This is a genomic window from Flavobacterium reichenbachii (genome assembly GCF_002217435.1).
GTDB lineage: Bacteria > Bacteroidota > Bacteroidia > Flavobacteriales > Flavobacteriaceae > Flavobacterium > Flavobacterium reichenbachii.
The window spans coordinates 172431-287773 of sequence record NZ_MUHF01000007.1 but is presented as its reverse complement, the minus strand read 5'-3'; the positions used below and the strand labels follow the sequence as shown (position 1 = coordinate 287773).

The 115343-nt window shown below is 32.9% G+C and carries 103 protein-coding genes and 2 tRNA genes (2 of these 105 cut by a window edge); 35 read left to right on the top strand and 70 right to left on the bottom strand.

The genetic code is table 11. The features are described 5' to 3' along the window. The 6 genes from B0A68_RS08165 to B0A68_RS08140 form a co-directional block, all read right to left on the bottom strand. Nucleotides 1-93, bottom strand: the beginning of a protein-coding gene (locus tag B0A68_RS08165; protein ID WP_089069710.1) for an endonuclease/exonuclease/phosphatase family protein. It extends 939 nt beyond the left edge of the window; the window shows 93 of its 1032 coding nt (coding positions 1-93); the start codon lies at nucleotides 91-93; the stop codon falls past the left edge of the window. Nucleotides 94-142: 49 nt separating this feature from the next. Next, nucleotides 143-1006, bottom strand: a complete 864-nt coding sequence (locus B0A68_RS08160) for a rhomboid family intramembrane serine protease (protein WP_035682186.1) — start codon at nucleotides 1004-1006, stop codon at nucleotides 143-145. Nucleotides 1007-1051: 45 nt separating this feature from the next. Further along, nucleotides 1052-1864 carry a rhomboid family intramembrane serine protease gene (locus B0A68_RS08155; RefSeq protein WP_035682187.1) on the bottom strand — a complete coding sequence of 271 codons (813 nt, stop codon included), beginning with the start codon at nucleotides 1862-1864 and terminating at the stop codon, nucleotides 1052-1054. Then, nucleotides 1861-3762: a DNA mismatch repair endonuclease MutL gene (mutL, locus tag B0A68_RS08150; RefSeq protein WP_035682189.1), complete on the bottom strand. Its 1902-nt coding sequence runs from the start codon at nucleotides 3760-3762 to the stop codon at nucleotides 1861-1863. The genes B0A68_RS08155 and mutL overlap by 4 nt, the downstream gene beginning before the upstream one ends. A gap of 208 nt (nucleotides 3763-3970) precedes the next feature. Then, on the bottom strand, nucleotides 3971-4543 hold the full coding sequence (gene ribH, locus B0A68_RS08145) for a 6,7-dimethyl-8-ribityllumazine synthase (protein ID WP_035682191.1): 573 nt from the start codon (nucleotides 4541-4543) through the stop codon (nucleotides 3971-3973). 81 nt (nucleotides 4544-4624) lie between these two features. Next, nucleotides 4625-5404, bottom strand: a complete 780-nt coding sequence (locus B0A68_RS08140; RefSeq protein ID WP_035682193.1) for a tetratricopeptide repeat protein — start codon at nucleotides 5402-5404, stop codon at nucleotides 4625-4627. Nucleotides 5405-5646: 242 nt separating this feature from the next. On the opposite strand from B0A68_RS08140, the gene recF reads away from it, so the two are divergent. The 11 genes from recF (at nucleotide 5647) to B0A68_RS08085 (ending at nucleotide 15851) form a co-directional block, all read left to right on the top strand. Beyond that, nucleotides 5647-6726 carry a DNA replication/repair protein RecF gene (gene recF, locus B0A68_RS08135; RefSeq protein WP_035682195.1) on the top strand — a complete coding sequence of 360 codons (1080 nt, stop codon included), beginning with the start codon at nucleotides 5647-5649 and terminating at the stop codon, nucleotides 6724-6726. A 127-nt stretch (nucleotides 6727-6853) separates the two neighbouring features. Further along, entirely contained in the window at nucleotides 6854-7531 is a 678-nt protein-coding gene (locus tag B0A68_RS08130) for a DUF2461 domain-containing protein (RefSeq protein ID WP_035682197.1), read from the top strand. 92 nt (nucleotides 7532-7623) lie between these two features. Further along, nucleotides 7624-8670 (top strand): glycosyltransferase, encoded by a 1047-nt coding sequence (locus tag B0A68_RS08125; RefSeq protein WP_035682200.1) that lies wholly within the window; start codon nucleotides 7624-7626, stop codon nucleotides 8668-8670. 23 nt (nucleotides 8671-8693) lie between these two features. Beyond that, on the top strand, nucleotides 8694-9536 hold the full coding sequence (locus tag B0A68_RS08120) for a rhomboid family protein (protein ID WP_035682203.1): 843 nt from the start codon (nucleotides 8694-8696) through the stop codon (nucleotides 9534-9536). Nucleotides 9537-9645: 109 nt separating this feature from the next. Then, the gene (locus B0A68_RS08115; RefSeq protein WP_035682204.1) at nucleotides 9646-10749 is read left to right on the top strand and encodes a pyridoxal phosphate-dependent aminotransferase; all 1104 of its coding nucleotides are present in this window, start codon (nucleotides 9646-9648) and stop codon (nucleotides 10747-10749) included. Between the two features lie 142 nt (nucleotides 10750-10891). Continuing rightward, nucleotides 10892-11905 carry a UDP-N-acetylmuramate dehydrogenase gene (murB, locus tag B0A68_RS08110; protein WP_035682205.1) on the top strand — a complete coding sequence of 338 codons (1014 nt, stop codon included), beginning with the start codon at nucleotides 10892-10894 and terminating at the stop codon, nucleotides 11903-11905. A gap of 56 nt (nucleotides 11906-11961) precedes the next feature. Continuing rightward, nucleotides 11962-12576, top strand: coding sequence for an FMN-binding negative transcriptional regulator (locus B0A68_RS08105; protein WP_035682207.1), 615 nt, complete (start codon nucleotides 11962-11964; stop codon nucleotides 12574-12576). 85 nt (nucleotides 12577-12661) lie between these two features. Further along, the gene (locus B0A68_RS08100) at nucleotides 12662-13768 is read left to right on the top strand and encodes a glycosyltransferase (protein WP_035682209.1); all 1107 of its coding nucleotides are present in this window, start codon (nucleotides 12662-12664) and stop codon (nucleotides 13766-13768) included. Beyond that, nucleotides 13759-14310: an RNA polymerase sigma factor gene (locus tag B0A68_RS08095; protein ID WP_035682212.1), complete on the top strand. Its 552-nt coding sequence runs from the start codon at nucleotides 13759-13761 to the stop codon at nucleotides 14308-14310. The genes B0A68_RS08100 and B0A68_RS08095 overlap by 10 nt, the downstream gene beginning before the upstream one ends. Nucleotides 14311-14467: 157 nt before the next feature. Further along, on the top strand, nucleotides 14468-15304 hold the full coding sequence (locus B0A68_RS08090) for an energy transducer TonB (RefSeq protein WP_035682214.1): 837 nt from the start codon (nucleotides 14468-14470) through the stop codon (nucleotides 15302-15304). A gap of 166 nt (nucleotides 15305-15470) precedes the next feature. Next, on the top strand, nucleotides 15471-15851 hold the full coding sequence (locus B0A68_RS08085; RefSeq protein ID WP_035682216.1) for a PH domain-containing protein: 381 nt from the start codon (nucleotides 15471-15473) through the stop codon (nucleotides 15849-15851). A gap of 65 nt (nucleotides 15852-15916) precedes the next feature. Here the strand turns inward: B0A68_RS08085 and B0A68_RS08080 are convergent, their stop codons facing one another. Both B0A68_RS08080 and B0A68_RS08075 read right to left on the bottom strand, forming a co-directional pair. After that, nucleotides 15917-16780 carry a M48 family metalloprotease gene (locus B0A68_RS08080; protein ID WP_035682218.1) on the bottom strand — a complete coding sequence of 288 codons (864 nt, stop codon included), beginning with the start codon at nucleotides 16778-16780 and terminating at the stop codon, nucleotides 15917-15919. Nucleotides 16781-16981: 201 nt separating this feature from the next. Continuing rightward, entirely contained in the window at nucleotides 16982-17851 is an 870-nt protein-coding gene (locus B0A68_RS08075; protein ID WP_035682221.1) for a M48 family metalloprotease, read from the bottom strand. A 240-nt stretch (nucleotides 17852-18091) separates the two neighbouring features. On the opposite strand from B0A68_RS08075, the gene lipA reads away from it, so the two are divergent. Both lipA and gap read left to right on the top strand, forming a co-directional pair. After that, nucleotides 18092-18958, top strand: coding sequence for a lipoyl synthase (gene lipA / locus B0A68_RS08070; RefSeq protein WP_035682223.1), 867 nt, complete (start codon nucleotides 18092-18094; stop codon nucleotides 18956-18958). Between the two features lie 74 nt (nucleotides 18959-19032). Further along, nucleotides 19033-20031, top strand: coding sequence for a type I glyceraldehyde-3-phosphate dehydrogenase (gene gap, locus B0A68_RS08065; protein ID WP_035687829.1), 999 nt, complete (start codon nucleotides 19033-19035; stop codon nucleotides 20029-20031). A gap of 4 nt (nucleotides 20032-20035) precedes the next feature. Here gap and lpxK read toward each other — a convergent pair whose 3' ends face one another. Beyond that, nucleotides 20036-21061 carry a tetraacyldisaccharide 4'-kinase gene (gene lpxK, locus B0A68_RS08060; protein WP_035682225.1) on the bottom strand — a complete coding sequence of 342 codons (1026 nt, stop codon included), beginning with the start codon at nucleotides 21059-21061 and terminating at the stop codon, nucleotides 20036-20038. Between the two features lie 97 nt (nucleotides 21062-21158). Between lpxK and B0A68_RS08055 the strand changes: the two genes are divergently transcribed. From B0A68_RS08055 to B0A68_RS08045, 3 genes are read left to right on the top strand one after another with little or no spacing between them, the layout of a single operon-like run. Then, nucleotides 21159-22253: a Nif3-like dinuclear metal center hexameric protein gene (locus B0A68_RS08055; RefSeq protein WP_035682227.1), complete on the top strand. Its 1095-nt coding sequence runs from the start codon at nucleotides 21159-21161 to the stop codon at nucleotides 22251-22253. Nucleotides 22254-22256: 3 nt separating this feature from the next. After that, nucleotides 22257-23036 carry a zinc ribbon domain-containing protein gene (locus tag B0A68_RS08050; RefSeq protein WP_035682229.1) on the top strand — a complete coding sequence of 260 codons (780 nt, stop codon included), beginning with the start codon at nucleotides 22257-22259 and terminating at the stop codon, nucleotides 23034-23036. 51 nt (nucleotides 23037-23087) lie between these two features. After that, complete coding sequence (locus B0A68_RS08045) at nucleotides 23088-23939, top strand: alpha/beta fold hydrolase (RefSeq protein WP_035682232.1); 852 nt, start codon at nucleotides 23088-23090, stop codon at nucleotides 23937-23939. A 77-nt stretch (nucleotides 23940-24016) separates the two neighbouring features. Here B0A68_RS08045 and B0A68_RS08040 read toward each other — a convergent pair whose 3' ends face one another. Next, complete coding sequence (locus B0A68_RS08040) at nucleotides 24017-24694, bottom strand: ArsR/SmtB family transcription factor (RefSeq protein WP_035682235.1); 678 nt, start codon at nucleotides 24692-24694, stop codon at nucleotides 24017-24019. Between the two features lie 75 nt (nucleotides 24695-24769). On the opposite strand from B0A68_RS08040, the gene B0A68_RS08035 reads away from it, so the two are divergent. Genes B0A68_RS08035 through rluF form a run of 3 tightly spaced genes read left to right on the top strand, consistent with a single transcriptional unit; the run spans nucleotide 24770 to nucleotide 27136 of the window. Further along, on the top strand, nucleotides 24770-25933 hold the full coding sequence (locus B0A68_RS08035; protein ID WP_035682237.1) for a cytochrome P450: 1164 nt from the start codon (nucleotides 24770-24772) through the stop codon (nucleotides 25931-25933). Further along, a complete protein-coding gene (locus B0A68_RS08030) occupies nucleotides 25930-26289 on the top strand; it encodes an antibiotic biosynthesis monooxygenase family protein (RefSeq protein ID WP_035682241.1) in 360 nt (119 codons plus the stop codon). Before B0A68_RS08035 ends, B0A68_RS08030 begins: the two co-directional genes overlap by 4 nt. Before the next feature lie 34 nt (nucleotides 26290-26323). Continuing rightward, nucleotides 26324-27136, top strand: a complete 813-nt coding sequence (rluF, locus tag B0A68_RS08025; RefSeq protein WP_035682244.1) for a 23S rRNA pseudouridine(2604) synthase RluF — start codon at nucleotides 26324-26326, stop codon at nucleotides 27134-27136. Between the two features lie 41 nt (nucleotides 27137-27177). Here the strand turns inward: rluF and B0A68_RS08020 are convergent, their stop codons facing one another. From B0A68_RS08020 to B0A68_RS07955, 14 genes are all read right to left on the bottom strand, one after another. Continuing rightward, nucleotides 27178-27924, bottom strand: coding sequence for a LytR/AlgR family response regulator transcription factor (locus tag B0A68_RS08020; protein ID WP_035682246.1), 747 nt, complete (start codon nucleotides 27922-27924; stop codon nucleotides 27178-27180). 2 nt (nucleotides 27925-27926) lie between these two features. Then, nucleotides 27927-29504 carry a tetratricopeptide repeat-containing sensor histidine kinase gene (locus B0A68_RS08015; RefSeq protein ID WP_240475230.1) on the bottom strand — a complete coding sequence of 526 codons (1578 nt, stop codon included), beginning with the start codon at nucleotides 29502-29504 and terminating at the stop codon, nucleotides 27927-27929. Between the two features lie 262 nt (nucleotides 29505-29766). Beyond that, entirely contained in the window at nucleotides 29767-30228 is a 462-nt protein-coding gene (locus B0A68_RS08010; RefSeq protein WP_035682251.1) for a hypothetical protein, read from the bottom strand. A 247-nt stretch (nucleotides 30229-30475) separates the two neighbouring features. Further along, on the bottom strand, nucleotides 30476-31876 hold the full coding sequence (locus B0A68_RS08005; RefSeq protein ID WP_035682253.1) for a DUF4153 domain-containing protein: 1401 nt from the start codon (nucleotides 31874-31876) through the stop codon (nucleotides 30476-30478). A 59-nt stretch (nucleotides 31877-31935) separates the two neighbouring features. Continuing rightward, nucleotides 31936-32226 carry a winged helix-turn-helix domain-containing protein gene (locus tag B0A68_RS08000; protein ID WP_035682255.1) on the bottom strand — a complete coding sequence of 97 codons (291 nt, stop codon included), beginning with the start codon at nucleotides 32224-32226 and terminating at the stop codon, nucleotides 31936-31938. A 4-nt stretch (nucleotides 32227-32230) separates the two neighbouring features. Beyond that, nucleotides 32231-32845 (bottom strand): hypothetical protein, encoded by a 615-nt coding sequence (locus B0A68_RS07995; RefSeq protein WP_035682257.1) that lies wholly within the window; start codon nucleotides 32843-32845, stop codon nucleotides 32231-32233. Between the two features lie 306 nt (nucleotides 32846-33151). Continuing rightward, nucleotides 33152-34078, bottom strand: coding sequence for a magnesium transporter CorA family protein (locus B0A68_RS07990; protein ID WP_035682259.1), 927 nt, complete (start codon nucleotides 34076-34078; stop codon nucleotides 33152-33154). A 404-nt stretch (nucleotides 34079-34482) separates the two neighbouring features. Beyond that, the gene (locus B0A68_RS07985; protein WP_035682262.1) at nucleotides 34483-35367 is read right to left on the bottom strand and encodes a bifunctional 5,10-methylenetetrahydrofolate dehydrogenase/5,10-methenyltetrahydrofolate cyclohydrolase; all 885 of its coding nucleotides are present in this window, start codon (nucleotides 35365-35367) and stop codon (nucleotides 34483-34485) included. A gap of 137 nt (nucleotides 35368-35504) precedes the next feature. After that, entirely contained in the window at nucleotides 35505-36857 is a 1353-nt protein-coding gene (gene ffh, locus B0A68_RS07980; protein ID WP_035682264.1) for a signal recognition particle protein, read from the bottom strand. 255 nt (nucleotides 36858-37112) lie between these two features. After that, nucleotides 37113-38795 carry an MBOAT family O-acyltransferase gene (locus tag B0A68_RS07975; RefSeq protein WP_051892458.1) on the bottom strand — a complete coding sequence of 561 codons (1683 nt, stop codon included), beginning with the start codon at nucleotides 38793-38795 and terminating at the stop codon, nucleotides 37113-37115. 1 nt (nucleotide 38796) lies between these two features. After that, entirely contained in the window at nucleotides 38797-40125 is a 1329-nt protein-coding gene (locus tag B0A68_RS07970; protein WP_240475231.1) for a GDSL-type esterase/lipase family protein, read from the bottom strand. An 82-nt stretch (nucleotides 40126-40207) separates the two neighbouring features. Next, the gene (locus B0A68_RS07965) at nucleotides 40208-41677 is read right to left on the bottom strand and encodes an SGNH/GDSL hydrolase family protein (RefSeq protein WP_035682269.1); all 1470 of its coding nucleotides are present in this window, start codon (nucleotides 41675-41677) and stop codon (nucleotides 40208-40210) included. A 272-nt stretch (nucleotides 41678-41949) separates the two neighbouring features. Further along, complete coding sequence (locus B0A68_RS07960) at nucleotides 41950-43359, bottom strand: HmuY family protein (protein WP_051892459.1); 1410 nt, start codon at nucleotides 43357-43359, stop codon at nucleotides 41950-41952. 8 nt (nucleotides 43360-43367) lie between these two features. Continuing rightward, nucleotides 43368-45530, bottom strand: coding sequence for a TonB-dependent receptor plug domain-containing protein (locus tag B0A68_RS07955; protein ID WP_035682272.1), 2163 nt, complete (start codon nucleotides 45528-45530; stop codon nucleotides 43368-43370). Between the two features lie 106 nt (nucleotides 45531-45636). On the opposite strand from B0A68_RS07955, the gene B0A68_RS07950 reads away from it, so the two are divergent. Further along, a complete protein-coding gene (locus B0A68_RS07950; RefSeq protein WP_084678997.1) occupies nucleotides 45637-46542 on the top strand; it encodes a DUF6607 family protein in 906 nt (301 codons plus the stop codon). Between the two features lie 75 nt (nucleotides 46543-46617). On the opposite strand, the gene B0A68_RS07945 is transcribed toward B0A68_RS07950, so the two are convergent. The 5 genes from B0A68_RS07945 to argS form a co-directional block, all read right to left on the bottom strand. Then, the gene (locus B0A68_RS07945) at nucleotides 46618-48078 is read right to left on the bottom strand and encodes a SusD/RagB family nutrient-binding outer membrane lipoprotein (protein WP_035682274.1); all 1461 of its coding nucleotides are present in this window, start codon (nucleotides 48076-48078) and stop codon (nucleotides 46618-46620) included. A gap of 16 nt (nucleotides 48079-48094) precedes the next feature. After that, nucleotides 48095-51265 (bottom strand): SusC/RagA family TonB-linked outer membrane protein, encoded by a 3171-nt coding sequence (locus B0A68_RS07940; protein WP_035682275.1) that lies wholly within the window; start codon nucleotides 51263-51265, stop codon nucleotides 48095-48097. A 386-nt stretch (nucleotides 51266-51651) separates the two neighbouring features. Beyond that, nucleotides 51652-53154 carry a SusD/RagB family nutrient-binding outer membrane lipoprotein gene (locus B0A68_RS07935; protein ID WP_035682277.1) on the bottom strand — a complete coding sequence of 501 codons (1503 nt, stop codon included), beginning with the start codon at nucleotides 53152-53154 and terminating at the stop codon, nucleotides 51652-51654. 9 nt (nucleotides 53155-53163) lie between these two features. Further along, the gene (locus tag B0A68_RS07930; protein ID WP_084679000.1) at nucleotides 53164-56367 is read right to left on the bottom strand and encodes a SusC/RagA family TonB-linked outer membrane protein; all 3204 of its coding nucleotides are present in this window, start codon (nucleotides 56365-56367) and stop codon (nucleotides 53164-53166) included. Nucleotides 56368-56979: 612 nt separating this feature from the next. Continuing rightward, nucleotides 56980-58758, bottom strand: a complete 1779-nt coding sequence (gene argS / locus B0A68_RS07925; protein ID WP_035682280.1) for an arginine--tRNA ligase — start codon at nucleotides 58756-58758, stop codon at nucleotides 56980-56982. 324 nt (nucleotides 58759-59082) lie between these two features. On the opposite strand from argS, the gene B0A68_RS07920 reads away from it, so the two are divergent. Beyond that, nucleotides 59083-61500, top strand: coding sequence for a TonB-dependent receptor domain-containing protein (locus B0A68_RS07920; RefSeq protein WP_035682283.1), 2418 nt, complete (start codon nucleotides 59083-59085; stop codon nucleotides 61498-61500). Between the two features lie 85 nt (nucleotides 61501-61585). Here the strand turns inward: B0A68_RS07920 and B0A68_RS07915 are convergent, their stop codons facing one another. After that, on the bottom strand, nucleotides 61586-62257 hold the full coding sequence (locus B0A68_RS07915) for a copper homeostasis protein CutC (RefSeq protein WP_035682286.1): 672 nt from the start codon (nucleotides 62255-62257) through the stop codon (nucleotides 61586-61588). Nucleotides 62258-62424: 167 nt separating this feature from the next. Further along, a complete protein-coding gene (locus B0A68_RS07910; protein WP_035682289.1) occupies nucleotides 62425-63432 on the bottom strand; it encodes a 3-oxoacyl-ACP synthase III family protein in 1008 nt (335 codons plus the stop codon). 264 nt (nucleotides 63433-63696) lie between these two features. Here B0A68_RS07910 and B0A68_RS07905 point away from each other — a divergent pair, with 264 nt between their 5' ends. Next, nucleotides 63697-66108 carry a S9 family peptidase gene (locus tag B0A68_RS07905; RefSeq protein WP_035682291.1) on the top strand — a complete coding sequence of 804 codons (2412 nt, stop codon included), beginning with the start codon at nucleotides 63697-63699 and terminating at the stop codon, nucleotides 66106-66108. A gap of 102 nt (nucleotides 66109-66210) precedes the next feature. Here the strand turns inward: B0A68_RS07905 and B0A68_RS07900 are convergent, their stop codons facing one another. The 3 genes from B0A68_RS07900 to B0A68_RS07890 form a co-directional block, all read right to left on the bottom strand. Further along, nucleotides 66211-67161 (bottom strand): ABC transporter ATP-binding protein, encoded by a 951-nt coding sequence (locus B0A68_RS07900; protein ID WP_035682293.1) that lies wholly within the window; start codon nucleotides 67159-67161, stop codon nucleotides 66211-66213. Between the two features lie 102 nt (nucleotides 67162-67263). Beyond that, nucleotides 67264-67959, bottom strand: a complete 696-nt coding sequence (locus tag B0A68_RS07895; RefSeq protein WP_035682294.1) for an OmpA family protein — start codon at nucleotides 67957-67959, stop codon at nucleotides 67264-67266. Between the two features lie 18 nt (nucleotides 67960-67977). Then, nucleotides 67978-68478 (bottom strand): lipocalin family protein, encoded by a 501-nt coding sequence (locus B0A68_RS07890; protein WP_035687843.1) that lies wholly within the window; start codon nucleotides 68476-68478, stop codon nucleotides 67978-67980. A gap of 204 nt (nucleotides 68479-68682) precedes the next feature. On the opposite strand from B0A68_RS07890, the gene htpG reads away from it, so the two are divergent. Together htpG and B0A68_RS07880 are read left to right on the top strand one after the other, a co-directional pair. Beyond that, on the top strand, nucleotides 68683-70566 hold the full coding sequence (gene htpG, locus B0A68_RS07885) for a molecular chaperone HtpG (RefSeq protein WP_035682296.1): 1884 nt from the start codon (nucleotides 68683-68685) through the stop codon (nucleotides 70564-70566). Nucleotides 70567-70793: 227 nt separating this feature from the next. After that, nucleotides 70794-71510 (top strand): DUF4369 domain-containing protein, encoded by a 717-nt coding sequence (locus B0A68_RS07880; protein WP_035682298.1) that lies wholly within the window; start codon nucleotides 70794-70796, stop codon nucleotides 71508-71510. Between the two features lie 67 nt (nucleotides 71511-71577). On the opposite strand, the gene B0A68_RS07875 is transcribed toward B0A68_RS07880, so the two are convergent. The 8 genes from B0A68_RS07875 to idi all read right to left on the bottom strand — a co-directional run bounded on the left by B0A68_RS07875 (nucleotide 71578) and on the right by idi (nucleotide 75434). Continuing rightward, nucleotides 71578-72033, bottom strand: a complete 456-nt coding sequence (locus tag B0A68_RS07875; protein WP_035682300.1) for a hypothetical protein — start codon at nucleotides 72031-72033, stop codon at nucleotides 71578-71580. A gap of 333 nt (nucleotides 72034-72366) precedes the next feature. Then, nucleotides 72367-72440 (bottom strand) — tRNA-Thr (locus tag B0A68_RS07870). A 106-nt stretch (nucleotides 72441-72546) separates the two neighbouring features. Further along, a tRNA-Thr gene (locus tag B0A68_RS07865) sits at nucleotides 72547-72620 on the bottom strand. Between the two features lie 78 nt (nucleotides 72621-72698). After that, complete coding sequence (locus B0A68_RS07860) at nucleotides 72699-72965, bottom strand: hypothetical protein (protein ID WP_035682303.1); 267 nt, start codon at nucleotides 72963-72965, stop codon at nucleotides 72699-72701. 56 nt (nucleotides 72966-73021) lie between these two features. Next, a complete protein-coding gene (locus B0A68_RS07855; protein ID WP_035682305.1) occupies nucleotides 73022-73990 on the bottom strand; it encodes a type I phosphomannose isomerase catalytic subunit in 969 nt (322 codons plus the stop codon). Between the two features lie 23 nt (nucleotides 73991-74013). Continuing rightward, nucleotides 74014-74472: a peroxiredoxin gene (locus tag B0A68_RS07850; RefSeq protein ID WP_035682307.1), complete on the bottom strand. Its 459-nt coding sequence runs from the start codon at nucleotides 74470-74472 to the stop codon at nucleotides 74014-74016. Nucleotides 74473-74475: 3 nt separating this feature from the next. Further along, nucleotides 74476-74886, bottom strand: a complete 411-nt coding sequence (locus tag B0A68_RS07845; RefSeq protein ID WP_035682309.1) for a 6-carboxytetrahydropterin synthase — start codon at nucleotides 74884-74886, stop codon at nucleotides 74476-74478. Nucleotides 74887-74906: 20 nt separating this feature from the next. Beyond that, nucleotides 74907-75434 (bottom strand): isopentenyl-diphosphate Delta-isomerase, encoded by a 528-nt coding sequence (gene idi, locus B0A68_RS07840; RefSeq protein WP_035682311.1) that lies wholly within the window; start codon nucleotides 75432-75434, stop codon nucleotides 74907-74909. 289 nt (nucleotides 75435-75723) lie between these two features. Here idi and msrB point away from each other — a divergent pair, with 289 nt between their 5' ends. The 4 genes from msrB (at nucleotide 75724) to B0A68_RS07820 (ending at nucleotide 79651) form a co-directional block, all read left to right on the top strand. Further along, a complete protein-coding gene (gene msrB, locus B0A68_RS07835; protein WP_035682313.1) occupies nucleotides 75724-76278 on the top strand; it encodes a peptide-methionine (R)-S-oxide reductase MsrB in 555 nt (184 codons plus the stop codon). An 8-nt stretch (nucleotides 76279-76286) separates the two neighbouring features. After that, on the top strand, nucleotides 76287-76904 hold the full coding sequence (gene msrA, locus B0A68_RS07830) for a peptide-methionine (S)-S-oxide reductase MsrA (RefSeq protein ID WP_205623778.1): 618 nt from the start codon (nucleotides 76287-76289) through the stop codon (nucleotides 76902-76904). Nucleotides 76905-77103: 199 nt separating this feature from the next. Next, a complete protein-coding gene (locus tag B0A68_RS07825; RefSeq protein ID WP_035682315.1) occupies nucleotides 77104-78510 on the top strand; it encodes an aminopeptidase P N-terminal domain-containing protein in 1407 nt (468 codons plus the stop codon). 181 nt (nucleotides 78511-78691) lie between these two features. Beyond that, nucleotides 78692-79651, top strand: a complete 960-nt coding sequence (locus B0A68_RS07820; RefSeq protein ID WP_035682318.1) for a quinone oxidoreductase family protein — start codon at nucleotides 78692-78694, stop codon at nucleotides 79649-79651. 190 nt (nucleotides 79652-79841) lie between these two features. On the opposite strand, the gene B0A68_RS07815 is transcribed toward B0A68_RS07820, so the two are convergent. From B0A68_RS07815 to B0A68_RS07805, 3 genes are all read right to left on the bottom strand, one after another. After that, nucleotides 79842-80930: a DUF6630 family protein gene (locus B0A68_RS07815; protein WP_035687849.1), complete on the bottom strand. Its 1089-nt coding sequence runs from the start codon at nucleotides 80928-80930 to the stop codon at nucleotides 79842-79844. A gap of 74 nt (nucleotides 80931-81004) precedes the next feature. Next, nucleotides 81005-82564 carry an NAD(P)/FAD-dependent oxidoreductase gene (locus B0A68_RS07810; protein WP_035682320.1) on the bottom strand — a complete coding sequence of 520 codons (1560 nt, stop codon included), beginning with the start codon at nucleotides 82562-82564 and terminating at the stop codon, nucleotides 81005-81007. Between the two features lie 24 nt (nucleotides 82565-82588). Continuing rightward, entirely contained in the window at nucleotides 82589-83011 is a 423-nt protein-coding gene (locus tag B0A68_RS07805; RefSeq protein ID WP_035682323.1) for a hypothetical protein, read from the bottom strand. Nucleotides 83012-83143: 132 nt separating this feature from the next. Here B0A68_RS07805 and B0A68_RS07800 point away from each other — a divergent pair, with 132 nt between their 5' ends. Further along, nucleotides 83144-83383: a hypothetical protein gene (locus B0A68_RS07800; protein ID WP_035682326.1), complete on the top strand. Its 240-nt coding sequence runs from the start codon at nucleotides 83144-83146 to the stop codon at nucleotides 83381-83383. A 96-nt stretch (nucleotides 83384-83479) separates the two neighbouring features. Here B0A68_RS07800 and B0A68_RS07795 read toward each other — a convergent pair whose 3' ends face one another. The 3 genes from B0A68_RS07795 to recQ are packed head-to-tail and all read right to left on the bottom strand — an operon-like array spanning nucleotide 83480 to nucleotide 86865. Beyond that, the gene (locus B0A68_RS07795) at nucleotides 83480-83899 is read right to left on the bottom strand and encodes a hypothetical protein (RefSeq protein ID WP_123947487.1); all 420 of its coding nucleotides are present in this window, start codon (nucleotides 83897-83899) and stop codon (nucleotides 83480-83482) included. Nucleotides 83900-83903: 4 nt separating this feature from the next. Further along, complete coding sequence (locus B0A68_RS07790) at nucleotides 83904-84659, bottom strand: hypothetical protein (protein ID WP_035682328.1); 756 nt, start codon at nucleotides 84657-84659, stop codon at nucleotides 83904-83906. A 10-nt stretch (nucleotides 84660-84669) separates the two neighbouring features. Beyond that, nucleotides 84670-86865: a DNA helicase RecQ gene (gene recQ, locus B0A68_RS07785; protein WP_035682331.1), complete on the bottom strand. Its 2196-nt coding sequence runs from the start codon at nucleotides 86863-86865 to the stop codon at nucleotides 84670-84672. Between the two features lie 86 nt (nucleotides 86866-86951). On the opposite strand from recQ, the gene B0A68_RS07780 reads away from it, so the two are divergent. The 4 genes from B0A68_RS07780 to lptB all read left to right on the top strand — a co-directional run bounded on the left by B0A68_RS07780 (nucleotide 86952) and on the right by lptB (nucleotide 90041). Beyond that, nucleotides 86952-87917, top strand: a complete 966-nt coding sequence (locus tag B0A68_RS07780; protein ID WP_035687853.1) for a KpsF/GutQ family sugar-phosphate isomerase — start codon at nucleotides 86952-86954, stop codon at nucleotides 87915-87917. After that, the gene (gene tatC / locus B0A68_RS07775; RefSeq protein ID WP_035682334.1) at nucleotides 87917-88732 is read left to right on the top strand and encodes a twin-arginine translocase subunit TatC; all 816 of its coding nucleotides are present in this window, start codon (nucleotides 87917-87919) and stop codon (nucleotides 88730-88732) included. The genes B0A68_RS07780 and tatC overlap by 1 nt, the downstream gene beginning before the upstream one ends. Further along, nucleotides 88725-89078, top strand: coding sequence for a carboxymuconolactone decarboxylase family protein (locus B0A68_RS07770; protein ID WP_007803834.1), 354 nt, complete (start codon nucleotides 88725-88727; stop codon nucleotides 89076-89078). Before tatC ends, B0A68_RS07770 begins: the two co-directional genes overlap by 8 nt. 222 nt (nucleotides 89079-89300) lie before the next feature. Further along, nucleotides 89301-90041: an LPS export ABC transporter ATP-binding protein gene (gene lptB, locus B0A68_RS07765; RefSeq protein WP_035682337.1), complete on the top strand. Its 741-nt coding sequence runs from the start codon at nucleotides 89301-89303 to the stop codon at nucleotides 90039-90041. 84 nt (nucleotides 90042-90125) lie between these two features. On the opposite strand, the gene B0A68_RS07760 is transcribed toward lptB, so the two are convergent. Beyond that, a complete protein-coding gene (locus tag B0A68_RS07760; RefSeq protein WP_035682339.1) occupies nucleotides 90126-90977 on the bottom strand; it encodes a glycoside hydrolase family 25 protein in 852 nt (283 codons plus the stop codon). 10 nt (nucleotides 90978-90987) lie between these two features. After that, complete coding sequence (locus tag B0A68_RS07755) at nucleotides 90988-91698, bottom strand: CDP-alcohol phosphatidyltransferase family protein (protein WP_035682342.1); 711 nt, start codon at nucleotides 91696-91698, stop codon at nucleotides 90988-90990. A gap of 192 nt (nucleotides 91699-91890) precedes the next feature. Here B0A68_RS07755 and B0A68_RS07750 point away from each other — a divergent pair, with 192 nt between their 5' ends. Then, complete coding sequence (locus B0A68_RS07750) at nucleotides 91891-92958, top strand: putative type IX sorting system protein PorV2 (protein ID WP_240475232.1); 1068 nt, start codon at nucleotides 91891-91893, stop codon at nucleotides 92956-92958. A 39-nt stretch (nucleotides 92959-92997) separates the two neighbouring features. Continuing rightward, on the top strand, nucleotides 92998-94134 hold the full coding sequence (locus tag B0A68_RS07745; protein ID WP_035682348.1) for a lipoprotein N-acyltransferase Lnb domain-containing protein: 1137 nt from the start codon (nucleotides 92998-93000) through the stop codon (nucleotides 94132-94134). 1 nt (nucleotide 94135) lies between these two features. Here the strand turns inward: B0A68_RS07745 and B0A68_RS07740 are convergent, their stop codons facing one another. From B0A68_RS07740 to B0A68_RS07645, 20 genes are all read right to left on the bottom strand, one after another. Beyond that, the gene (locus B0A68_RS07740; RefSeq protein ID WP_035682350.1) at nucleotides 94136-95530 is read right to left on the bottom strand and encodes a sugar transferase; all 1395 of its coding nucleotides are present in this window, start codon (nucleotides 95528-95530) and stop codon (nucleotides 94136-94138) included. 57 nt (nucleotides 95531-95587) lie between these two features. Then, nucleotides 95588-96937, bottom strand: coding sequence for an O-antigen ligase family protein (locus B0A68_RS07735; RefSeq protein ID WP_035682351.1), 1350 nt, complete (start codon nucleotides 96935-96937; stop codon nucleotides 95588-95590). Nucleotides 96938-96941: 4 nt separating this feature from the next. Further along, nucleotides 96942-98012: a glycosyltransferase gene (locus tag B0A68_RS07730; RefSeq protein WP_035682354.1), complete on the bottom strand. Its 1071-nt coding sequence runs from the start codon at nucleotides 98010-98012 to the stop codon at nucleotides 96942-96944. Then, nucleotides 98009-99139 carry a glycosyltransferase gene (locus B0A68_RS07725; RefSeq protein ID WP_316930968.1) on the bottom strand — a complete coding sequence of 377 codons (1131 nt, stop codon included), beginning with the start codon at nucleotides 99137-99139 and terminating at the stop codon, nucleotides 98009-98011. Before B0A68_RS07725 ends, B0A68_RS07730 begins: the two co-directional genes overlap by 4 nt. Before the next feature lie 43 nt (nucleotides 99140-99182). Further along, nucleotides 99183-100286, bottom strand: coding sequence for a glycosyltransferase family 4 protein (locus B0A68_RS07720; protein ID WP_035682356.1), 1104 nt, complete (start codon nucleotides 100284-100286; stop codon nucleotides 99183-99185). A gap of 65 nt (nucleotides 100287-100351) precedes the next feature. Further along, a complete protein-coding gene (locus B0A68_RS07715; RefSeq protein ID WP_035682359.1) occupies nucleotides 100352-101497 on the bottom strand; it encodes a glycosyltransferase family 4 protein in 1146 nt (381 codons plus the stop codon). A 1-nt stretch (nucleotide 101498) separates the two neighbouring features. Further along, nucleotides 101499-102878, bottom strand: a complete 1380-nt coding sequence (locus B0A68_RS07710) for a glycosyltransferase family protein (protein ID WP_035682362.1) — start codon at nucleotides 102876-102878, stop codon at nucleotides 101499-101501. A gap of 73 nt (nucleotides 102879-102951) precedes the next feature. After that, nucleotides 102952-103836 (bottom strand): hypothetical protein, encoded by an 885-nt coding sequence (locus B0A68_RS07705; RefSeq protein ID WP_035682363.1) that lies wholly within the window; start codon nucleotides 103834-103836, stop codon nucleotides 102952-102954. Then, complete coding sequence (locus B0A68_RS07700) at nucleotides 103836-105269, bottom strand: MBOAT family O-acyltransferase (protein ID WP_035682366.1); 1434 nt, start codon at nucleotides 105267-105269, stop codon at nucleotides 103836-103838. Before B0A68_RS07700 ends, B0A68_RS07705 begins: the two co-directional genes overlap by 1 nt. Before the next feature lie 41 nt (nucleotides 105270-105310). After that, complete coding sequence (locus tag B0A68_RS24805; RefSeq protein WP_051892462.1) at nucleotides 105311-105949, bottom strand: CatB-related O-acetyltransferase; 639 nt, start codon at nucleotides 105947-105949, stop codon at nucleotides 105311-105313. 75 nt (nucleotides 105950-106024) lie between these two features. After that, entirely contained in the window at nucleotides 106025-107158 is a 1134-nt protein-coding gene (gene neuC / locus B0A68_RS07690; RefSeq protein WP_035682369.1) for a UDP-N-acetylglucosamine 2-epimerase, read from the bottom strand. Continuing rightward, nucleotides 107151-108191, bottom strand: coding sequence for an N-acetylneuraminate synthase (gene neuB / locus B0A68_RS07685; RefSeq protein ID WP_035687861.1), 1041 nt, complete (start codon nucleotides 108189-108191; stop codon nucleotides 107151-107153). Before neuB ends, neuC begins: the two co-directional genes overlap by 8 nt. Nucleotides 108192-108210: 19 nt before the next feature. Beyond that, nucleotides 108211-108873: an acylneuraminate cytidylyltransferase family protein gene (locus tag B0A68_RS07680; protein WP_035682371.1), complete on the bottom strand. Its 663-nt coding sequence runs from the start codon at nucleotides 108871-108873 to the stop codon at nucleotides 108211-108213. Further along, the gene (locus B0A68_RS07675) at nucleotides 108870-109973 is read right to left on the bottom strand and encodes a glycosyltransferase family 4 protein (RefSeq protein WP_035682373.1); all 1104 of its coding nucleotides are present in this window, start codon (nucleotides 109971-109973) and stop codon (nucleotides 108870-108872) included. The genes B0A68_RS07680 and B0A68_RS07675 overlap by 4 nt, the downstream gene beginning before the upstream one ends. Further along, a complete protein-coding gene (locus B0A68_RS07670) occupies nucleotides 109966-111000 on the bottom strand; it encodes a glycosyltransferase family A protein (protein WP_035682376.1) in 1035 nt (344 codons plus the stop codon). Before B0A68_RS07670 ends, B0A68_RS07675 begins: the two co-directional genes overlap by 8 nt. Nucleotides 111001-111028: 28 nt before the next feature. After that, the gene (locus B0A68_RS07665; RefSeq protein WP_051892463.1) at nucleotides 111029-111955 is read right to left on the bottom strand and encodes a glycosyltransferase family 2 protein; all 927 of its coding nucleotides are present in this window, start codon (nucleotides 111953-111955) and stop codon (nucleotides 111029-111031) included. After that, nucleotides 111952-112830, bottom strand: a complete 879-nt coding sequence (locus B0A68_RS07660; protein WP_051892464.1) for a hypothetical protein — start codon at nucleotides 112828-112830, stop codon at nucleotides 111952-111954. The genes B0A68_RS07665 and B0A68_RS07660 overlap by 4 nt, the downstream gene beginning before the upstream one ends. Nucleotides 112831-112874: 44 nt before the next feature. Further along, nucleotides 112875-114032 carry a glycosyltransferase gene (locus B0A68_RS07655; protein ID WP_035682378.1) on the bottom strand — a complete coding sequence of 386 codons (1158 nt, stop codon included), beginning with the start codon at nucleotides 114030-114032 and terminating at the stop codon, nucleotides 112875-112877. Between the two features lie 3 nt (nucleotides 114033-114035). Then, nucleotides 114036-115043, bottom strand: coding sequence for a glycosyltransferase family 2 protein (locus B0A68_RS07650; RefSeq protein WP_051892466.1), 1008 nt, complete (start codon nucleotides 115041-115043; stop codon nucleotides 114036-114038). Between the two features lie 20 nt (nucleotides 115044-115063). Beyond that, nucleotides 115064-115343, bottom strand: the 3' portion of a protein-coding gene (locus B0A68_RS07645; RefSeq protein WP_035682381.1) for a glycosyltransferase family 2 protein. Its footprint extends 581 nt past the window's final position; 280 of the gene's 861 nt are visible here — the last part of the coding sequence; its start codon lies beyond the right edge, outside the window — the gene reads right to left on this strand; it ends in the stop codon at nucleotides 115064-115066.

Sequence of the window (115343 nt, the reverse complement as noted above, 5' to 3'; positions counted from 1 at the left end):
CACCGATAAAAGCGGAAAACTTTTAGGCGCTAGAAATGGTAAAATATAAATACTAAAAGTTATAACAGTGAGTACTATATTCAAAAAGAACATTATCTTATTAAACCACGAAAGGTTTTTCATATTATTGTGCTAAAATGGATTATTTTCCAGCTTTTAATAAAAACTCTTTTTCTTCTTTTGTCAGACAATCATAACCAGATTTGCCAATCTTGTCTAAAATTTCATCGATCTGCTGTTGTGTTTTGTCTTTCATAACAACTCGGGACGGAATTTTTTCTGTAGGTTTCGGATAATTTCTATAAACTTTTTTGAATGGGGTCGATGGGGATTTTTTAAATAAATTAAAAAAGAAATCTATTATTCTGGTAATTATAATACTTAAATCTGTTCCGTTTTGAAGCAGTTTAATATAAGCGAATCCGAAGAAAGCTCCGGCTAAGTGAGAAATTTGTCCACCCATATTATCTGAGCGTAACTGCACTAAATTTAAAACTAAAATTACAGCAGTAATATGCCATAGTTTTACGCTGCCTAAAAACATTAATCTAACAGGCATGAGAGGCTGATAGGTTGTTGCTGCAACCAATAAAGCCATTATGACGGCAGAAGCTCCAACAATTGGGGCAGAAAAATCTAAAAAATAAAAACTCAACGCAAAAACAACTCCAGCAAAAACAGCACTTAAGACATACAACCCTAAAAATTGTTTTTGAGTAAAATAGGTTAAAAACAAAGTACTTGCAAAATTTAAAATGACCATATTAAATAACAAATGCCAGAAATCGAAGTGAAAAAAAGCATAAGTTAAAAACGTCCAGGGTCTAAATAAAAAAACTTGCGGATCTGATGACAAAGCCAGCCAGTTTGGAAAAGCAAATGCTCCTGTAAAATTCGGCCAGAAAAAAACTAGAGAAATAAGAAAACATGCAATATTCCAATAAATAACACGTATTGCTATACCGCCCAATCTATATTGTAGTTTTAAATCGTCAAGAATATTCATAAAAGCTATTTTATTGTTTTTACAATTAGAACTTAAAGTTAAAAATTAATTCCAACGATTGTTGTTAAACTGATTTTTTTTCCAATAAAGCATCATTAAAAAACCAGTTAAAGCACCACCGACGTGACCAAAATATGCCGTTTGTGTGTGTGGACTGCCAAACAATGAACCTCCATTTAATCCCATATACAAATCAATCAAAACAATTCCTGAAACAAAATATTTAGCTTTAATTGGGATAGGAATAAGCAGCAAAGCCAGTTCTGCATTTGGAAACAAAAAAGCAAAAGCAATTAATAAACCATAAATTGCACCAGACGCTCCAACAGCAGTAGATTGTGTAATGCTACTTGCTTGAATCAGCACATTAAATTGTTCTTGGGTGCAATGTGCTTTGTTTAAAATATCTGAAATATTACTTTTAAGCAGATGCCCGCTTGAGTCTAATAATGATCCATAATCAGCATTTAAAACCAAATGCATTTCAGCTTTAGATAAATTTAAATCTCTAATGGAATCCAGAAGATAATGTATCTGTACATAATAGGACAAAGAAAGAATCAAAGCCGAACCTAAACCACAGGAAATGTAAAAAAACAACATCTTTTTTCCACCCCATAAATATTCAAGTGTCGATCCAAAACTATACAATGCAAACATATTAAATAATATATGTCCAAAATTTGGCCATCCCGCATGCATAAACATATGAGTAAAGGGCTGCCAATATCTAAAATTATCACTTCCCGGATAAAAAAGAGAAAAATAACCGTAGGTAATCGGCACAAGCTGCGAGCCAATATAAAAGATTAAATTAATAATAATTAGTTGTTTTACAACAGGAGTTATCTTCATCATAAGGCAAACTTTTTATCTATATCTTCAACACGCATTGTGATGAAAGTAGGTTTTTGAAAAGGTGAAATATTTGGATCTTTACAGGCAAACAAACCGTTTACTAAGTTATCCTGTTCTTTTTCGGTTAAATAAGATCCGGTTTTAACCGCTAAACTTTTTGCCATAGATTTGGCAATGGTATCATTCTGGCTGTAACTGCTGGCTGGAATTCCGTCCTGCAGATCGCTCAATAACTGTTCGATTACCAGCGAAACTTCGCTTTCTGTAATATTAACGGGAATTCCGGAAATTACAATATGATCTGCTTCTGCACCGTCAAAAACGAAACCAGTTGTTTCTAAAGAAGGTTTTAATTCTTCTATTAGTGCCATTTCGCTTGACGAATAAAACAAATTCAACGGAAACAACAATTGCTGGCTTGAAGCCTGATTTACTGTCATATTCAGTAAAAACTGCTCATACAAAATACGCTGGTGCGCACGATGCTGATCAACGATTATCATTCCGGATTTTATAGGAGAAACAATGTATTTTTTATGAATTTGATAGGTTTTCTTATTGGCTTGCTCAACCTCATCATCATTAAACAAAGACGAAGTTACTTCTTCATTTTCAAATGTAAAAGGAGAACTTTCTATCGTATCGGTTTCTAAACCAACGTATAAACTTTCCCAGCTTACTGCAGGTTCAACCCTTTTAGAATAACCGGAGTAAGATCCTGATCCGGAATTACTCCCGCCAGAACTTGATCCTGAACCTGATTTAGAATAATGCTGATTTGTTTTATCATCTGTAAACGGATTAAATGTTCCATCTACCTGAATCGTTGGTGTTTCTGCCTCTAAATCTTTATAATAATAGGGTGTATCTAAATTAGCATCACGATCAAAATCTAAAACCGGAGACACATTAAACTGCCCTAAACTATGTTTTATAGACGCACGCAAAATAGCGTACAATGCTTGTTCATCATCGAACTTAATTTCGGTTTTGGTAGGATGAATATTGATATCTATAGTATTTGGCGGTACTTGCAGATAAAGAAAATAACTCGGCTGGCAGCCGTCTTTAAGAAGTCCGTCATAAGCAGCCATAACAGCATGATGAAGGTAACCGCTTTTAATAAAACGATCGTTAACAAAGAAGAACTGCTCTCCCCTGTTTTTCTTAGCAAATTCGGGTTTAGAAACAAATCCCTGAACGTTTATAATTTCGGTATCTTCATTTACAGGAACCAATTTTTCGTTGGTTTTTCCAGACATGATTCCAACAATCCTCTGACGGTATCCGGCAATTGGCAAATTGTACAATTCGCTTCCGTTGTGGTAAAATGTAAAATGAATATTGGGATGCGCCAAAGCAACTCGCTGAAATTCATCCATAACATGACGAAATTCTACTGTGTCTGATTTTAAAAAGTTACGACGTGCGGGAATATTAAAAAACAGATTTTTTACAGCAAAAGAGGTTCCTTTTGGCAAAACGGCAACTTCCTGAGACACAAATTTACTTCCTTCAATTACAATGTGAGTCCCAAGCTCTTCCTGATCTTGTTTGGTTTTCATTTCCATGTGAGCAATCGCCGCAATAGAAGCCAAAGCCTCGCCGCGAAAACCTTTTGTGCACAATGAAAATAAATCTTCCGCCTGACGGATTTTTGAAGTCGCATGACGTTCAAAACACAAACGCGCATCAGTAACGCTCATGCCCAAACCATTGTCAATTACTTGTACTAATGATTTTCCGGCATCTTTTATAATCAATTTAATATCAGTTGCTTTTGCATCAACAGCATTTTCTAACAACTCTTTGACAACCGAAGCCGGTCTTTGAACCACTTCTCCAGCGGCAATTTGATTAGCAACATGATCAGGAAGTAATTGAATAATACTCGACATTAAAAAAATTGGGTTTAAGAATCTTCGATTACAATAATTGTAAAACCTCAGATTGATATTGTTAATTCTATTTGGTTTTTAAAAACCAAGGTCTACAAATTTAATGAATTTTGGCTGTCATTTTGAACATCGGGAGTCATAAAAAAAACAAAAAACCTATACTATTTGTACACAGTATAGGTTTTAATCTTTTTAAAACAATTGTGTTTTATTCTTTATCTATTTTGAAAGGCGTTTCTTCGATTTGAATTGTGCCCGATGCCAATAAAGGCTGATTAAAAGAATGTGCCATAGAAGCCTGCTGGCGTATGTAAGCCATTTTTATAGCTGCGATTGCTGCTTCGGTTCCCTTGTTTCCATGAATTCCTCCACTGCGGTCAATAGACTGCTGTATGTTATTATCGGTAAGAACACAAAAAATAACCGGAATATCAGTTTGAACATTCAAATCTTTAATTCCCTGTGTAACGCCTTCGCATACAAAATCAAAATGTTTGGTCTGTCCTTGAATCACGCATCCAATTACAATAACTGCATCTACATTTTGAGTCTGAAGCATTTTTTTTGCTCCATAAATAAGTTCAAAACTTCCCGGAACGTTCCAACGGATAATTTGTTGAACAGGAACTTCATTATCAACAAGTGCTTCAAAAGCACCGTTAAAAAGTCCTTCAGTTATAGTTTCATTCCACTCAGAAACAACAATCCCAAATCGAAAGTCTTTCGCATTTGGGATTGTGTTTTTATCGTATTCTGATAAATTTTTATTTTCTGTAGCCATCTTTATATTTTAAATTTTTGATATTATATTTTCAGATTCTGAAATACAAATCTACAATCTAAATTCTAAAGTTTGAAATTTTTATTGTGCTAATCCAATCAATACATCAACAGAAGCTGCTTCTGGAGTTGCGTCAAAATTTTCTTTAATATCTGTAAAATATTTCAAAGCGTCTTCTTTTTGGCCTAAAGCTAAAGCTGTTTTTCCAGCTTTTAATAAGAAACGAGGCGTTGTAAAATCATTTTTGTTTGATCCTGCAGCTTTTACATAATAATCTAAAGCTTCTTTTTGATTATTTTTTTGAGAATAAGCATCTCCGATTGCACCTTTAGCCAAAGCGCTTAGAATTACATCTTCTGATTTAAATTCACCTAAATACTTAATAGCATCATCAAATTTACCTGTATTCAAATAAGCAATACCAGCATAATAGTTTGCTAAATTTCCTGCATCAGTTCCAGAATATTCGTCAGCAATTTTAATAAATCCGAATTTACCTTCAGAACCGTTTAATGATAATTTGTATAATGAATCACTAGATACTCCGTTTACAGCTTTATCAAAATTCTGTTGTGCAACAAACATTTCGCTTGCAGCTTCATTTTGTTTTGGAGCTTCGATAAATTTTTGGTAAGCCAAATATCCAATAGTAGCAATTGCAATACCAGCAACTAAACCAATAATGATTTTTTGATTTTTAGCCACCCAATCCTCAGTTTTTGAAGCCGTTTCGTCTAATTTTGAGAAAACTCCAGCAGTTGTACTGTCTTTTTCGTCAATAATTACTTGTTGTTCCTCATTAACTTCTTTAACTTCCTTCTCCTTTGGTGTCTTATATCCTCTTTTATTGTAAGTTGCCATTTAATAATAATTTAGTGAACGGCAAAAATAAAATTTTTATTGAAATTGACATCAAAAAAATCAATTTTATCACTATTTTAAAAGAAATAATTTTCATTATCGTAACTTATTACCTTTCAGCCTTAAAATAATTTATCTGGAAAGACTCTAAAAGCCTTTTATATCAATATTTTTCAATAATTTGCACCCTCTAATTTCTACTGTTCAAAAACAGTCGATTTTACCTTTACAGCTCCTTAAAAATGCATTTAAATAAAATTTCTTTATTCAATTATAAAAATTTCTCCGAAGCAAGTTTTGATTTTGATACCAAGATCAATTGTTTTGTCGGTAAAAACGGAATTGGCAAAACAAATGTGCTTGATGCAATCTATCATTTGGCTTACGGAAAAAGCTATTTTAATCCGCTGGCGGTACAAAATATTAAACACGGAGAAGAGTTTTTTGTAATTGATGCCGAACTCGAAAAAAACGACAGAACAGAACAAATTGTCTGCAGTTTAAAAAAAGGGCAAAAAAAAATCTTAAAAAGAAACGGCAAAGCTTATGATAAGTTTTCTGATCATATCGGATTTATTCCGCTTGTAATTATTTCTCCTGCCGATCGTGATTTGATTGTTGAAGGAAGCGAAACACGCCGTAAATTTATGGACAGCGTCATTTCGCAGTTAGACAGTACTTATCTTCATGAACTTATTCAATATCAAAAAATAATTCTGCAGCGAAATGCACTTCTAAAATATTTTGCTTTAAACCATACTTTTGACAATGATACTTTATCGATATATAATGAGCAGCTGCATGTAATTGGACAATCGATTTTTGAAAAACGAAAAGATTTCCTCGAAGAATTTATACCTATATTTAATATACATCATCATGCTATAACGGGCTCTGAAGAAACGGTTCAGCTGGTTTATGAAAGTCACTTATTCGAAAAAGATCTTTTGACTCTTTTGCAGGAAAGCATTAATAGGGACCGCGCGCTGCATTATACAAGCACCGGAATCCATAAAGATGATTTGTCTTTTGAAATAGATTCGCATCCGATAAAGAAATTTGGTTCTCAGGGCCAGCAGAAATCTTTTTTGATCGCTTTAAAATTGGCTCAATTTGAATTCCTAAAAAAACAAAGCGGCGTAAAACCACTGCTGCTTTTTGATGATATTTTTGATAAATTAGACGAAACCCGCGTTGCTAAAATCATAGAAATGGTAAACAGCGAAACTTTTGGCCAGCTTTTTATTTCTGATACGCATCCGGAACGAACTGAGGCGATCGTAAAATCGACACATCAGAGTTATAAGATATTTAATTTGTAATGTTTTTTTTCTACTACTTTTCACGAATTAAAACTTTGTGAAAGGTGAAAGATAAGCAATTAAAAAATTAGTGTAAATTCGTGTAATTCGTGGCAAACAAAAAACAGCCACAATCAAAACATAAAATATGCTTACAAAAGAATCATTGCAATTTTTAGACGACTTAAAGAAAAACAACAATAGAGATTGGTTTCAGGATAACAAAAAACGTTATGAAATATTCAAAAAGGACTATCATAAACTAGTAAGCGATTTTCTGGATGCCATGAAACCTCTAGATCCGTCTTTGGAATTGCTCGAAGTTAAAAATTGTACTTTTAGAATTAACCGTGACATTCGATTTTCTAAAGATAAATCTCCTTATAAAGCACATCTTGGTGTTTGGCTTTCTTCTGGCGCAAAAGGCCAGAATCGTTCCGGATATTATGTACATATAGAAAAAGGTGCCAGTTTTATTGCCGGAGGTTTTTATTCTCCAGATCCTGATCAATTAAAAAAAGTCCGTAAAGAGATTGCTTTTTTTTACGAAGATTTAGAAGCTGTTTTAGCCGACAAAAATTTCAAAAAAGAATTCGGAAGTTTGGATTTTGACGAAAACAATTCACTTAAAAATCCGCCTCGCGGTTATGAAAAAGAGCATCCGGCAATTGATTTTTTAAAGTTAAAAAGTTTTACGGCTACTCAAAAATATGACATCTCTGAAGTCACTCAAAAAGATTTTGTTTCGAAAATGAGCAAAAAATTAATTGCTTTAAAACCTTTAAACGAATTTATAAATCGCGCTTTAGAAACAGAAGAATTTTAGAAAAAGATAAACTGCCACGAATTTCACGAATTAGCACGAATTAATTAGTGAAAATTTGTGAAATTCGTGGCGACAAAAAACTCATTTACTAAATGAAAAGAAAAATACTTTTTCTTGGAGAATCTTACCGCGCAGACGCCATAACTTGGATGAAAGGTCTGAAAGAATTTGGCGATTTTGAAATTATAACCTGGGAACTTCAAACTCCCAGCAACTCAAATTTTAACCGATTCAAACGTATTGCCGAATACTGCTTTGCTCCTATTGCTATTAGAAAAATCATTCGCAGACAAAAACCCGATATGTTGATTGCAGAAAGAACCACAAGTTATGGTTTTCTTGCCGCTTTATCCGGATCTAAAACTATTGCAGTTGCGCAGCAAGGCAGAACTGATTTATGGCCGGAAAGCTCTGTTTTATATCCTTTAAAAAAAATCATTCAAAAATATGCTTTCAAAAAAGCGCATTTAATTCACGCCTGGGGACCTGTAATGACGATTTCGATGAAAGAAATTGGTGTTGATATGAACAAAGTTCTCGTAATGCCAAAGGGAATTGATTTTTCTCTTTTTACTCCTTCAACTTCAAATGCCTCTCGAATTGAAGCAATCGTAACACGTTCTCTGCAGCCAGAATACAGACATGATTCTATTCTAAAAGCGTTTTCAATTTTAAATAAAAAAGGGATTGATTTTTCGCTGACCATTGTTGGCGACGGTACTTGTCTGGCTTTTTTGAAAAACTTAGCAGCAACATTACAAATTGATGATAAAGTAATCTTTACAGGAAGAATTCCGAATACTGAACTTCCAACTTTATTGAAACAATCTAATATTTATATCAGCATGCCAATTACGGAAGGAGTTTCTGCTTCTCTATTTGAGGCAATGGCTTGTAATTGTTATCCTGTCGTTTCTGATATTCCGGGAAATCAAAGCTGGATCAATCATCGGGAAAACGGGCAATTAATTGAAATTGACAATATCGAAATGCTGGCAGAAGAATTAATATGGTCTTTCGAAAATTCTGAATCCAGAAATCAGGCTATTATCCGAAATAGAAAATTTGTGGAAGAAAATGCTAATTATCAAATCAACATGAAGATTATTGCAGCTAAATATCATGAGTTATTAGATTAACAGCAAACCAATTTGAAAATTAAATGATAAACATCGGAATAGTAAGTATCATAATAATTGTAATAAACTTTGCAGTTTCATACAAAGGTTTCAACGATGGAATATTTTTTGAAAAATATAAATTTCAAGTCGATAGAATTTTAATTCACAAAGAATATTACAGGCTTATAACTTCTGGTTTTCTTCATGTAGACTGGATGCATCTTATTTTTAATATGATTAGTTTGTATGCATTTTCAGAACTTTTGGAAGTTAATGCCGGTATAATAAATTTTCTAATAATTTATTTCTGCAGTTTAATTGCCGGCGATTTATTTGCATTGCTGCTTCATAAAAATCATGGAGATTATAATTCTGTTGGGGCTTCTGGTGCAGTTTGCGGTGTTATTTTTGCTTCTATTGCATTGTTTCCCGGATTAGGAATTGGCTTTTTCATTTTACCAATTTCGATTCCAAGCTGGCTTTACGCCTTATTATATATTATCTATTCGATTTATGGAGTCAAATCTAATCGGGACAATATTGGCCACGAAGCTCATTTAGGCGGCGCCGTAATCGGTATGCTCATTGCCGTAATTCTTTTTCCTCATTCATTAACAGAGAATTATGTTCCTATAGCAATCGTGCTGATTCCCTGCATAATTTTTATATACATAATAATTACAAAACCGTACATTTTATATATTGACAATTACTTTTTTAAAACGCACAAAAAATATTACTCAATTGATCATAAGTATAATGAGCAAAAAGTAAATCAACAACAAGAAATCGATAAGTTACTGGATAAAATCAGCAAAAAAGGCATCAAAAGTTTAAGTAAAAACGAAAAACAAAAATTAGAAGAATATTCCAACAAAAGATAATCAACTGTCAACAATTCATTAAACAATAAAACAAAAACCAAATCGTAACTTTTTTTAAATCTCTTCGACTTACTACTTTATAGTATTATTTAATTTAATCGGAGCGAAAATGAATAACAGAAGAAATTGGTTGAAACAAATAAGTCTGGGCGCAGTTGGATTAGGTTTTTATCCATTTGAAACATTTGCAAATACTCCAGTAGAAGATTCAGTTTTTGAATATTCAGATCAATCTCCCATACTGTTACTATCAAATGAAAATCCTTACGGGCCTTCGCCTTTGGCCCGAACTGCAATGGCAAAAAACATTAATAGCAGCAACCGATATGGATGGGAACTTTCATCTGATTTAATCAGTCTTCTTGCCAAAAAAAATAATGTTTTAGATGCTAATATTTTATTAGGTGCAGGCTCAACAGAAATTTTAGATTTAGTTCTTCAATACACTGCTTTAAGTAAAGGCAATTTTATATTGGCAGAAACAACATACAATTACTGGACATTTCCTTCTGAGAAATTAGGTTTAAAAAAAATAACAGTTCCATTAACGCCAGATAAAAAACATGACCTTACGGCGATGTTAGCAGCAATAGATTCTGATACAAAAATGATTTACATCTGCAATCCCAATAATCCAACGGGTACAATATGCGATAGAGAAAAACTAGTTTCTTTTATAAAAGAAGCATCAAAAAAAGCAATTGTTTTTGTTGATGAAGCTTATATTGATTTTACAAAAGAGCAGTCTTTAAGTGAACTTGTAATTGAAAACAAGAATTTAATTATCACCAAAACTTTCTCCAAAATGTACGGTTTAGCCGGTGCACGCGTTGGTTATGCCGTTGCGGCTTCTGGTACAATTGAACAGCTTAGTATGCTGAAATCATCTCCTAATTTATCTGTCAGCGTTCTTTCTACAGTTGCAGCAATAGCATCATTAAATGACGAGAAATTCATCAAAGAAGTATATTCTTTAAATGAAGAAGCAAAAAAATATACCATCGAACAACTGACACGGCTAAATTTAACTTGTATTGCTTCACATTCAAATTTTATTTATTTTTCTTTAGAGAATTATAAAAAGGATTATTTTAAACAATTGGAAGAACACAATATAATGGGAACAAAAATTTATGAAGAAAACGGAAAATGGACCAGAATTACGATTGGAACCATGAAAGAAATGCATCAATTTATTGAAGCTGTAAAATAAAATTTCACAAAAAGGCTTCTTCCCTTATTTCATAACATTTAATTGTTGTTATTTTATATAAATTCTACTCGAATAAATTATAATCGTTACTTTTGAACTCAGAATTATTCCGAAGTTTCGGAAGTCAAAAAGCCTTTTATATATGGAAATCCAGTCCAATTTTTCTTTAAAAAACTATAATACTTTTGGAATAGAAGCCAGCGCCAAACAATTTATTGCAGTTCATTCAATTGCTGAATTGAAAACGGTTTTGGAAGAAAACAAAAACGAGAAAAAATTTATTTTAGGGGGAGGAAGCAATATGCTTTTGACAAAAGATATTGATGCATTGGTAATTCACATTGATTTAAAAGGCAAAAAAATCATTGAAGAAAATGACGACTTTGTGTGGGTCGAAAGTCAGGCTGGCGAAACCTGGCACGATTTCGTACTTTATACAATTGACCATAATTTTGGCGGATTAGAAAACATGTCTCTGATTCCCGGGAATGTCGGCACAACACCTGTTCAGAACATTGGAGCTTATGGAACTGAGATTAAAGATACTTTTGTTTCTTGTGAAGCCATGAATATTGTGACTCAGGAAATGAAAACTTTCAACAATGCCGAATGTAATTTTGGCTATCGCGAAAGCATCTTTAAACATGAAGTTAAGGATCAGTTTATCATTACTTCGGTAATTTTCAAATTAACAAAGCGTAATCATAAAATAAATACTTCTTACGGAGATATTCTCGCAGAACTGGCAAAAAACAATATTTCTGAACCAGCTCTAAAAGATGTCAGTAATGCTGTTATTGCAATCAGACAAAGCAAATTACCAGACCCAAAAGAACTGGGAAACAGTGGCAGTTTCTTTAAAAACCCGATTTTACTAAAATCTGATTTTGAAAAAATCCATCAAAAATTCCCTGAAATGAAATATTATGAAGTTTCAGAAACTGAAGTAAAAGTTCCGGCCGGCTGGCTGATCGAACAGGCTGGTTTTAAAGGAAAACGTTTTGGAGACGCAGGAGTTCATAAAAACCAGGCTTTGGTATTAGTGAATTATGGAAATGCAACCGGACAGGAAATTTTGGCGGTTTCTAGAGAAGTTCAAAAAACTGTTTTTGAAACTTTCGGAATTCATATCGAGGCTGAAGTGAATGTGATCTAGAATATAAAGCTTCAAACCTTTGCTTCTTTGAGCCTTTGAACCTAAAAAAGAAAAAAATGTACACACCCGATTTATACAAAAACGAAAACCCGGAAGAAATCAGAGCTTTTCTAAAAGAAAACAGTTTTGGTATTCTGATCAATCAAACAAACGGAAAATTATGTGCAACACACATTCCGATTGAGCTTGAAATCAATGAACACGGAAAGGAAATTTTGCAGGGACATATTTCAAAACTAAATCCGCAGGCAGATGGTTTTGCAGAAAATGATCAGGTTTTAGCTGTTTTTACAGGTCCGCATAGTTATATTTCGTCGTCTTGGTATGATCACGAAAATGTTCCAACCTGGAATTATATAGCCGTACATGTTTATGGAAGAATTAAAATTGTAGATGAAGCCGCCGCTATAGAGCAATTAAAAAAACTAGTAGATAAATACGAAGTAAATTCTGAAAACCCCGTTCGTGTTGAAGATTTATCAGCAAAGACAATGCGTGAGGCTCGTGGAATTTTTGGTTTTGAAATAGAAATTGATGAAATTCAAGCCACTAAAAAACTATCACAAAATAGAGATGCTCTTAATTATAAAAATATTATTTCTCAATTAGAAAAAACTGAAAACGCTCAATCTATCGCTCTTGCAAAAGAAATGGCAAAATGTCCAAAGTAAATTGGTTTTAATCATTGAAAATTAGGAATTCATAATTACATTTGCACTCGCAGATTCAGAGATTAATACTCATTAAAAAATACAGATGCTTATATATATATTTTACTCTCTTATTGTTGTCGCTTTTATACAACTTTTTTACTATCTGGGAATTTTTGGAAAATTTGCTTTTGGCAAACAGCAGGACATTACTGCAAAAAATCTTCCTGTTTCTGTAATTGTATGCGCAAAAAATGAAGAAGAGAATGTAAAGAAATACATTCCGCTTTTGGCACAGCAAGATTATCCTGATTTTGAAATTGTATTAATTGACGATGCCTCAAGCGATGAGACACTTGAAGTTTTTGAACAATTCGAAAAAGAATATTCTAATATTCGTTTGGTAAAAGTAGAAAACAACGAAGCTTTCTGGGGTAATAAAAAATATGCTTTGACATTAGGAATCAAAGCGTCTAAAAAAGATTATCTGTTGTTTACAGATGCAGACTGTTTTCCGAATTCTAAAAATTGGATTACAGCAATGACTGCTAATTTTACATCTGAAAAGACTATTATTTTAGGATACGGCGGTTATGAAAAAGTAGAACGTTCGTTTTTAAACAAAATCATTCGCTTTGAAACTGTCCTGACTGCGTTACAATATTTATCATGGGCAAAATTAGGCGCTCCATATATGGGAGTGGGAAGAAATTTAGCTTACAAAAAAGAAGAGTTTTTTAACGTTAATGGTTTTATCGATCATATTCAGATACGTTCTGGCGATGACGATTTATTTGTAAATCAAGCAGCAAACAAAGCAAACACTACGATTTCTTACGCACCGGAAAGTTTTACTTATTCTAAACCCAAAAAAAATTACAAAGAGTGGTTTACGCAAAAAAGAAGACATGTTTCTACTGCAGAACATTATAAGTTTTTTGACAAAGTACAATTGGGACTTTTCTTTTGTTCACAATTATTTTTCTTTTTATTAGTTATTATATTATTGAGTTTCCAATTTCAGTGGATTGCTGTATTGGCTATTCTGGCAACACGTTATACTGTTGCATGGACTGTAGTTGGATGTGCTGCGGGGAAATTAAAAGAAAGGGATATTAAAATTTGGTTTCCTTTTATCGAAATCGCACTTATATTCACACAAATTAATATCTTTATAACTAATATCTTTTCAAAACCTGTATATTGGAAATAAATTCTAAAATAGAAAAAGCAAAAAAGGGCGATCAAGCAGCCTTTACTTTTTTATTAGATTATTACTGGAATGAAGTCTATGGCTTCATGCTTAAGCGTACAGAAAACGAAACCACTGCCGAAGATATTACGATTGAAACTTTCTCAAAAGCATTCGATAAAATAACTTCATACAATCCAGAATTTCAATTTAATACCTGGCTGATTTCTATAGCAAAAAATGTTTATATTGATTTACTGCGCAAAAAAAGAAGCAGTCTTTTTATAGAAATTACCGATTCAGAAGATCAGCAGGCTTATAATATTGCCGACCCCACTCCATCGGCAGAAGATGCTTTAATTAAAGAACAGAATCTGTCTCGTCTGCTTCTTTGCATCAAAGAATTAAAACCTCACTATCAAGAAGTAATTCAGCTGCGTTACTTTCAGGAAATGACGTATCAGGAAATTGCACTCAAAATAGAGGAACCTTTGAGCAATGTAAAAGTAAAATTACTTCGCGCTAAAAAATTATTGGCAGAAATTATCGAACGTAACATATAATTTATTATCTTTAGATAAAGGATAACAGATTACTAATTTTATCCTTAAAAAAATAAATTATTCATATACTAAAACTACAACTATTCCGTTGTTAGCTAAAACCAAAACGAGCCCGCTTATGATTTAAAGTTACTTAACCTTAAAACACCCAAGAACTATGTCTAAATTAAGCATTTACCAAACCAAGTGGACCGACCTTGTTTTCGAAGACAAAAACAAAGAATACGGAGCCTATCAATTACGTCAGGAGAATTCAAAAACAACTGTTACAGCACTATTTATGGGCTTGCTATTACTAGCAGCTATAGGAAGCGTTTCTGTATTGGCTAGTAAATTTCAAAACAACCCTGCACCAATAGACACTACTAATCCTTACGACGGAACAGTAATTACACCTGTTGATATTGATCCTTTAGTAATTCCTAAAACAGATCCTATTACTCCTCCCGCACAGGAACAAGCTGCTGCGGCACCAGTTACAGATGCTAGTCAGTTAGTGGATCCTATTATTGTCCCTTCATCTCAAGCGACTCCAGAAATAGCAACTAATGCTAATAATACACCAACTGTAGTAAGCCCAAGTGACGGAACAGGAACTCTTGTAAATGCTATCCCAACATCAGGTGGCAATGGACCTGGAATTGACACAGCTGTTCCTTCTGGACCTGAAAAACCTGTAAGCACAGCCATTTTAGACAAATTACCGGAATTTCCTGGTGGAATTGCAAATTTTTATACTTATGTAAGTAGAAATTTCAAAACTCCGGAATTAGACGCAGAAAGAACTTTTAGAGTTTATGTTTCTTTTGTAGTTGAAAAAGATGGATCACTTACCAACATCATGGTAAAAAATGATCCTGGTTACGGAATGGGCAAAGAAGCCGTTAGAGTTTTAAAATCACTTAAAACAAAATGGGCACCCGGAATATTAGACGGAAATGCAGTAAGAACTGCCTACAACCTTCCAATTACAATTAAAACACAACCAGAATAAAAATAATAAAAAAGCAGAATTTAGGTTCTGCTTTTTTTATGCTCCAATTTTTAACTAAATTATTTATTACGTCAATAATTAAACTTAATGAGGATTTAAAAGTTAACAAAATCTACTATTTTTACATCTCATAATAAGACGAAATAATTTAATTAAAATTTAAAACATGGGAATATTTTCAGCTATTCTTGGTAACGCCGGTACGGTAAGTCAGGAAGATTTAATTAAAAAATACGGACAGCTTCTAATCGACAATGAAGAAATAGAAATGGGATTCAAATTAATTCGTGATACTTTTATTTTTACGAATAAAAGATTAATCTTAGTAGATGTTCAGGGATTAACAGGAAGCAAAACAGAATATAAATCTATTGCGTACAAAAGCATTACTCGCTTTAGTGTAGAAACAGCTGGAACTTTTGATCTTGATGCCGAGTTGAAAATCTGGGTTTCAAGTGAATTACAGCCAAGTATCGTGAAACAATTTAACAAATCTGTAAACGTTTACGATGTACAGAAAGTTTTAGCACATCACGTTTTAGGTTAATTGAAAATAAAAAACTCGGCAGATTCTAAGAATCTGCCGAGTTTGTTTTACATTACACTAAATTATTATTTCTTTTTAGCTGTTGTTTTCTTTGTAGCCGCAGCTTTTTTAACCACTGGCGCAGTATTCACAATTTTCTGCTGTATATAAGCTTTATATAAACCATCTTTTTCTGCTCTTGCTTTTGCATCATCTGCTCTTTTCTTAGAATCCGGATGTGAACTCATCATTTGGTCAATAAATGAAGCTTCGCTTCCTTCACTCATTTTTGCTAAAATTCTAAAAGCAGATTCTTCAGCATTTACGTTATATCCGTTTTTCTTCAAGAAATTATAAGAAAATAAATCGGCTTCTGATTCTTGTTTACGGCTGTGTTTACTATCAATCAATGCACTTCCGATTTTTCCTAACTGACTGTCTGTAACAGTTGCAACAGTTGCAGATTGAGAAGCAACTCCATCTAATAAAGCTTCTTTTTGATATGCGGCTCTAACTGCATCTCTTGAATCATTATTGGCAACGTGACCAATTTCGTGGCCTATTACCGCAAGAAGTTCATTATCATCCATAATATCCATTAATCCTGAATATACACGAACGCTTCCGTCTGCAGTTGCAAAAGCATTTACTTCTTTTAATTTATAAACTTTAAAGTTTAATGTGTAACCTTCGCCTGTAGCATGTTTTCCAAAAACTCTGTTCAGCCTTAAAGTATAGGGATCTGTTGCGCTCGCAACTTGATTTTCTGTATCTAATTTATCAACTGCTTCTTTAGACAGTTTAGCAGCATCTGCGTTAGAAAAAGTAAAGCCGCTCACTCCTTTTTGAAGTGCCCCGATTGCTTTGTCTCCAAGATTAATCTGCGCATTTATTTTGGTAAAACCAAATACCGCAAATAAAAGTCCTACTATTATAAATTTCTTTTTCATGTTTTTACAATTACAATTTAACAACAAATGTAAACAACAAAATGTTATTTCATTTCACACAAAAATTTGTTTTTTCAACAATTAAATATATGCATTTTAAATGAGTTATAAAAACGATCACCTGTTATTATTGATATAACGATAAACAAAAAAACCGGCAAATTCTGGAGAATTTGCCGGTTTTACCCAATATATAAAAGATTACTTCTTTTTTGCTGCTGTCTTTTTAGCAGTTGTTTTTGTTGCTGCTTTTGCTTTTACAGGCACAGAATTATCAATTTTCTGCTGTGCGTAAACTTTATACAAGCCATCTTTTGTTGCTCTTTTTTTAGCATCATCTGCTCTTTTGCCAGAATCTGGATGTGAGCTCATCATTTTAGTCATAAAAGAAGATTCAGCTCCCTCACTTAAATTTTGAAGAATCTTAAAAGCAGATTCCACCGCATTTACATCATAACCATTTTTTTTCATAAAATCATACGAAAATTCATCAGCTTGAGATTCTTGCTTTCTACTATGCTTGCTGTCGATCATTGCGCTTCCAATTTTTGCTAATTGAGATCCCGAAAGAGTCTCTATTTTTGCCGATTGTGATGAAGCAGCATCCAACAAGGCTTCTTTTTTATAAACTGCTTTAATAGCATCTCTTGTATCGTGATTAAATACGTGACCTATTTCATGTCCGATAACTGCAAGCAATTCATTATCATCCATAACATCCATTAAGCCTGCAAATACACGAACACTTCCATCTGCACAAGCAAAAGCATTGATGTCTTTTACTAAATAAACTTTATAATTTAAATTAATTCCATCACTAGAAGCATGTTTACCAAATAAGCGATTTAATCGAATTGAGTAACCATCTGCAGGTCCGGCAACAGGATTGTTAGCATCCAGGTCAGCAACTGATTCTTTAGCCAAAGCAGCGGCATCTGCATCACTAAACGTAAACCCCGAAACACCTTTGCCTAAAGCTCCCATGGCTTTATCTGAAAGTATTTGTGCATTCATTTTAGTAAAACTAAAAGTCATAAATAAAATTCCCAATACAATAAATCTCTTTTTCATGTTTTTCAAAACTATTAAATTAACAACAAAATTAGCACAGCATTAATTTTGCACTGATCTCAGGAGTCAAATTTGTAACAGATTAAGGTAAAATTTGAAATTGTAAAAGTCAAACTAACCTTCAAAATTGTTAGTAGAATTTAAAAATAGTTTTTAGCAGACACAAAAATGAACGAAAAGAAAATTAGCAACTTCAAAATAAACTACATTCCGTATCTTTGCACTTTAGAATTTTGATATATGGAAACAGTCTCTGAAAATATACCAGTTGCAAAACCTAGATGGTTAAAGGTTAAACTTCCAATTGGACAAAAATACACTGAACTTCGCGGTTTGGTAGACAAATACAGCTTAAATACTATTTGCACATCCGGAAGCTGCCCTAATATGGGTGAATGCTGGGGAGAAGGCACGGCAACTTTTATGATTCTTGGAAATGTGTGTACACGTTCCTGTGGTTTCTGCGGTGTAAAAACTGGCAGACCGGAAACCGTAGATTGGGATGAACCAGAAAAAGTAGCACGTTCTATTAAAATCATGAATATTAAACATGCTGTAATTACCAGTGTGGATAGAGATGATTTAAAAGATGGCGGTTCTATTATTTGGATTGAAACTGTAAAAGCAATCCGAAGAATGAACCCAAATACTACTCTTGAAACTTTAATTCCTGATTTTCAGGGAATCGAAAGAAATATTGATCGAATCGTTGAAGCAAATCCAGAAGTGGTTTCTCATAATGTGGAGACCGTTCGCCGTTTGACTCGTGAGGTTCGTATTCAGGCAAAATATGACAGAAGTTTAGAAGTTTTACGTTACTTAAAAGAAAAAGGAATCAACAGAACTAAATCGGGTATTATGCTAGGTTTGGGAGAAACTGAAGAAGAAGTTTTTCAGACTATGACCGATTTACGCAATGCAAATGTTGATGTTGTAACAATTGGCCAATACCTTCAGCCGAGTAAAAAGCACTTACCGGTAAAGGAATTCATCACTCCGGATCAATTTGCCAAATACGAAAAATTTGGTCTTGAACTAGGTTTCCGCCATGTAGAAAGCGGACCGCTTGTTCGTTCTTCCTATAAAGCACAAAAACATATTTTATAAAAAAGTTTATTCATTTAATCGTTTAATTGTCAAATCGATTAAACGATTAAATAATGAAACGAATCACCAAAAAATTGAAAACAAGAATTGCCATTAATGGTTTCGGAAGAATTGGAAGAAACTTATTTCGATTACTTATTAACCATCCTGAAATTGAAGTCGTTGCAATTAATGATATTGCAGACAACCAAACCATGTCACATCTTATAAAGTACGATAGTATTCACGGTGTCTTACCTTTTAAAGTAAGTTTTGACAACGACGGAATTATTATTGACGGAAAGCATTTTTTATTCTTTCATGAAAAAAGCATTTCCAATTTAGACTGGAAAAGCCATTCTATAGATTTTGTTGTAGAATCTACTGGAAAATACAAAACACACGAAGAGCTGCATGCCCATATTGAAGCTGGAGCTAAAAAAGTAATTCTTTCTGCTCCGTCTGAAGTTGACACTATAAAAACGGTAGTTTTGGGAGTAAATGAAAGTATTCTGGATGGTACAGAAAACATTGTTTCTAATGCAAGCTGCACTACAAACAATGCTGCTCCGATGATAAAAATTCTGGAAGATTTATGTGGTATTGAGCAGGCTTACATTACAACAATTCACTCTTTTACCACAGATCAAAGTCTTCACGACCAACCTCATAAAGATCTGCGCAGGGCAAGAGGTGCAAGTCAGTCAATCGTTCCTACAACTACGGGAGCTGCCAAAGCATTAACCAAAATTTTCCCAAAACTGCACAATAAAATCGGAGGATGCGGTATAAGAGTTCCGGTTCCGGATGGTTCTTTGACAGACATTACGTTTAATGTTAAGCGCGCCGTTACTATTGAAGAAATTAACAAAGCATTTGAAGAAGCATCAAAAACATATTTAAAAGGAATATTAGATTATACCGAAGATCCTATTGTTTCTGTAGATATAATTGGCAATACTCATTCTTGTTTGTTTGATGCGCAGCTTACTTCTGTCATTGATAAAATGGTAAAAGTTGTAGGCTGGTACGATAACGAAATTGGCTACTCGTCGAGATTGATCGATTTGATTTTACTGATAAGAAAAAAATAAGGCGTTAAGATTCTAAATTTGTTTTTATATAATCTAAAACCGAAGCATTAAAATTTTGCTGCTGACTGATAAAAGTACTTTTTATTGGAAGATAATATAACTGAGAAACTAATTTAGAATCTTTTAATCGCACATAATCTTTTTCTGTTGTAATTATTTTTCTGCCTTTTGCTTTATCTTGAACAGCATGTAAATCGGCTTCAGAAAAATGATGATGATCCGGAAAAGTCATACATTCGTCATTATCATTTTTTATAAAATCAAAAAATGGTTTTGGCTTTGCAATTCCTGCCAAAAGTAATTTTGATTCGTTTTTTACTTCCAGAACAGCAATTTTTTCATTTTGACTATAAATCAAATCATCATAATCTATATAGGTGAAAAACAACTGTTGTTGCGAACAGGTCAATTTCAGTTTATCCCAGATTTCGCTTTGTTTTTCAGGAGATAAATCCTTCGGACACTTTGTGACAATTACAACTTTAGCCCTTTTGGCGCCGCTCCTGCTTTCTCGAAGATTTCCTGTAGGAAGCATAAAATCATCTGCATACAAATCATCATACGAAGTCAGCAAAATATAAAAACCTGCTTTTACTTTTCTATGCTGATAGGCATCGTCAAGTAATATTATTTGAGGTTTTATTTCCTGCGACAGTAATTTTGTTATTCCGTTTGTTCGATCAGCATCAACAGCAACCTGAATATTTGGGAATTTTTGATAAAACTGAAAAGGTTCATCGCCTAGAATTTCAGCATTTGCATTTTCATCAGCCAATATAAAACCTTCCGATTTTCTTTTATATCCTCTGCTTAAAGTCGCAATTCTATATTTATCAGATAACAACCGAATAAGATATTCTATTTGAGGTGTTTTTCCTGTTCCGCCAACGCTTAAATTTCCAACTGCGATAATTGGAATATCAAATGAAGTCGATTTTAGAACTCCTTTATCAAAAAGAAAATTACGGATTGAAGTAATTAAACCGTATAAAATGGCGAATGGAAAAAGTATTTTTCGGAGTAAGTTCATTTTACGAAAGTATAATTTTTTTCGTTAATTTGTTTCAGGTTTCCAGTTTTCACACAATCAAAAAACTTGAAACCTGAAACCTGAAACAAAATTGAAAATGAAAATCAAAGATATAATATCAGTTCTCGAAGAAATGGCCCCTTTGGCTTACGCCGAAGATTTTGACAATGTTGGACTTTTAGTGGGTAATTCAGAAACTGAAAGCACAGGAGTTTTAGTTTGTCACGATGCTTTGGAAAATGTTATTGAAGAAGCCATTACAAAAAATTGCAATTTGGTAGTTTGCTTCCATCCTATTTTATTCTCCGGAATTAAAAAAATAACCGGCAAAAATTATGTCGAGCGTGCAATTCTAAAAGCGATTAAAAACGACATTGCCATTTATGCTGTTCACACCGCACTTGACAATCATTCGCAAGGCGTTAATAAAATTTTCTGTGATGCTTTAGGTTTAGTTAATACCAAAATATTGATCCCGAAACAGAATTTTATTCAAAAACTAGTAACCTATACTGTTCCTGAAAATGCGCAAAAAGTTCGTCAGGCTTTGTTTGATGCTGGAGCAGGTACAATTGGCAATTATGAAAATTGCAGTTTTAACTCAAACGGAACAGGAACTTACAAAGGAAATTCTGAAAGCAATCCGGTAATTGGCGAACGCCATGAATTGACTGAAACTGAAGAAATAAAAATTGAAGTTACGTTTGAAAAACATTTACAATCAAAAATTTTGAAAACACTTTTTGCGAATCATATTTATGAAGAAGTGGCTTATGAAATTTATGATTTACAAAACCAACATCAAAATATTGGTTTGGGAATGATTGGAGAATTTGAAACTGAAATGGACGAAAAAGATTTTCTGCTTTTTGTAAAAAACAAAATGACTGCTGACGGAATTCGCCATTCTGCTTTTTTAGGAAAAAAAATAAAGAGGATTGCAGTTTTAGGCGGTTCTGGAAGTTTTGCGATAAAAAACGCAATTATGGCCGGAGCAGATGCATTTTTGACATCAGATCTTAAATACCATCAGTTCTATGAAGCCGAAAACCAGCTGCTTTTGGCAGATATTGGTCATTTTGAGAGCGAACGCTATACAAAAAACTATATTGTTGATTATCTTCAAAAAAAAATCCTTAATTTTGCAATCATTTTATCAGAAGAAAATACAAATCCAGTTAAGTACTTATAGAATATGGCGAATACGAAAGAATTAAGTGTTGAGGACAAGTTAAGAGCAATATACGATTTACAGCTTATTGACTCTAGAATTGACGAGATCAGAAACGTACGAGGAGAACTTCCTTTAGAAGTGGAAGATTTAGAAGATGAAGTTGCAGGTTTGAGCACTCGTTCAGAGAAACTGAAAGGTGAACTTGAGGTGGTTGAGGAGCAAATCAAAGCAAAGAAAATTGCTATTGAGGAGCATAAGGAGGTTATTAAAAAATACACAAAACAACAAGAATCAGTTCGTAACAACAGAGAATTTAATTCTTTGACAAAAGAAGTTGAATTTCAAGAATTAGAAATTCAATTGGCTGAAAAGCAAATCAAAGAAATGAAAGCTTCTATAGAACATAAAAAAGAAGTTATTTCTAATTTAAAAGAAAAACTTGACGCAAAAAGTTCTCATTTAAAACATAAAAAATCTGAATTGGATGCGATTATGGCAGAAACTCAAAAAGAAGAAATCTTCTTAACTGAGAAATCTGCTGAATATGCTTCACAAATCGAAGACAGATTATTAGCTGCTTACACAAGAATTAGAACTAGTGTTCGTAATGGTTTGGCTGTTGTATCTATTGAAAGAGGTGCATCTGCAGGATCATTTTTCACTATTCCGCCGCAAACTCAGGTTGAAATCGCTTCAAGAAAGAAAATCATCACTGATGAGCACTCTGGAAGAATTTTGGTTGACAGCGCTTTAGCTGAAGAAGAAAAAGAAAAAATGGAACAATTGTTCTCAAAAATCTAAATAATTGAAAGCCTCGAAATTCGAGGCTTTTTTTATAATAAATCAAACGCTTTGGGACTTAAAGAAGGTATTCGTTTTATTACATTAAAATCGGTTGGATCTTACATTAACATCTTAAGTTATGTCCGCCCGCAAAAAGCTTTAGCACTGTCTTATGCTTTATTTAGCCAGCCCAGAATTGGAAGATTACAAAAGGACAAACTTCCAAAAATACTTCAAAATACGGAAACAGAAACGTTTCATCATAATGAACACCACTTTCAGACTTATGTATGGAAAGGGAATGACACTAAAATTTTACTCGTTCACGGATGGGAAAGTAATGCATCCCGATGGAAAAAAACGCTGCCTTATCTGCAAAAATCAGGAAGTACTATTATCGCAATCGATGCTCCGGCTCACGGGCAAAGCAGCGGTAAAGAATTTAATGTGCCGCTTTATGCCGAATTCATTAATAAAGCAGTAGAAAAATATCAGCCCACTATGATTATCGGCCATTCTATTGGCGGTGCTGCGTGCGTTTATCATCAATATTTGTTTCCGAATACCAGCATCAATAAAATGGTGATTTTGGGAGCGCCTTCAGATTTAAAAATTCTGATTGACAATTATGTTTCTATGCTGAGCTTAAATACCAAAATGTTTTCGCTTTTAGAAAGTCGTTTTGCCGATCGTTTCAATTTTAAGCTTGAAGATTTTTCAGGAAAAAAATTCGCTTCCGGATTTAATATTCCAGGTTTAGTTGCCCACGATACTGCAGATAATATTGTAGCAATTGAAGAAGGAAAGAAAATTGCAAGTAATTGGAGAAACAGCCAGTTTATAGAAACTAAAGGAATAGGCCACGGAATGCACGATGATGAATTGTATCAGAAAGTAATTGAGTTTTTATTTTCTGAATAAAGGGTTCTGAGGTTCTGATATTTAAACTAAAAAATATTTTTTTAGTTTTTGCTAAAATTCTAAGAAGTCTCCTTTGCCTAAATAACTATTTTAAAATACTTCAATAATTCTTTTTCTCCTTTTCCGGTAATTTGTATTGCTCTCGAATCTTTCGTTCTTCTCAGCCAATCTTCTGTAATCATTTTATCAAGTAAAGAAGCTCCGACAGAACCTGCAATATGATTTTTTCTTTCACTCCAATCCAAACAAGGTTTCAGGAACAAACGTCTCTGTTTTTTTAAATCTTCTAAATTTATTCCGAAATCAGAAAACCATTTTATTCCTTCTGGAGTCACTTCAAATTTATGATCCAAATCGAGGATTATTTTTTGTTCTAAAAGACTTTCGGCAAGAGCCACACCAATTTTTCCGGCTAGATGATCGTAACAGGTTCTACAATGTTTTATTGGCGAATGCATTTCTGGTTTGCTTTTTTGAGGATTGACTTTCGGAATCAGACTTGCGAGCGCCTCGATTGCATAGGCAACATCTTTATTTGAAAATCTGTAATATTTATGCCTTCCCTGTTTCTCTACTACCAATAAACCAGCATCTAAAAGTTTAGCCAAATGCATGCTTATATTTTGCGGCGAAGTATTAACAGCAATAGAAAGTTCTGTAGCTGTAAAGGCTTTTCCGTCCAGCAATGTCCACATAATCAGAGCTCGGGTCGGATCACCAATTAACGCCGCTGTTTTTATAAATTGATCTTCCATTTATGTAATGATAGTTAAGTCCATGCTGAAGTGTTGTGTTGTAAAGTTAAATAACTTTGCTAAAAACAATATCTTATGCCAGCTTTATTTTTACAATCTGAAATTGAAAATCCGCATTCTTTTTATCAAAAAATGATAGAAAAAAATCCTGTCTATTGGGATGAAGAGAATAAAATCTGGGCGGTTTACACTTATCAATATTGCACTGCACTATTAAAAAATACAAATGTGCATATTCCTTCACTCGCTCCAGATGATAACCTTAACCAATATGCCTTACTAATAATTGAAAACCTGGCTCGATTATCAAACGGAATCCATCATGAGATTGCAAAAGAAACTGCTTTTATCCTTTTTTCAAATATGAAAAGCATCGGCATAGAAATAATCATAAAAGAATTACTTGATAGTAAATCTTCTCCAAATCAAATAAACTGGGTTGATTTGGTTTGCAAAAAATTACCCATTTGCACTGTTTTAAAAAGCTTTAATTTTAATGATAAAGATTCTAATTTTATTATTGAAAAAATAGCAGTTCTGGTTAAAATAATGCAGCCGAATAAAACAAATGAAGACATAAAAATCATTAATGAGATTTCAGAAAAAATCTATTCAATTACGGTACGACATATTGTTACGCTCCCTTTTTACGATGATTTAATCTCGAAGATTTCTAAATCGCATAAAATTTCAATAGAAGAAACCATTTCAATCTGTATTTCAAATTTAATTGGACTGCTTATTCAGAGTTATGATGCCTGCAGAGGACTTTTGAGTAATTCGTTATTAGAGCTTCTTTCTAAAGAAAATAGTTCTAAAATTAAAGTTGATAAAACCTGGATAGAAAAAATGGTCATAGAAACTTTACGATTTAATTCGCCTATTCAAAACACAAGAAGAATTGCGGCAGAAGACATTCAGCTGGATGAATTTTTAATTAAAAAAAACGATTCGATTTTAGTTGTTTTGGCCAGTGCAAATATTGATCCGAAGCAATTTGTAAATCCGTTGATTTTTGACACGGAAAGAAATAACAATCAGGAACATCTAACTTTTGGAATTGGCGGACATATGTGTCTGGCGAAGTATTTCTCGATTAATCTCGCAACAGAAACTTTATACTATTTATTCAGCAATTACAACATAGTACTTTTAGAAAACAAAATTGACTACGAACCTATGATAAATGCCAGACTGCCTAAAGCAATTTGGATTTCACTTTTAAATAAAACAACATGATAGCAGTAATTTTTGAAGTTATTCCGAACGAAGGAAAAAAAGAAGAGTATTTAAATATTGCGGCACAATTAAGACCAGAACTGGACAAAATAGACGGATTTATTTCGATAGAAAGATTTCAGAGTTTTAGCGATCCTGAAAAAGTTTTGTCCTTATCGTTTTGGCGGGATGAAGAAAGTATTCAGAAATGGAGAAATCTGGAAATGCACAGATTTGCTCAATTTAAAGGACGTGAAGAAATCTTTCGAGATTATCATTTGCGAATTGCCGACGTAAAACGAGATTACGGAATGTTTGACCGCAAGGAAGCGCCAGACGACAGTGCCACTTTTCATCAATCTAAAACTAAAATCTAAAGTCTAACATGCAAATTTTGACTACTTTTGCAGTATGGAAGAGAATTTAAAACGTCTTAATAAATTTATTGGAGAAACAGGCTATTGTTCGCGTCGTGAAGCCGATAAACTTATTGAAGAAGGACGTGTAACAATAAATGGCACTGTGCCGGAAATGGGAACAAAGGTTTCTCCAGATGATGAAGTACGCATTGATGGAAAATTAATTGTAGAGAAACATGAAAAATTGGTTTATCTGGCTTTTAATAAACCTGTGGGAATTGAATGTACAACCAATTTAGAGGTTAGAAATAATATTGTCGATTATATCAATTATCCTAAACGTATTTTCCCGATCGGAAGATTGGATAAAGCCAGTGAAGGATTAATTTTTATGACAAATGATGGTGATATTGTAAACAAGATTTTACGCGCCAGAAACAACCACGAAAAGGAATATACGGTAACGGTTAACAAACCAATTACAGAACGTTTTATTCAACGAATGGGAAATGGTGTTCCGATTCTGGATACTGTTACGAGAAAATGTAAAGTAGAGCAAATCAGCAAGAATACGTTCAAGATTATCCTGACACAAGGTTTGAACCGCCAGATTCGAAGAATGTGCGAATACTTGGGTTATGATGTAACGGCATTAAAACGTATAAGAATTATCAATATTTCGCTGGATGTTCCTGTTGGGCGATATCGTGATTTGACCGATGCAGAAATTAAGGAATTAAATCATTTAATTGAACCATCAAGCAAAACTGAAGAAGCTAGTTTACCTAAACCAGAAACTCCAAAACGCAGAACTGAATTTATTTCAAAACATGATCCCAGATTTAAGAAAAAAGGGGATTATTAAAATACAAATTATCAAAAGGGTCGTTATTTTATAACTGCCCTTTATTTTAATATTTTAAATTTACTCACTAAGTCTTTATATTTTTCGCTTAGCGTTACATTATAATTTCCTTGTAAGATTACTAAATTATCACTCAAAACGATTTCGATAATTTTATTTGAGTTTACAATATAATTTCTGTGTGTTCGAATAAATTTTACAGGATCCAAAACTTCCAGAATCTTGGTTAATGAAATCAGAATTACGAATTTTTCGTTTTCTGTAATTATATTGCAATAGCGATCCTCGACTTCAACATAAGAAATATCTTCTGTCCGAACTTTTTTCAATGCTTTATTTTTTTTGATAAAAAGGTATTTATCGCTTACAACGGCATTCTGAGTTTTGCCTGTCAATACATTTTGCTGCTCATAAAATTTCTCAACCGCCATTTCGAGCGCGTACAAAAGTTCCAGCTCATTGTACGGTTTTATCAAAAAACTAAAAGGCTTGGTAAGTTTTGCGCGATCAAAAATTTCGCGGTCTTTTGAGCTTGTTAAAAAAACAAAAGGCCGCAACGCATCTGGAACAATGCTGATTGTTTCTGCAAATGCAACACCATCTGGTTTGCCTTGAAGATAAATATCAATAATGATAACATCTACGCTGTTATTGTAAAAAAGCACTAAGGCTTCTTTATAGGTCGAAGCAATACCTACAACATTATAATCATTAGCTTTTAGAATAGCAGCAAGTAAATCACTTTCTTCCTGATTGTCTTCAATAAGTAAAATATTAATTGTATCCACGTTTATTTAGCCTGGGGCAGTATTATAATCATTTTTGTTCCTTTATTCTCTTCACTTTCAATTTCCAGTTGACCTTCATTTTTGATGATCAAACTTTTGCATAATTGCAGACCAAGAGCTGTTCCCACAAATTCATCTTTATCTTTTTTTGAAACTATTGCTGCAGGATTTAAAATAGAATTTCTAATCAAAGCATTCATACCAATACCCGAATCCTCAATTACCAGACAACAGTTTTCATTATCGCTATGTCTTGAATAAATGGAAATAAAGCCGTTTGGATTTGTAAATTTTATAGCATTGTCTATCAAATTCCTGATAATTATTTTAAGCGAATCTAAATCGGCATAAACATATTCGTCTATTGAAACACTATTTTCAAGACTAATATTTTTATTAGCAGCCAATGCCGTGTAATTGTATTGAACTTGTTCTACTATAGAATGAAGATGCAGCGATTCCTGATGAAAATAAACCTGTTTAGTCTGTACTAATGCCCAGTTTAATAAATTCTCTAACAAATTATAGGTTTCATTTGTTATAGCACTATTCTGATGGAGTAACGCATCTAATGCAGCAAAGTTTTTTGATTCGAGATTTTCTAACAATTTAGTGTTTGATCTTTTTAAAGCATTGACAGAAGACCTCAAATCATGGCTTACAATAGAGAACATTTTGTCTTTTGCTGCATTTAATATATCCAGTTCATTTTTCTGTTCCAGAATTATTTTGCTCGTTTTATTTTTTTGCTTGTACAAATAAATTCCGCCTCCGAGCAGCAAAAGCAATAAAACAGAAGAGATAATAAACCCATTTCTTTCTGCTGCTTTTAGTTTGTTTTCAGCTTCTAAAATATTTACTTCTTTTTGTTTTTCTTTTACAGCAAACTTCTTTTCGAGATCTGCAATTGCCCAAACTTTATTTTGATCGTTTAGGGAATCCTTCCAGGTTTCATATTCTTTTCTGTATGCCAAAGCTGCAGCAAAGTTTTTTCTATTTTCTTCTATCACAGCCATATTCATAGTTGAATTTTGTTTCAACTCAAATGACTTTACATTTTTTGACAAATTATATGCTTTTTCAAAATACGGAATTGCCAGCTGATCCTTATATTGCTCATAGTATAAGGTTGCAATATCCATATAAGAACCAATGAGTAATAAGGTATCTTTTTCTGCTTTTTGCAAATCTGCACTACGAAAAAGATATTCTTCGGCTTTGTCAAATTTAGTAAGATGCAGATAACACAATCCGATATTGTGCAGTATTACACTTTTTTTTAAATCATAAACTGCTTTGTCAGTTTCTTTTAAAATTCCCTGAAAATACTGTAATGCTTTATTATACTGTTTTTGCTCTACTGCAATTTCTCCCAGTTTGATTCTTACTTTATAATAAAACTCAAAATCACTACTGATTTTATTAAGCTCTTTTTCTGCTTCTTTAAAAAGTTTTTTGTTCTTAAAACTTACTCCTCTAAAATATAAACTATATTCTCTCAGTTCGTTATTAGGCGCATTATTCAACTGTTTTCCAGAATAAACCAAAGTAGAATCCCAATTTTTTTCAACAAAAAACAAATGTGCTTTTTTAAAATTGAGATCTTCTTTAAATTTTTCGGATTTAGTTTTTATCTGTTTATTAAATAGACTGTCGAATTGAACATGTTTTTGAGAAAAAAGAAAAAGAGGGATAAAGAACAAAAGTAAAATGACACCTATTTTAGTTTTTATCATTATTTTTTTTAATTATCTTTTTTTCTGAATCTTAGTTATTACAAAAAAGAACTTTATAAATAGATTCTAATATCTATAAAGTTCTTTTTGCATTTTTTAGTAGAGACTAATCTTGTGTCTGCACATTTGTAACCGTTCCTCTGGAGGCAATTGGATCTACATCCCAGAGAAAAGTCTGAATCGTTTTTACCTTAGATAATTTTTCTTCAAAAGGCTTACTTTCGGCGTCAAAAGTAACTTCATAGACTAAAAAATCTTTAGAAACTGATTCGGACATATCATAAGTGACAAAAAACTGAAGCTGTGGAATTCCTTCGATATTGCTGTACCAATTTTGATAAATTTTAAGATCCAGCGCACTTTTGTCTTCAAAAGGAGGTACAAAAATAATGGTTGTTATACTAAGGATTTCGTTGATGTAAACAGCTTCAACAAGCGGTGACATAAGGGCTTTGGATTTGTTTTCAGGAAATGTTATTAAACCGCGCGGTTTACATTTTTTAAATTGTCCGATTTCAAATCCAGGAGGATCAATTCTTTGTGTAATAGATGAGGAATTTTCTTTCATGAGATTATTTATTAAGTGGAAACTTATTATTTTGGGGTAATAAAAAAAGCTTTTAATAAAACGCGCAATCAAAAATGATTGAAAATTTTTACAAATCAAATATAGTAAAGTTTTTTATACAACTTGTTATTATTCTTACAATATATAAGGATCCCTTTTATAACTTATTACTTCTGAAATGATTAAAAAAAATCCCATTATCTCTAAGACAATGGGATCTACAAACAAACTAAAAAAAATTAAAGGGTTACTTTTTTACATTTACGGTTTCGTAATATAAAGCTTTTGAAAGGAAAGAATTGTTCATGTTTCTGTTGATTTCTGCTTCTTTGGATTTGTTAATTAAATTTTTGTCAATATTTTGTTTCGAGAAATAGGCATTGAGATCGTCATCATTAAAATTTAAAGTGTTCAAGAATCCAGGATCTAAACCTTTCTGCACAGAAATATTATAATTCGTAATCAGATTTCCCCAATTTACAAAACTGCACAAAAGAACAGTTCCATAAAAATACCAGATCATTTGATTGACTAAATAAGCATTTGTTTTTTGCTTTTTTATTTTTAGAAAAGTAAAAGTTAAACCAATAATGGCTAAGATTAGAAAAGCGTAAACTCCCAATCTTTTATACGTTAAACCAAAATAAGATACATATTCTGAATTTTTAATTATGGTGCTGACGATTAAAGCACCGTTTAAAACAATCCAGAGTTTTGCCAGTCTTTTTAGTTTTGAGGCTTTTTCATCAAAATTAAATCCGCCTTTAAAATAAAATAAGATCACTCCAACGGCCATAACTATAGAGAAAATAACAGAATTTACTCTTTCGTGTGTTGCTGCACTTAATTTCGACATTTTTATTACCGTTTCTTTAATTTCAAAAAACTGCTCATAATTGTAGACTGCGATAAAAACTAAAAGCAGGCAATTTAGAAGTAATAAAGTTATTTCGCCGCTCTTTCTTTCGAAGTCACGATCCAGAAAAGAAAAAGTATTTTCTGTGTTCACTTCAATTTCGCTGTTAAAATCATTATCGAGTTTTGAGTTAAATTCAAAATAGGCGTCCGGCACCCAGAAATTCCAAAAGTTGAAAGAAATATAAAAGCCGAGAGCTCCAATTAAAATCAATTGAAAAATATCAATATCTAAAGTGTAATCTGTAAATAAAGCCGAAAAGTGGTCGCTTCCAAAAGAGTATACGATAGAAAATAATCCTAAGAATATCATTGGAATGACGATGTAGGCGATTAATTTTTTAGCAAAATTGTTATTGACTCTTCGCTGCGGAATCCATTGACTGAACATTAATATGCGGCCTAAAGAAGCAATGGGATTTATCAATGCAACGGGAAAAAACTGCACTACTTTAAGTTCGTTATGCTGTGTTTTTAACTGTAAAAAAAGAATGGAGAATGCCAAAGCTAAAAAAGAGACAAAATCGCCATACCAGGCAAAGGCTACACAAGATAAAACGGAAGCTGTTACCAGAAATAAATGCAGTCTTTCTGTAAATCGATCCTGAAAATAGTAACAAATCAGACCAGTTAATACCAGACCAAAAATAGCGAGATTGACTCCTATTGACTCATTGTAAAAAAGCAATGTAAAAATGACACTGCAGACTAAAATAAAATGGATTTTTTTCATGGTTTTAGATTTTAAAAGTACTTTGTATTTCAAAGTATTTAGGTAAAAAAATATAGTTATTAGAATTTCATTAATTTTTCGAGACTGTTTAAGTGCTCTTTAAAAGCTGCGCGTCCAAGATCTGTAACTTTGTATGATGTTTTCGGTTTTTTCCCGACAAATTCTTTTTTAATTTCAATATACTGTGCTTTCTCCAGAGCCGAGGAATGACTTGCCAAATTACCGTCTGTGATATCCAGAATAGTTTTCATTTCGGTAAAGTCAATCCATTCGTTTACAATCAGAATAGACATAATACCTAATCTGACGCGGCTTTCGAAATCTTTATTTAATTTATCAATAATCCCCATTGGCTTATTTATATTTTTTGAACATCACTAATCCGTATATAATATGCAGGATTCCAAATCCTAAGATCCAGAAAAGCAAGCCATATCCGATATAAAAAAGCGAAATACATCCTAAAATTAGTTCAGAAAATCCTAAATATTTTACATCTGAAAAGGTATATTTTTCAGCATTTATAACTGCAAGTCCGTAAAATATTAAAGTCGAAGGTGCAACTAAACCAAAATATCCATGATACATTAAAGCTAAACAAAATATTCCACCGGTCAAAAGCGGAAATGCAAGATTGAATAACATGTTTTTTGTTGCCGAAGTCCAGATCGGCAGATTGTATTTTCGGCTTTTTCTAACGGTAAAAAACATTCCGAATAGAAATGCAAAAACTAAAATTACAACGCCTGTCCAAAATAATTCTTTAACCAGATCAGCAGAATACAATCTATGCTCATCATTTAAGTAATCCATTCCTTTTGCTTTAAATAGCTGGTAAACATATATACCGCCAATTAAAGCTGAAAGCCCCGCAAAAACTCCTGAAAGCCCGCTTAAGGATATAAATCTGGAAGAGCGCTCCATCATGGAACGAATATGTGCTAAATCTTCTTGATGCTTCTGATTCATAAATAAAGTACTTTGAAGTGCAAAGTTATATTTTATTTTTAAATGACAAACTAAAAACTCACATTTATTTATTGACTCAGAATTTTAAGCTTAGAAGTTGTTGCTAAGCTTCGGGATTGTAGTAATAAGAGGTCTTGATTACGTAAAGCTGCGTGAGGGATAGAAGTAAGCTGCCGAAGCAGTACGGATAGCCCGACCTTATCTGCATAAAGGCNNGCCTTTATGCAGATAAGGTCACGCCCAAACTATGAAAACAAATAGCCCGCTCTTACAGAACAGGCTATTATAATTGTTATTTTATAAATTTTAAAACCATCGTCTTCTTTTGAATAAAAAGACTCCGAAGGTTGATAAGATAACGGAAACCAGAAGGAGAATCCAGATTCCGTATTTGCTTTCTTCTAAGCCGTTTGGCACGTTCATTCCGTACAAACTTGCGATTAGAGTGGGAATCATTAAAATAATAGAAATTGAAGTCATTTGTTTCATGATGTTATTCATGTTGTTTGAAATTACAGAAGCGTAAGCATCCATCATTCCGGTTAGGATATTGCTGTAAATATTGGCAGTATCCTGCGCCTGGCTTAATTCTATTTCGACATCTTCTAATAAATCTGAATCGTAATCTGCTTTATGCGCTTTAAGGTTTTTTATGCGTTGAAACAAAACATCATTTGCTTTTAGGGAGGTAATAAAGAATACCAGACATTTTTCGATTTGGAGCAATGCCTGCAATTCTTCGTTTTTGATGGATTTCTCTAAATTGTCTTCTGCAAGTTTTATTTTTTGATTGACTTGTTTTAGATATTTTAAATACCAGACACTGGATGAAAGCAGCAATCGCAGCACCAAATCAGGGTTGTCTTTTATTTCGATATTTTTGCGTTGAGAATACAATACAAAATCGGCTATGATTTCTGTTTTATAAAAAGTAATGGTTACGCAGATTTCGCCTTTGAAAATAACGCCAAGCGGAATGGTCTGAAAAGGGAGTTTTATATCGCCGCTTTTTATAGGAACGCGCATGATAATCAATGTCCAGCCGTCTTCGATTTCTATACGAGGGCGTTCGTCAATATCTTCAATGTCGTTGTAAAATGCTTCGGGAATTTTAAGTTCTTCGAGTAAATATTTTTTTTCTGTTTCTGTTGGATCTTCGATATTGATCCAGCAGTTTGAAGTCCATTTTGGGATTTCTAGTAATCCGTTGTTGTTTGTGTAAAAGGCTTTCATTTCAAAATACAGGGTGTTATCGCAGCGTTTTGAAATTTTTCAAAAGCTGCTTAATTTAATACTAACGAATAATAATAATCGTCCATTTGGAGAAGTGTTTTTTAAGTGGTGCAAAAGTATCTTTTATTTTTAAGAACCAAAAGTTTATAATATTAATTATATATTAAAAATGGAACTTTGGCAGATTTTTTAACGCATAGAAACATAAATACTGCAACTAAAAAAAGGAGTTTCGCTTTTTTTTAAACAAACATAATTAGTGTCAACTATGTTAGAGAAATTTGTTCTCTTTTTATATTCTTTTATAAAAATTAAATTCAATGTTTCTATGTGTTTAAAAAGCCGTGCCATAAAAAAAGCCTACTCGATCGAATAGGCTTTGCATATATTATTTGAAAGAAATATTATTTTTTTGCGCTTCGCATTTTACGTGCTAAAAGTGTATTTTTAAGCAGCATTGCAATTGTCATTGGTCCTACTCCACCAGGAACTGGCGTAATAAAAGATGCTTTTTTACTTACTTCGTCAAAATCGACATCGCCTTTTATAACATATCCTTTTGAGTTTGATGCATCATCTACACGTGTAATTCCAACGTCTATAATAACAACTCCGTCTTTAACCATATCTCCTTTTAGAAATTCTGGAACTCCTAAGGCTGTAATTATAATATCGGCATTTTTAGTAAATTCGGCTAAGTTTTTAGTACGGCTGTGTGTAAGCGTAACTGTTGAGTCTCCCGGATTTCCTTTACGGCTCATTAAAATACTCATTGGACGGCCCACGATATGGCTTCTTCCAATAACCACGGTATGTTTTCCGGCAGTTTCTACTTTGTAACGTTCTAATAACTGCATGATTCCGAATGGCGTTGCTGGAATAAAAGTTTCCATTTCTAATGCCATTCTTCCAAAGTTTGTTGGGTGAAAACCGTCTACATCTTTGTTTGGATCAATCGCCAATAGAATTTTTTCTTCGTTTATGTGCTTTGGCAAAGGCAATTGTACAATAAACCCATCCAGGTTATCGTCTTCGTTCAATTCTTTGATTTTATTAAGCAATTCTTCTTCGGTAATGGTTTCCGGCAAAGCAACCAAAGTCGAATCGAATCCAATTTGCTGGCAAGATTTTACTTTACTTCCTACGTAAGTTAAACTTGCCCCGTTTGTTCCCACAATAACTGCTGCCAAATGAGGTACTTTTCCTCCAGCATCTTTTATAGCTTGAACTTCGGCTGCGATTTCGTTTTTAATGTCTTCAGATGTTTTTTTACCGTCTAGTAGTTGCATTAGTTTTTTGTTTCAGGTTTAATTTTTGTTTCAAGTTTCAGATTTCAAGTTGGAGCGAAACTATTTTTATTTATTGAAAAAAGTTTCAAATTTCAGGCTCACAACTTGAAACCTGAAACTTGAAACTTTTAATTTTATTATCTCGGCATTCCGCCTGGCATTCCTTTCATGCCTCCCATCATTTTCATCAGGTTTTTTCCGCCCGGACCCTGCATCATCTTCATCATTTTGCTCATTTGGTCAAACTGCTTCATTAACTGATTTACCTGCTCAACTTTGGTTCCTGAACCTTTTGCGATTCTGGCTTTCCTTTTTACGTCGATAATGGCCGGCTTGCTTCTTTCGATTGGTGTCATCGAGTGAATAATTGCTTCTATATGCTTAAAGGCATCATCTTCTATTTCTACATCTTTCATGGCTTTTGAAGCACCTGGAATCATTCCGACCAAGTCTTTCATATTACCCATTTTCTTAACCTGCTGAATCTGCGTTAAGAAGTCATCAAAACCGAATTCGTTTTTGGCGATTTTCTTTTGAAGTTTTCTTGCTTCTTCTTCATCAAACTGCTCTTGAGCTCTTTCTACAAGAGACACAACGTCTCCCATACCCAAAATACGCTCAGCCATACGATCTGGATAGAATACATCAATTGCATCCATCTTTTCGCCTGTACCCACAAATTTGATTGGTTTGTTTACAACCGATTTAATCGAAATTGCAGCTCCACCACGAGTATCACCATCTAATTTTGTTAGAATAACTCCATCAAAGTTTAAGATATCGTTGAAAGCTTTTGCTGTATTTACAGCATCTTGTCCTGTCATAGAATCGACAACAAACAAGGTTTCTTGCGGCTGGATTGCTTTGTGTACACGTGCAATCTCGTCCATCATTTCCTGATCTACAGCCAAACGTCCTGCCGTATCGACAATTACAACATTGAAACCGTTTGCTTTTGCATGTTTGATTGCGTTTTGAGCAATTTCTACAGGATTTTTATTTTCTGGTTCTGAGTAAACCTCAACACCTATTTGGTCTCCCACTACATGCAGCTGGTTAATCGCCGCAGGACGGTAGATATCACAAGCTACTAAAAGCGGCTTTTTGTTTTTCTTAGTTTTTAAGAAATTAGCTAGTTTTCCTGAGAAAGTTGTTTTACCAGACCCCTGAAGTCCAGACATTAAAATAATGCTTGGGTTTCCGGAAAGGTTAACACCTGCAACATCTCCTCCCATTAATTCAGTCAGTTCGTCTTTAACTAACTTTACTAATAATTGTCCTGGCTGAAGCGTTGTTAATACATCCTGACCGATTGCTTTTTCTTTTACTTTGGTTGTAAAATCTTTAGCAATCTTAAAGTTAACATCGGCATCAAGTAACGCACGACGAACTTCTTTTAAAGTATCGGCAACGTTTACTTCTGTAATTTTACCGTGCCCTTTTAATATATGGAACGCTTTATCTAACTTTTCACTTAAATTATCAAACATACTATTTTCTTTATTTGAAGTGCAAAGATAATCTAATTAGACATTTCAGGCAATTTTTATTTAGCTGCAATTTTGCTGCAAAGGTACTAAGGAACAATGTTTTTTTTCTCTCGCTGATTTAGCAGATTAGGCAGATTATTTTTAGATAGAATATGAACAAAAATCAGCAAGATCTGCTAAATCTGCAAGAGAGAAAAAGGCGCAAAGAATAAAACCTTTGCGCCTTTGTAACTTTGTTTCTTTGAACCTTAAAAGCTAAAACTGAAAATAAATAAAAGGCTGTGAACCCGCCACTGCCGTTGCATACACGATCCAGTATACGAAGCCTAAAACTACCGCTTTTAACAACAATGGAGTTTTATCAAAAACGAATTTCATTTTGTTTGTCAAAACTTCTGGCAAGAAGTGCCATACGTAGCCAAACAACATTAATAAAAATACATTTTTATAACCTAATACGATAATTTTCCAATTTTCTGGCTCGAAAGTTAATTGTCCAATATTATTGATGACCTGCAAAGCCGTTTGAAAATCTCTGGCGCGGAAAAAGATCCAGCAGAAAACCACAAAATGAAATGTGATTAAGATTGAAAAGAATTTCCACAAGAAATTTGGACTTTTATCTTTTTTTGAAGGAAAAAATTCGCTGAAAATTTTATGTACTGCCAATGCTAATCCGTGCAGTGCTCCCCATACTATAAATTGTGCTCCTGCTCCATGCCATAATCCGCCTAAAAGCATTGTGGTAAACAAATTAAAATTGGTTACCAAAGTTTGTTTTCTTTTGCTTGAAAGTAAAAACGACAAACAAAAAAGGGTGACACCGCTTATAGCCACTATTAACGGAATGATGCTGGTAGTGTAATTTGTAATTCCCCAGAGCAATAATCCGAAGAAGAATAAACTCGGAAATAAATAACCGGCAAAAGATCCTTCGCGGTTTCCTCCTATTGAGATATACAAAAAGTCTTTTAACCAAGTTGACAATGAAATGTGCCACCTTCTCCAGAAATCTGTGATAGAAGTTGATTTGTAAGGTGTTCTAAAGTTTGTAGGCAGTTTAAAACCTAATAACAATGCAATACCTATAGCCATGTCTGAATATCCTGAGAAATCACAATAAATTTGAATGGCATATCCGTAGGAAGCCATTAAGTTTTCAAACGAGGTATAATTCATCGGTGTGTCAAAAACACGATCAACAAAATTTACCGAAATATAATTAGAAATTACTGTTTTCTTGATTAAACCTCCAATGATAAGAAACAGTGCATTGTTTACATCTTGTCTGGTCAAATTCAGTTTTTCGTAAATCTGCGGCAAAAAATCTTTCGCACGTACAATTGGCCCGGCAACTAACTGCGGGAAAAACGAAACGAAAAATAAATATTCGATGTAATTTTTGGTTGGTTTAATTTCTTCACGGTAAATTTCAATAATATAACTCATCGATTGAAAAGTATAAAACGAAATTCCGACAGGAAGAAATACATTATGAAGTTCAAAGTTACCGCTAAACATATCGTTGAACGTAACAATCAAGAAGTTCATGTATTTAAAATATCCTAGTAATGCCAGATTCAGGATCACACTTATTACCAGATATATTTTCTTGACATTATCTTTCTTTTCTCTATAAATAATCTGACTCAGGCCATAATCTACTACCGAAGAAAGTAATAATAGTAAAAAATAAATACCGCTTGATTTATAATAAAAGAAAAGCGAGAAAAGAATAACGTACGTTAATCTTAAATAAAATGTTTTGCGTAAAAAAGCATACACAAAATAAAAAACCAGAAATAACCCTAGGAATAAACCGGTGTTAAATAATAATTTTTCGTCTGGATTATAAATAAACCAGCTTTTGACTTGTTCTATTGAAATTGCACCAAAATTTTGAATGAACCAATCATTAATGCTATCTATTGTTATCAACTTATTTTTTTAATTTAAAATTATCATATGCTTTTAAAAACGCCTCTGTAAACAAGTTTCCTTGTTTTTCGTATCCTTTTTTAGAATAATGCACCCAATCTGGACCAATTAATCCTTGTGTCTTCAATAGTTTAATACCGCTTAAACCACCAAATTCGTCGTATAAATCCCAAACTGCAAAACCATCTTTCTGCGATATTTCAAGAATATCTTTTGCATAATCGTTAATGTAGGTATTTGGTTTTTTTCTAAGGAGCGATGGCGGCGGTGTCATCACAATTATCGGAACATTTATACCTTGTTCTTTTATATTACTTATAAACTCTCTTAAGCGTTTAATGTAATTTCCCGATTCTAATTTTTCATAGCTCTCATTTGTTCCTAATGAAAAAACCAGCAGATCGGGATGAAGCGCTTTTAACTGCTCAAAAAACAAAGGATATTTATTATAATCTGAAAATTTTGCTCCATTAACTCCAATACTGCTGTAAATTAAACCAGGAGCATCTTTTTCTAAAATTAATCCGTTGAGTTCGTAATTTGAAGATAATTTATTGGGAATCAGAAAAATTCGATCTAAAGCTTTCTCCGAATTATAATAGTGGCAGAACGCATCGGATTCCAGATTAAGAGAAACAAATTCTGAAATTGAAACTGTTTTTGCTTTGGTTTCGTTTGTCGCAATTTTTAATATTCTTCCTGCGCGAATAGCATTTGATTTTAAGTGATTGTCTCTTCTTATTTCTGTAACTGAGACATTGTATTTGTCTGCAATTGTAGAAAGAGCTTCACCTTTTTTAATTTTATGAGTGATGACTTTTCGCTCTGTAGTCTGAATTGAATTTGCTTTGGAAGAAACTGCCAGATCAAACATATCTTTGTTATGGGGCGTAATAATTTTAATCGAATTAAATTTATAAGCAGGATCTTTTATATTCATTTCCATAACAAATCCACCGTCTTCTCTCCACAATCCAATCCCGCTTAAACCTATGGGATTATTCTTAAAGGGATAAATATTCCGATAGCTTTCCCAAGCTTTGTTAGAACGAAAACGCTCGTTGTAAGAACCATTTGTTTTGGCCAATTGATATGGAAACACTAAACCACGGCCTCCATTTCCAAATTTCTGCTGGAGTTTCTTTCTAATTTCATTGGTCATTAAATCACCCTGAATATGAGAATCTCCAATGTGTACAATATTTATTTTCTCGTTTTTCTGGCTTTCGTTACTCTTGAGCTTCTGAAAGAAATTTTCTAATACTTTCGCATTATAAATCTGCTCCTCAGAAAAAGAATCAACCGCTGCTGTATCGATTTTATGAATCATACTTTTCGTTCTTGGATGTGGTTCGTTGTTTTGTGTCTTATCATTCATAGAGAAAAAAAGACAACAAAAGAAAATAATGAGTTTATTCATTTACGCTATCTGTTTTTACAGAGACGGAATCTACTCTTCCCGCTGCTCTTCGTTTGTTAGGATTAACATCTCTTTTTTGACGGAGTACTTTATAATCTTCGTATCCTTTATTTAATTGATCGTATAATAGCTTTCCGATTGCTTTTGCGCCGCGCTGGTTAAAATGCGTATAATCTTTATTGGCTTTGGCAGGAGATTCGTCTACCCATTTTACCATAGATCCGTCACCTCCCATTAAAGTGTATAAATTTACAAATCCTGATTCTGTTTCCAATGCATATTTTTTCTGTGCATTCATCAAAGGAACGACAGCCGAATCTGTTTTCATTTCCTGCGCGTATTTGGTTGATTTATCTGCGGTGGAGATAATTAATATGGAAACTCCGGGAAAAGATTCTTTTATTTTGTTTACTACTTTGGTCATTCCTTTTTCGTACCAAGAATAATTTTTGGTTCCGTAATTTAAGACATTTGTTCCATAATGCAGAATAACCAAATCATATTTTAAAGTATTATTAAAGGCTTGCATCACACTGGCATCAAACATCGAAATTGGAAGTCCGGAATTTCCTCTCTGCGAAAAGTTATCTACGTGAACGCCGCTTCCGTTGTCAAAATTAAATCCATAAATAGGAATTGAATCCGACTGTACAAAACTTGCCTTAAATGCTTTTATACTTCCTGAAGTTACTTTTAAGGTATTTACCAAACTATTAGAAACAAGGCTTTTCTTTAAGGTGTCTTTACCGATAATAAAGTTGACTTTTCCGCTTTTAGATGATCTTCCATAAAATAAAGTTGGATTGTCTAAAGTTGTTGAAAATTTATTGGTTCCTGCTTCGTATTGCACCCAAGTAGCGTTTGATCTATTATTAGCAAAAAATACATGCCCATTTACTCCAAAAGGACTTACAGGTCGTTTGACATTTAAGTACGACTGCATTTTCCAGTTTTTAGAATACAATGATTTTACAGAAGCTCTCGATGCTGCCGATTCTGAAGTTATCGAAACAAAACCTACACCATTTCCACCAAAACGTTCCTGGTAATTAACACGCACATCCTGCACGATTAAATCGCCGTCTGTCATAGAATCTCCGTAATAAGCGATTCTAACTTTGGACTGCGGATTTTTTTCAAGTTGATATAATTTCTCATAAAAAGAGATCAGATATTGATATCCTTTATAATTATCGAAGGTTTCAGATGGAAATTCGATGCCGCCTGTTTTATCGTAAACGATTTTTTGTTTACCATTACTTTCCGAGATGCTGTCATCTTCTGAAGACAGAGAATCCTTTGCAACTGATTCTAGAAGCAGGCTATCGATCAGAACATTTTTAGAATCTAATTTACTATCTGAAAATATTTTATTCGGAAGGATTTGTTTAAATCCAATAAAGGCCACAAACGCTAATGCAACAATAGCAAAAGACTGAAAAAAATAAGACTTTGTATTCACTTACTAATTATAAATTTTGGATAATGAATTATAAAAAAAATTAAATTATTTAAAATTCCTGTTAATTCCTTGGAAAGAATTTTAAGCAAAGATAGAATTAAACGGATTAATTTGGAACTGATTTTAACAATAATCTAAACAAAAAAAGAGGTTAGATAAATCTAACCTCTTTATCAAAAAAAAATAAAAAAAACAAAGCTAATGATTAACTAACTTTTGACTTAATGTTATTACAAAATCATGATTTTTATTATTTTGTACAGCTATTAAAACTATTTCAATATAGTATACTGGAAAGTAGGGTAACCTCTTTCACCAGCAGCATTTACACCACCTGTAAATTTCAATTTATAAACATTTCCAGCTGGATCTTTAACAACATAAAAGCGGTCAGTTCTTGCAACAAATAACGAAACTGGATTTCCATTTGCATCAGTTCCTCCCGTAGTACCTCTCCAGTTTGAACCAATATTTCTTTGATCCGATGTAAATTGAGCATTATCAACATTCGCCAACGTGAAAGCGTCAAACGTAAAAGCACTTGTTAATACTTGATAAGCTTTTGCTCCACCTTTTAAGTTACTTAAAACAAAATCTGGATAGAAATATGGTGTAGTAGTTCCTGGAATTATATTTGTGAAAGTAGTAAAAGTAATATCCCATTGTGCTTTTTGAGGCTCAACGCTTACTACTTTTTTATCTAGCAAGCTTAAAAAAGTAAAATTATAAGCTGCGTTTTTAGTAACAGTTATTTCATCGTGAGTAGTCGCTGAAATATCAGCGTATTGAACTTTATAGTCATTTCCACTTCTTAAAATTCTAACTTTTTTCCATCCCCTAGAAGTTCCACCTGCAGAACCTTCAGATCCAGTAGCTGGTTTAGTTGTAGCAGGATTACTTCCCATATTAATTAAATATACTTTGTTTTCAGCTTCTGTAGCAGATATTGAAGCAATAGTTGTTTTAGTAATATCTCCTGCTGGATCATCAATTTGAGTTGCATTACCTTGACCTTGATTAATTATCATTGTTGCATCTTCAGTCTGAACCTCATCAATATTTGTACTTGTTGTTTGTTTAGCAGACATTTTTACAGAACTGTTTATTACAACTCTAAAATCTGTTCCAGAATAGAAACCTAAATCCCAAGATGTTCTGACAGCATTTGTTAATTTTCCACTGCTCAAATCAACAAAAACTTGATTCGGCTGTGTTGCACCACCAACTTCTGGTGCTAAAGCACTTCCTAATGAAGCCGTCTCATTAAAGTTAACCTGAATAGATTTGTTTTCAGAAATAACAGCATTAATACTTACACTGCTAATTGTAAAAACCACATTTTTCACTTCTCCTTCAATTGCATCTTTTAACTTGTTAAAAGTAAAACTTACAGAAGAAACATTTTTTTCGAAAGGAACTACAACCTTTGTTGCTGCTATAGCCGGCAAAGTGTTAAAGTCTGTACCATTTACTACTGCAGTCTCAGTAACATTTAAAGTTACCGACCCAGCTGATGCAGTTGGGGCAACAAATTTAATTTCTATTGGAGTAGCTGCTGCAGTTAAATTTACTGACGTTGCAGCAAATGCAACTGCATTAGCTTCAATTACATCATCATCGCTATTACAAGCTCCAAAAGCAAGTAATACAAAGGAAAGAATTAAAATAAAATTTTTTTTCATGGTGTTTATTAATTAAAATTTAGATTATACGAAAGTTTTAAAAAGTATGAGCGACCGTAACCTAGCATAGCACCAGAACTTCCGCTTCCATGTGCTCCTCCTGTTGTGTCTCCCCCTCCTCCATTTTGGATAGATTGCAGATTAGTAACATCAAAAAGATTTCTAGCTCCAACTGTAACCTCAAATTGATTTTTAAAGAAAGCTTTTCTGATTGAAGCATCCATCCAGCTGAAGGGTTTTATCTCATTTAAGAAAAATGCAGTTTTCCCATCTGTGCCTGTACCTGCAACATATTGTTGCTGCTGCCCATTATATTTATAAAAAACTGCTAGTAAAGTGTTCCATTTTGTAATATTATATGAGATACTTGAGTTTACTCTCAATGAATACAAAAACTTATCATCAGAAGTTACATTCAATGCCGCTAAGTCCTGTTTTCTAGAAATTCCAACTAGTCCTGCACCAACCATTACATTCCAATTTTTGTATGTATATTGTTCTGTAGTAGAGATATTCCACATTTTGTATTTATTAATGTTTACGTATTTATAAACCAAAGTAGGAACTGCCTGAATTAAAACCATGTCTATTCTATCGTTTACATCTAAATATGTAACAGCTAAATTGTTTGCAATTTGTGCACCAGAATCAAAAGTACAAGCTCTTTTAAAGCTTAATTCATAAGAAGTACTAGTCTCTGGAATCAGATCTGGATTGCCTTGCATATTATGATTCGAATCAACAAAATAAGTATAAAGTTCATCGAAGTTTGGTGTACGGTATGATTTACCCAAAGAAGCTCTTACTTCTAATCCTTTAGAGAAAAGGTATCTTAACCCTAATGAACTTGCATATTGATTTTCAAAAAAGGATTGGAATGAAAAACGTAGTCCCGGACGTATTGAGAATTTTTCACTCAAACCAATTTCTGCAACAGAAAAAACATCATAATTTTCAAGTCTCTTTCTGATATCTGTTAATTGCTGCTGATCATCTTTAAAAGTTCCCACAGTCGCATCAAAAAAGCCATTTTCATTTGTAACTTCATAACCTAACTGAAAATCGATTTTATCATTGTTAAAAAAGTTACTTAGTGTTCCTGTTGAATAAAACACTTCTTTTGACTGATACGTTTCTCTATTATTATCAAATTCTTCATGAGTTTCAATTTGATAATTAAACTTTTCTTGGTCACGTTCTTGTTTTTGATATGAAACTGAAGCGTTGTATTTCAATTTGGAAAACATTTTCCCATTAGCGTTCAAGTGATTATAGAAACGATTTGTTATATATCGTTTGTCATTTGCATAATACGTTTCAGGAAAAGGATAGTTATCCTGTGGTATCAAAATTGGACTGTAGAAATGAACATTTTCTCCAAAATAATCGAATTTATAGAAAATTCTAAAATCGTCTTTTTGGTATCCAATGATTGCGTTCCCTACTAACTGTTCTTTGGGCAGCTGTGTATAACCACGCAGACCATCAAGTTTATCGTAATCTTTTCCTTTTCTGTTGTTATAAAAACCGGCCATTGCATTTCGATTACCTCCTATGTTAACAAACCAGTTTTCATTAAAATTGTGACCAATTTTAGCTGATTGAATATGACGTCCTTTATCAAAAAAAGCAAACTCATCTCCCACTGTTTCTTCTTGAACAGCAGCAGAAATCTGCCATTTATATCCACCTCCTTTTTTTGTAATAATATTTAAAATTCCAGTAACTGCGTTTGCTCCATGAGTTACTCCCATAGAACCTTCTATTATCTCAATTCGTTCTACATCATCAAGATTTACCTGTGTCAAATCAACATTTGTTCCCATTCCTGTATCACTTACTAATGGTATATTATCGATCAAAATTTTAAAATATTGAGAATCTAAACCAAACATAGAAACCTTAGAACGCCCATCATTACCATCCGATGTTACTGTAATATTCAAATACTGATTTAGAACATCTGCTAAATTGTTTGCAGCTAACTGCTTTATGTTTTCTTTCGAAATTACGCGCACATTAAAAACCGATTTTTTTATTGACTGTGGTTCTAATTGCCCAGTAACTACAACTTCTGATAATTTTTCTTGTGTGGCTATACTATCTTTCTGCTGTGCTGCTGCAATTTGACAAAAAAGGACAATCGTTAAAAAGGTAATTTTCAGTTTCATTATTTTTATTAAGTCTTAATAATGGCGCAAATATATAACTATTTTTAATTGTTCTAAATAAAATCTATATATTTGCAAAAATTTTTTAAAACAAAACCAAAAAGTTATGATTACAAAAAGTCTCTTTTTTTCAGCCGCTATGGCGTTGACTTGCAGTCTTGGTTTCGGTCAGGATGCTAAAAAACAACAAGACATTAAATCAATAAAATCAATGTGTGGTTGCTATGAAGTAAAGTTTAACTTCACAGAAACTTTTCAGTATGCTAAAGATTCAGCAACTTATAAACCATCTCAAACCAAACATGAATCTGCATTAGAATGGGTTGAATTATTAGAAAACACTCCAAACAAAATTGTAATGCAGCACTTACTAATTGTGAGCGACGATATGATCATTAAACACTGGAGACAAGATTGGCTGTACGAAAACACAGACTTATATTCTTTTGATAAAGGCAATTCTTGGAAATACAAAAAACTAGACAAGAAAGCTGTAAAAGGTCAATGGACTCAAAAAGTATATCAAGTAGATGACAGCCCTAGATACGAAGGAACTTCGACTTGGGTGCATGTAGATGGAAAAGATTATTGGGCAAATGTTGCAGACGCGCCGCTACCTAGAAGAGAGCAGACTAAACGTAATGATTATAATGTTTTAAAAAGAAGAAATATTCACGAAATCACAGCTACAGGCTGGAATCATGAGCAAGATAACGACAAATTAGTAAGAGACGAAGCTGGTAAAGATTATTTATTAGCACAAGAAAAAGGATTTGACGTATATACAAAAGTACCAGATATTAAATGTCAGGCTGCTCAAAAATGGTGGGCTGCAAATAATGTACTTTGGAAAAATGTCCGCGACAAATGGCAGACTCTTTTTGACAGACATACAGACTTAAACCTAGAAGCTAAAGTAGAGAAAAAAGCACTTTACTCTTTATTGTTTGATTTGAAACCGGACACTGCAAAAGCAGAAACGGATAAGATCATTGACAAATTTGTAAAATAATAATTTTTGTGTTAGTTGTAAAAAAGCCGATAGTTTTAGGACTATCGGCTTTTTTTATTTAGAATTTATAGAATATTATCTAGTTCCTCCAGCCCACCAAACATTTTGCGTGTAAACATATGTTCCATCGCCAAATGCTACTTTCACATTATTATTTGTAGACACATCAGAATTTCCATAAGTTAATCTAAGCGGAAACTTATCTGTATTAAGCGGGTTTGCCAATTGAATTGGATGTGCTGCAGCTGAGCCATACATTGCTAGTAGACGTCTGTAGTCATTATAAGCTTCAACAGATTCGTTTTCGTAGAATGACAAATATTTTTGTACAGCAATTTCTTTTAATAAACCATCATTAGTAGTAATGTTTAGTCCTGCAACATAACTGATAGCATTTGTACCTGAAAAATTGATAGCTTCATCTTTATTAAAAGCAGCATTTACGGCCGAAGCTAAACTAGTTGTACTTGTAACAGAAGCTGAATTTCTTGCTTCTGCTTCAGCTTTAATGAACAATAATTCATGATAACTTAACATAAATATTGGATTGCTTTTATTTATTAATGCTGAATACGAATAATTTTGACTTTGAGGGCTCACACCATTTATAAAAAATTCATATGTATAAGGTGCGCCAGTTGATTTTTGAATTTTTGTAAAATAACCAGTAGCACGTGGATCGTCTGTTCTAGCATTTAACTTGTCAAATAAACTTTTACTCGCAAATAAATATCCTCTGACATTATCTAATTGGTAATACGGATTTGGAATACCATCGTTTTTCATCTTAAATTCATCACTTTTGCTTGTAAAAGATTTACTTACATAAGTCAATACTTTTGCATAATCTGGGGTTTTAAAAGAAAGACGCAACGTATAACGTGCTAATAAACCATTCGCTGCTTTTATCCATTTTGCTTTATTACCTTGATATATTAAATCCTGATTTCCTAAAACTGGATAAGTTGATGTTTTTCCTAAATTAACAATTGCATCTTCCAAAGTTGCAAAGATAATTTTGTAAAGGTCTTCCTGACGGTCCAATTTAGGCTGAAAAATAACTCCAGGCTGAAAAGCTTCAGTAAAAGGAACATCTCCATACATATCAGTAAGTAAGGCTAAATTATAAGCGTATAAAACTTGTGCTATTCCTAATGTTGTGTAGTTACCCTTTTCTCCTCCTATTGTACATTTATCGATAATCAGTTTTAGATTATACAGTGTCTGATATTGAGTGTTCCATCTGTTATTATAAGTTGTCTGACTTGTTGGTTCTCCATTTCTTGTTTCTGCATTATACATTTGGCCGGGAGCAGCACCTGCGTTTAATTCTACATAAATACCTGTATAGAAAGATAAATCAGAGCCAGTATTGCTAAATGCAGTACTTGTCATAGCGTCTGTGATGGCAAAACGGGTTGGCACATCTGTAGGATTGTTTACATTTTTGTTGATATCGTCCATTTTATCCTCTGAACAAGAATTTAATGAAATTGACGCGATCACCAAAAGCAATATGACTTTATATTTTTTCATGATTTTTTGATTTATATTAATTGATTGTTAGATTCATTCCCACTCCAATACTAGTTGTTTGCGGAATAGATAATCTTTCAAAACCTCCAGCCATATTGTTATTTCCTTGTGATGATTCTGGGTCTAAATTTGGCATTTTAGCCCATAGCAAAATATTTCTAGCGAATGCTGAAAGACGCATATCAAATCCTGTTGAAAATTTTGGCAGAGTATATCCTAAAGACAATTCTCTTAATTTTACAAAAGATGCATCATATACTGCAGTTTCTGCAATATTTGAATATACTGTGTATGTAGCTTCTTTTGTTGCTGTTTTTGTATTTACTTCTCCTGTTATTTCATTTACACCTTGCTGAACCAATAATTCATCACGATTTCCAGTTTTAGCACTTAATCCGTAAGTATCTAACAGCGAATTTGTTCCACTGTACATTTTTCCTCCATTTTTCCAGTCAAAAGTAGCAGCAAGAGTTATTTTTTTGTATCTGAAAGAAGTTGTGCCTCCTAAGTTAAACTTTGGAGCTACTTCACCAAGTGATTTAGTTTCTCCAGCTATAGCTAATCCATTATTATCAACTAGAATGTTTCCTTTATCATCCCTTGCAAAAGCAGTTCCATAGATAACAGGAAAACGTTCTCCGATACTTGCTCTAATTTGCGGAGTAACAAATCCACCTAAGAAAATATTTGGCACACCGTCTTTTAATTCATCTACAAAGTTGTCTATTTGTGTGTAGTTTGCAGAGATTGTCCAATCAAAATCTGTTGTTCTAACCGGAGTAAAACTTACAATCAACTCATGGCTATTAGTATGGATTTTTCCTCCATTCATCATTAATGACGAAGCTCCTGTTGAACCTGCTAATGGCACTAAAAAAATTTGATCAATTACATTTTGTCTAGCGTAGGTATAGTCAATACTTACACGATCATTAAACAATCGAACTTCTCCACCCAATTCATAAGATCTTGTGTTTTGAGGTTTCAAGTTTGGATCATACATTATATTGTTTGGTGTGTATGAATTTACCCCACCAACAGGATAGCTTATAGGAGCAGTTCCCCAAAAACCACCTCCATAAGTAGGTACTGAATAATAATTGGCTTTATAATTTCCAGCTTGTCCTACCTCTGCCCAAGAGCCTCTTAGTTTAGCAAAAGATAATACTGAGTTTCCTTTTAGAGCCTCTAGTTCAGTTAACACTAAACCTAATGATACAGAAGGGTATACAAATGAACGGTTATTTCTTGGCATTGATGACACAATATCATTTCGTATTGTACCGCCTAAATAAATAAAGTTTTTGTATGAAAGGTTTACGTTACCAAATAGTCCAAAAGTTCTATTTTTATTGATCTCATCTGTGGCGACAGTTTGCTGTGTATTAGCTAAATTAGCCCAACCTCCAAAATTAAGATTATTACCAATCATATCATATTCCTTTTCATACCTGTCATTAATTTCATTACCAACCAAAGCTGTTAAATTCAAATTTTCTGAAATTTTATATTCATAATTCGCGGTGAATAATGAATTAATTGTTCTTGATGAAATTCCATAAATATCTAAATGACCTGCAGTAGTTTGTTTATTACCATATTCTTCCATGCTTCTATAATTAGTAGTATAGGCATCTGCTCCAAGCTGGTAACGGAATGTAATTTTATGCTGGTTGTCTGTTGAGATTTTTGGTGCAAATTCAATATAGCTATTTCCATAAAAACGATCCGTTTGTTCATCAAACACATTGTGTTTAGCGGCCCAATAAGGATTATTAAATCCTGTTGATCTATAGTAAATTTGTTTGTAAGGATCATTAGGATTTTCGAATCCGTTTCCTTTTAAATTGTAACTTATTGGACTTGCAAATGCACCTGCAACAGATGAATCATTTGCACCTGTAGCTTTTTGAATTTTAGTGGTAACATAGTTACCTACAAATCCTGTTTTCCACTCATCCCCTAGTTTTGTACTAAATGACGCTTTTGCGTTATAACGATTCATTCCAGTTCCAGGTACAAAACCATCTTGGTTTGAGGAGCCTAATGCAAATGCATAGTTACTTTTATCAGTTGCTTGTGTTATGCTTAATGAATTGTTAACGGTTATTCCTGTTTTAAAGAAATCACCAAAATTATCATAAACACTAGGAGTTACCCATGGATCTAAACCAGCTGTAGCTCTTTGAGGCACATAATATTTACCTTCATGAGCTGTTGCATCCATACCATTCAAAGTGTTAGCAACATTACCTCCATATTTTGAATTATTTGGCAGCTCAGAAATTTTAGATCCCCAAGACAATGAATTTGTTGGATCATATGCGCCTTTAGTTCCTTGTGAATATTCATTTTGATAATTAATCTTTCTAGATATATCATCTGCGGCAACAGAAGTGTTAAAATTGATTATAGGTCTTCCATTTTTAGAGGCTCCTCTACCACTTTTAGTCGTAATTACAATTACACCATTTGTAGCTCTAAGTCCATAAATTGCAGAAGCTGCCTGCCCTTTTAGAATGTTGATTGATTCAATATCGTTTGGATCAATATCCACAGCTCTGTTAGCACTATCTGATCCACTTACACTATTTCCAGTAGGGTAATCTGATTGTGATGCTACAGGCATACCATCAATTACATACAAAGGTGTATTATTTCCTGTGAAAGAACGAGCACCACGGATTACAATTTGAGAAGAAGCCCCTGGAGCACCACTAGAAGGAGTGATTTGCACCCCGGCTAATTTTCCTTGAAGAGCACCCGCTAAACTATTATTGTTTCCTTTAGTCAATTCTGTAGCTTTAACTTCCTGAGTTGCATATCCCAATGCTTTTTTTTCTTTTTTGATACCCATTGCAGTAGTTACTACAACACCTTCAAGTTCCTGGGCTCCTGCATCAGCCATTTTTATATTAATATTAGAAGAATTTGCAGTTATTTCCTGAGTATTCATACCAATGTAACTAAATACAAGAACCTGATTAGATGCTGCATTAATCACATATTTTCCATCAAAATCAGTTTGTGCTCCAGATTTTGTTCCCTTAACTAAAACACTCACACCAGGCAAAGGCATTCCTGTATGATCTGAAACTGTTCCAGTAATTTTTCGTTCCTGCGCAAAAGTAAATTGCAAAGCAAGAACAAAAAAAAGCACCATAAGTCCTTTAAATTTTTGTCTCATTATTTTTATTATTTGATTAATTGAGCGCAACTTATTAATTTATTATAATTTTAACAAGAAAAATAAGTTATTTAACACAAATAAATGTAGCTTTTTAACTACCTAAAAATAAGTTTAAATAGATAAAAACTTATAGTTTACTCATTTTAAGCACAATTCAGGATAATATTCCAATACGAAGTATGTAGGAATAATTTCAAAAGAAAATGGAGAAAACTTAAAAAAGGCTTTTTTGCCCACTGAAATTGTTTTCAAAATTTATCATGAGAAATTAAAATTCGTATAAAAAAACCGTCTAAAAATTAATTAGACGGTTTACCTTTTGCTTACACTACAAGTCTACTAAATCAATAGTTAATGCATAAGGTTTACTTTGAAATAAATATTTAATCCTTATCCCAAAATAATTTTGTTTTTAATTTGTCACCGCCAATTGCTGCAGCTGCAGCATTATAATTAACCGCATTTAAAGTCTGCTCTCTAATTGGGTATGTCATTCTTGAAGGAATTTGCCCTTCTGCGGCAGCATCAGCATTTAATGGTGGAGTTAGAGCGGGGAAATTTAACCTTCTTGCAAATGTCCATCCTTCAAATCCTCTGTTATACATTGCATACCATGCTTGTTCTCCAATTTTTTGCTTCCAGGTTCCTGCTGCCGTAGCATAAGCAACTGAAGATTGTGCTAAATAGATATTTGCATCTGCAACAGATAACCCCCAATCTTCCATTGAAGCTTTGATCGCATTGCTATAATGAGTTTCCGCACTACCGTTGATACCTACCCCTCTTTCAGCAGCTTCTGCTAAGAGAAACTCTACTTCAGCATAATCTAAATAAGTGCCTTTAAAATCCGGTGCCTGAATTAAATCATTTATATGCGTATATTTTCCAAAACTATTCTTTGTTCCAACAATGCCGCCTTTGTACGGTAAAGCAATTCCATCAGCATCTTTAAGATTTTGCGCAAAATAAACTTTAACTCGAGGATCTTTCTTTCCCACTAAAGCATCTACAAAAGTCTGCGTAGGCACAAAGTCGTGTCTTCCTCCAAAAACTAAATCTACATAAAGCGGATTGGTATTTGGAAGGTTCTTCTCGTAAGATATTTTTGCATTATCAGCATTCGAGGTAAAAACTCCTTTTGAAGCGGAGATAATAGCTGCATCTGAAATAGCAGTTTCTAATTCTGAAGCTTTAAGGTTGATACCTAATTTTAATTTAACACTATTGGCAAATTTCACCCATAAAGTCAAATTGTCTTGGTAAATAACATCTGAATTACCAAATGCAGTATAATTCGTTTTTATGTTTGCGATATCATTATCAAGGCGCACTATTAAATCTTTATAAATATCTACCGCTTTATCGTATTTTGGAAGATAATTTCCAGAACCTTTTAATGCTTCAGAATATGGAATATCTCCAAAAGTATCCACTAAAATTTGATACGAATAAACGGTTAAAATATCGATCAATGCAAGTTGATTTTTTCTCACAGCCGTTTTAGAAGCGAAATCAGGATCAGAAGCTTCAATAACTTCTTTTTCTAAAAATGATTTTGCCATCATTAAATCACTTAAAGAACCGTCTTTAGTTGTCGTACCAGATAAATAAGCGTTCCAATGGTTATCAGAAATACTTCTGGTCGTCCATTGATAAACTGACTCATCGATATAAGTTGTTTCCGTCCATTGCTGATTTACTAATCTAAATATATTTTTATTCACACTTGTGTTTACAACTTGCTCAGCAATACCTTTTTGAGCACTGCTGAAAAGTGAAGCTGCAGGAACTTCGGAAGGATTTTTTGTATCCACATTTAAGTCCGTCAAATCACTGCAAGAACTTGTAAGTGCCAAAACACCTAAAAAATAAATTATTTTTTTCATGATATTGTATTAAAATTTAAATGTTAAGTTAAATCCGATATCTCTAGTTGTAGGCAATGATCCAACAGAATAACCTCTTGATTTATTACCAGATGACAATCCACTTTCAGGATCTGCATAAGGCAGATTTTTACTTATTATCCATAAGTTAGAACCTAACAAACTAAAAGTAGCCGAGTTAACAAATGTTCCTTCAAACATTTTTTTAGGAAAATTATAGGAGATCGAAACTTCTCTTAATTTCACATAAGAGGCGTCATAAACAAAGGCTTTTGCAGGTTCTGCCAGGTAACCGTAATTATTAGAATATGTTCCCGGGTTCTGTGAAACTACTTTATTTGGAGTTCCATCGGGAGCGACTCCAGCATTTAGAACACCTGTTTGACGAATATTTCCTTCGGCAGTTTCTTTATACAAACCTGTTGCAAGTCCATAATACATATCTAAAGAAAAAATATCTCCTCCTTTTTGAGTATCAATTAAAAATGCTAAAGAAACATTTTTGTAACTCAATTTATTTCTTACACCGCCAATCCAATCAGGAGTAATATTTCCTATTGTATTATCAGACGTTGTAGTGATCATGTATTTACCTGTTTTTTGATCTATTGTACGTTCACCATTTGTATAAACGTAATCAGTACCTTTTATGCTTCCGTAAGCTTCGTTAAGAGTTGCATTTGTTGTAACACCTCCTTGAAATCCTGCTAATTGCAAATTACCTATACCACCCGGTAGAGAAATAACTCTACTTTTATTATTAGACCAGTTTACCGAAATATCCCAGCTAAAATCTTTTGTTTTAACAGGAGTTCCGGTAATTTGAATCTCTAAACCTTTATTTTCAATATTTCCACCATTAACCCATGCATTCGTAAAACCTGATGCGGAAGAAACTGCTGCAGAAACAATTTGATCTACAGAATTTGTTTTATAATAAGTAACATCAAATCCTAAACGTCTGTCAAGCATACTTGTTTCTAGACCAACTTCGAAAGATTTGGTTCTTTCCGGTTTTAGATTTGAATTATTATTAGTGTTTGGCAAAGTATACATCGGTTCATTATTAAAATTAGAACTTCTTGTGTACGTATTTACTAATTGTAATGCATCTGCATCATTTCCTACTTCTGCATAGTTCATTCTGAATTTTCCTAAATTCAACCACTTTTGCTGGATTAAATTTGAGAACAAAATAGATCCTGAAACTGCAGGATATACATAAGCATTATCTCCTTTTGGAAGTGTCGAAGACTCGTCACGTCGTACAGATGCATCTAAGAAATAAGTATCTTTGTAACCTAAAGATGCCTGAGCATAAATGCCGTTTACTTGTTTAGTATATTTTTGTTCAATTGGAAAAGGCAAAGCATATCTTGAATTTGACAATGCATATTTTCCAGGAGTAACCAAACCTCCAATTGTAGACGAAAGAACATTCTCTCTATTATCTCTTCTTAAGTTCATACCCAGAATTCCCGTCAGACTAATATCTTCGCCAAACTTTTTATTGAAGTTTAACATACCGTCATAATTGATTTCCTGAAAATTATTATCATATCTCTGATACCCTGAAGTTTCATCAACTGGTGATAATCCAAATCCTGAAGCGATAGAACCAACGGCTCTTCTTTCTTCCTGAAGTTCTTTATAAGTATCTAACGACACTCGGCCTAAAGCACTCAACCAGCTTGTTATTTTATAATCAAGAGATGCATAACTAAATAAACGCGTTCTGTCATCTGAAGAATAATTTTGGTAACGTGTAAAATAAGGATTGTCCCAATACGCAGGTACAATTCCTTCAGGAGAAGTTGGATCAGCCCAGTTCCATGTAACATTTTGACCTCCAGAAGCATTATAAACGTTTTGCTGTTCTTTCAAATCAACATTTGTCTGCCACCATTGTCTGAAGTTACCTAAAATATTGTCATTATATCCTGTAGAGTTTCTACCAATAGTATTTTGTAAAGTCACAGCGGCGTATGCATTTGCCGTTAATTTATCCGTGATTTTTTGGCTAAATCTAGCACTCAGCTGATTCTTTTTCAATTCACTATTTGGCAAAATACCCGATTGCATTGTATTTACATAAGACAACGAAATACTTGATTTTTCGTTAGATTTTTCAAGAGACAAACTGTTTGTTGCTGTTTTAGCTGTATTAAAAAAAGAAATAGGACCATTTTTTGCAGCATTCCAAGCAGTAGCTTGTCCATAATTTTTTGAATATGGTGTAAAAGCATCCCATTGATAAACAGGCTGTCCGGTAAAAGCATCACCATAAGAAGCATCATTTGAAGTATCTACGGTAGGAATTTGACTGTCTGCATCAAGAAACGAGCTTCCAATTCCATATCCTGAACCATATTTAGTTTGATATTTAGGAAACGTAGACTTATCTACTGTTCCAACAGTAAAGCCACTTGAAAAAGTAAAACCAACATTATTATCTCCTTTTTTTCCTTTTTTGGTTGTAACCATTACGACACCGTTAGCCGCTCTTGAACCATATAAAGCAGTTGCCGCAGCACCTTTAAGAATATTGATACTTTCAATATCTTCCTGATTAATATCTGACACATTATTTCCATAATCATATCCTCCACGCCCCGTTGCCTGAGTAGTCGTATTAGAATTTGAGTTATCTATTGGCACACCATCAACGACCCAAAGAGCCTGATTACTGCCTGTTAAAGATTTATTACCACGGATCACAACATTTGTTGAACCTCCAAAATTGGTGTTTCTTGAAACTTCGACACCCGCGGCCTTACCTGATAAAAGGTTAGCGACGTTTGCGTTACCTGCCCCGCCGTCTAAATCTTTTCCAGAAATTTGCTGTGTTGAATAACCCAGAGATTTTTTTTCTCTTTTAACTCCCATTGCGGTAGTAACGGTAACTCCTTCTAATTCTGTGGTATTGTCCATCATTTTAATATTCACAGTCGATGAACTTGCAGTTACTTCCTGAGTTTTCAGTCCTACAAAACTAAAAATCAAGATTTGGCTTGACGTCGCTTTAGTAGAATATTTTCCATCAAAATCAGTTTGTGTGCCGGTCTGTGTTCCCTTAACTAAAACACTGACACCCGGTAACGGCAATCCTGCTTTGTCTGAAACTGTTCCCGTAATTTTTCTCTCTTGAGCAAATGCAAATTGCCAAGCAAAAGCAAAAAAAAGTACCCCAAATACTTTCAATTTTTGTTTCATTATTATTATTTTTTTTGATTAATTGGGTGCAACTTATCAAATTAATATAATTTTAACAAGAAAATTTCACGATTTAACATTATTAAAAGTAATATAATTACTACTTAAATGATGTTCTTATAAGAAAAGATTGTATAATGAATTAACAGTAAAGTAATTGGCTCATCAGTAAAGTCATTATTTCTTTTTACTTAAAAGAAATTGCCAAAACTAAAAATGAAGGCTTTTAAGATTTTTTCAATTGAAACAGTAAATTCATTTACTTTAATACTAAGTAGAAATTTCAAAAAAAAAGAATAAAAAAAAACCGTCTAAAAATCAATTTAAACGGTGGGTCCTTTAATCATTTCACTAAATAGGGTACTAATTCAAAATAGTTAAAAGTAATATAAGGAAGTATTTTACAGAATTCTATTTGAAGTTTGTCGTTGCATACTTAGAATAGAAATCGTCTTACTATTTAAAAGAACAAGAAATGCGAAATAAATCACAAAACATTACTGCAAAAATATTACCGAATTATATTACAAGAGGACAGGATACGACAAAAAAACAATAAAAAAAGCCAATAGTTTAAGAACTATTGGCTTTAAAATTTATATGTACAATAACTTACATTCTATCTGGAACTTCTATTCCTAATAAAGTAAAAGCGTTTTTAATAACTTCTGCTACTTTTTGAGAAAGCTGTACTCTGAATATTTTTTTGGTTAAATCGACTTCACCTAAAATATGTACTGATTGGTAGAATGAATTGTATTCTTTTACCAAATCATAAGTATAATTTGCGATCAAAGCCGGGCTGTGATTTTGTGCCGCGTTTTGAAGTACTTCTGGAAAAAGTTCGATTTGCTTTAACAATTCTTTTTCCTTTTCGTGAAGTTCTTCAATAGTAGTCTTGGAAGAAAAATCAAAATCGGCTTTACGAATTATAGATTGAATTCTCGCATAAGTATATTGTATAAACGGACCTGTGTTTCCAGCAAAATCTACCGATTCTTCTGGATTAAATAAGATACGTTTTTTAGGATCTATTTTTAAAATATAATATTTTAGAGCACCAAGACCAATTGTCTTATACAGTTTGGCTTTTTCTTCGTCTGAATAACTTTCTAGTTTTCCTAAGTCTTCAGAGATTTTTTTTGCTGTATCGGTCATATTCTGCATCAAATCATCTGCATCTACAACAGTTCCTTCACGACTTTTCATTTTTCCCGAAGGCAAATCAACCATTCCGTATGACAAATGATATAGAGTTGAAGACCAATCAAAACCTAATTTTTTCAAGATTAGAAATAATACCTTAAAGTGATGATCTTGTTCATTACCAACAGTATAAACCATTCCGCCAACATCTGGCATATCTTTTACACGCTGAATTGCAGTTCCGATATCTTGTGTCATGTAAACAGCAGTTCCGTCAGAACGCAATACAATTTTACGATCTAAACCTTCATCTGTCAAATCGATCCAAACTGAACCGTCAGGATCTTTTTCGAAAACACCTTTATCAAGTCCAACCTGAACAACATCTTTACCTAATAAATAAGTATTGCTTTCGTAATAATATTTATCAAAATTAACTCCAAGATTAGTGTAAGTTACAGCGAAACCATCATAAACCCATTGGTTCATTTTTTTCCAAAGTGCCATAACTTCTTCATCTCCAGCTTCCCATTTCTTAAGCATATCCTGAGCTTCAATAATAATTGGAGCTTGTTTTTTTGCTTCTTCTTCGGTTTTCCCAGTTTCAATTAACTGATTAATTTCTGCTTTATACGCTTTGTCAAATTCCACATAGTATTTACCAACTAACTTGTCTCCTTTTAGATCTGAACTTTGCGGTGTTTCACCTTTTCCAAATTTTTCCCAGGCCAGCATCGATTTGCAAATATGAATTCCGCGATCGTTGATGATTTGAGTTTTATAAACTTTTTTTCCCGAAGCTTTGATAATTTCGGCAACAGAATATCCTAATAAATTATTACGAACGTGACCTAAATGCAAAGGTTTATTGGTATTTGGCGAAGAATATTCGACCATAATAGCTTTATCTTCTGGATTGGGCGTGACATATCCAAACTTATTATTGTCTTTTATTTCATTAAAGAAATTCAAATAATAGCTGTCTGCAATTACGATATTCAGGAAACCAGAAACCACATTGAATCTTGCAACTTCAGAAACATTTTCGACCAGATAATTTCCTATTTTATTTCCCAGTTCAGCAGGGCTGCTTTTTATCACTTTCAATAAAGGAAAAATTACCATTGTAATATCTCCTTCAAACTCTTTTCTGGTAGCTTGAAATTCGATTTTATCAACAGTAACATCAAATAATGCCTGAATTGCTTTTTGTATAGAAGGTGTAAGAATTTGTGATAATGACATGTAAACTTATTTTAAAGTGAGCAAAGATACTGCTTATTCATCAATTAAAGAAAATCAAAAACATATAAAATTATATAAAACAATCAGAATTTCATAAAAAGCTTAACGTTTCAATTGTTAAAATTACCAAAAAACCAAAAGTGCAAAGTCCTATAAAACAAGGCTTCAAAAAAAATAAACATATTTTTTTTAAATTTTCTGTAACATATCGACAGCAAAAGAGTCTTAATAGAGACTTTAAATTATTTTGAAGCAAAAGAAAAAAAGAAAAAAACTAACAAAGCAATCATCATCAATCAAATCAAATCAATCAATTAACTAATTATGAAATTAAAATTTTTACTGTTCACGTTATTAGGTTTAATGACAACAGTTCAAGCTCAAAATTCTGGAACGGTTTCCGGGAAAATTACCGAAAAATCGAATAATGCTCCAATTTCATATGCTACCGTTTCGATTAAAGATAACGGAAAAGTAGTTTCTGGAGTCAACACAGATGACAACGGAGATTTTACTATTAAAAATTTGGCTTTAAAAAATTATACGATCGAAATTCAATATATCGGATTTAGAAAATATATCGGATCTATAATTTTAAGCGATAACAAAAAAACGGCAACTGTAAATGTTTCTCTCGAAGAAGAAGCAACGCAGCTTAAAGGTGTAAACATTGTAAGCGAACGCTCGACAATCGAACAAAAAATCGATAGAAAGGTAATTAATGTTGGAAAGGATTTAACTACTGCTGGAGCTTCTGCTTCTGATATTATGAACAATATTCCGTCTGTGAACGTAGATCAGGATGGAAAGCTTTCGCTTCGCGGAAATGATAATGTTCGTGTATTAATTGACGGAAGACCTTCTAATATTGATCCTGCACAATTATTAAAACAGATTCCATCAACTTCTATCAAGAAGATTGAGCTAATTACCAATCCAAGTGCAAAATACAATCCAGAAGGAATGTCTGGAATTATCAATATCGTTTTGCATAAAAATGCTAATACTGGTTTTAACGGAAGTTATAGCGGCGGGATCACTTTTGGTGAAACAGCAAAATACAATCAATCTTTAGATTTGAATTACAAAACCGGAAAAGTGAACTTTTTTGGAAACGCGGGAAATAATTCTGGAAAATACTTTAATGATGGTTTTATCAAAAAATCAGATCAAAGTGTTACTCAAAAATTAGATATTGTTAACGACAACGAATCATACTTATATAAAATTGGTATGGATTATCTAATTGATGATCATAATACTTTGTCTATTTACACGAATCAGAATAAATCAACTGGGAATGGTATAGTGAATACCGACATTGATTATATTAATTCTCCAGATAACATTGCAAATATGTATCAAAAATCAAGATATGAAGGACCTAACAAAACCGGAACTTATAACTTGGCATATAAACATATCTTTAAAAAAGAAGGACACACTTTAGATTTCGAAGGAAACTATAGTGACACAAAGGAAAGTCAAAATGCAAATTTTGATAATCAGATCACAATGACCAATAATGCTCAAAGTTCAGATATTTATAATGATTTCTTGAGTAATAATCGAAAACTAAGTACCGTAAATATTGACTATGTTAATCCGTTAAACGAAAAGACAACGCTTGAAGCGGGAGCTGAGGCAAGATTGACAAGAACTGATAATGACTACAGCCGAGTAAACGATCAAAATCCTTCGCAGAATTTAGTTTCTAATTATACTTATGACACTGATATTTATTCTGCTTATGTGACTTTTGGACAGAAATTCAAAAAAATCAGCTATCAATTAGGTGCTCGTGTTGAAAGTTACAAAATGCAGGCGAATTTAAATCACGGTCAATTTATGTATGATGATGATTATCTTACTTTATATCCTTCTGCTTATTTGACCTATAATGTAAATGAGAAAAACACTTTACAATTAAGCTACAGCCGTCGTGTAGACCGCCCGAGTTTAGGACAGACAAAACCAATTCGTGAGTTTTCTACTCCATTGGTAACTTCTATAGGAAATCCAGATCTAAGACCTCAGTTTACTAATTCTGTAGAAGTAAATTATACTAAAACTCTTGAAAAAGGAAGCTTTACCGCTGGTGTTTTTGTGAGAAGTATCAATGATCAAATCAGCAGAATTTTGTATCCAGATGAGACAGATCCAAGTGGAAACAAACAAATTATGTCTTATACGAACTTTGACCATAATACCGCTTATGGATTTGAAGTGTCAATGAATTATAAAATCACAAAATGGTGGGACATTCAGCCATCTATTGATTTTTCGAGTATAAATCAAGAAGGAGTTGTATCTAAATTTCGCGAAAACACTAATGAAATTATCGCAGAAAATAGAAAAGTAACTGTTGCGGCATTTAACGGACGTCTGAACTCAAACTTCAAAGCGAATAAACGTTTAAGTTTCTTGCTTTTTGGATTCTACAGAGGTGCTGTTGACGGAGTTCAAAACAATAGTCATGAAATGTATAAAATGGACATTGGTTCACGCTATACTTTGTTAGACAACAAAATGAACATCAGCGTACGTTTTAATGACGTTTTCAACACTATGAAATATGCCTTTGATACGGAATATCCTTATCCTCAATCGGGTCAGTTTACTTGGGAGAGCCAAACGGTTTATTTAGGTTTAACGTATAACTTTGGAAGCAGTAAAATCAAAAAATTACAGCGTAAACAAAGAGATGACAATACTAATAAAGGTGGCGGCGGGATGTTCTAACCATTCTTTATTATAATTATATTTTTTAGAATACTTGTAGAAAAAGAAAAGCCTGAAGTTTGCCAGCTTCAGGCTTTTCTTGTTTTTATAAATGAGCTAAAATTGCTTTTATCTCGTTTTTATCTGCCGTTTCTGAATTACCAGTTATTGCTGATGAATGATAAAATGTATTATCTAATTTTTCTTTCAGCAGTTTAATATTTGTTGATCGTAAACCTCCGCCGGGCATTATTACAATCCGATCATCGGCCAATTTTTGAATTTTTTCTAAAACCGAAATTCCTTCTTCTACATTTACTCCTTGTCCAGAAGTCAAGATAGTTTTAAAACCACAATCGATAACATCTTCTAATGATTTCTCTACATCTGCAACAACATCAAATGCTCTGTGAAAAGTACAGGAAAGCGGACTTGCCAGATTTACCAATTCTTTGTTTTTTGTTTTATTTACACTGCCGTCTTCATTCAAAATTCCGAAGACAAAACCATCTGCTCCAAGCTTTTTAAATTGTTTGATATCCAGTTTCATATCTACCAGCTCCTCATCAGTATACACGAAATTTCCGCCTCGTGGCCTGATAATAACGTGCATTTTTATGGCTAATTGTTCACGAACTTTTACTCCTAGAATATAATTGGGCGTTGTACCGCCAAGATGCATGTTTTCGCATAATTCGATTCGGTCTGCTCCGCTTTCCTCTGCAATTAAAGCTGATTCAAAATTAAAACAGGCTATTTCGAGTTGATTATTTTTCATTTCAATTTATTATTATGTCTCCGCGTGCAGTTCTAATATCTCTGTTTCCGATATTTATGACTGCTTCTTTTCAGGCAACGAGTACTTGATGTACTTTATATTTTTTGCCAAAAATAAAAAACCTGTTCATTAACTGAACAGGCTTTAATATAAAATTAATATAAATTTTACCATTTAATAATAGCACTTCCCCAAGTAAATCCACTTCCGAAAGCTGCTAAAACAACTGTGTCTCCGGTTTTAATCTTTCCTTGTTCCCAAGCTTCTGTCAAAGCAATCGGTATAGATGCTGCGGTTGTATTACCGTATTTCTGGATATTATTATATACTTGATCGTCTGATAATTTGAATTTATTTTGAATGAACTGCGAAATTCTCAAATTGGCCTGATGCGGAATCAGCATATTGATATCAGAAATCTGCAGACCATTTGCCTCCAAACCTTCGTTTATTACTTCTGCAAAACGCACAACTGCATTTTTAAACACAAATTGTCCGTTCATATATGGGTAATAACTTTCATCATTCGGATCGTTATCGGCCAAAATATCAGTAACCCATCTTGCTCCCATTCCCGGCGCCTGCAACGCTAATTCTTCTGCATGCTGCCCTTCAGAATGTAAGTGTGTTGATAGAATTCCTTTTGATAAATCTTCTTCACGGCTCAAAACCGCCGCTCCTGCTCCATCTCCAAAAATTACCGAAACACCGCGTCCGCGTGTTGTCATGTCTAATCCTGTAGAATGAACTTCTGAACCAATTACTAAAATGTTTTTATACATTCCGGTTTTGATATATTGATCTGCTACCGAAATTCCGTAAATAAACCCTGAACATTGATTTCTTACATCTAAGGCTCCAACAGTTCTTAGACCTAAATCACGCTGTACCAAAACTCCTGGTCCAGGAAAATAATAATCTGGACTTAATGTAGCAAAAACTACAAAATCAATATCTTCTTTGGCTATACCGGAACGTTCTATCGCAATTTTAGCTGCTTTAACTCCCATCGAAGTTGTGGTATCTTCTCCACGAATAATATGCCTGCGCTCCTGAATTCCTGTTCGTTCCTGAATCCACTCATCATTGGTATCAATTATCTTAGACAAATCATCGTTCGTCACAACATTTGAAGGAACATAATATCCTAGACCCGCTATTTTTGAATGATACATACTGTTTTTTATTATTAATTAAAATTGGAATACAAATTTAGGTATAGTTTAAAATATAAGTGTACAAATTACTATTTTTTTCGTAATTATCAATTTATTATACTTCAATAATACTTCCTATTGAATGATTTTAAATTCTGAAAAATCAGTTAATCCATCAAAAACCTAAAAAAAATTAAATTAATGAGATAAAATGTAACAAGAGTAAAGTACTTTAGACAAACATTTAATAATACCTCTTTTTAAACCCATAAAATTCAAATTATGAAATTAAAAATTACTCTATTTTTATTTTTAAATTTTGGTTTTTTTGCCCTTGCGCAAGAAAATTTAAGTTACCAAAAACCATCAAAATCTATATTAGATTTAGCCGATTTCGAAAGGGCTCCTACAGTTTCTACTGATACAAAAAATGAAAACATGCTTCTAATGTATCGTAATACTTATAAAACATTAGACGATTTAAATCAGGAAGAACTTCGATTGGGAGGTTTAAGGATTAATCCGATTACAAATATTGCAAGTACAGTAACTTATAATACTAATCTAAAATTAAAAAAAATAAATAGTAAGACCGAAACACAAGTTTCTGGTTTACCGGCTAATCCTAAAATCAGCAATATACTCTGGTCTCCAAACGACAAGAAAATCTTGTTTTCTAATACCACAAATTCCGGAGTAGAACTTTGGGTTATAGATATTACTACCGCTGCAGCTGTAAAATTGACTGGAGCAAATGTAAATGCAAATCTGGGAAATCCGTTTAGCTGGCTTCCGGATAACGAAACGATATTGGTAAAAATGCTGCCAAAAGACAGAAAACCATTATTAGATTCTAAAAAGGATTTACCAACGGGACCAATCATTTCTAACGCTTCTGGAGAAAAATCTCAAAACAGAACTTATCCAGATATGCTGAAAAACAAAAATGACGAAGTGAATTTTGAAAACATTATCACTTCTGAATTATACAAAGTAAGTCTTAACGGAAATGCTGTTTTATTTAAGGAAGCTGCGATGTTTGCCGGAGAAAAAATTTCGCCTGACGGAAATTACATCATGCTGACAACAATTCAAAAACCATTTTCTTATGTGGTGCCTTTGTACAGATTTCCGTCTAAAACTATTGTTTACGATATAAGAGGAAAAGAGATCAAAACTGTTAATGAAGTACCTCTGAACGAAATTATCCCTAAAGGTTTTATGGCAGTTAGAAAAGGAAAAAGAGAAATGGCCTGGAGAAACGACAAACCAGCCGTTTTATCTTATGTTGTTGCTTTAGACGAGGGAGATCCTGCAAACAAAACTGCTTTTAGAGATGAAGTATTTTTATGGAATGCGCCTTTTACAGACAATGCCGTTTCGCTGGTAAAATTACCACAGCGTTTTGACGATATTACTTGGGGTAATGATAATGTTGCTGTTGTTTCTGATCAATGGTACGACACTCGTAACACAAAAACGTATTTAATAAACCCTTCGACTCCGGGTCAGGAAGCAAAAGTTATTACAGACCGAAACGCACAAGATGTATATTCTGATCCTGGTGCATTTGCTACCAAGAAAAATGAGTTCAACAAATATGTTTTAACATTAGAAAAAGATAATGCGTATCGTATTGGAGAAGGATATACAAAAGACGGGCAATTTCCTTTTATTGATGAATTCAATATTAAAACTTTAAAAAACAAACGTCTTTACACTTCTCCTTACAAAGATAAAAAAGAGGACTTAATAGAAATTGACGATATTAAATCTGGTAAAGTTTTAGTTCAAATTCAATCCAAAAGTGAATATCCGAATTATTACTTTAGAAATATTAAAAAACAAAATAGTCTGACGGCTATTACAGATTTTAAAAACCCATTTGAAAGCATTAAAAATGTAAGCAAGGAAGTCATTAAATACAAACGTAAAGACGGAGTTGAATTATCAGGAACCTTGTACTTACCTGCAGGTTATGACAAAGTAAAGAAAGAAAAACTGCCTTTGTTAATCTGGGCTTATCCAGCAGAATATAAAGATAAAAACAGTGCCGGGCAGTCGACTCAAAATTCAAACGAATTCACTTTTCCTTATTATGGATCTTTTGTGTACTGGGTAACTAAAGGTTATGTTGTTTTAGATGATGCTGCGTTTCCAATTATTGGTGAAGGTACAACAGAACCAAATGACAATTTTATTACACAGCTGGTTGACAATGCCGAAGCTGCTATAAACGCAGTTGATGCTTTAGGATATATAAATCGTAAAAAAGTGGCAGTTGGAGGACATTCTTATGGTGCTTTTATGACGGCTAATTTATTGACACATTCTAATCTTTTTGCTTGTGGAATTGCACGAAGCGGCGCATACAACAGAACTTTAACTCCATTCGGATTTCAGACTGAACAACGCAATTATTGGGAAGTTCCTCAGGTTTATAATACAATGTCTCCTTTTATGAATGCTGATAAAATGAAAACACCACTTTTATTAGTTCATGGTGAGGCAGACAATAATCCTGGAACTTTTACTTTGCAGACCGAACGTTATTTTCAGGCTTTAAAAGGTTTAGGAGCTCCTGTAAGAATGGTTATCCTGCCGAAAGAAGCTCACGGATATGTTGCAAAAGAAAACATTTTGCACCTGCTTTGGGAGCAAGATCAATTCTTAGAAAAATATTTGAAAAACTAATTTTTTAGTTATCCATAAAAACAACAAGCCCGACAAGTTTTTAAAATTTGTCGGGCTTGTTGTTTTAAAATCAGAGATTATCTAATGGACTCCATTTTCTCATTATAAATAATTTAAACCGAGAAAAACTTCCTGTTCAAGAGGCAGATCTATTTCACTTTCAAAGAAAATCAGCTGCTTTTTATAAACGGCTTCTATTAAATAATGACTTCCTCTAAAATAGGTTCTTCTAATTTTAACCGGCAGTTTAGATTCTGAAACCATTTTAAACTGATGCGGATACACCAGCGTTTTATGCGATTCATCTTCATATGACAGCAATAAATGAGTAGCAATTTCATTTACTTCTCCAAACAACGATGCAACGTATTTTGTTTCTGGATCTTCATATATTTTATTCGGATCACCTTTAACGATAACTTCTCCGTTTCGCATTACGACAGCCTCATCTGCAAAAGACAAAGCATCTGTACTATCGTGTGTTGCAATTATGCAGGTAATTCCTTTTTGTTTTAAGTATCTAAATAGATTTCTTCGTAAAGCATTTTTACGAAAAGCATCAATCTGGCTAAAAGGTTCATCGAGCAAAATCACTTCGGGCTCTAATGCCAAAACTCGTACCAGCGCAACTCTTTGCTGCTGTCCGCCAGATAAAAATTTAGCCTGAACATTAGAAAACTGTTCCATTTCTACCATTTCAAGCAGTTCCTGAACGCGGAGTTTTTTCATATTAGCAAAACCATTAGAAAGAAATTTTCCAACATTTTCTGCCACAGTCTCATAAGGAGCCAAATCAAAATCCTGCGCCAGATATTTCATATAAGGCATTCCGGGAATAAGATTATATTTTGGACCTAAAACAGGTTTATCTTCATAAGAAATCGCTCCTTCATCTAAATCATATAAGCCATAAATAAGTTTTAGCAAAGTACTTTTTCCGCACCCGCTTTCGCCAATTATTGCAATATTCTGACCTTTTTCTATTGTAAAAGAAATGTTTTTGATAACCGGTTTTTCGGTATACGAAAAAGATATATTTTGAATGTCAAGCATGAGTTATTATTGAGAGTTCAAATTTACAATGTTTAATTTCTAATGTCAAAAAAAAAAGCTGTTCATTACGAACAGCTTTTTATGAATTATATTGTATAGGAATTATTTTCCTGACTCAGCCTTAGCATCATTAACCATTTTGTCATTTGCAGTAATAGCAAATTCAACACGACGGTTTTGAGTTCTTCCTTCTGGAGTATCATTTGTAGCAATAGGATCTGCAATTCCTAAACCTGAAGTTTTGAATCTGCTTGTTTTTAATCCTTTAGAAACTAAATATGATTTTACAGAAGCTGCTCTTTGTCCTGACAATGTTAAGTTATATTCTGCTTTTCCGGTATTATCTGTATATCCAAAAATTTCGATATCAGTATCACCATATTCATTAAATACAGGAACCAGTTTATCCAAGTTTGCTTTTGCCTGACTTGTCAATGTTGATTTATTAGTGTCAAAACGTACTGCATTTTCGTTTAGAGTTAAGTGAATACCTTCTCCAACTCTTTCAACCGCTGCACCTGGCAATGCCTGATCAATTTCACGAGCTTGTTTATCCATTTTATTTCCGATCAGGGCTCCGGTTCCACCACCTACAGCAGCTCCAATTGCAGCTCCCAAAGCAGCGTTTCCGCCTTTTCCTAAGTTATTACCTAAAACAGCACCAATTACACCTCCGGCAACAACACCGATTCCAGCTCCTCTTTGCGTGTTATTAGAATTTTTTACTGATTCGCAGCTTGTAAAAAAACTAACCAATACAAGTAAACTACTTAAACCTAAAACTGTTATCTTTTTCATTTTTTATTCTTTTTAATATTAATTAGCTCTTTGAAATTGGTACGTTACATCTTTAGTTTGTCCGCCAACATTAATGTTATCAACCAACTGAAATGAATTTTCAGTCAATCCGGCCACTTTAAGTAAATAACCATCTCTTACTTTTTTTGCTTTTACACCAGCATCAAGAATTTTCAGCACAAATAAGCCTTGATTGTTGATACTCCATACAATCGGCGAAGAAAAGCTAGTACAGCTTGAAGAGGTTAGAGACATTGTTCCTTTATTATTGTTTGAGATAAAGTTCCAAGTGCTGCCAATAAAACATTTTGAATCGGCAAGATCAAATGAATTTACTTTGATATAATCAGAACCCGGATATGTAACATTAGTAAGAACCCAGTTTCCTTTGATCGCTACTTGAGTAGGTCTGTCCAATTTTTTTGACAAAGTTGGTTCTGTTGAAGCATTTGAAGACGAAGCTGATTTACACGCAAAAAACATCGTGGCAATCAAGCAAATGAAAATTACTTTCTTCATTTTATACATTTTTTTTAAGTTAATACTTACACGTTTAACAATTATTATACCACAAATATACGATTCATAGGAATATCTTTGGTTTTAGAATCTTATTATTTTCTTTCAGAATTAACACTTCCGACATTTTGTCACCCAAAAAACAATTGGTATTCTATTTGAACAAATGAAAATCATTGTATTAAACTAAAAAATAAAAAAAATATGACAACAGGTAAAATTAATGTTTCGGTAGAAAACATCTTTCCCTTAATCAAAAAGTTCTTATACAGCGATCACGAAATCTTTTTGCGTGAGCTGGTTTCTAACGGAACTGATGCTACTTTAAAATTAAAACACCTAATTAGCATTGGCGAAGCTAAAGTTGAATATGGCAATCCGGTTATCGAAATCAAAGTTGATAAAGAAGGAAAAAAAATTCACATTATAGATCAGGGTCTAGGTATGACTGCTGACGAAGTAGAAAAATACATCAATCAGGTAGCTTTTTCAGGAGCTGAGGAATTCCTTGATAAATACAAAGATTCTGCTAAAGATTCTGGAATTATCGGTCATTTTGGTCTTGGTTTTTATTCTGCTTTTATGGTTGCAGAAAAAGTAGAAATTATTACAAAATCATACAAAGACGAACCAGCTGCACACTGGACTTGCGACGGAAGTCCTGAGTTTACTTTAGAACAAGCTGACAAAACTTCACGTGGTACGGAAATCATTCTTCATGTTGCCGAAGACTCTCTTGAATTTTTAGAAGATTCTAAAATCAGCGGGTTATTGAATAAGTACAACAAGTTCATGCCAATTCCGATTAAGTTTGGAACTAGAACTGAAACGCTTCCTAAACCAGAAGATGCTCCAGAAGATTATGTAAATGAAACTTTTGAAGTTGACAATATCATCAACAACCCAAACCCAGCGTGGACAAAACAGCCAACTGAATTATCTGACGAAGATTATAAAAATTTCTACAGAGAATTGTACCCGATGCAGTTTGAGGAGCCGTTGTTCAACATTCATTTAAATGTAGATTATCCGTTTAACTTAACTGGTATTTTGTATTTCCCGAAACTGGGAACGGATATGCAGATTCAGAAAGATAAAATTCAATTATACCAAAACCAAGTTTACGTTACAGATAACGTAGAAGGAATTGTACCTGAGTTTTTGACAATGTTAAAAGGTGTGATTGATTCTCCAGACATCCCGTTAAACGTATCTCGTTCTGGTTTACAAGCAGATGGAGCAGTTAAGAAAATCTCTAATTATATTACTCGTAAAGTAGCAGATAAACTAAAAGCTTTATTTAATGAAAACCGTGCTGATTTTGAAGCAAAATGGAACGACATTAAAATCGTTTTAGAATACGGAATGCTTTCTGAAGATAAATTCTACGAAAAAGCGGGTGCGTTTGTATTATACCCAACAGTAGATGATACTTATTTTACATTAGAAGAGCTAAAAGAAAAATTAAAAGAAAACCAAACCGATAAAGACGGAAAACTGGTTGTTCTTTATGCAGGAAATAAAGATGCACAGCACTCTTATATTGAATCAGCTAAAGAAAAAGGATACGAAGTACTGCTTTTAGATTCTCCGATTATCTCTCATTTGATTCAAAAAATTGAAGGTGATAATAAAGAGGTAACTTTTGTTCGTGTAGATTCTGATCATGTTGATAATTTAATCAAAAAAGACGAAAACACGATTTCTAAATTATCTGATGAAGAAAAAGAAACGCTGAAAACTTCATTAGAAGCTTATATTCCAAAAGCTTACAGTGTACAACTAGAAGCAATGGATTCTCAGGCAGCACCATTTATCATTACGCAGCCAGAATTCATGCGTAGAATGAAAGAAATGAGCCAATCTGGCGGCGGTGGAATGTTCGGAATGGGAAATATGCCAGAGATGTACAATTTGGTAGTAAATACTAATTCAGATTTGGCGGCGAATATCTTAAATACAGAAGACAAAACGCATCAGGAACATTTGGTAAAACAAGCTTTGGACTTAGCTAAATTATCGCAAAACCTATTAAAAGGTGAAGCTTTGACTGCTTTTGTAAAAAGAAGTTTTGAAATGATCAAATAAGTTTTTTCTCGAAATACTTTATAAATCCTGCAGGAATACCTGCAGGATTTTTTTGTCTGTAAATTTTTTTTCATCAATGGGATCTCTATTATTTTAAGTTTGCATTAGGCAGCTGTTTAGCAGTCTTAATTAGAAATAGATTCTGTTTTTTATTTTTGATAAAATAAAAGTTCAACTTCTTTAGATTTAAACTATTTTCTTTATTTTGCACCAAAATCTAAAAACCAATGAAAAAATCAATTATTGCTTTTCTTACTCTTGTAACAATAGCATCATGCAGTAAAAAAGAATCTACTGACAGTGTACATATTACAGGGAATATAAAAGGATTAAAAAACGGAACTTTATACATCCAAAGAGTTGTTGACACTGCACTTGTTGCTATTGACAGTATTAAAATAGACGGAAATTCTGCTTTCGAAGCTGATGTAAAATTAGAATCTCCAGAGATGTTATATCTATTTTTAGATCGTGGTGTATCAAATTCATTAGACAATAACATTATGTTTTTTGCAGAGCCAGGAAACCTGAATATTGAGACAAACCTTGACAATTTTATTTCTAGTGCTAAAATTACAGGATCTAAAAACCAGGAATTGTATGAAGAATATCAAAAAATAAATTCTCGTTTTATAGACGAAAACCTTTCTATAGTGGAACCTAGATTTAAAGCTATAAAAAGACAAGATCAAAGAGCAATCGACAGCCTTAACGAAAAACAAGACAAAAACATCAAGAGAAAGTATTTGTACGCAACAAACTTTGCGCTGAACAATAAAGATCATGAGATTGCGCCTTATATCGCTTTGGCAGAGATTTACGACATTAACGTAAAATTCCTGGATACAATTCAGAAATCGATGACACCAAAAGTAGCCAAATCTTTTTACGGAAAAAAGCTGACAAAATATGTAGCTGATATTAAACAGCAGCAGCCAAAATAATTAATTAGATTATCCAAAAAAAAATCGTCCTGAATTCAGGACGATTTTTTTTTGGATAATCTAATGCTTACCTCGCAAACAAAAGACCTATAATTGAGAATATAAAAGCCACACCATATAAAATCAAAATAGAAAGGGTTAAGATCCCTATAAATTTATAATGCGATTTAAGATATTCGAACGAGCTCGTTAATGCTGCTGAATCATTTTCTCTAAAAGCTCTTTTAGCATTGACTGCAAACTTGTTTAAATAATAAATAGGAAAGAAATAAACTACAGCAATTATAAAGTAAAAAACTCCTATTAATCCGCCCATTCCACCTGTTAAGCCTCCCATTCCCTGCATTCCTCCCAAGGTGGAAAAAATGGTTCCTGCAAAAATTGCAATAACGACCATAAGGCCAATGAAGATAAATCCCATTATCGATAAGAAATAAGCCCATTTAGCTGTTTCTTTTAAAAAGTCCTTTGCAGATTGATCGAGTTGCAGCTCAAAGTTTTCAAAAACTGAATTGTCTTCCATTTTATATATTTTTGGTTAAGAAACAAACATAAGAAAAATATTATTACAATTTTATAAAAGCAAATTCCAATATTAATACTAAAACCTGTGGAGCTATAAAGTTAAAAATGAATTTAACCGCAAAGTGCGCTAAGATTTTTTACAGAAATCGTTAAAAAAAAAAATATCCCGAAGTGTCGGGATATGTTTCGATTCATAAAGCAAAATTAAACCTTAGCGTATCTTGCGGTTAAATTGATCCATTAGAATTTCACCATCATTTAGAATTTGGAGTTTCTTTTTTCACTTTTGAGCAAAAAAAAACCACCACTAAAAAGTGATGGTTTTACGTTGAGCCGGCGGAGGGACTCGAACCCACGACCTGCTGATTACAAATCAGCTGCTCTAGCCAACTGAGCTACGCTGGCGACTCATTACGGGTGCAAATATAAAGTGGATTTTTGTATTTTCCAAAATAAATTTACTTCTTATTTTAAATAAAAAACCATCACTCGGAGTGATGGTTTTATGTTGAGCCGGCGGAGGGACTCGAACCCACGACCTGCTGATTACAAATCAGCTGCTCTAGCCAACTGAGCTACGCTGGCGACTCATTACGGGTGCAAATATAAAGCGGATTTTCGTTTTCCCAAAATAAATTTGCACTTTTTTATGCTTTTTTTTGCTTACAATTCGTTGATCTTAGCAATCAATTGATTTGCAGTTTGTTCCAATTCAACATTAATTTGTTTGAAGTGCGCTTTCTTGTTTTCAACATTCTTTGCGTTCACTTTTGTGATCAAAGTATCAAAAGCAGCAATAGCTTCATCTACTAAAGCATTCGTTTCTGGAGTAGGATTTCCTGTTGTTGACATCTCAAACAAGTAAACTGCCTCAATAATATCTCCTAATACGAAATTGATGTCTTTCTTTAAATTCTTAACGTTTGCCATTTTATTTTAATTTTAATTTGCAGCTGCAAAAGTACATATAATCTTTTTATTTAGTGCTATGAAATGTAAATTTCTAAAAGAGAAGCTTTTCCGTCCAGGCTAAATGCATTTATCGCAGCAGGAACCAAAACTGTATCTCCTTTTATATACGATTGTTTGAAACCATTATATTCAATTTCAAAGCTTCCTTCGATACACATATAAACCGTAAAAGTTTCTCCAGATTTAGAAACATCTAATTTACTTTCCAGCGGAAGGAAATTGGTTGTAAAATAAGGACAATCTACTACAACATTAGAAGTATTTGCTTTTGTCTCATATTTTTTATGCGTATCTACTTTATTATAATTGATAGCGTCTAATGCCAAATCTACATGAAGTTCTCTTGTATTTCCCTGTGCATCTTTACGATCAAAATCATATAAACGGTACGTAATATCAGAAGTCTGCTGAATTTCAGCTACAACTAAACCTGCTCCAATTGCATGAACAGTTCCTGTTTCTAAAAAGAAAACATCTCCAGACTTGGCTTTTACATCATCCAGAATAGAAACTAATGTTTTATCGTTTAGATGTTTTAAATATTCTTCTTTACTGGAATCTTCTTTAAAACCAACAATGATGCGAGAATCTGCATCTGCCTGCATAACGTACCACATTTCTGTTTTACCAAATGAGTTATGGCGTTCTTTTGCCAATTTATCATTTGGATGTACTTGTATAGAAAGATCTTCTCTTGCGTCAAGATATTTAAACAAAAGCGGAAATTGTTTTCCAAAACGCTCATAAACTTTTGTTCCAAGAAGTTCATTTGGAGTTTCATCAATTAGATCCATCAATGATTTTCCTTTTAATGCTCCGTTTGCAACAACACTTACATCTCCTTCTACTGTAGAAAGTTCCCAGCTTTCTCCCGTAATTTGAGATTCTATAGGTTTATTAAGAATTGTTTTTAGCTTTTCTCCTCCCCAGATTCTTTCTTTCAAAATGGGATCAAATTGTAATGGGTATAAATTTTGGCTCATGATTTGGGCTTATATTGGTTAATTTATAATACTAATTCTTTAACTATTTCTAATGCTTTTGGGATATGTTTAGCTGCATTTACACTATCAAAAATATAAATAACCACTCCATTTCTGTCTATAACATACGTTACTCTCCCCGGCAGAAGTCCAAATAAGTTGTTTCGGACTCCAAATAAATGCCTCAGTTTTTTATCCTCGTCAGAGAGTAATACAAAAGGCAGTTTATACTTATTGGCAAATTTATTATGCGACTTAACGCTGTCGCTGCTTATGCCGATTACCTCTGCGCCTAAATCCTTAAAATCTTCGTATTGATCTCTAAAACTACAGGCTTCTGTTGTACAGCCAGGCGTATTATCTTTTGGATAAAAATAAATAACAAGCGGCTTTCTTCCTAAAACGCTTTGGCTTTCAAAAACTTCTCCGTGATTATCTTTTGCAGTAAAATTCGGAACTATATCTCCTATTTTCAATGACATTTATTATTCTCCTTTATAAGTTACAAAATTGCGGTCCGTTTCATACAGAACGATTTCTAAATCAAAATCGGGCTGAATTCTTTTTCTAATTTTATTCCATATCACAACAGCGATGTTTTCGGCTGTTGGATTCAAATCATGAAATTCCGGAACATCCAGATTCAGATTTTTGTGATCAAACGGAATTTCAACTTCTTCAAGTATAATATCCGCTAATACTTTCACATCTAAAACAAAACCAGTTTCTGGGTCAATTTTTCCTGTAACACTTACTGTTAAACCATAGTTATGCCCATGAAAGTTAGGATTGTTGCATTTTCCAAAAACTGCATTGTTTTTTTCAGGCGTCCAATCCTTTCGGTGTAGTCGATGTGCAGCATTAAAATGTGCTTTTCTTGATATGGTTACTTTCATTAGGTTTTGGTTAGGTCAGTTTAAAGCTTATGATCTTCTAAGTAATGATAAAATTCATCAAAAATTATTTTAAACCAAACGGTATAAATTTGGGGCTGCTCTTGAATATCGGTTTTAATGTCTTCAATTTTCATCCATTTCCAATCTTCTACTTCCTCGATATTGATTTCCGGATTATCATTATAATATCCTATCATCACATGATCCAGTTCGTGTTCCGTCAGACCGTTATCAAAAGGAGCTTTGTATATAAAATGAAAAAGCTCTTTTAAATCTGTCTGGAACCCCATTTCTTCAAATAATCTTCGGCTTCCGGCTTCAATATTTGTTTCGCCTTCGCGCTGATGACTACAGCAGGTATTGGTCCAAAGTAAAGGGGAATGATATTTTTGATGTGCACGCTGCTGCAGCATAATTTCGTTTTTATTATTTAAAATAAAAACAGAAAAAGCGCGATGCAAAACAGCTTTCTCATGTGCTTCTAATTTTGGCATTAAGCCAATCTGCTCATCTTTTTGATTAACTAATATTACGTTTTCTTCTGTCATATGGCGTATTGATCAAACAAAAATACGAAAAAAGAAATGGCTTGAAAATCCTATAGAAGATTGTGAAAAGTTTAACTCACTTTACAATTTATAAAAATTTGGCATTCAATAAATTACCATTACACAAAAATCAAAAAACCTTTAAAAATAAGAAATAAAAACTGCAGCTGTTAATTTTACGTAAATATAAAAAGTTAAAACTCACTTAAAATAATCTCAATTGTATCAGATACGAGATTTCAAGAACAACTCTCTCCGTATCTTTGAATTACAAAAACAGCCTCATAACATGAAAACAAAAACTCATTTTTTCAGCCTTTGCTTTTTGATTCCGCTTTTTATTTTACAGGCATGCGGACAAAATACCAAAAAGCAGCAAACTAAATCTACTTCTATGGAAAATGTAATTAATAAAGCCGGAAATCCATATTATTCTAATACTGATACCACAAAACTAAATATCAGCGATGCAGAATGGAAAAAAGTATTACCTGAAGATGTTTATGCTGTAATGCGAAATGCCGATACAGAAAGACCTTTTACAGGAAAATACTGGAACACAGACGAAAAAGGAACGTACTATTGTGCTTCTTGCGGGAATAAGCTTTTTAGATCTGGCGCCAAATTTGCCAGCAGCTGCGGATGGCCAAGTTTCTTTGAACAGGATAATAAAAAAAGCGTATTATACAAAACAGACAATTCTCTTGGCATGGAGCGTATTGAAGCACTTTGCGGCAGATGCGGTGGTCATTTAGGTCATTTATTTGATGATGGTCCCGAGCCGACAGGAAAACGTTACTGCATGAACTCTATTGCACTTGATTTTATCCCCGATTCTAAATAATTTTAACAATGAAAAATATATTTTTAATAGCCCTATTCGTTTTGACTTTAAACGGATTTGCACAAAACAATACAGCAAAAAAATCTTCAAACCTGGAAACTATTACAATTGGAGGAGGATGTTACTGGTGCGTTGAAGCGGTTTACGAAAATCTTGACGGAGTAAAATCTGTAGTGTCCGGTTTCTCCGGAGGAAAAGCGGCCAACCCAACTTACGAAGAAGTATGCACCGGAAATACAGGCCACGCAGAAGTCGTTCAGATTACCTATGATAAAAACATAACAGATATTAATGAGATCTTTAAAGTCTTTTTTACTGTTCATGATCCAACCACACTAAACAGACAAGGTGCAGATGTGGGCACACAATATCGTTCTGTAATTTTCTATAAAAATGCCGAACAGAAAAAAGCAGCAGAAAATATAATTGCCGAACTGAACAAAGCAAAAGTCTACAACAATCCGATTGTGACAAAAGTCGAACCTTTTAAAGCTTTTTATAAAGCCGAAGATTATCATCAGAACTATTATGCAAACAACAAAAATCAGCCGTATTGCAAAATGGTCATTCAGCCGAAAATTGAAAAATTTGAAAAAGTTTTTAAAGATAAAATGAAAAAGAAATAATAGTCTACAGCTCAATCCTAACCGCCTTTATTGGCGGTTTTTTTGTTTTAAATTATACCATTCTCTATAACTAAAAGTTTATGATAAGAAACATTCAAAATTCATACAGCAAACGTAAGTTCAATTCCTACAATCAATGCATATTTTTTGTAATTTGCAACACCTAAAAAACTAAAACCACTTTAAAAAAACCAAAAAAATGAAGCAATTATTTCTGTTTTTTATTTTACTAATTACTGCTCATCAAACTCATTCTCAGGAAAACCTGCCAACAGATTATCTCACAAAAGAATTTCATAAAGGACGACGAGATGCTTTTAGATCACTCATGCCGGCTAATTCGGTAGCTGTCATTTTTTCTTATCCCGAAAGAGTTTTTTCCAGAGATATCAATTATAATTTTCATCAAAATCCTGATTTATATTATCTGACTGGATATAAAGAACCCGATGCGGTTCTGTTGATTTTTAAGGAATCTCAAGGAACCGGTGAAAGTTACAATGAAGTTTTTTTTATTAGAGAAAGAAACGCATCAAAAGAAACCTGGACTGGAAGGCGTCTTGGAGTTGATGGAACAAAATCTAAACTCGGAATCAAGAACGTTTATAACGGAAAAGATTTCAAGGATTTTTCCATTGATTTTAAGAAATTCAGCAAAATAATTTATGATGTAATTCCAAGTGATATAGAAAGCAATCAAAGCGGCTTCGAATTATCTGGTTTAATTCAATCCTTTAAAACTAAATCTGGCATTAACACAGAAGACAAAACTTCTCAAATCTTATATGAAAATATTACAAATTCTCTTCGCGAAATAAAGACTCCCGAAGAAATAGAATTGATGCGTAAATCTGTTAAACTTTCCTGTATTGCACACAACGAAGTAATGAAAGCTGTTGGCCCAGATATGAGCGAAAATGAAGCCGACGGAATTCACGCTTACATTCACAGAAAATATGGCGCAGAAGGCGAAGGTTATCCGCCAATTGTTGGTGCCGGAGCAAATGGCTGTATCCTGCACTACGGCGATAATAACGCCACAAAAATTGACAATCAATTATTATTGATGGATGTTGGTTCTGAATATCATGGATATTCTGCCGATGTTACAAGAACAATCCCCGCAAACGGTAAATTTTCTGAAGAACAAAAGGCGATTTATCAATTGGTTTACGATGCGCAGGAAGAAGTTTTTAAAATCTGCAAAGAAGGAACTTCTCTTGGCGATGTCAATGCAAAGGCAAAAAATGTTCTGGCAAAAGGTTTAGTAAAGCTTGGAATTATTAAAGATGAGAGAGAAGTAAACAAATATTATCCTCATGGCTGTTCACATTTTCTTGGCTTAGACGTTCATGACAAAGGAAATTACTATAACGGATTAAAAGAAAATATGATTATAACCGTTGAGCCTGGTATTTACATTCCGGCCAATAGTAATTGTGACAAAAAATGGTGGAATATTGGTGTTCGCATTGAAGATGACATTCTAATTAAAAAAAGTTCATACGAAAATTTATCTGTCGATTCACCTAGAAAATGGGAGGAAATAGAAGCTTTAGCAAAACAAAAAAGTACTTTTAATGACATGAAATTTCCTAAAATATAATTTTATATTTTTACCCACAAGTTTAAGGATAAAAAGAGTTTTTGCCACGGATTTCACAAATCTACACTAATTAATTCGTGGCGAACTATCCAGATTTAAAATCATTTTAATCTGTGGCTAAAAGAAACTCTAACTAAAAAAATTATTAATCAGTAGTTGTAAAAATTATAAACTTAAAGAAATGAAAGCACTTACCTTTTCCTCTTTTGGAGATTCAGATGTTTTAGAATATATCGAAATTCCGGACCCTCAATTAAAGAGTGATGAAATTTTAGTCGAAATGAAAGCCGTTGGTTTAAATTTTGCCGATGTTTACAGACGAAAAGGAAATTACCATTTAAAAGGAAATCCGCCTTTTATTGCCGGTTACGAAGGTGCGGGAATTGTGGTTAACACTAACAATAATCCCGAATATAAAGTTGGCGATCGCGTGGCCTTTGCCGATGCGCCTTTTGCAAATGCAGAACTAGTTGCTGTAAATGTAAATCACATTCTTCCTTTGCCGGAAACGATTTCTTTTGAAACCGCTGCTGCTGTTTTACTTCAAGGTTTAACAGCGCATTATTTAGCGACAGACAGCCATAAAACAGCAAAAGGTGAAACTGTAATAATTCACGCCGCTGCCGGCGGAGTTGGACAGATCTTAACTCAAATCAGCAAACTTTTAGGAGCCAGTGTTATTGGTTTGACCTCATCTTCAGACAAAGCTAAAATAGCTCTTGAACAGGGCGCTGATCATGTTTTCTTATATAATGAAGATTGGAAATCGCAAGTTTTTAATATAATTCCAAAAGGTGCAGATGTTGTTTATGACAGTATTGGCAGCACATTGGCAGAAAGCTTCGAAGTCACAAAAGAATGCGGTCAAGTTGTTTTCTTCGGAATGGCGGGCGGTGATCCAGCGCCTGTAGATCCAAGAATGCTCATGGATGGTTCTAAAACTTTAACCGGAGGTGATTTATGGAGTTATTTAAATTCTAAAGAAGAAAGAATTAAAAGAGCAACTCAATTATTCAATTGGATTATTGAAGGTAAAATAAAACTTTCAGAACCCACTACTTTCAAGTTATCAGAAGGAAAACTGGCGCACGATTATTTAGAAAGCCGAAAAAGTACCGGAAAGATTATTCTAATTCCGTAAATAATAATTTGGGCGTGCCACCAATATAAAAAGGGGCTGACTATGCAAACCGCTTAGTCGCCCCTTTTTATATTGCTGTCGGGCTATCCGCGCTACTTCGGTAGCCTGCTCCTATCCCTCACGCAGAAACAGTAATCAGTTTTCAGAAGCACAAGCAGTGCTAACAAGATTATAAACAAAACAAATTAAATTACAACTGATTAACTTCAATCTTCGTTAATTCTGACAATTCTAAAATTCTTTCAACATCCTCTTTATTTGCAACAAAAAACAAATAATTATCTCCTTGCGTATCATAAGTTAATAATTCCAAATTCAATTTTTCTAATTCAGATTGAATATATGGAAACAGATTATGACTATAGGTTTCTTCAGGATAATCAAATGTAAAATCTTCACCCAGCATATAAGAAATAAAATATATCGCATCTTCGGGATCAAATTTCCAATCGCTGTTCCAGGAATCTATACTTTCAAAAAATGCAAAATGATCCTCTACAATACTGTAATATTCTTTTGCTTCCTTTTTATAATTCTTAAAAAGCTTTTTAGTTTGTTTTTTAAGGTCTTTTTCCTCAATGCTTCCTCTTGAAACCAATTTGACAAATTCCTCAAAAGTACTTTCTGTCACTTCTTCACTTTCTAATAAATTTTCTGATGAAGGCAGTTCTACACTTTCCGGAATTTCAATATTCATGTACTGGCACATTCCCTGCAAAACAGTTTTAAAATCTTTGATCCCGATTTCCTGAGTTTCATTTTTAGGTGTATTCACATCCAGCTTTTCCGAATCTAAAAGTCCTTTTGTATAATCTATAAAATGACTGCCTGTATATAAAATCTTAAAGTCGTTTATTTCTAAGCTATTGGTACAGCAAAACAAGATAATAAAGTTATTTAAAACCTTATTAAAATACTTTTTCATCTCTGCACTTGGCTGAGAATAAAATTGAATATGTATGAAATCAAATTCTAATTCCTGCTGCATTATTTCTTCAGAAACAACACCAATATCAACTTTTTTATAAAGTTCATTTAAAACTTCGTACGCATTTTTAAAACCGGCTTTTTCAATTTCGGCTCTTCCTTCTTCATGATCCAAAGAAGTTGGAAATGAATACAAATTCACCAAAACAGTTTCCTGAATACCTTTGATTTTTAATTCAACACTCCCTTCTTCATTATACAAATACGCATAAATGGGATCGATAACATCAAAGGAAATTATCGATTTAGGGTCATTATTTCTATTAAATAAATTTGAAAAAAAGTTTGCCATTTTATTAATCGTTACAATTAGATCTTTAACCAAAGTTAAAACGAAACATATTATAACAAAGTATTACGGCAAAATTATTTTAAAGTATCGGCAATCATCAAAGCACATTTTTCGCCGTCTATCGCTGCAGAAATAATTCCGCCCGCGTATCCCGCTCCTTCTCCACACGGATACAAACCTTTTATCTGCAAATGCTCGTACGTTATAGGATCTCTCGGAATTCTAACAGGCGATGAAGTTCTGCTTTCTGGCGCATGCAAAATCGCTTCGTTTGTCAAATAACCACGCATTGATTTACCAAATTCTTTAAAACCTTCGCGTAAAATCTGCGATAAAAATCCCGGAAAAACCTGCCCCATTTCTACCGAAGTAGTTCCCGGAACGTAAGAAGTTTTAGGAATATCGGCAGAAACCTTATTTTGGGTAAAATCGATCATTCTTTGAGCCGGAACTTTTTGAGTTTGTCCAGCCAAATGCCATGCTTTTTGTTCAATACTTTTTTGAAATTCCATTCCGGCCAAAGCGCCAAATTTTGCAAAAGGTTTAAAATCTTCTAATTTTAATTCGATTACAATTCCGGAATTTGCTGTTGCCTGATCCCTTTTAGATGGTGACCAGCCGTTTGTAACCACTTCACCCGGACTTGTGGCGCAAGGTGCAATTACACCTCCAGGACACATACAGAATGAATACATACCACGGCCGTTAACTTGTTTTACAATAGAATAAGGTGCCGGAGGTAAATATTCGCCGCGATAATCACAGCTGTACTGAATACTATCTATTAATTCCTGCGAATGCTCGGCACGAACTCCTAAAGCAAAAGGTTTAGCTTCGATTAAAATTTTCTTTCTATCTAATAATTCAAAAATATCACGCGCTGAATGTCCAGTTGCTAAGATGAGTTTATTTGCAAGGATCTTATCCCCATTTTGAGTTACAATTCCTTCCACTTCATTATTCTTCACAAGGATATCGGTTACTCGTGTATCAAACAAAACCTTACCGCCAAATTCTATGATTTTGTTTCGAATATCTTCAATAATTTTTGGCAGTTTATTAGTTCCAATATGCGGATGTGCTTCTACCAAAATATCTTCTGAAGCTCCAAAAGCGACCAAAAGTTCTAAAATACGAGTTACATCGCCGCGCTTTTTAGAACGCGTATATAATTTTCCGTCAGAATACGTTCCTGCTCCTCCTTCGCCAAAACAATAATTAGAATCTTCGTTTACAATATGCTCGACATTGATTGCTTTTAAATCGCGTCGGCGTCCTCTAACATCTTTTCCACGTTCTAATACAATTGGCTTTAAACCTAATTCTATCAATTGCAGCGCAGCAAAAAGTCCTGCCGGACCTGCTCCAACTACAATTACTTCTTGAGAATTAGAAACGTCTTTATAAACAGGAAGTTCGATTTTAATTTCCTGAAACGGTTCTCCTTTTAAATATATAATAACTTTCAGATTGATTTTGATTGCTTTCTGGCGCGCATCAATTGAACGTTTTAAAATAGTAATATGTTGAATTTCTTGTAGAGAAACTTTGATTTGTTTAGACAAATAGTCTTTTAGCAGCAATTCGTTTGATGCAATTTCCGGCGTTACCTGAAGTAAAAGTTCTCTTGGCATTTTGATTGAAAGGTAATAGTATTATTAAAAGATGCTAACCACTAAAAAATATACAAAAATACATAGTGGCAAAACCCCTATTGATATATAATGAAATTTTAAATATCTAAATGAAATTTCCAATGAATCTGAATCATCATTTTCAAGAGCCATCTTAAGACATGAAGAAAATTTATACAAAAAATACATTGGTAAAAAACAAAAAACACTCGCCAAGAAGAGAAAATAGGTCATAAACGAAATCATAAAATAACCTACACCACCTCCTGAAGGGACATCATCTATTTTTGAAATTACAATATAGTCATATACTGAAGTAATAATTGCAATAATTATTACAGTTAATCCAATTATTGAAATTATAGAAACCCATTTACTAACCGCCTTTAAATGACTTTTGGCTAAATCGGTAAATTGTAAATTACAAGAAACTGAATTCTCTTCCATTGCAGAATTTTTAAGAAACAAAATATTCTGCAAAAATAACACTTTGAATTGAAATTACTTGTTTAATATTAAATCCAATTTCAAACTAACCTTTGTACCTTTGCCTCTCTGAACCTTTGCACCTTAAAAAAAATGTCTAGAAAAATAAAACTGATTTGGGATTTTCGCGGTCCGGCTTCTGAAAAAACAGCCGAACATCATGAAATTCATTTAAAAGAATATATTGCAATCGAAAAATTACCATTAAATATTACGGGATACAAAATCATAAACGAAATGCACGCGATTGCTTTTATGGTTGTCACCGATGAAAATATGATTTCGGTAAGAGATGCTTTAAAACCACATCGAGGAGAGTTGTACGAAGGATAAAATTCAATAAAAAAATTCCACATTCCAAGTGACTATGTTGTCTGGAATTTGGAATTTATCCCGATAATTCGAGATTCGTTTTTTTTTGAAATAAAATTAAAAACTAATTTTATAATCACTGAATGTGTAGGTTTCCTTTTTTTCTCCTGAAAGTTTTATGCTTTTAAATTCTACTACTTCATCATTCTTCATTTCATAGCTATACACTTCAGGATCTTTTGCAGTAGAAGAAAGCTCATAAAACTTTCCTTTTTCTGTCCACCATTTCCCTTTTTCAGTAAAGGTTTCTATTTGACAATCTTCTTTTGTGGTAAACATAATTACATATGTTCCGTTTTCAAATCTTTGCTGGATCCAGTGTTTTTCTACGCCTTCGATCTGTTTTTCAACTTCAAAACCTTTCCAGACTCCAATTAATTTAGAATCTTGTTCTTTCTTTTCTGTAGAAAAACCAAAAATTAACATTGTCAATACCAAAAGACCAAGTGATGTAAATAATAATGATGTTTTTTTCATAGGATTAATTCAAGGGAATTTCAATTGTTTTCATGTAATCGTTTAAAAAAATAAACATAAAAGATTCAACTTGTTTGTCAGCTTTGTAATCAGCTTCTTTCTGTTTTAAATATTTATTTTCTTTATTATTATTTGATTTTTCAGACATCAATTCATTTAAAACCTTATCTTGATCAGCCGTCATTTCTTTAAATTCTTTTGCTTTTTGTTTGTATTCGTCAGTCTTTTTATAGTATTTAAAATATTTCTTTTTAAAATCCATAAATTCTTCACCGGTAATTTTTTTAGATTTTATATTAATGCCGTCTTTTAATTCTATTAATGTATAATTTTCGAATAAAGAACTATACCCCATATGAACATACTGCAGCATTTTTCCGGAAGGACAAATTAAAAGCCCTGAATAAAAATTACATTCAAAATTTTTATTATCACCAAAAACTTCCTTATAAATTGAAGTTAGAACGAAATCTGTCTGAGCTTTATCATTTTCTTTAGCCTCTTCTTTATAAATATTTTCGACCACTAATTTTCCATCCAAAAATTGAAAATAAGCAATATAACCTCTCCAATTTCCACTTGAGATTATAGTAATTAAATTTTTCGGTATTGGATGTGCTTCAAAATATTCTTGTAAAGGATTCGACTGAATTGACAAAGTATCCTTCCCGATTATCAAATAATCAGGAGCTTGAGCAGTGGCAAATAATTTAACTGAAATCAAAAAAGCTAAAATGAAATAGATTTTCGAAAATCTCATAAAAAAAATTTTAGTTCGCTACTTCACTAATAAATTTAATACGCATCAAACGCAATTCATCAATATCATAATCACCGTCAAATTCTTTTAGTGCGTCTTCGATTTTATCAGATTCAGATTCCATGAAATAATCGTGAATTTCTTCTTGCTGATCATCATCAAGCATATCATCAACCCAATATTTAATATTTAATTTGGTTCCTGCGTATACGATCATTTCCATTTCTTTGATCAGAGCATCCATCGAAAGTCCTTTCGCAGAAGCGATATCTTTTAATGATAATTTCCTGTCAATATTCTGAATGATATATAATTTATTTGCAGAGTTTACTCCTGTAGATTTTACGACTAAATCATCTGGACGAATGACATCATTATCTTCTACATAACGACTGATTAGTGTAACAAAATCTGCTCCGTATTTTTTTGCTTTTCCCTCGCCAACACCATGAATATTGTATAATTCCTGTAGCGTAATTGGATATTTTAATGCCATATCTTCAAGAGAAGGATCCTGAAAAACGACAAATGGAGGAACTCCAAGTTTTTTGGCTACTTTTTTACGCAGTTCGCGAAGCATTCCCATCAAGACTTCATCTGCAGTTGCAGAAGATTTTGAACTGGCAACAATAGCGTCGTCTTCTGCATCACTATATTCGTGATCTTCAGACATCATGAAGGAAACTGGGTTTTTAATAAAATCCAAACCTTCCTGAGTAATTTTTATAACACCGTAAGTCTCAATGTCTTTTGAAAGATAACCTGTTACGAGAACTTGTCGCAGCAAAGCCATCCAGTATTTTTCATCGTGATCAGAACCTGAACCAAAAAAGGATTGTATATCTGTTTTATGTGCTTTAATAACGGCATTGATACGTCCGATTAAGGTAAACACAATTTCTTTTGACTTATAGATATGTTTGGTATCACGAACGATTTCAAGCAATTTAACAACTTGATCTTGCGCTTCAATTTTATTTTTAGGATTACGAACGTTATCATCCATATCTGCTCCTTCTCCGGTTTCGCTGTCAAATTCTTCACCAAAATAATGCAATAAGAACTTTCTTCGCGACATAGAGGTTTCGGCGTAAGCCACAACTTCCTGCAACAGTGCAAAACCAATTTCCTGTTCTGCAACTGGTTTGCCAGACATGAATTTTTCCAGCTTTTCTACATCTTTATAGGAGTAATATGCCAGGCAATGTCCTTCTCCGCCATCACGTCCTGCGCGTCCGGTTTCCTGATAATAACTTTCTAATGATTTTGGAATATCGTGGTGAATGACAAAACGAACGTCTGGTTTGTCAATTCCCATTCCGAAAGCGATTGTTGCAACCACCACATCTACATCTTCCATCAAAAACATATCCTGATGTTTTGCTCGTGTTTTTGCATCTAATCCTGCATGATAAGGAACGGCACTGATTCCGTTTACCTGCAGAACTTCGGCAATCGATTCTACTTTTTTACGGCTTAAGCAGTAAATAATTCCAGATTTGCCTTTATGCTGCTTGATAAATCGAATAATATCCGATTCAATATTTTTAGTTTTTGTACGTACTTCGTAATATAAATTGGGTCTGTTAAAAGATGCCTTAAAAGTATTAGCATCAGACATATCCAGATTTTTAAGAATATCTTCCTGAACTTTTGGAGTTGCAGTTGCCGTAAGACCTATAATAGGTACTTGGCCTAATTGCTTTATTATATTTTTTAGGTTCCTGTATTCCGGCCTAAAATCATGACCCCATTCTGATATACAATGCGCTTCGTCAATGGCTACAAAAGAAATAGGCACACTTTGTAAAAACAACACATATTCTTCTTTTGTAAGAGATTCCGGCGCCACATACAACAGCTTTGTCAATCCAGAAGTGATATCTTTTTTAACTTGGGCAATTTCGGTTTTAGTAAGCGAGGAATTCAGTACATGTGCAATTCCGTTTTCTGAAGAAAGGCTTCGAATTGCATCAACCTGATTTTTCATCAAAGCAATCAAAGGAGAAACAACAATAGCTGTTCCGTCCTGAATTAAAGCGGGTAATTGATAACAAAGAGACTTGCCGCCGCCTGTAGGCATTATAACGAAAGTATTCGTTTTACCTAAGATACTTGTAATGACTTGCTCTTGCAAACCTTTAAATTGGCTAAAGCCGAAATACTTCTTTAATTCCTTGTGTATTTCAATTTCGTTTGAATTCATTCTTTATATTAATGGTAATTTGTATAAATTTGCAACACATAAAGATACAACTTTCTTTTATACATACAAATTTTAAATATTCTGTTTTGATCACGAAAGAAAATATATTAGCAATAGCAAAAAAAACAATACTCTCTGAAAGTGAAGCAATTACAAAACTAATTGATTTTCTGGACGAAAATTTCTCCGAAGCAGTTCAACGAATTTACGAAACCAAAGGTCGCCTGATCGTTACAGGCATTGGAAAAAGTGCCATTATTGCTCAGAAAATGGTAGCTACTTTTAACTCCACCGGAACACCATCTATGTTCCTGCACGCGTCAGAAGCTATTCATGGTGATTTGGGAATGATTCAAAATGATGACATTATAATCTGCATTTCAAAAAGCGGCAACAGTCCCGAAATAAAAGTTTTAGTTCCCTTACTAAAACGTTTTGGAAACACATTAATTGCCATAACAGGAAATGTAACTTCTTTTTTGGCAAAAGGTTCAGATTACATACTTAATACCACAGTAGACATGGAGGCATGCCCAATAAACCTGGCTCCTACAAACAGTACTACTGCTCAGCTTGTAATGGGTGATGCCCTTGCAGTTTGCTTAATGGAAATGCGTGATTTTAAACCTGAAGATTTTGCAGTTTATCATCCGGGAGGCGCTTTAGGAAAAAAACTTTTGCTTCGTGTAAAAGATATGATCGAACACTCTTTAAAACCTATGGTTTCACCTGAAACTTCAGTAAAAAAGGTTATTTTTGAGATCTCTGAAAAAAGGCTGGGCGTAACTGCTGTGATAGAAAACAACAAAATCATTGGTATTATTACCGATGGAGACATCCGAAGAATGCTAAATGACGTAGATACTATTGCTGACTTAACTGCAAGAGATATTATGTCAAAAAATCCTAAATCAGTATCTTCAGAAACTATGGCAGTTGATGCTTTAAATATTTTAGAAGATTTTGCGATAACACAACTTATCGTTTCAGATAACGGAGAGTACAAAGGAGTATTACATTTACATGACATTTTAAAAGAAGGAATAGTATAATGGCAAAAAAAAACCTTGGCGAGATGTCATTTTTAGATCATCTTGAAGAATTAAGATGGTTATTAGTTAGAAGTACAATTGCAATATGCATTATGGCATTTGTTACTTATTTTGTTAGTGATTATTTATTTGATCAAATTATTTTAGGGCCAATAAGACCCACATTTTTTACTTATGTATGGTTCTGTGATTTATCGCACCAATTGGGTTTTGCAGACAGCATTTGTATTACCGAGCTGAATTTTATTATTCAAAACACAGAAATGGAAGGACAGGTAAACATCTTTGTATGGATGTGTATTCTGGCCGGTTTTATTCTAAGTTTTCCTTATATATTATGGGAAATCTGGAAATTTATCAGCCCTGCTTTATATGAGAAAGAACGTAAAAATGCAAAAGTTTTTATCTTCACCTCTTCCCTGCTTTTCTTTTTGGGAGTATTATTTGGGTATTTCATTGTAATTCCGATGTCTGTAAATTTCGTTGCAACCTTCTCTGTGAGTGATGTCGTAAAAAACCAATTTACACTGGAGTCTTATATGGGAATGGTAAAAACAAGTGTATTAGGCAGCGCCATATTTTTTGAACTGCCAATCGCTATTTATTTCTTAACCAAATTAGGACTTGTAACTCCTGTTTTTTTAAGGAAATATTGGAAATATGCCGTAATAATTATTTTGATTATCGCTGCAATTGTAACACCTCCAGATGTTGTGAGTCAAACCATTGTTGCAATACCAATGCTAATTATATATGAAGTAAGTATTCTGATCGCAAAGATTGTTTATAAAAATAAAATGAAAGAAAATGTCTGATATCATTCAAGAATTTAACGACTATCGTTCTAAAATGAACGAAAAATTACTAGCTGACAACAACAAGATTGTAAAGAGAATTTTTAATCTTGATACTAACGCTTATGCACCCGGAGCTCTTGATGTAAAAACAAAAGAACTTTTAGGATTAGTAGCATCTGCAGTGCTGCGTTGTGATGACTGTGTAAAATATCACTTAGAAACCAGCCACAAAGAAGGAGTTACCAAAGAAGAAATGATGGAAGCTATGGGAATTGCAACTCTTGTTGGAGGAACAATTGTTATTCCGCATTTAAGAAGAGCTTACGAATTTTGGGAAGCCCTTGAAGAGGAAGCTGCTAATTAGAAAATGTGTCAATTTGATAATTAGATAATTTCTCGAAATGCTCTAATTATTTAATTCTTAAGCACAAATCTAAATTTTGAAAACGCAATAATTTGTTAATTGATTTATCGGATTGATTATTTTACATTTATTTTGCCTTTCAAATCAAATTATAAAATTGAATAGTGAGTTTGTTTTTCAATTATCTCATTTTCTAATTATCTAATTATCTAATTGAACTAAATGAAGCTAAGAGCCGATAATTTAATCAAAACCTATAAAGGAAGAAGTGTTGTAAAAGGAATTTCTGTAGAAGTTAACCAAGGAGAAATCGTTGGACTTTTAGGGCCAAATGGTGCCGGAAAAACAACTTCTTTTTATATGATTGTTGGATTGGTAAAACCAAATCAGGGAAATATCTATCTTGATGATTTAAACATAACCGATTATCCCATGTACAAGCGTGCACAAGAAGGAATTGGTTATTTGGCACAGGAAGCTTCTGTTTTTAGAAAATTAAGCATTGAAGATAACATTCTGAGTGTTTTACAATTAACTAAACTTTCTAAAGAAGCTCAAATTGCAAAAATGGAAAGTTTAATTGAAGAATTCAGCTTAGAACACATTCGTACTAACCGAGGAGATTTACTTTCTGGAGGAGAACGCCGTCGTACCGAAATTGCGCGTGCGCTGGCTACAGACCCAAAATTCATCTTACTAGATGAGCCTTTTGCAGGAGTTGACCCTGTTGCAGTAGAGGATATTCAGAGAATTGTTGCTCAATTAAAGAACAAAAATATCGGAATTCTAATAACCGATCACAACGTTCAGGAAACTCTGGCAATTACCGACAAGACCTATTTAATGTTTGAAGGAGGAATTCTTAAAGCAGGAATCCCAGAAGAACTGGTCGAAGACGAAATGGTTCGCCGTGTTTATCTGGGGCAGAATTTTGAGCTCCGCAAGAAGAAACTTGAATTTTAGAATTTAATATATAAATGGTAAAAAGTAAATTTGAATTACTTTTTACCATTTTTTCTTTTACCCTTTAGCTTTTTACAAAATATTCTAGTCAACCGTAATAAACTGCAATTGCTGTAAATCTCCGTTATAAATATTCACATCTACATTATGTTTAATTCCAGGAACAGTAGCTTTTTCTGTAAACTGCCAAAACAGCCAGTCGTCTTCAATTTTTTCTCTGTAAAAATTATAATTGGCTATCCAGAACAAATATTCTCCGAATTCATCTTTTAAGAAATCCGAATAATATCTTTCCCCAGTATAAATTATCGGGCGCACTTTATAATGATTTTCTACTTTGAGAAGCCAGCGTTTTAAACCTTTCTTTAAACTGTCTATTGACTGATTTTTTGGTAATCTCTCGATATCCAAAACCGGAGGCAGATCTCCTTTTTCTAATTTTACTGTTTCAATAAAAAGGTTCGCCTGTTCTATCGAATTTTCGTTTGGACGATAATAATGATAAGCGCCTCGAATCATTTTATTTTCTTTAGCACCGATCCAATTTCGCTTAAACTGATAATCCTTTCTATCTCTTCCAATAGTAGCTCTAATAAATACAAAATCTATTGGGTATTTTTGCTCTAAAGTATCAACATAAGACCAGCTGATTTTTCCTTGATATTCTGAAACATCCAAACCTATAGATTTCCCTTCATGTTTTGCCAGAACCTGAAAATTTCGCACATCAGAAAGACGTTTATCTTCTGCTTCTTTTTCTGAAATTTTGTTAGCTTTAAAACCTAAATAATAGGCTAATCCACGGCGGTAATGATAGACACCCGCAATAAAAAGCAATGCTAAAATTGACAAACAAAGGAAACGCAGCATTCGGCCGAACAGTGACCAGCCGGACTTCTTTGAAACAGTTTTACGATAAGTTGTCTTTCTTCCCATTCAAATAAAACTACTTTTTGAAAAACACATTATTTACAACCGACAACAAAACATAAAAAATGATAATTACAGGTATAGCCATGTATTGAAGTAAAATCAGCAAAACAAAAGAAATCAGTAAAAATGACATTTGAAGTGCATTATCTTTGAAGTTAAATTTCTTTACTTTTAATGAAAATAGTGGAATTTCTGCATTTAAAATATAAGCACTGAATAGCGTAATAAGAAGTAAAACCCATTGGTTGGTTAAAATTTCTAAAACTATTAAAGAATCTGAAAACTCTATTACCAGAGGCAGACTTAAAATGAAAAGTGAATTTGCAGGTGTCGGCAAACCAATAAAAGAATCGGTTTGACGCGTATCGATATTAAAATTTGCCAAACGGTAACAAGAACCCAATGTTATAATAAAACCTAAAAAAGGAATAAATGGATGTGTTCCTAATTCATGTGCACTGTTTGAAAACAAAGTGTACATAACATAACCCGGAGCAACTCCGCTGGTTACCATATCTGCTAGAGAATCTAACTGCAACCCAAGCGGACTGGACACTTTGAAAATTCGGGCAAAAAAACCATCAAAAAAATCGAAAAAAATTCCTAAGCATACCATGTAAAAAGCCATTAAATAATTGGCTTCAGAAATATAAACTACTGCGATACAGCCACAAAAAAGGTTTATTAATGTGATTAGATTAGGAATGTGTTTTTTAATATTCATCTTTTAAATTAATTTGATAATGGTAAGCAACAAATTTAGCATAATAACCGCATCTAAAATAAGTTTTTAAAAGAGTTTTTTATTTGAAATTCTTTCTTTCGCAATATTTCTCAAAAGGAACAAATTAGATCCGTAAAATATTATATTTTTGATAAAAATTAAAACAGGCCTCGATCTGCTAAAATCTATCCGTTGAAGAAAATCTTTGTCTTTTTATTATTTTGGAGCTTTACCTCACAGTATGCGCAAACTATTCGAAAATATTCGAATGAATTTATGAATATTGGAGTTGACGCTGCTGCACTGGGAATGTCGAGTGCAGTGACTGCCTCTACAGATGATGTAAATGCCGTTTATTGGAATCCTGCAGGATTAACAAAACTAGAAGATCATCAAATCTCTTTAATGCATGCCAATTATTTTGCCAATATTGCTCAATATGATTTTATTGGATATGCAAGCCCGATTGACGACAGAAGTGCCTGGGGAATATCGATGATTCGTTTTGGGGTTGATGATATTATGGATACCACACAATTGATCGACAGCCAGGGAAATATAGATTATAACCGCATTAAATTATTCTCAACTGCAGATTATGGATTTACTTTTTCTTATGCCAGAAAGCTGCCTGTTGAAGGATTTCAATATGGAGTAAATGCAAAAATAATACGACGCGTAATTGGTAAATTTGCTAATTCCTGGGGATTTGGTTTTGATCTTGGACTTCAGTTTGAGAGAAATGACTGGAAGTTCGGATTGATGCTCCGAGATATTACAACAACATATAATGTTTGGAATATTGACGAAGAAGAGTATGAAAAAATCGCCAATGCAATTCCCGGAGAAAATAATGAACTGCCGGAAAGCACCGAAATTACACTGCCAAAAGCCCAATTGGGAGTTTCAAAGATGATTGAATTTCATAATGATTACAGCCTTTTGATCGCTACAAATCTAAACATGCGTTTTGAGCAGACTAATGATATTATTTCATCTAAAATAGTGAGTATTGATCCCGCAGTTGGTTTTGAATTTGGATATACTGATTTGGTATTTTTAAGAGCAGGAGCAGGAAATTTTCAGAATGTTACGCAATTAGATAATACAGAAAAACTAAGTTTTCAGCCCAATATCGGATTGGGTTTTAAATATAAAGGTGTTCAGGTAGATTATGCTTTAACAGACTTAGGAAATCAAAGTACTGCTTTATATTCTAATATTTTTTCTATAAAAGTAGATTTAGGTATTTTTAGATAACCATTACAAAACCAATATTTTTTTTTAAAATTTTAGATCATGAAAAATGTCATTTTCAAAAGAACCGTTTTTAGTTTACTATTCTTAATAAGCTTTATTGGATTTGGTCAAAGTTTACCTTTATCCAAAGAGGCCAAAATAAGTATTCTAACCTGCGGACTTGGTAACGAATCTTATAGTTTTTTTGGACATACCGCTATTCGGGTAGATGATCCTGGAAATAATATAGATATTGTATACAATTATGGCAATTTTGATTTTAGGACACCTAACTTTGTAGCAAAATTTGCCAAGGGTGATTTGCAGTATTTTGTTGGAGCGGCTTCTTTTCCTGATTTTATAAATGAATATACTGATGACAAAAGAAGCATTTTTGAACAGGAATTACTTCTTTCACAAGATCTTAAACAAAAGCTTTTTGATAAATTAAACACTGCTTTATATTCTGAAGATCGTTATTACACTTATAAATTTATTGATAAAAATTGCACCTCTATGGTGGTTGATGTAATTAACTCAACTTTAGGCGGAGATGTAGTGGTTAAAAAAGAGAATAAAGATCTAACCTATCGATCCATTTTATTTCCTTATTTTGATGGGCATTTTTATGAAAAATTGGGTACCAGCATAATTTTCGGAACAAAAGTGGATCAGTTAGGAACCACAATATTTTTACCTTTTGAATTGAAAAACAGTTTAGAAAAGACTACGTTTGACAATCACCTTTTGACGGGTAAAACTAAGACCTTACTAAACTTTGAGAAGGTTACTCCGTTTTCTTGGTGGAATAATATTTTTACTTACATTTTTATACTGCTGGCCATAATCTTGATTAACAATAAAAAATTAAATGAGTTTTATCTTTTAATTTTGACTTTAATGGGAATCTTTTTTGTTTTTGTTGGTTTTTATTCGCTTCATCATGAACTGGCGATGAATTACAATGTTTTACTATTTAGTCCGCTGCTGCTTTTTTTAATTATCTTTTCAATTTTAAAAAATAAAAGAGCAGTGTATAGACTTGCTCTTTTACATTTGACATTTTTAGTGGTCTATTTTATACTTATGATTAACAAGGCGCATTTTTTTATTACGCTGCCTCTTATAATTACTAGTGGAATAATCTTGGTTAGAATTGCAATACAAAACAAAAAGCGAATTCCGATTATAATATAAATTATTGTCCGCGGTAGAATAAAACTGTTGTAATCGTTTTAAATGTAATACTTAAATCCAGAAAAATACTTCTGTGTTTAATGTAATACAAATCATATTGCAGTTTTATGAGGCTTTCGTCTATAGATTCTCCATAAGAATAATTTACCTGCGCCCAGCCTGTAAGTCCGGGTTTAATAACATGACGTGTTTCATAAAACGGCATAATACTGGCAATTTCCTGAACAAAATGCGGACGCTCCGGTCTTGGCCCGATAACTCCCATATCTCCCTTCAAAATATTAAAAAACTGAGGAAGCTCATCGATTCTTGATTTGCGCATAAATTTTCCAAATGGGGTAATTCTTTTATCGTCTGCGGCGGCAAATACGGCACCATTAATTTCTGAATTGCTGATCATAGTTCTAAACTTATAAATCTCAAAAACAACTCCGTGCTTTCCAACGCGCTGCTGCGTATAGAACAAACTTCCTTTGTTTGCTAAAAAATTTCCGAAAGCTATAAAAGGAATTAACAGCCCGCAGATCATCAGACCTGTAACAGACAGTAAAAACTCTATTAACCGTACAAAACTCAAGTACAGCTTATTACTATTACTGCGGCTAAAAGGAAAAAAACGATAAAAATCTCTTGAAATATAATGAACCGGGATTCGCTGTGTTTTACTTTCGTAAACCTGAGTGTATTCTCTGATTATATTTCCTGCTTCTAATAAATGAAGTAAATGCTGGTATAAATCGGCTGTGATTCCATCTGTACTTTGACAGGCGATGACAATTTCTGCGACATTATTCTTTCTTACGAAGTCCTCCAAATTCTCTTTTTTAATTTCTTTTACATATTGAAATTTTGAATTTTCATTTGAAGCAGCATCTGAATTTACAAAACCTATAATTTTGTAATTTGGATCGACATTTTCTAATCCTAAAACCAAATCTCCTACCTGAATTTTATCACATATTAAAATCACATTTTGAGTAAAACGCTGAGAAGCGAGAAAATAGGCATAAAAAAATCGCCAAAGAAGTAATATAAAAAGTACTGTAGAATAAAAGATAAAAATCACCAATCGCTGTTTAGGAAGTTCTGGCGACAAAAAAGGGGTAAACAAAAAAACCGAAACAGTTGTTGTTACTGTAAAAATTACGTTTCGCAGAATCTGAAATTGATTGCTGGCGACTTGAAGATTATACATTTCGAAGATGAATCCGAAAATGTAAATGTAGGCAATAAGTAAAACTGGGGCATAGTAGTGTGTCCAGACAAAAGCAAAATAATGGTAATCGAATATCATGCTTACGCCATACAAGGCCGTCAAAACAAAAAAGGCATCAAAAACAGAAAGCAGTACTTTCCGCTCCGAAATCTCAAAATGTATTTTATTTTTTTTAGTCATTTATTCTAATAATTTGGGGGTAATTAGGCAGAGCAAATGTATCATAAAAAACATAAATTAATTCAGTGTACTTTCTTCTTTTTCAGGTTTTTTTGCCACTACAGAAAGTAGTGCCAAACCGTAAACAAATGCTGGCGCTGCGGTACGCATTGCAGCATGATTTATGGTTAAAAACCAAAATGCTAAAAACGAAAGTGCAAATATATTTCGCCGATCGTTTGCAAATAATATCAACGGAGTAAAGAGTAAAATCATTAAATCCAGTATACCAAAGGTGCCATGTTCTGCAACCATTCTTGTAACTTCATTATGAGAAGCAGCATTAATTCCAGTTTCTTCTTTTCTAATTTCTTTATTTTTTCCTACTCCTACTCCTAAAATAGGATTGTCTAAAAACATCTGAAATTCTGAAGCAATAAGAGTTTCTCTTCCCGACAGTTTACTTTTTTTTACTCTGCCAAGAGCATCCTTATTTGCATATCTTTTATTAATTAATCCGCTAGTTTGTAATGAAGAATAGCCCCAAACTCCAAGTCCTGCCAAGAAAGTAATAATTACTACCACACCAATTTTTGACTTAGCACGAGAATTTCCCTGATAATAAAGCACCATTAACAATAACGCGATCATGACGATTGCGGTGATTACTCCTCCTCTCGAAAAAGTAACAATACCTCTAAATGCAAAAATCAAAACAAATGAAGCATTTATCATCAAAAGCAGTTTGTTTTTTGAATTCAAAAGGAATTGTACAAAGAATATAAAAAGTCCTAAACCTAATACGGTAGACACTTGGTTTGGTCCAAATCCGCCTGACGTTAAAAAATTAGAATCTGTTCCTTTTACTACCTCTTTCACACTCGGAGCATACAAAAAAAGATAGACCGCTGTAGAAACTAAGGGCAATGATAATACGGTAATAACAGACTTTAGCCTTTCGTAACTTATTCTTCTCTCAAAACAATAAATCGCGCACATTCCTAAACAAACCGGACCAGTAATATTAAAAGCGATTGCCTTTCTAATATCGGTATCAAAATTTAAAGAAAAAACAGAAACGATAACACCTGGAATAAGAAATATAAAGAAAACCCAATATATAAATGCCCTGTTAGAAAAGCCTGAATAAATAATAGCGGTAAACATAAAAATCATGATGATATATTTACCCGCTTCATTTAGGATAGCACCGCCTGTCATCCTTAAAAGCACTTCTGCACCAATAACATACGCTGACATTATCAGTACTTCATTATTTTTATTTTTGCTTTTTATAATAAAAGCAAGACCAAAAACAACAATAGATAATGTATATAATGTTGAAATAAGAGGTAAAATAAAAACCAATACTCCTATAAAAACATGGAATAGGATCAAGTAAAGATATGATAATGAAGATTTTTCCATTAATTTAATTTTTGTAGGCCGCGATTAATTTTTCAATTACTTTATCCTTTGAATAATTTTTAATGACAGTTTCTCTAAAATTGACGCTTAAGTTTTTCCTAAGCAACTCATCATCTGTTACTTTCTTGAGCTGGCTTTTTACTTCCAAATCATTTAGGGGATCAAACAATAATCCATTAAACCCGTCTTGAATTACCTGAGAACAATATCCTGCATTTGTAGAAACAACTGCCAGCTGCGCCATAGCATATTCTAATAATGTTACCGGAAATCCTTCATCTGTAGATGCCAATACTCCAACAGTAGATTGTGATAATATATAATTAACATCGTTTTTACTGCCATACAAATGTATATGATTTTGCAGGGAGTTTGAGTTTATAAATTTTTTAATATTGTCTGAATACGAGTCAAAATAATCTTTTCCTATTAAATGAAGACTCCATCCGGATTGTTCTAATTTTAATTCATGAAAAGATTTTACAATCAAAAGATGGTTTTTAGGATCTTTTAGATTTGCTAAAAAAACGATTCGTTTGTTATCGTTCCCATTTAGAGTTGTCAGCTGCTGATTATCTTCACGCTTCGATACAAAATTTGGAAGAAAGAATACTTTTTTGCAATGCATATTTTTTATGTTCCAATCCTGCAGCTGAAGGTTGACAGTAAGTACAGAAGAGAAAAAATAAGATAAAGCAATTAATGTTTTATTTTCTTTTTTTGTTTCTCTAATGCGGGGACCATAATGATCATGCCACACAATTTTAATTCCGGGTAAAGTAAACTTTACTAAAACCGCTGTAAAAAAAGAAGAACTATGAGCATGAATTATATCAACTTTATTCTTTTTGAGATATGTTCGTAATCTGAAAATGGCGTTAAAATCAATTTGTTTTTTTCTATTTAAAAACAAATACGATACATTTTTATTTATTTGATTTAATAAATCTCCTTCTTTACGAGTAGCAATTAATCCAGAAAATTCGACTTCATCTGCTAATGCATTTGCAAAATTTACTGCCATTTTCTCAGCACCTCCAAGTGCCAGCGAATCTATAATTTGTACAACTCTCATTTATGCAAAAGCTTTTTAATTTCTGCCTCAAAAATATCAGTAGTATAATTTTGTGACCAGCCGGACGAAAGTGCACTTTTAGAGTAAAAGCATTGATTATCTAAAAGCATAGCTTCTATTGGAGCTGTATCGGTTTCTAAATTCATCTTCAATAAAATACCACTTTTTCCATAATCCAGCATAAAAGGCACACAGGATACCGAAGTCGAAATAGGAACACATCCCCAGAACATACCTTCGGCAACGGCTTTGGGCCAGCCTTCACTTTTAGATGGCAAAACAACAAAATGGCTGTTTTGATAGGCACTTTTTACTATTTCTAAATTTTGATTTCCTTTTAAAAAGATATGATTGTTCAATTTATTATTTTGAATATATTCTTCTAAAGATTTTCTTTCTACACCTTCACCATACAAATCCAGCACAGCGTTATGACCTTTTTCAATTAATCTTTCTACTAATTTAATTGCATACAAAGGATTTTTTCCTGAAACCAGACTTCCGACAAAGATAAATTTTATGCCTGAGTTAAAACTGGTTTTTTCAATGATCTCTTTATCAGACTCTGAATAGGTCGCTGTAAAAAAAGATTTTATGTTTTTTGATTGTTCCGGCCATTCTCCATAGACTAAAACCTGCATATTTTTGGTCAAAAAAGTATTATTTAAAATATATTTCTGCAGTCTGTAAGACCATGGCTGTTTACTTTCTGGATCCCAATTTCCGGCATATTTTGCTGTTTTTATTTTGCTGGGAAATAAAATTTGAACCAGACATCCTAAAAGTCCAACATTTCCAGGACATCGCAAATGAATATGATCTGCGGTCTGCATTGCTCTAAAAATCTGCCAAAGCACAAACGGTAAATTAATCATACTTTTTAAAACACCAAGCGGAGTTGTTAATGCCAAAGCAGTGATTTCTTTAAATGATATTTTTGAATGTTCGTAAGCTAAATCAATATTTCCCGCTTTTTCTTTACTTAAAGGACCAACAATGGTAACCGAATCAATATATTTTAACCAAATATTCATTTCGCGCACATAGGGAGCATAACCCAATAAATGAGCATTCTCTTTGTAATGAGACACATGGGTAATGATGGTAAAGTTTATTGGTTTTGGCACTGATTTTGTTTTTGAATAAAGTGAACGATTAATTAAATACTTCTTAAGATTTTTGGATTATTTGGTTCATGGCTTCCACATAACTGTCGATACCAAATTTTTCTAAAAATGTTTTTCTTGCGTTGATTCCCATATCATAATGTTTTTGGTCATTATTTTCTACTCTTTCAAACATTAAAATCATTTCTTCTATGTTGGGATTAAATTTAAAACATTCTATTCCGTCTTTTAATTCTGAAGAAAGTCCCGTATTATTTGAGATCAACAAAGGGGTTTGATTCATCATTGCCTCTAATCCGACTGTTGGCAGATTGTCTGATTTTGATGGTATCACTGCGTAATGGCTTTTGTTTAAATACGCATCTATTTCGCTATACGACAATGGTCCAACTATGTTTACAGCATCATTATGAGCGCCTAATTCCTCTATTTGTTTGTCGAGAATTCCGCCGCCTGCAATATTCAAAATTATCTTGGAGTTTTTAAACTTATTTTTATATTCCAAAAAAGCGCTGATTAAATCAATTACACCTTTTGAAGGTTCCAGACGACCTAAATACGATATTAAAATAACATCTGGATTTGATGCTTTTTTTTCGATAAATCGATCTCTCATTGGGTTTAATATCTTAATTCCCTTTGAGCTGTTAAAATATATTTTTAAATCTTCTTTGGCTAAATCCGAAGGGCAGATAACTGAATCTGCAAATCCTTTATAAAGTAATTGTTTTCTAATTTTTTTTAATTTCCTGCTCAAAGACGAACTGGAAACATCCTGCTGAATTTGGGTTGAAAGTGTATGGTAATAAGGAAACGTTTTAACGCTCCCAAAAGACAGTATTTTTGACACTATAGTGGTAATGTTAACATTTACAAAATGACTTATTATTACACTAGGTTTATACTTAATATAAATTTTAGCAAACCACAATGCATCACTAATTTTTACGGGTCTTTTTTCTGTTGGCCAGGAATAAACAAGCAGCTCTCCCTTTTCTAAATTTTCTTTGAACGATTTGATAAAAAATGGTTTATGAGAAATAAATACAACTCTGTTACCATTAAGTGCCAGATGACGAGCCAAGTAATAGCTCATAAAAGCAAAAGAACCTTCTGTATAATTATGTGCTATTAAGATTGTTTTCATTTTTTATTCTGACTAAGATCAAATTCAATTTATATTAATATGAATAGGGCAATTCGATCTTGAATTTATTTGCTTAAACTATTATAAAATTCAATATTTTGTACAGCAATTTTATCCAAGTGATATTTCTCAAGAACAAATTCTCTTGCTGCTTTACCAATTTCTTCTGCTTTTTCCTCGTTTCGAAAAAACCAAACTATTTTCTCAGCAATATCTTCAGGATTATAAGGATCGCATAACAATCCTGTTTTATAATTCTCTATCGTTTCTGGTCCCGGTCCTAATTTTGTAAATACAACTGCTTTTTTCATGGCCATAGCTTCTGGTGCTACTAAACCCTGAGTTTCCATATGAGATGGAAAAACACATACTGCTGCCGTCGCATATACTGCAGGAATGTCAGTAAATTTAACTGCTCCATGAAAATGAATATCGTTTATAATCTCTCCTAATTGAGGCAGTTCTTTTTCCTGGAGCATCTTGATATAGGAACTTCCATCAGGAAAAAACCAATCTCTGCCGTATATTTCTAATGAAACATCGGGATACTCTTTTTTTACTAAGGGAAAAGCTTGTATTAACTGTCGAACTCCTTTTTTCTCACAGACCGTTCCGGCAAAAACTATTTTTGGTTCTTGTTTATTAACAACAATAGGCTGAAAAAGTTCTGTATTTATCGGATTATTAATATAAGTAACTGGTTTGCTGTTGTAACTAAGGTATTTTTCTGTATGCTTTTTTACGAATTGAGAGACAGCAACAAATGCATCACTTTTTTTAAAGGATCTTTTTTCCTGAAATCCTTTCCATTTATTGATTTTCCTGTTTTCGCTTTCAGCAAAGAAATGATGACCGCCATGAAGCCTGATGATGTATTTAATATTTTTTATTTTGGCAATAAAAGCTAAACCAAGTTCTGAAGCTTCCACAATATTTATTGGTGCTGTTTTATGAACTTCTTTTATTTTTTTATTTATAGTTTTAAAGTTAAAATACCAAGAAAACAATTTTACTGTACTTCGTTTTAAACGATAGATACGAACACCTTCTAATGTTTCGGTTTCATTTTTTGAAGTATAATTGAGACCAATCACCGAAACTTTTATTCCTTTTTTGACCAATGCCACTGCCAAAGTTTTAACAAAACTTCCCATACCGCCATGCGGAAATCCTTCTTTAGGATATTCGTTTGTTAAGAAACAGATGTGCATTTTAAATAGAATTTATGGTTTCTCTTATTTTTGCAGCAGATTCTTTGTAATCCTCAAGTACAATATCTTTCCACTGATGCATTGCGGGACTGCATATTTTTGCAAGAGTTAATTTTGCCACAATTTCTTCTTTATCATTAAGCCATATAACGGCATCCTCACTTGGCATGCTTTTAAAATGCTGAAATTGATAAATAGTTTCTACCGACCAATCTTTTACATTTTTAGTCTGCTGATCGTAATTAATAAAAACACAAGGCTTATTAAACATTGCAAAATCAAAAGCCATTGTAGATCCTACATTCACTACAATATCTGCATAAAAAGCAGTACTGCACAATAATTTTACATCTTCTATTGAAGGATAAACTGCATTCCATTCGTTTGATGTATTAAAATACCATAAAGGCGCAATCTCCTTTATGAGACCTTTATAATTATTTACAACAGATTTATATCTTTCAGAAAAATCTACAGGACATCTTCTCAATACTATTTGATATTCATTCTGCAGACCAGCTTTTGTTAATTCTTCTGCAATATCATTCAAATAACTCGGATCATCTGGAGATGTTTTAGTGTCATCACCAGAAAAACAGATAATTTTTTTATCTGGATCTAAATTGTATTGCTCATAAAAGGTTTCCTTTTTAATAATATTTTGTTCATTCTCATAAAATTCAAACTGCGGAGTGCTTGTAATATGAATTTGCTCAGAAGGAATTTCCGGATAGTATATTTCTAATTCCTTCTTCATATGGTGAGACCAAACTAAATAATTATCCGCTCGCAAAGCCATTCGGGCTTTAGATAAATTATCCCAGGAATAAATTACAGTCGTAGTCTTAATTCCTAAATCAGCTGCGGCGGCAAAAATTGTTGTTGCTTTTAAAGCCCGCTGATGTGAGCAAAAAATAACTTTTGGCTGTGCTGCTTTTAAAATATCTTTTACCTCATCGTAAAAAATATTCTGGCGAATTGCTTTTTGATATTGCTTTTCCAGCTTTAAAATACTCGAATATTTTTTAAAAAAGGGAGCCGTTTTTTCTATTAATTTATAAAATATCTTTTTAGAAAATGTCTTTTGATTCCAATTCCAATTGGTTAATAATGATTTATTATTAACCAATTGAGCATTATAATAAAGTCTTGAAAGGCAGATTAATTCTCTTAAAAATTTCTCTTTGACTGATTCTTTGTAGACCGGAATTGAAATTTCATCATTAATTAAAACATTTTCTCTAATTGCTTTTAAAGTTTCTGAATCAAAATTATGAAACAACACCAAATCTTCACTAATACCCTCGAAGACACTAGAATATAGATAATTTCTAATCCCAACTCCGTCAGGAAAAAGCAGCATAATTTTATTATTTTCCATTTAAAAAACGTAACAAAAACGTTGTAAATCTAACAATTAGCACTTCAACTTTAAAAACAGAAACTGTTCTTATTTATTCCTTTCCAAAAAAATCTTTTAGAATTCTGGCTGTAAAAACTTTCGAGCCAGCATCGCTCATATGACCGCAGGAAGAAAAATATTTATCTTCTGTCACTACATTTTCATAATTATAAATTTCAGGATATGCTTTTTTAACTTTGTCAAAGTAGTTCATTCCCTTAACATTTTCGCACATTGGTGTCATTACTGATATAAAATTAATATTATTGGCTTTGCAGATATTTTTAATTTCTTCGTAATATTTATTATGAGGAAGCGGATTTAGATTAACAATATTGTTTTTCATATTCCCGTTTTTGTGTTTTTCGAGTCCACGATATCCTAAGTTATCTAGAATTCCTGTTTTTTTGTGCACTGCTGTCAGGAAAGCTTCTCTAAAACCTATTTTTCCGTCATATTTAATGTATCTGTAAAACGGTACATAATACAATTCATTATAATCTTCTTCATTTTCAAAATGCTTTCTAATTGTTTCAGAATTGTGAATGTACGGCAAAAACAAAGCCGCAATACCTTCTGCCTGATGCTCGTTAGAAAGATTTAAATCAGCTTCTAAAATGACATTTTTAATTGTGTACTTTCTCTCAATCATTAATTTCAACATTAATGAAGCTTCAAATAAATGTCCGCCGCTCATTCCGTAATTAAAAGTTTTCAAACCTTTATCCTCAAACATCTGTGCCACAAAATGATTGTTTGCACGAGAGGAACCCAATATGATCACATCAAACTTTTTGGCTTTTGAGTTTACCACAGTTTCAACTTTTCCGCGATTTCTGGACTGCATAAAAGCCAGCGTGTATAATGCGTCGAGAATAACTGCAATTAAGGCTGTTATAACAATTATTTTGACTGTATAAATTAAAAATTTCTTCATTAAAACTGAAAATATATAAATTCCTTGTAATCTGAGTAAGTTCCTAATGCTATAATTACGGCAATTGCAATAGCTAATTTAAGCATACTTCTTCTTCCTGATATAGGTTCTACTTTTGTACGATTGTTCCATTCTACCAAAACAAAAAGTGCAATCATTGGCAGTAATTCGTAATTGTAACGTTCGTTGTCTAAATATTGAGAACTAAAATTACCATTTGTAACAATTGTCTTTAAATACAAAACGGCGTCTGTTATGGTTTTTGCTCTAAAGAATACCCAGGCAACACAGGTTAGTAAAAAAGTCAATACAATATTCATTAGTACTCTGACTGAATCAAAATTAAATTTTAACTGTACCGTGTCTATATTATTTCGGTTGCTGTCAGATAATAACAGAGGCAGAAAATAAACTGCATTTATAAAACCCCACACAACGTAGGTCCAGTTGGCTCCATGCCAAAATCCGCTGACTATAAAAATGATAAATGTATTTCTGATTTTCATCCAGATTCCGCCTTTACTTCCTCCTAACGGAATGTACAAATAGTCTCTAAACCAAGATGAAAGTGAAATGTGCCAGCGTCGCCAAAACTCTGCAATATCTCTTGAGAAATAAGGGTAATTGAAATTTCTCAATAAATCTAAACCAAACAATTTTGAAACTCCTAATGCTATATCTGAGTAACCGGAAAAGTCACCATAAATTTGAAATGCAAAATATACCGCACCTAAAATAAGCGATAAGGAATTTACTGAAGTATAATGATCAAAAATAGCATTTGCGTATACGGCGCAGGTATCTGCAATTACGACTTTTTTGACTAAACCCCATACAATTTGATATATACCCTCTTTGGCGGTTTGAAAATTAAATTCTCTTTTTACTTTTACCTGAGGCAGTAAATGAGTCGCTCTTTCTATTGGTCCTGCAACCAAAAGCGGAAAATAGCTTACAAAAAGCGAATAATCTACAAAGTTGTATTCTGCTTTAATTCTTTTGTAATAAATATCAATTACATACGATAACCCGTGGAAAGTGTAAAATGATATTCCGACAGGAAGAATAACTTCTAATAATATTGGGCTTGCCTTAACTCCAATTGTATTTAGCAATTCTGAAAATGATGACGCAAAAAAGTTGTAGTATTTAAAGATTCCTAAAAAACCTAAATTGACTAAAATACTAAGCCAAAACCAAAACTTTCTGCTTTTTTCAGATTTCCCTTTTTCAATTTGTATTCCGGTGTAATAGTCCAGAAATGTCGAAAAAACTAATAAAAACAAGAATCTCCAATCCCAGCAGGAATAGAAATAATAACTCGCTACAATTAATAAGGCGTTTTGAGTGCTTTTGTTTTTATTAAAGACAAACCAATACAGGAAAAAAACTATTGGCAGGAAAATAGCAAAAGCTAAGGAATTAAAAAACATAAATTAAGTTAAGTATTTAAGTACAATATTAGAATTAATGACTAGAGCCATTTGCTAACAAATTCGTTTATAGGAATATAAAAGTCCCCAACATTTTCTTCTACTTTATCAGGACTCCAATTCCACCATTGTATTTTTTTCATTTTATCTATTGTATCCAAATCATATTTCATTTTTACAACGGCTCCGGGAATACCTCCAACAATTGCATAATCCGGAACATCTTTCGTTACAACTGTACCCGCCAGAATTGTAACACCGTCTCCAATTTTTACATTTGGCAGAATTACTGCATTCATTCCAATCCAGACATCATTGCCAATTGTAGTTTTACTAACAGCCGTTTTAATATCTTTTTTAAAATCTGACTGGCTTTTATTTCCAATAGAGATTTCTTTATTAACAAGATGATTAAAATGAGGAAATGTTGTAATCTCACTTACCATATGGTGTCCTGAATCTAAAATGAAGTTAACATCATTTGCAATAGAACAATATTTTCCTATTTCTAATGCCGAATTTTGATGCCATTGCCAGACAAATGCACCATTATGATAGGTTTTATATCCAATAGATACATTTTTTGCCTGATCTAAGTAGATTTTATGCTGCCCTTTAAGAAAATTAAAATATCCTTTTCCTAAAATTCCCCATAAAAATTTACGCAAAATTTGCTTCATTTTACTTTATTATTAATACTTGGCAAAATAGGTTTGTATAAGTATTTACGAATAATAACTTCTTTTTGTTTTCTTCTAAAAATCCTTAAACTGCTTTTGGTGATTAAGCTGCCAAATATCGTTTTTCTTTAGCGAATCTAAAAACAATTCGTTGCTATTTCCTTTTCCAAAATCATTTAAAGAAACCTGAACATGATGTGAGTCAATCATAGATAATGCTTCTTTTATACTTTTCTGAGAATAGTCTGTATTGATAATATCTGCGTGAACAGCTCTATTTTGCTGGCGTGTTCCTATATTAATAATCGGAATTCCGTAGTAAGGCGCTTCTCTAATTCCTGCGCTGCTGTTGCCGATAATAAATTGACTGTTTTTTAAGAGCGTCAGAAAATACTCAAAACGAAGAGAAGGAAAAACTCTAAATCTGGAATTTGATTTTAATTTTTGATAGGAATCTAATATAAACTGGCTGCCTAAATCGTTATTTGGAAAAATAACAATATAATTATGATTATCCTCAAGAAGGCAATTGACAAAGTCTTCTGCGTATTCCTTCATGGATTGAAATTCTGTTGTGACCGGATGAAACATTACAACAGCAAATTTTTTAAACGAAATTTGATAATATTTCTTTGCTGTTTCTAAATCGGGAAGTGCATTAGAAAACATAATATCAATATCGGGCGAACCAATTGTAAAAATAGATTCCTTTATTTCTCCCATTTGAATCAATCTTTTCTTGGCTTCTTTATTTGACACAAAATGGATATGACTTAATTTACTAACACTATGACGAATTAATTCATCAACAGTTCCAGACACTTCTCCACCTTCTATGTGCGCAACCAGAATATTATTTAATGATCCTACAATAGCACCTGCAAGTGTTTCTACACGATCACCATGCACGACAATCATATCTGGATTTATGCTTTTACAATAGCCGGACAGACCTTCGATCGTTTTCGCCAATGTAAGATCCATTGTGGTTTCGTGCGTATGATTTTCGAATGTATATACGTTCTTAAAATTACAACGATCGATTTCAATTAATGTGTAACCGTAAATTTCTTGTAAATGCATTCCGGTTACGAAAACAAAAACTTCAAATTCTGCTTCTTGCTCTAAGGTCGAAATCAATGATTTGATTTTACTAAAATCAGCTCGTGTTCCGGTTAAGAAAAGGATTTTTTTGACTGAATTACTCAAAATCTGTAAAATCTAATTGTTCATCGTTATCAATATCTCTTGATGCTGTTTTCCCGATTAAATCATTAAAGTGCTCCGCCAGAATTTTGCCAGTTCCAGGGCGTTTTACCCAGATATTTTCTTTCGTCAGAATTTCACCTTTTTTAATTGGCGCAATAGAACATACAGTAGCAAAAGCAAAATCAATTGTTACTTGTTCTTCCAGGGCGGGTTTTTTTGTTCCGCCTCGCATCAAAGCTATTTCTGCACTTGAGACGATTAATTCTCCGCAGGCTTTTTCATCCATACTGCAGACAATATCCGGACCGGTTCGCTGCATATGATCTGTAAAATGTCTTTCTAAAATACTGGCACCAAGTGCCACGGCGCCCAGACAAGCATTGTTATTTAACGTATGATCGCTTAAGCCGAATACCTTATCTGGAAAAGCTTCGTGCAGTTCTGTCATTGCACCAAAACGAACCAAATGAATAGGTGTTGGATATAAATTTGTAGTGTGTAATAAAGCAACAGGAACATTATGCTTATCAAAAACAGCAACCGCTTTCTGTACGCTTTCTATAGTATTCATTCCTGTACTCAAAATTACAGGTTTCCCAAACGATGCAATATGTTCTAACAACGGATAATTATTACATTCTCCCGAACCAATTTTGTATGCTGGTATATCAAACTTCTTTAATCTTTCTGCTGCTGCACGAGAAAATGGCGTCGAAATAAAAATCATGCCTTTACTCTCTACATAATTTTTAAGTTCCAGTTCATCATTTTCATTTAAGGAACAGCGTTCCATAATTTCATAAATAGAAACATCTGCATTACCCGGAATAACTTTTTTGGCTGCACCGCTCATTTCGTCTTCAACAATATGAGTTTGATGTTTTACTACCTCAACCCCGGCTCTATGTGCTGCATCTACCATTTCTTTGGCAGTCTGCAACGATCCTTCGTGATTAATACCTATTTCTGCAATAACTAAAGGCGGGAAATCTTGTCCAATTTTTCTGCCTGCAATTTCTATGTACGGATTCATAAATATGTTGTAAGATGTATTATTTGTTTTTGGAAAGAAGATATGCCGCATACTCAAAATCATTTTGATCGTCTATATCTACGCTGGCAAAAATATGATTTACTTCGAATGGAAAAGCATTTTCTGAAATAATAATGTCATTTAATATCAAAGAAGCTCTAGTAATATATAACAATCCATTTTCAAAAAAAATGGGTTCCAGATCCTGACTCCTCTGTCCTATCGTGTAATTAAAGGGAATAAATTTTTTATCCGCAATTTTTCCGAATTTTTGATGATTTCTTGAAACAGTAAACAAGCTGTCGCAATTTTCTTTCTTATAAATTTCAAATGCATCATCAAGCAGATTTTGCGGACGAAGAGGATTTGTCGGCTGCAGCAAAACTACATTTTCTACTTCTCCTTCTATAGATTGCAAAACATGTTTTAAAGCAGAAACTGTTGGTTCTAAATCTCCAGACAATAATTGTGGCCTGTCAATAACTTTTGCTCCAAATTCTAATGCCGTTTTTTTCACCTCTTCATCATCTGTAGTAACATAGATTTTATCAATTATTTTATTATTGCTCTGAGCATATAAAATACTGTGAACCAATAATGGATATTCGCCTAATACTTTTATATTTTTTTGAGGCAGTCTTTTAGAACCGCCGCGTGCCGGAATTATAGCTATTGTTTTCATTGTTTAAATCTCAGTTTTGCACGGTCAATAATCTCATTCATGCCTTTATTCCAGTTTTCCATAGAATATAAATCAGACGATAAAGCAGGAATTTCTATATTTCCTTGTAGAAAATCTTTTATGGCAATTTCCCATTCCGGAACAGCATATGGGTCTTTTATTAGTTTTCCCAGTTTTCCATATTGTAAAACTTCAGGAACACCTCCTAATGCCGAAGCTATGCCGTAATTACCGCAATGTAAAGCTTCTATCAAACTAAGTCCAAAACCTTCCTCGCATAATGTTGGAAAGAGATAACAATCTGAAGCTTGGAAATATTTAGGAAGTTCATTATTGGGAATCTTTCCTAAAAACAGTACACCATCCATTTTTTCTCTGGGATTGTTTCCAATTACTATCAATAAACAGTTTTTATAGTCTGAATAAATGGTCTGCCATACTTTCAAAATTAAATCTAGACCTTTTTTGGGTCTGTCGTTAGAGCACCAAACAAAAACTTTTTTATCATTAAAACCTAATTCCTTTCTTAAGGCAATTTTTTCGGATTCTGAAACTTTTTTAAATTTTTGAGTATCTATACCATTGTGTAATACTGAATAATAATTTGGCAATGCTGCAATCTGTTTTTTATGCTGCGAATAACTATCATTAGTTAAGAAAATCATTTCGTCTATAATTTCATAAAAATCACTTCCAGAATTTGGCTTTAGATAAGGTGGAAAACCGTGATAAAAAAACTGAATATAACATTGATTGGCAATTCCTTTAGAAAGAAGATATTTTTTTAATGGTTCAACCATTCCGTAATTATCAACAATCTGTATTATGTATTTCTGATTGGGAATAATTATCTTTTCGAGAGCTTGCAGGAATTCCAGCTTTTTTCGTTTCAAAAATTTACGCTGCAGTTTATGCCACAGTGTGAGATTTACAAAACTATATTCAATTCCGTTATATTTTTTTTCTGGTTTTGGACAAACAATGTAATCAATTTTATGATCGTGCTCTAAATAGTTCTTGTAAAGCGTTGTCCAGCTTCCTATTTTTGAAAAAGGAAGCGCAGATTGCGAAATCAGGATTACTTTTACAGAATCATTCATTTTTTTGGGTATATTTTATTGCTTCTTCTGTAGAAAGTCCTTTTAATTTAAGGCCGTAAAACCAAATTTGTTTTCTTGTAATAATCTTTGAGAAAACTTTGTATTTGAAAAAAAATGCAATTTTAGACAATTTAATTTTACTTAAATCAATTGAATTGTCAGGATAAAAATCATTTGGTTTTATTTCCTCTAAAGTTTGCTGCATCCAGTCTTCCTTTACATTTCCTAAATGAAATGCAAAATTATCTTCTGTAGAAAGTCTCCACATTCCTTTTTCTACTACGGGATAATCTAACAATTTGCTTTCGCTGTCTCCGCCCAGCATAAAGTTGGAATATTTTACATTTCTTTCTTCAAAAACTTCTTTTCTATATGTCGTAATAAAATGTCCGGCGCCAGCAACTGCTCTAAAATCTCCATTAGAAATCGTAAGGTATTTTTGGAGGTGAATCTCGTTGTACATTTCAGTATTTCCTACGCTTGCAGCAAATGCTTTTAATGCTTGCGGATTCTTAACTTTTGTAAAATAGAGTGATTTAGAAAACAGTAATTCAAACCAAATATTAAATGTGTGCGACTTTAGTGATTTTGAAGAAGGAGTAGGACATACGGCTCCGGTTTTTGGAAATTTTTCAAAAACATTATACGTTTCTTTTTGCCAGTCTTTCAAAAATAACACATCGGAGTCGGCAACTGTAATAAATGCAAAATCATGCCCTGAAATACCTTTTAAAATTGCATTTAACTTGCCAATATTTGTGGTATTAATTACCTCATGAATTTTTCCAGTTTCCCGAAGCTGATTTAAATAATCTGCTGTAATAGTATCGCTGCCGTTGTTTACAAGCGTTATATAGGTTTTAGGATGAATTGTTTTAAATAAAGATTCAAGACAGTACTTTAAAATCGTAAAGCTGTCTTTAAAATAGCCGTCCTGATTAGGAATATATACAGGAATTATGAGCTGATGAAAAAATTCATTTGGCTCTTGCGGCTTATCTTTATTTGGATTAAAACCTACTCGCATTTTTTTATTGTTCTAAAATTAGAATGTATTATTTTCCTTTTTTGGTTAAACTTTGAAAAATCAATTTAGGTATTTTGGCTAAAATTCTGCATGCTAAACTAGTCAATTTTAAAAACTTAAAACCAGTAAAATAATACTTTATCAAAAATAACAAAATGCTGATTTTGCTATGATTAAAAACTTCTCTTTCTAACTTATATTCTATATATGAAATCTGTTGTTTATTAAAATTCTCCTTTAATTCTATCAACAGCGTTTTGTGAAATTCTAAGAGTGCAACATGTCTGGTATTCAGTTTTAGTCCGCCGGATAAGTTCACTTTACTTTTTCGTATTTGTATAACCGAAGAATTTATGGTATAAATACTTTTAAAAGAGGCGTGATTTAAAATCAAAATATCATCCGAAAATAATCCGCTTGGATACTCTTTAAAAGTATAATTATTGAAATTTTTTGTTCTAAAAATATATTCACTTAAGGAACTTCTTGTCAGATTCTCCATTTTTCGCATTAGAGAATCTACTGCATTTTCAATTATTGGATGCGTGTATGTATTTGATATTTTTTGATTATTCTCATCTATCACAACAGTCGAAAACCGAATAACATCTATCTGTAAGCCGTTAATTTTATTCATGTGATGATAAAAATCCTGAATTACGTTCGTTTCCAAAACATCATCATCTCCTAATATCATAGACCATTCTTCACCATCAATTAAACTCAGACATCGTTTCCATTGTTTAACTAAAGAAATACTGCCAAAGTTTTCAGTAAATTTATGATACGTAAAAGCAAATTTTCCTTCAAATTCTGACAATAGCTCTTGAGGATTGGCAGGGCTGTTATCATCGCAGATGTAAACATGAAATCGCTGATCAACTTGATTGGCCAATGAGAGTAACGTTTCTCTAAAGAAATCGATTTTGAAATACGGAATAATTATGGCAATCATTTCTTAAAAAGTTTTTTCTTCACTTTATCGTATAAAAACCTACTATCAAATTGTGTAATTTTCTGCGGATGCAATACTGCATAGTTGGTAATAAATTCATTAATCCCGTTACAATTCAATAAGTACAATTTATTCCAAAGTTCTGGACGCATTGGATGGATGTTGACATAATCTAAATAATTACTTTGATTCAGTTTATCCCAAAAATCATAATATGCTGCAGTGTCAAAATCATCTCTGTGTCCCCAATTGCTGATTTTCTGTACTATTTCTTCTTTTTTTCTTGCCCATGATTGGTGAACAACAACTATATCGGTATAAAAACTAGGCGTTTTAGAATCTAATCTTGCAGTTTCGTTTTGAATTCCATTTGTAATAAATGAAAAACGCTCATTATTGTCTATGTATAAAAATCCGTCTTGAATTTCTTTAAATAATGTGATCAATTTTCCTCTAAACTGCATTGGAGTCAGTTTCGGAAAAACATTAAAAAACCAATTTCGCAGTAAAAATTTCTTTACCGTTTTAAAGTCATAAATATATTCATCTACATCAAGCTGTAATTTCCAGCCTTTTCTGCCTAATTTTTTTAGCAATAAATTACGTTCTCTTGTTTCACATTCCATAGGTGATAACGAGGGCACGTAAAAATCTTCAAAATAGATTTCGATAATATTTCTTTTATCAAATTCTTTAATCGAATCAAAAAACGACTGTGGAATTTCAAATTTGTTTCCACTCCAGGTTTGTCTGTTAATATCAATAGCCAAAACTATTTTATCTACATAATCGTAAAGAGTATTAATTGAAGTTAGTAAATATTCGTAGTCATAGGAAACAATATAACCAACTTTAATACTTGTCAATTTAAGCATAATAGAATTTATTTTTAAACAATTAGAGCTTATATGGGGAAACTTTATTTTATTTCTATTTTAGAATTTTCTTCAAGTTTTCTGTACAGCGCTTCTATCTTTTTTTGATTTACATTATAATCTAATCTTTCAATGGCAATTTTTTCATTTATTCTGCTTGCATTTTCAAGCATTTCCGGGTTATCGATTGCTTTAGAAATTAACGCTGCGATAGAATCAATATTTTCAGGATCATTAATCAAGAGACCATTAACCCCATCTTCTATAATTTCTGCAGAAACATTGCCGGGATTAGATTGTATTGGAAAAGCTCTCATAATAATGGCTTCCAATAAAGTATTGGCCATACCATCTGAAATATTATTTCCGATATATATTAGCGATTTACCCATCAATTCTAATATCTTTTTATGAGATAAATCATGACGTCCGTAAACTTTATACTTTAAATTATTCTTGTTAACATAATTTTGAACTACAGCATGAGCTCCAAAAATAACTACTTCGTATCTGCTGATCTTATCTTTTAAACGTTCTAGAGCTTTGATAACATTTAATGCCCTGCCAAACTCATGATGATATCCTTTTACTAAAATTATTTTTCTTTGCTCAATAGGCTCTTTATAAGCTTCGAGTTCCTGTATTTTAAATCCGCCACCGGTCGGAATCATCTCAAAACTTGTCCCTTTAAAACCTAAATTATAAGCAATTGGATAATCTCTTTGACAATCGGCATGTAAATAGTCTGCCCGTTTTAGAACATCTTTAATTCTATTTTTATGATATGGAAAATCCTGATAATAAAAAAGATCATTTCCCCAGCATGAATAAAGCCATTTGATGTTTGGATATTTATTCATTGTCTTAACTATCGGATACGATGCGGCGTGCATCTCAAAGCTGTGAACAACATCTGGATTGATTTGCTGAATAACTTTCTCGATCGCTTCGTTTTCTGTAGTTTCTAAATAAGGCTGTAATGATTTGTATAACTTCGGGAATTTTTTTGACAGCCAATACTCCCCTTTTATATAAGGTAACTTTCTTTTTTTCCAGCCGCTAATCTGATTAACTGTTTCAAGAGCATCTATTTTTCCCTGATTTGAAATATCAAACCAATACAATTCATGTTCTGAATTTTTTAAATTTTCAATCCATCGCGTGGAATGTATAGAGTGCATTGAAACAAATAAAATTCTCATTTTTTAGATAGTATTTTTATCATTTTTACTGTTTATACTTTTAAGCATATTTTTAGAAATTCTAAAAAAATCATTGATTGTTAATGTGCTTAAAAAAAACTGAATTGAACTAATTTTGAAAAAATTTTGCTTTGTAAAATATTTTCTCAAAAAAGAGGTTTGAAAAGAGTTTATCCTTTCATTAAACAATTCAACATCATAAATTTTATGTGTTTTATTACTGCTTTTTAAAAATTTAAAGAGATCTATCCCTAATTTGCAATCTTGTATTGTATTAGGAACTGCATTAATTACGATATGATTTATTTCTTGTTCAGAAAAGTGATTTTCTAAATCAAGCTTATTCAACATTCTTTTTCTGCACGCACTTGCTGCATTATGTTGAATTTCTTTTTTTGTATTTGAAACCTGATTACTGTGTATTCTATAAAACAGCAATACCTCATCAATATTGGCAAGTCTTCCTTTAAAGGCTAATCTTGTCCATAATTCATAATCTTCTGCCGGTTCAAAATTTTTATCATACTTATTTTCTTCCAAAACCTTTTTTCTGACCATAACTGATGGGTGGCAAAAAGCGGTTCCAAAACAAAGTTTTATTTTTATTTCCTCATGAGTGCGAGGATGTTTTAAAATATCGTTAGTACCTATAATCTGTATAGCAGTACCACACAATATTATTTCTGGATTACTGTCTAAAAAATTTACCTGCTTTTCAAATCGGGTTTCAGCACAAATATCATCACCATCCAAACGAGCAATATATTCTCCATTTGCAACACCTATTCCAAAATTCAAACTATCGGTATAACCGGAATTTTTTTCTTTTCGTATAAATTTTATTCTGGAGTCGTCATATTTTTCAATAATTTCAACCGTATTATCGGTAGAGCAGTCGTCTATAATTATCAATTCAAAATCCGGAAAAGTTTGGGTTAAAACACTGTCAATAGTCTCCTTTATATAGTCTTCGCAATTGTAAACCGGCAGCAGTACAGAAACTTTAGGCATCTAGTTATTAAATTTAAATTTTACTTTTTATTAGAGCGAAAAAAAACATTTTTGATGAATCTAAAAGGAGCTAACAGCATTTTCCCAATTCTATAATCAATAGACTTACGAAGATTATGTGTTGCCTTCTCTAAAATTTCCATTTGCAGGAAGGTATTATTGATCATTAATTCATGATTTGCATTCCATACATCTTTATGTTTTAGATAAATGTATTTCCACAAATCATATTTATAAAATTTATTTGCTTCAGAATTTCTTGATATTGGTTTCCTTCTGTAATTAAAAAGAAATTCTTCA

Excerpts from the sequence above, each read along its gene's own strand:
- B0A68_RS07935 (WP_035682277.1), bottom strand. The coding sequence starts at position 53,154 with ATGAAAAAAATAATTTATTTTTTAGGTGTTTTGGCACTTACAAGTTCT.
- B0A68_RS08000 (WP_035682255.1), bottom strand. The coding sequence starts at position 32,226 with ATGGGGATTATTGATAAATTAAATAAAGATTTCGAAAGCCGCGTCAGA.
- B0A68_RS08130 (WP_035682197.1), top strand. The coding sequence starts at position 6,854 with ATGCTTACAAAAGAATCATTGCAATTTTTAGACGACTTAAAGAAAAAC.
- B0A68_RS08085 (WP_035682216.1), top strand. The coding sequence starts at position 15,471 with ATGGGAATATTTTCAGCTATTCTTGGTAACGCCGGTACGGTAAGTCAG.
- B0A68_RS08040 (WP_035682235.1), bottom strand. The coding sequence starts at position 24,694 with ATGGAAGATCAATTTATAAAAACAGCGGCGTTAATTGGTGATCCGACC.
- B0A68_RS07795 (WP_123947487.1), bottom strand. The coding sequence starts at position 83,899 with ATGAAAAAAACATCATTATTATTTACATCACTTGGTCTTTTGGTATTG.
- B0A68_RS08140 (WP_035682193.1), bottom strand. The coding sequence starts at position 5,404 with ATGGCAACTTACAATAAAAGAGGATATAAGACACCAAAGGAGAAGGAA.
- B0A68_RS07735 (WP_035682351.1), bottom strand. The coding sequence starts at position 96,937 with ATGGAAAAATCTTCATTATCATATCTTTACTTGATCCTATTCCATGTT.
- B0A68_RS07970 (WP_240475231.1), bottom strand. The coding sequence starts at position 40,125 with ATGATTCATAAAATCGATACAGCAGCGGTTGATTCTTTTTCTGAGGAG.
- B0A68_RS07720 (WP_035682356.1), bottom strand. The coding sequence starts at position 100,286 with ATGAAAACAATCTTAATAGCACATAATTATACAGAAGGTTCTTTTGCT.
- B0A68_RS24805 (WP_051892462.1), bottom strand. The coding sequence starts at position 105,949 with ATGAAGCAAATTTTGCGTAAATTTTTATGGGGAATTTTAGGAAAAGGA.
- B0A68_RS07810 (WP_035682320.1), bottom strand. The coding sequence starts at position 82,564 with ATGCCAAGAGAACTTTTACTTCAGGTAACGCCGGAAATTGCATCAAAC.
- B0A68_RS07805 (WP_035682323.1), bottom strand. The coding sequence starts at position 83,011 with ATGGAAGAGAATTCAGTTTCTTGTAATTTACAATTTACCGATTTAGCC.
- neuB (WP_035687861.1), bottom strand. The coding sequence starts at position 108,191 with ATGAATCCGTACATAGAAATTGCAGGCAGAAAAATTGGACAAGATTTC.
- B0A68_RS07705 (WP_035682363.1), bottom strand. The coding sequence starts at position 103,836 with ATGAAGAAATTTTTAATTTATACAGTCAAAATAATTGTTATAACAGCC.
- B0A68_RS07955 (WP_035682272.1), bottom strand. The coding sequence starts at position 45,530 with ATGAAACTGAAAATTACCTTTTTAACGATTGTCCTTTTTTGTCAAATT.
- B0A68_RS07700 (WP_035682366.1), bottom strand. The coding sequence starts at position 105,269 with ATGTTTTTTAATTCCTTAGCTTTTGCTATTTTCCTGCCAATAGTTTTT.
- B0A68_RS08090 (WP_035682214.1), top strand. The coding sequence starts at position 14,468 with ATGTCTAAATTAAGCATTTACCAAACCAAGTGGACCGACCTTGTTTTC.
- B0A68_RS07670 (WP_035682376.1), bottom strand. The coding sequence starts at position 111,000 with ATGCGAGTAGGTTTTAATCCAAATAAAGATAAGCCGCAAGAGCCAAAT.
- tatC (WP_035682334.1), top strand. The coding sequence starts at position 87,917 with ATGGCAAAAAAAAACCTTGGCGAGATGTCATTTTTAGATCATCTTGAA.
- B0A68_RS07995 (WP_035682257.1), bottom strand. The coding sequence starts at position 32,845 with ATGAATCAGAAGCATCAAGAAGATTTAGCACATATTCGTTCCATGATG.
- ribH (WP_035682191.1), bottom strand. The coding sequence starts at position 4,543 with ATGGCTACAGAAAATAAAAATTTATCAGAATACGATAAAAACACAATC.
- B0A68_RS07895 (WP_035682294.1), bottom strand. The coding sequence starts at position 67,959 with ATGAAAAAGATAACAGTTTTAGGTTTAAGTAGTTTACTTGTATTGGTT.
- B0A68_RS08050 (WP_035682229.1), top strand. The coding sequence starts at position 22,257 with ATGGCGAATACGAAAGAATTAAGTGTTGAGGACAAGTTAAGAGCAATA.
- B0A68_RS07715 (WP_035682359.1), bottom strand. The coding sequence starts at position 101,497 with ATGCACATCTGTTTCTTAACAAACGAATATCCTAAAGAAGGATTTCCG.
- B0A68_RS07730 (WP_035682354.1), bottom strand. The coding sequence starts at position 98,012 with ATGAGAGTTGTACAAATTATAGATTCGCTGGCACTTGGAGGTGCTGAG.
- msrB (WP_035682313.1), top strand. The coding sequence starts at position 75,724 with ATGAAAACAAAAACTCATTTTTTCAGCCTTTGCTTTTTGATTCCGCTT.
- B0A68_RS07905 (WP_035682291.1), top strand. The coding sequence starts at position 63,697 with ATGAAATTAAAAATTACTCTATTTTTATTTTTAAATTTTGGTTTTTTT.
- B0A68_RS07950 (WP_084678997.1), top strand. The coding sequence starts at position 45,637 with ATGATTACAAAAAGTCTCTTTTTTTCAGCCGCTATGGCGTTGACTTGC.
- B0A68_RS07910 (WP_035682289.1), bottom strand. The coding sequence starts at position 63,432 with ATGTATCATTCAAAAATAGCGGGTCTAGGATATTATGTTCCTTCAAAT.
- B0A68_RS08160 (WP_035682186.1), bottom strand. The coding sequence starts at position 1,006 with ATGAATATTCTTGACGATTTAAAACTACAATATAGATTGGGCGGTATA.
- B0A68_RS07825 (WP_035682315.1), top strand. The coding sequence starts at position 77,104 with ATGAAGCAATTATTTCTGTTTTTTATTTTACTAATTACTGCTCATCAA.
- B0A68_RS07680 (WP_035682371.1), bottom strand. The coding sequence starts at position 108,873 with ATGAAAACAATAGCTATAATTCCGGCACGCGGCGGTTCTAAAAGACTG.
- B0A68_RS07855 (WP_035682305.1), bottom strand. The coding sequence starts at position 73,990 with ATGAGCCAAAATTTATACCCATTACAATTTGATCCCATTTTGAAAGAA.
- B0A68_RS07665 (WP_051892463.1), bottom strand. The coding sequence starts at position 111,955 with ATGATTGCCATAATTATTCCGTATTTCAAAATCGATTTCTTTAGAGAA.
- B0A68_RS07845 (WP_035682309.1), bottom strand. The coding sequence starts at position 74,886 with ATGAAAGTAACCATATCAAGAAAAGCACATTTTAATGCTGCACATCGA.
- B0A68_RS08035 (WP_035682237.1), top strand. The coding sequence starts at position 24,770 with ATGCCAGCTTTATTTTTACAATCTGAAATTGAAAATCCGCATTCTTTT.
- B0A68_RS08010 (WP_035682251.1), bottom strand. The coding sequence starts at position 30,228 with ATGAAAGAAAATTCCTCATCTATTACACAAAGAATTGATCCTCCTGGA.
- B0A68_RS07790 (WP_035682328.1), bottom strand. The coding sequence starts at position 84,659 with ATGAGATTTTCGAAAATCTATTTCATTTTAGCTTTTTTGATTTCAGTT.
- B0A68_RS07940 (WP_035682275.1), bottom strand. The coding sequence starts at position 51,265 with ATGAGACAAAAATTTAAAGGACTTATGGTGCTTTTTTTTGTTCTTGCT.
- ffh (WP_035682264.1), bottom strand. The coding sequence starts at position 36,857 with ATGTTTGATAATTTAAGTGAAAAGTTAGATAAAGCGTTCCATATATTA.
- B0A68_RS07880 (WP_035682298.1), top strand. The coding sequence starts at position 70,794 with ATGAAAAAATCAATTATTGCTTTTCTTACTCTTGTAACAATAGCATCA.
- B0A68_RS08115 (WP_035682204.1), top strand. The coding sequence starts at position 9,646 with ATGAATAACAGAAGAAATTGGTTGAAACAAATAAGTCTGGGCGCAGTT.
- B0A68_RS08055 (WP_035682227.1), top strand. The coding sequence starts at position 21,159 with ATGAAAATCAAAGATATAATATCAGTTCTCGAAGAAATGGCCCCTTTG.
- B0A68_RS07710 (WP_035682362.1), bottom strand. The coding sequence starts at position 102,878 with ATGGAAAATAATAAAATTATGCTGCTTTTTCCTGACGGAGTTGGGATT.
- murB (WP_035682205.1), top strand. The coding sequence starts at position 10,892 with ATGGAAATCCAGTCCAATTTTTCTTTAAAAAACTATAATACTTTTGGA.
- B0A68_RS08125 (WP_035682200.1), top strand. The coding sequence starts at position 7,624 with ATGAAAAGAAAAATACTTTTTCTTGGAGAATCTTACCGCGCAGACGCC.
- argS (WP_035682280.1), bottom strand. The coding sequence starts at position 58,758 with ATGTCATTATCACAAATTCTTACACCTTCTATACAAAAAGCAATTCAG.
- lptB (WP_035682337.1), top strand. The coding sequence starts at position 89,301 with ATGAAGCTAAGAGCCGATAATTTAATCAAAACCTATAAAGGAAGAAGT.
- B0A68_RS07990 (WP_035682259.1), bottom strand. The coding sequence starts at position 34,078 with ATGAAAGCCTTTTACACAAACAACAACGGATTACTAGAAATCCCAAAA.
- B0A68_RS08120 (WP_035682203.1), top strand. The coding sequence starts at position 8,694 with ATGATAAACATCGGAATAGTAAGTATCATAATAATTGTAATAAACTTT.
- B0A68_RS07675 (WP_035682373.1), bottom strand. The coding sequence starts at position 109,973 with ATGAATGATTCTGTAAAAGTAATCCTGATTTCGCAATCTGCGCTTCCT.
- B0A68_RS07890 (WP_035687843.1), bottom strand. The coding sequence starts at position 68,478 with ATGAAGAAAGTAATTTTCATTTGCTTGATTGCCACGATGTTTTTTGCG.
- B0A68_RS07800 (WP_035682326.1), top strand. The coding sequence starts at position 83,144 with ATGTCTAGAAAAATAAAACTGATTTGGGATTTTCGCGGTCCGGCTTCT.
- B0A68_RS08100 (WP_035682209.1), top strand. The coding sequence starts at position 12,662 with ATGCTTATATATATATTTTACTCTCTTATTGTTGTCGCTTTTATACAA.
- B0A68_RS07755 (WP_035682342.1), bottom strand. The coding sequence starts at position 91,698 with ATGAATATTAAAAAACACATTCCTAATCTAATCACATTAATAAACCTT.
- B0A68_RS07860 (WP_035682303.1), bottom strand. The coding sequence starts at position 72,965 with ATGGCAAACGTTAAGAATTTAAAGAAAGACATCAATTTCGTATTAGGA.
- B0A68_RS07875 (WP_035682300.1), bottom strand. The coding sequence starts at position 72,033 with ATGGAAGACAATTCAGTTTTTGAAAACTTTGAGCTGCAACTCGATCAA.
- lpxK (WP_035682225.1), bottom strand. The coding sequence starts at position 21,061 with ATGAACTTACTCCGAAAAATACTTTTTCCATTCGCCATTTTATACGGT.
- B0A68_RS08005 (WP_035682253.1), bottom strand. The coding sequence starts at position 31,876 with ATGAAAAAAATCCATTTTATTTTAGTCTGCAGTGTCATTTTTACATTG.
- lipA (WP_035682223.1), top strand. The coding sequence starts at position 18,092 with ATGGAAACAGTCTCTGAAAATATACCAGTTGCAAAACCTAGATGGTTA.
- B0A68_RS08075 (WP_035682221.1), bottom strand. The coding sequence starts at position 17,851 with ATGAAAAAGAGATTTATTGTATTGGGAATTTTATTTATGACTTTTAGT.
- B0A68_RS08030 (WP_035682241.1), top strand. The coding sequence starts at position 25,930 with ATGATAGCAGTAATTTTTGAAGTTATTCCGAACGAAGGAAAAAAAGAA.
- B0A68_RS07650 (WP_051892466.1), bottom strand. The coding sequence starts at position 115,043 with ATGCCTAAAGTTTCTGTACTGCTGCCGGTTTACAATTGCGAAGACTAT.
- B0A68_RS07655 (WP_035682378.1), bottom strand. The coding sequence starts at position 114,032 with ATGAGAATTTTATTTGTTTCAATGCACTCTATACATTCCACGCGATGG.
- B0A68_RS07660 (WP_051892464.1), bottom strand. The coding sequence starts at position 112,830 with ATGCTTAAATTGACAAGTATTAAAGTTGGTTATATTGTTTCCTATGAC.
- B0A68_RS07745 (WP_035682348.1), top strand. The coding sequence starts at position 92,998 with ATGAAAAATGTCATTTTCAAAAGAACCGTTTTTAGTTTACTATTCTTA.
- B0A68_RS07945 (WP_035682274.1), bottom strand. The coding sequence starts at position 48,078 with ATGAAAAAATATAAAGTCATATTGCTTTTGGTGATCGCGTCAATTTCA.
- B0A68_RS07915 (WP_035682286.1), bottom strand. The coding sequence starts at position 62,257 with ATGAAAAATAATCAACTCGAAATAGCCTGTTTTAATTTTGAATCAGCT.
- B0A68_RS07960 (WP_051892459.1), bottom strand. The coding sequence starts at position 43,359 with ATGAAAAAAAATTTTATTTTAATTCTTTCCTTTGTATTACTTGCTTTT.
- B0A68_RS07850 (WP_035682307.1), bottom strand. The coding sequence starts at position 74,472 with ATGTCATTGAAAATAGGAGATATAGTTCCGAATTTTACTGCAAAAGAT.
- rluF (WP_035682244.1), top strand. The coding sequence starts at position 26,324 with ATGGAAGAGAATTTAAAACGTCTTAATAAATTTATTGGAGAAACAGGC.
- B0A68_RS08105 (WP_035682207.1), top strand. The coding sequence starts at position 11,962 with ATGTACACACCCGATTTATACAAAAACGAAAACCCGGAAGAAATCAGA.
- recF (WP_035682195.1), top strand. The coding sequence starts at position 5,647 with ATGCATTTAAATAAAATTTCTTTATTCAATTATAAAAATTTCTCCGAA.
- B0A68_RS07740 (WP_035682350.1), bottom strand. The coding sequence starts at position 95,530 with ATGACTAAAAAAAATAAAATACATTTTGAGATTTCGGAGCGGAAAGTA.
- B0A68_RS07770 (WP_007803834.1), top strand. The coding sequence starts at position 88,725 with ATGTCTGATATCATTCAAGAATTTAACGACTATCGTTCTAAAATGAAC.
- B0A68_RS07930 (WP_084679000.1), bottom strand. The coding sequence starts at position 56,367 with ATGAAACAAAAATTGAAAGTATTTGGGGTACTTTTTTTTGCTTTTGCT.
- B0A68_RS07820 (WP_035682318.1), top strand. The coding sequence starts at position 78,692 with ATGAAAGCACTTACCTTTTCCTCTTTTGGAGATTCAGATGTTTTAGAA.
- msrA (WP_205623778.1), top strand. The coding sequence starts at position 76,287 with ATGAAAAATATATTTTTAATAGCCCTATTCGTTTTGACTTTAAACGGA.
- B0A68_RS08155 (WP_035682187.1), bottom strand. The coding sequence starts at position 1,864 with ATGATGAAGATAACTCCTGTTGTAAAACAACTAATTATTATTAATTTA.
- idi (WP_035682311.1), bottom strand. The coding sequence starts at position 75,434 with ATGACAGAAGAAAACGTAATATTAGTTAATCAAAAAGATGAGCAGATT.
- recQ (WP_035682331.1), bottom strand. The coding sequence starts at position 86,865 with ATGAATTCAAACGAAATTGAAATACACAAGGAATTAAAGAAGTATTTC.
- mutL (WP_035682189.1), bottom strand. The coding sequence starts at position 3,762 with ATGTCGAGTATTATTCAATTACTTCCTGATCATGTTGCTAATCAAATT.
- B0A68_RS07760 (WP_035682339.1), bottom strand. The coding sequence starts at position 90,977 with ATGGGAAGAAAGACAACTTATCGTAAAACTGTTTCAAAGAAGTCCGGC.
- B0A68_RS07815 (WP_035687849.1), bottom strand. The coding sequence starts at position 80,930 with ATGGCAAACTTTTTTTCAAATTTATTTAATAGAAATAATGACCCTAAA.
- B0A68_RS07985 (WP_035682262.1), bottom strand. The coding sequence starts at position 35,367 with ATGCAACTACTAGACGGTAAAAAAACATCTGAAGACATTAAAAACGAA.
- htpG (WP_035682296.1), top strand. The coding sequence starts at position 68,683 with ATGACAACAGGTAAAATTAATGTTTCGGTAGAAAACATCTTTCCCTTA.
- B0A68_RS07920 (WP_035682283.1), top strand. The coding sequence starts at position 59,083 with ATGAAATTAAAATTTTTACTGTTCACGTTATTAGGTTTAATGACAACA.
- B0A68_RS08080 (WP_035682218.1), bottom strand. The coding sequence starts at position 16,780 with ATGAAAAAGAAATTTATAATAGTAGGACTTTTATTTGCGGTATTTGGT.
- B0A68_RS07900 (WP_035682293.1), bottom strand. The coding sequence starts at position 67,161 with ATGCTTGACATTCAAAATATATCTTTTTCGTATACCGAAAAACCGGTT.